The organism is Longimicrobiales bacterium (assembly GCA_028823235.1).
GTDB lineage: Bacteria > Gemmatimonadota > Gemmatimonadetes > Longimicrobiales > Gaopeijiaceae > UBA2589.
The window spans coordinates 1-115,343 of the sequence record JAPKBW010000007.1; the positions used below are offsets into that span (position 1 = coordinate 1).

Annotated in this window: 95 protein-coding genes (1 of these 95 running past the window's edge); 64 read left to right on the forward strand and 31 right to left on the reverse strand. The window is 61.3% G+C overall.

Annotated elements, in window-relative coordinates:
* Positions 1–225: 225 nt before the first annotated feature.
* Positions 226–1,134, reverse strand: coding sequence for an SDR family NAD(P)-dependent oxidoreductase (locus OSA81_05550; GenBank protein ID MDE0898463.1), 909 nt, complete (start codon positions 1,132–1,134; stop codon positions 226–228).
* A gap of 236 nt (positions 1,135–1,370) precedes the next feature.
* A complete protein-coding gene (locus tag OSA81_05555) occupies positions 1,371–1,913 on the reverse strand; it encodes a YqgE/AlgH family protein (GenBank protein ID MDE0898464.1) in 543 nt (180 codons plus the stop codon).
* 224 nt (positions 1,914–2,137) lie between these two features.
* Here OSA81_05555 and OSA81_05560 point away from each other — a divergent pair, with 224 nt between their 5' ends.
* Positions 2,138–2,578, forward strand: a complete 441-nt coding sequence (locus OSA81_05560) for a nuclear transport factor 2 family protein (protein MDE0898465.1) — start codon at positions 2,138–2,140, stop codon at positions 2,576–2,578.
* 218 nt (positions 2,579–2,796) lie between these two features.
* Here the strand turns inward: OSA81_05560 and OSA81_05565 are convergent, their stop codons facing one another.
* Positions 2,797–4,224: a M20/M25/M40 family metallo-hydrolase gene (locus OSA81_05565; protein ID MDE0898466.1), complete on the reverse strand. Its 1,428-nt coding sequence runs from the start codon at positions 4,222–4,224 to the stop codon at positions 2,797–2,799.
* Between the two features lie 220 nt (positions 4,225–4,444).
* Here OSA81_05565 and OSA81_05570 point away from each other — a divergent pair, with 220 nt between their 5' ends.
* From OSA81_05570 to OSA81_05595, 6 genes are all read left to right on the forward strand, one after another.
* Positions 4,445–5,059: a GNAT family N-acetyltransferase gene (locus OSA81_05570; protein MDE0898467.1), complete on the forward strand. Its 615-nt coding sequence runs from the start codon at positions 4,445–4,447 to the stop codon at positions 5,057–5,059.
* Positions 5,060–5,200: 141 nt separating this feature from the next.
* Complete coding sequence (locus OSA81_05575; GenBank protein ID MDE0898468.1) at positions 5,201–5,887, forward strand: HAD family phosphatase; 687 nt, start codon at positions 5,201–5,203, stop codon at positions 5,885–5,887.
* Positions 5,888–6,046: 159 nt separating this feature from the next.
* Complete coding sequence (locus tag OSA81_05580; GenBank protein ID MDE0898469.1) at positions 6,047–6,895, forward strand: alpha/beta hydrolase; 849 nt, start codon at positions 6,047–6,049, stop codon at positions 6,893–6,895.
* 282 nt (positions 6,896–7,177) lie between these two features.
* Positions 7,178–8,326: a M42 family metallopeptidase gene (locus tag OSA81_05585; GenBank protein ID MDE0898470.1), complete on the forward strand. Its 1,149-nt coding sequence runs from the start codon at positions 7,178–7,180 to the stop codon at positions 8,324–8,326.
* Between the two features lie 226 nt (positions 8,327–8,552).
* Positions 8,553–10,025 carry an amidohydrolase family protein gene (locus tag OSA81_05590; GenBank protein MDE0898471.1) on the forward strand — a complete coding sequence of 491 codons (1,473 nt, stop codon included), beginning with the start codon at positions 8,553–8,555 and terminating at the stop codon, positions 10,023–10,025.
* 140 nt (positions 10,026–10,165) lie between these two features.
* On the forward strand, positions 10,166–10,423 hold the full coding sequence (locus tag OSA81_05595) for a hypothetical protein (protein MDE0898472.1): 258 nt from the start codon (positions 10,166–10,168) through the stop codon (positions 10,421–10,423).
* A gap of 90 nt (positions 10,424–10,513) precedes the next feature.
* Here OSA81_05595 and OSA81_05600 read toward each other — a convergent pair whose 3' ends face one another.
* The gene (locus OSA81_05600; GenBank protein MDE0898473.1) at positions 10,514–12,553 is read right to left on the reverse strand and encodes a S9 family peptidase; all 2,040 of its coding nucleotides are present in this window, start codon (positions 12,551–12,553) and stop codon (positions 10,514–10,516) included.
* 392 nt (positions 12,554–12,945) lie between these two features.
* Complete coding sequence (locus OSA81_05605) at positions 12,946–15,006, reverse strand: S9 family peptidase (GenBank protein MDE0898474.1); 2,061 nt, start codon at positions 15,004–15,006, stop codon at positions 12,946–12,948.
* Between the two features lie 571 nt (positions 15,007–15,577).
* Here OSA81_05605 and OSA81_05610 point away from each other — a divergent pair.
* The 4 genes from OSA81_05610 (at position 15,578) to OSA81_05625 (ending at position 19,244) form a co-directional block, all read left to right on the forward strand.
* Positions 15,578–16,546, forward strand: a complete 969-nt coding sequence (locus OSA81_05610) for a proline iminopeptidase-family hydrolase (protein MDE0898475.1) — start codon at positions 15,578–15,580, stop codon at positions 16,544–16,546.
* Positions 16,547–16,682: 136 nt separating this feature from the next.
* Positions 16,683–17,396 (forward strand): hypothetical protein, encoded by a 714-nt coding sequence (locus OSA81_05615; GenBank protein ID MDE0898476.1) that lies wholly within the window; start codon positions 16,683–16,685, stop codon positions 17,394–17,396.
* A 166-nt stretch (positions 17,397–17,562) separates the two neighbouring features.
* Positions 17,563–18,276, forward strand: coding sequence for a hypothetical protein (locus tag OSA81_05620; GenBank protein ID MDE0898477.1), 714 nt, complete (start codon positions 17,563–17,565; stop codon positions 18,274–18,276).
* Between the two features lie 209 nt (positions 18,277–18,485).
* Entirely contained in the window at positions 18,486–19,244 is a 759-nt protein-coding gene (locus OSA81_05625; GenBank protein ID MDE0898478.1) for a hypothetical protein, read from the forward strand.
* 189 nt (positions 19,245–19,433) lie between these two features.
* On the opposite strand, the gene OSA81_05630 is transcribed toward OSA81_05625, so the two are convergent.
* Positions 19,434–20,753, reverse strand: a complete 1,320-nt coding sequence (locus tag OSA81_05630) for an aminotransferase class I/II-fold pyridoxal phosphate-dependent enzyme (GenBank protein ID MDE0898479.1) — start codon at positions 20,751–20,753, stop codon at positions 19,434–19,436.
* A gap of 619 nt (positions 20,754–21,372) precedes the next feature.
* On the opposite strand from OSA81_05630, the gene OSA81_05635 reads away from it, so the two are divergent.
* Together OSA81_05635 and OSA81_05640 are read left to right on the forward strand one after the other, a co-directional pair.
* Complete coding sequence (locus OSA81_05635; GenBank protein ID MDE0898480.1) at positions 21,373–22,902, forward strand: D-aminoacylase; 1,530 nt, start codon at positions 21,373–21,375, stop codon at positions 22,900–22,902.
* Positions 22,899–24,374 carry a serine hydrolase gene (locus OSA81_05640; GenBank protein ID MDE0898481.1) on the forward strand — a complete coding sequence of 492 codons (1,476 nt, stop codon included), beginning with the start codon at positions 22,899–22,901 and terminating at the stop codon, positions 24,372–24,374. Before OSA81_05635 ends, OSA81_05640 begins: the two co-directional genes overlap by 4 nt.
* Before the next feature lie 486 nt (positions 24,375–24,860).
* On the opposite strand, the gene OSA81_05645 is transcribed toward OSA81_05640, so the two are convergent.
* Positions 24,861–26,690 (reverse strand): endonuclease/exonuclease/phosphatase family protein, encoded by a 1,830-nt coding sequence (locus tag OSA81_05645; GenBank protein MDE0898482.1) that lies wholly within the window; start codon positions 26,688–26,690, stop codon positions 24,861–24,863.
* A gap of 45 nt (positions 26,691–26,735) precedes the next feature.
* A complete protein-coding gene (locus OSA81_05650) occupies positions 26,736–28,160 on the reverse strand; it encodes a sulfatase (protein MDE0898483.1) in 1,425 nt (474 codons plus the stop codon).
* A gap of 290 nt (positions 28,161–28,450) precedes the next feature.
* On the opposite strand from OSA81_05650, the gene OSA81_05655 reads away from it, so the two are divergent.
* On the forward strand, positions 28,451–30,259 hold the full coding sequence (locus tag OSA81_05655; protein ID MDE0898484.1) for a sodium:proton antiporter: 1,809 nt from the start codon (positions 28,451–28,453) through the stop codon (positions 30,257–30,259).
* Here the strand turns inward: OSA81_05655 and OSA81_05660 are convergent.
* Complete coding sequence (locus tag OSA81_05660; GenBank protein ID MDE0898485.1) at positions 30,256–30,750, reverse strand: DUF2141 domain-containing protein; 495 nt, start codon at positions 30,748–30,750, stop codon at positions 30,256–30,258. The genes OSA81_05655 and OSA81_05660 overlap by 4 nt on opposite strands.
* Positions 30,751–30,852: 102 nt before the next feature.
* Here OSA81_05660 and OSA81_05665 point away from each other — a divergent pair, with 102 nt between their 5' ends.
* The 3 genes from OSA81_05665 to OSA81_05675 are packed head-to-tail and all read left to right on the forward strand — an operon-like array spanning position 30,853 to position 35,236.
* The gene (locus tag OSA81_05665; GenBank protein ID MDE0898486.1) at positions 30,853–31,725 is read left to right on the forward strand and encodes a carotenoid biosynthesis protein; all 873 of its coding nucleotides are present in this window, start codon (positions 30,853–30,855) and stop codon (positions 31,723–31,725) included.
* Positions 31,722–33,683: a squalene/phytoene synthase family protein gene (locus tag OSA81_05670; protein MDE0898487.1), complete on the forward strand. Its 1,962-nt coding sequence runs from the start codon at positions 31,722–31,724 to the stop codon at positions 33,681–33,683. The genes OSA81_05665 and OSA81_05670 overlap by 4 nt, the downstream gene beginning before the upstream one ends.
* Positions 33,680–35,236 (forward strand): phytoene desaturase, encoded by a 1,557-nt coding sequence (locus OSA81_05675; protein ID MDE0898488.1) that lies wholly within the window; start codon positions 33,680–33,682, stop codon positions 35,234–35,236. The genes OSA81_05670 and OSA81_05675 overlap by 4 nt, the downstream gene beginning before the upstream one ends.
* 301 nt (positions 35,237–35,537) lie before the next feature.
* On the opposite strand, the gene OSA81_05680 is transcribed toward OSA81_05675, so the two are convergent.
* The 5 genes from OSA81_05680 to OSA81_05700 all read right to left on the reverse strand — a co-directional run bounded on the left by OSA81_05680 (position 35,538) and on the right by OSA81_05700 (position 44,021).
* Positions 35,538–38,741 (reverse strand): efflux RND transporter permease subunit, encoded by a 3,204-nt coding sequence (locus OSA81_05680; protein MDE0898489.1) that lies wholly within the window; start codon positions 38,739–38,741, stop codon positions 35,538–35,540.
* Positions 38,738–39,976, reverse strand: coding sequence for an efflux RND transporter periplasmic adaptor subunit (locus OSA81_05685; GenBank protein MDE0898490.1), 1,239 nt, complete (start codon positions 39,974–39,976; stop codon positions 38,738–38,740). Before OSA81_05685 ends, OSA81_05680 begins: the two co-directional genes overlap by 4 nt.
* Positions 39,973–41,397: a TolC family protein gene (locus OSA81_05690; GenBank protein MDE0898491.1), complete on the reverse strand. Its 1,425-nt coding sequence runs from the start codon at positions 41,395–41,397 to the stop codon at positions 39,973–39,975. Before OSA81_05690 ends, OSA81_05685 begins: the two co-directional genes overlap by 4 nt.
* Positions 41,398–41,985: 588 nt before the next feature.
* Complete coding sequence (locus OSA81_05695) at positions 41,986–42,798, reverse strand: hypothetical protein (protein ID MDE0898492.1); 813 nt, start codon at positions 42,796–42,798, stop codon at positions 41,986–41,988.
* A gap of 434 nt (positions 42,799–43,232) precedes the next feature.
* Positions 43,233–44,021, reverse strand: a complete 789-nt coding sequence (locus OSA81_05700; protein MDE0898493.1) for a peptidase E — start codon at positions 44,019–44,021, stop codon at positions 43,233–43,235.
* Positions 44,022–44,158: 137 nt separating this feature from the next.
* On the opposite strand from OSA81_05700, the gene OSA81_05705 reads away from it, so the two are divergent.
* From OSA81_05705 to OSA81_05730, 6 genes are all read left to right on the forward strand, one after another.
* Positions 44,159–44,458, forward strand: a complete 300-nt coding sequence (locus OSA81_05705) for a hypothetical protein (GenBank protein ID MDE0898494.1) — start codon at positions 44,159–44,161, stop codon at positions 44,456–44,458.
* 117 nt (positions 44,459–44,575) lie between these two features.
* On the forward strand, positions 44,576–45,700 hold the full coding sequence (locus OSA81_05710) for a serine hydrolase (protein MDE0898495.1): 1,125 nt from the start codon (positions 44,576–44,578) through the stop codon (positions 45,698–45,700).
* Positions 45,701–45,891: 191 nt separating this feature from the next.
* On the forward strand, positions 45,892–46,407 hold the full coding sequence (locus OSA81_05715; protein MDE0898496.1) for a hypothetical protein: 516 nt from the start codon (positions 45,892–45,894) through the stop codon (positions 46,405–46,407).
* A 9-nt stretch (positions 46,408–46,416) separates the two neighbouring features.
* A complete protein-coding gene (locus tag OSA81_05720) occupies positions 46,417–46,947 on the forward strand; it encodes a hypothetical protein (GenBank protein ID MDE0898497.1) in 531 nt (176 codons plus the stop codon).
* A gap of 126 nt (positions 46,948–47,073) precedes the next feature.
* Positions 47,074–47,235, forward strand: a complete 162-nt coding sequence (locus OSA81_05725) for a hypothetical protein (protein MDE0898498.1) — start codon at positions 47,074–47,076, stop codon at positions 47,233–47,235.
* Positions 47,236–47,434: 199 nt separating this feature from the next.
* Entirely contained in the window at positions 47,435–48,748 is a 1,314-nt protein-coding gene (locus tag OSA81_05730; protein MDE0898499.1) for an epoxide hydrolase, read from the forward strand.
* 239 nt (positions 48,749–48,987) lie between these two features.
* On the opposite strand, the gene OSA81_05735 is transcribed toward OSA81_05730, so the two are convergent.
* Positions 48,988–49,506: a hypothetical protein gene (locus OSA81_05735; GenBank protein MDE0898500.1), complete on the reverse strand. Its 519-nt coding sequence runs from the start codon at positions 49,504–49,506 to the stop codon at positions 48,988–48,990.
* Between the two features lie 179 nt (positions 49,507–49,685).
* Between OSA81_05735 and OSA81_05740 the strand changes: the two genes are divergently transcribed.
* From OSA81_05740 to OSA81_05750, 3 genes are read left to right on the forward strand one after another with little or no spacing between them, the layout of a single operon-like run.
* Entirely contained in the window at positions 49,686–50,879 is a 1,194-nt protein-coding gene (locus OSA81_05740) for a hypothetical protein (GenBank protein MDE0898501.1), read from the forward strand.
* A 2-nt stretch (positions 50,880–50,881) separates the two neighbouring features.
* A complete protein-coding gene (locus tag OSA81_05745) occupies positions 50,882–51,430 on the forward strand; it encodes a hypothetical protein (protein ID MDE0898502.1) in 549 nt (182 codons plus the stop codon).
* Positions 51,431–51,434: 4 nt separating this feature from the next.
* The gene (locus OSA81_05750; protein MDE0898503.1) at positions 51,435–51,938 is read left to right on the forward strand and encodes a hypothetical protein; all 504 of its coding nucleotides are present in this window, start codon (positions 51,435–51,437) and stop codon (positions 51,936–51,938) included.
* A gap of 130 nt (positions 51,939–52,068) precedes the next feature.
* Here OSA81_05750 and OSA81_05755 read toward each other — a convergent pair whose 3' ends face one another.
* On the reverse strand, positions 52,069–52,758 hold the full coding sequence (locus OSA81_05755; GenBank protein ID MDE0898504.1) for a DUF2161 family putative PD-(D/E)XK-type phosphodiesterase: 690 nt from the start codon (positions 52,756–52,758) through the stop codon (positions 52,069–52,071).
* 667 nt (positions 52,759–53,425) lie between these two features.
* Between OSA81_05755 and OSA81_05760 the strand changes: the two genes are divergently transcribed.
* The 6 genes from OSA81_05760 to OSA81_05785 all read left to right on the forward strand — a co-directional run bounded on the left by OSA81_05760 (position 53,426) and on the right by OSA81_05785 (position 60,859).
* Positions 53,426–55,687, forward strand: a complete 2,262-nt coding sequence (locus OSA81_05760) for a DUF5916 domain-containing protein (GenBank protein ID MDE0898505.1) — start codon at positions 53,426–53,428, stop codon at positions 55,685–55,687.
* A 233-nt stretch (positions 55,688–55,920) separates the two neighbouring features.
* Complete coding sequence (locus tag OSA81_05765; GenBank protein ID MDE0898506.1) at positions 55,921–56,475, forward strand: hypothetical protein; 555 nt, start codon at positions 55,921–55,923, stop codon at positions 56,473–56,475.
* A gap of 212 nt (positions 56,476–56,687) precedes the next feature.
* Positions 56,688–58,040, forward strand: a complete 1,353-nt coding sequence (locus tag OSA81_05770) for a M24 family metallopeptidase (protein MDE0898507.1) — start codon at positions 56,688–56,690, stop codon at positions 58,038–58,040.
* A 166-nt stretch (positions 58,041–58,206) separates the two neighbouring features.
* On the forward strand, positions 58,207–58,725 hold the full coding sequence (locus OSA81_05775; protein MDE0898508.1) for a DinB family protein: 519 nt from the start codon (positions 58,207–58,209) through the stop codon (positions 58,723–58,725).
* Positions 58,726–59,014: 289 nt separating this feature from the next.
* Positions 59,015–60,187: a Na/Pi symporter gene (locus tag OSA81_05780; GenBank protein ID MDE0898509.1), complete on the forward strand. Its 1,173-nt coding sequence runs from the start codon at positions 59,015–59,017 to the stop codon at positions 60,185–60,187.
* A gap of 9 nt (positions 60,188–60,196) precedes the next feature.
* Complete coding sequence (locus OSA81_05785) at positions 60,197–60,859, forward strand: hypothetical protein (protein MDE0898510.1); 663 nt, start codon at positions 60,197–60,199, stop codon at positions 60,857–60,859.
* Positions 60,860–60,876: 17 nt separating this feature from the next.
* On the opposite strand, the gene OSA81_05790 is transcribed toward OSA81_05785, so the two are convergent.
* Complete coding sequence (locus tag OSA81_05790) at positions 60,877–62,025, reverse strand: amidohydrolase family protein (protein ID MDE0898511.1); 1,149 nt, start codon at positions 62,023–62,025, stop codon at positions 60,877–60,879.
* Between the two features lie 174 nt (positions 62,026–62,199).
* On the opposite strand from OSA81_05790, the gene OSA81_05795 reads away from it, so the two are divergent.
* Positions 62,200–65,538 (forward strand): amidohydrolase family protein, encoded by a 3,339-nt coding sequence (locus OSA81_05795; GenBank protein MDE0898512.1) that lies wholly within the window; start codon positions 62,200–62,202, stop codon positions 65,536–65,538.
* On the forward strand, positions 65,538–66,731 hold the full coding sequence (locus OSA81_05800) for a CoA transferase (GenBank protein MDE0898513.1): 1,194 nt from the start codon (positions 65,538–65,540) through the stop codon (positions 66,729–66,731). The genes OSA81_05795 and OSA81_05800 overlap by 1 nt, the downstream gene beginning before the upstream one ends.
* A 5-nt stretch (positions 66,732–66,736) precedes the next feature.
* Here OSA81_05800 and OSA81_05805 read toward each other — a convergent pair whose 3' ends face one another.
* A complete protein-coding gene (locus OSA81_05805; protein MDE0898514.1) occupies positions 66,737–67,693 on the reverse strand; it encodes an SUMF1/EgtB/PvdO family nonheme iron enzyme in 957 nt (318 codons plus the stop codon).
* On the reverse strand, positions 67,666–69,249 hold the full coding sequence (locus tag OSA81_05810) for a hypothetical protein (GenBank protein MDE0898515.1): 1,584 nt from the start codon (positions 69,247–69,249) through the stop codon (positions 67,666–67,668). The genes OSA81_05805 and OSA81_05810 overlap by 28 nt, the downstream gene beginning before the upstream one ends.
* A 175-nt stretch (positions 69,250–69,424) precedes the next feature.
* Here OSA81_05810 and OSA81_05815 point away from each other — a divergent pair, with 175 nt between their 5' ends.
* Together OSA81_05815 and OSA81_05820 are read left to right on the forward strand one after the other, a co-directional pair.
* Positions 69,425–70,570, forward strand: a complete 1,146-nt coding sequence (locus OSA81_05815) for a hypothetical protein (protein MDE0898516.1) — start codon at positions 69,425–69,427, stop codon at positions 70,568–70,570.
* Positions 70,571–70,604: 34 nt separating this feature from the next.
* Complete coding sequence (locus OSA81_05820; protein ID MDE0898517.1) at positions 70,605–71,435, forward strand: hypothetical protein; 831 nt, start codon at positions 70,605–70,607, stop codon at positions 71,433–71,435.
* 230 nt (positions 71,436–71,665) lie between these two features.
* Here OSA81_05820 and OSA81_05825 read toward each other — a convergent pair whose 3' ends face one another.
* A complete protein-coding gene (locus tag OSA81_05825; protein MDE0898518.1) occupies positions 71,666–72,217 on the reverse strand; it encodes a hypothetical protein in 552 nt (183 codons plus the stop codon).
* Between the two features lie 122 nt (positions 72,218–72,339).
* Between OSA81_05825 and OSA81_05830 the strand changes: the two genes are divergently transcribed.
* From OSA81_05830 to OSA81_05845, 4 genes are all read left to right on the forward strand, one after another.
* Positions 72,340–72,477: a hypothetical protein gene (locus tag OSA81_05830; GenBank protein MDE0898519.1), complete on the forward strand. Its 138-nt coding sequence runs from the start codon at positions 72,340–72,342 to the stop codon at positions 72,475–72,477.
* 240 nt (positions 72,478–72,717) lie between these two features.
* The gene (locus OSA81_05835; GenBank protein ID MDE0898520.1) at positions 72,718–73,875 is read left to right on the forward strand and encodes a dipeptidase; all 1,158 of its coding nucleotides are present in this window, start codon (positions 72,718–72,720) and stop codon (positions 73,873–73,875) included.
* Positions 73,872–74,402, forward strand: coding sequence for a DinB family protein (locus OSA81_05840; GenBank protein ID MDE0898521.1), 531 nt, complete (start codon positions 73,872–73,874; stop codon positions 74,400–74,402). The genes OSA81_05835 and OSA81_05840 overlap by 4 nt, the downstream gene beginning before the upstream one ends.
* Complete coding sequence (locus tag OSA81_05845; GenBank protein MDE0898522.1) at positions 74,399–75,061, forward strand: pyridoxamine 5'-phosphate oxidase family protein; 663 nt, start codon at positions 74,399–74,401, stop codon at positions 75,059–75,061. The genes OSA81_05840 and OSA81_05845 overlap by 4 nt, the downstream gene beginning before the upstream one ends.
* A gap of 10 nt (positions 75,062–75,071) precedes the next feature.
* Here the strand turns inward: OSA81_05845 and OSA81_05850 are convergent, their stop codons facing one another.
* Positions 75,072–75,581 (reverse strand): amidohydrolase family protein, encoded by a 510-nt coding sequence (locus tag OSA81_05850; GenBank protein MDE0898523.1) that lies wholly within the window; start codon positions 75,579–75,581, stop codon positions 75,072–75,074.
* Between the two features lie 128 nt (positions 75,582–75,709).
* On the opposite strand from OSA81_05850, the gene OSA81_05855 reads away from it, so the two are divergent.
* The gene (locus tag OSA81_05855; protein ID MDE0898524.1) at positions 75,710–76,873 is read left to right on the forward strand and encodes a HEAT repeat domain-containing protein; all 1,164 of its coding nucleotides are present in this window, start codon (positions 75,710–75,712) and stop codon (positions 76,871–76,873) included.
* A gap of 4 nt (positions 76,874–76,877) precedes the next feature.
* Here OSA81_05855 and OSA81_05860 read toward each other — a convergent pair whose 3' ends face one another.
* On the reverse strand, positions 76,878–77,972 hold the full coding sequence (locus tag OSA81_05860; GenBank protein MDE0898525.1) for a hypothetical protein: 1,095 nt from the start codon (positions 77,970–77,972) through the stop codon (positions 76,878–76,880).
* 109 nt (positions 77,973–78,081) lie between these two features.
* Here OSA81_05860 and OSA81_05865 point away from each other — a divergent pair, with 109 nt between their 5' ends.
* From OSA81_05865 to OSA81_05890, 6 genes are all read left to right on the forward strand, one after another.
* A complete protein-coding gene (locus tag OSA81_05865) occupies positions 78,082–78,525 on the forward strand; it encodes a RidA family protein (GenBank protein MDE0898526.1) in 444 nt (147 codons plus the stop codon).
* A 9-nt stretch (positions 78,526–78,534) separates the two neighbouring features.
* Positions 78,535–79,788 (forward strand): aminotransferase class V-fold PLP-dependent enzyme, encoded by a 1,254-nt coding sequence (locus tag OSA81_05870; GenBank protein MDE0898527.1) that lies wholly within the window; start codon positions 78,535–78,537, stop codon positions 79,786–79,788.
* A 42-nt stretch (positions 79,789–79,830) separates the two neighbouring features.
* Positions 79,831–80,916, forward strand: a complete 1,086-nt coding sequence (locus OSA81_05875) for a PQQ-dependent sugar dehydrogenase (GenBank protein MDE0898528.1) — start codon at positions 79,831–79,833, stop codon at positions 80,914–80,916.
* Entirely contained in the window at positions 80,913–83,093 is a 2,181-nt protein-coding gene (locus OSA81_05880) for a DUF2723 domain-containing protein (protein ID MDE0898529.1), read from the forward strand. The genes OSA81_05875 and OSA81_05880 overlap by 4 nt, the downstream gene beginning before the upstream one ends.
* A gap of 19 nt (positions 83,094–83,112) precedes the next feature.
* Positions 83,113–84,288 (forward strand): molybdopterin-synthase adenylyltransferase MoeB, encoded by a 1,176-nt coding sequence (moeB, locus tag OSA81_05885; GenBank protein MDE0898530.1) that lies wholly within the window; start codon positions 83,113–83,115, stop codon positions 84,286–84,288.
* Between the two features lie 559 nt (positions 84,289–84,847).
* Complete coding sequence (locus OSA81_05890) at positions 84,848–85,360, forward strand: outer membrane beta-barrel protein (protein ID MDE0898531.1); 513 nt, start codon at positions 84,848–84,850, stop codon at positions 85,358–85,360.
* Here OSA81_05890 and OSA81_05895 read toward each other — a convergent pair.
* From OSA81_05895 to OSA81_05905, 3 genes are all read right to left on the reverse strand, one after another.
* The gene (locus OSA81_05895) at positions 85,357–85,752 is read right to left on the reverse strand and encodes a hypothetical protein (GenBank protein MDE0898532.1); all 396 of its coding nucleotides are present in this window, start codon (positions 85,750–85,752) and stop codon (positions 85,357–85,359) included. The genes OSA81_05890 and OSA81_05895 overlap by 4 nt on opposite strands.
* A gap of 28 nt (positions 85,753–85,780) precedes the next feature.
* A complete protein-coding gene (locus tag OSA81_05900; protein MDE0898533.1) occupies positions 85,781–87,916 on the reverse strand; it encodes a dehydrogenase E1 component subunit alpha/beta in 2,136 nt (711 codons plus the stop codon).
* Positions 87,917–88,007: 91 nt separating this feature from the next.
* Entirely contained in the window at positions 88,008–90,086 is a 2,079-nt protein-coding gene (locus tag OSA81_05905) for a thioredoxin domain-containing protein (GenBank protein MDE0898534.1), read from the reverse strand.
* A 122-nt stretch (positions 90,087–90,208) separates the two neighbouring features.
* Between OSA81_05905 and OSA81_05910 the strand changes: the two genes are divergently transcribed.
* The 9 genes from OSA81_05910 (at position 90,209) to OSA81_05950 (ending at position 96,683) form a co-directional block, all read left to right on the forward strand.
* Complete coding sequence (locus OSA81_05910; GenBank protein ID MDE0898535.1) at positions 90,209–90,439, forward strand: hypothetical protein; 231 nt, start codon at positions 90,209–90,211, stop codon at positions 90,437–90,439.
* Positions 90,436–90,810 (forward strand): hypothetical protein, encoded by a 375-nt coding sequence (locus OSA81_05915; protein ID MDE0898536.1) that lies wholly within the window; start codon positions 90,436–90,438, stop codon positions 90,808–90,810. The genes OSA81_05910 and OSA81_05915 overlap by 4 nt, the downstream gene beginning before the upstream one ends.
* Positions 90,807–91,346 (forward strand): VTT domain-containing protein, encoded by a 540-nt coding sequence (locus OSA81_05920; protein ID MDE0898537.1) that lies wholly within the window; start codon positions 90,807–90,809, stop codon positions 91,344–91,346. The genes OSA81_05915 and OSA81_05920 overlap by 4 nt, the downstream gene beginning before the upstream one ends.
* Positions 91,343–92,626, forward strand: coding sequence for a dephospho-CoA kinase (gene coaE, locus OSA81_05925; GenBank protein ID MDE0898538.1), 1,284 nt, complete (start codon positions 91,343–91,345; stop codon positions 92,624–92,626). Before OSA81_05920 ends, coaE begins: the two co-directional genes overlap by 4 nt.
* An 84-nt stretch (positions 92,627–92,710) precedes the next feature.
* Complete coding sequence (locus OSA81_05930; GenBank protein MDE0898539.1) at positions 92,711–93,739, forward strand: bifunctional oligoribonuclease/PAP phosphatase NrnA; 1,029 nt, start codon at positions 92,711–92,713, stop codon at positions 93,737–93,739.
* A gap of 28 nt (positions 93,740–93,767) precedes the next feature.
* Positions 93,768–94,205 (forward strand): hypothetical protein, encoded by a 438-nt coding sequence (locus OSA81_05935; protein ID MDE0898540.1) that lies wholly within the window; start codon positions 93,768–93,770, stop codon positions 94,203–94,205.
* A complete protein-coding gene (locus OSA81_05940) occupies positions 94,205–94,705 on the forward strand; it encodes a Fur family transcriptional regulator (protein ID MDE0898541.1) in 501 nt (166 codons plus the stop codon). The genes OSA81_05935 and OSA81_05940 overlap by 1 nt, the downstream gene beginning before the upstream one ends.
* 7 nt (positions 94,706–94,712) lie before the next feature.
* A complete protein-coding gene (speB, locus tag OSA81_05945) occupies positions 94,713–95,705 on the forward strand; it encodes an agmatinase (protein MDE0898542.1) in 993 nt (330 codons plus the stop codon).
* 246 nt (positions 95,706–95,951) lie between these two features.
* Positions 95,952–96,683: a cytochrome c biogenesis protein CcdA gene (locus OSA81_05950; GenBank protein MDE0898543.1), complete on the forward strand. Its 732-nt coding sequence runs from the start codon at positions 95,952–95,954 to the stop codon at positions 96,681–96,683.
* 51 nt (positions 96,684–96,734) lie between these two features.
* On the opposite strand, the gene OSA81_05955 is transcribed toward OSA81_05950, so the two are convergent.
* Positions 96,735–98,534, reverse strand: coding sequence for an ABC transporter ATP-binding protein (locus OSA81_05955; protein ID MDE0898544.1), 1,800 nt, complete (start codon positions 98,532–98,534; stop codon positions 96,735–96,737).
* 6 nt (positions 98,535–98,540) lie between these two features.
* Positions 98,541–100,346 (reverse strand): gamma-glutamyltransferase, encoded by a 1,806-nt coding sequence (gene ggt / locus OSA81_05960; protein ID MDE0898545.1) that lies wholly within the window; start codon positions 100,344–100,346, stop codon positions 98,541–98,543.
* Between the two features lie 99 nt (positions 100,347–100,445).
* Here ggt and murQ point away from each other — a divergent pair, with 99 nt between their 5' ends.
* Both murQ and OSA81_05970 read left to right on the forward strand, forming a co-directional pair.
* Positions 100,446–101,348: an N-acetylmuramic acid 6-phosphate etherase gene (gene murQ, locus OSA81_05965; GenBank protein ID MDE0898546.1), complete on the forward strand. Its 903-nt coding sequence runs from the start codon at positions 100,446–100,448 to the stop codon at positions 101,346–101,348.
* Positions 101,345–103,081, forward strand: coding sequence for a hypothetical protein (locus OSA81_05970; GenBank protein MDE0898547.1), 1,737 nt, complete (start codon positions 101,345–101,347; stop codon positions 103,079–103,081). The genes murQ and OSA81_05970 overlap by 4 nt, the downstream gene beginning before the upstream one ends.
* Here OSA81_05970 and OSA81_05975 read toward each other — a convergent pair.
* Positions 103,033–103,698, reverse strand: a complete 666-nt coding sequence (locus tag OSA81_05975; GenBank protein ID MDE0898548.1) for a hypothetical protein — start codon at positions 103,696–103,698, stop codon at positions 103,033–103,035. The genes OSA81_05970 and OSA81_05975 overlap by 49 nt on opposite strands.
* A 32-nt stretch (positions 103,699–103,730) precedes the next feature.
* On the opposite strand from OSA81_05975, the gene OSA81_05980 reads away from it, so the two are divergent.
* The 3 genes from OSA81_05980 to OSA81_05990 all read left to right on the forward strand — a co-directional run bounded on the left by OSA81_05980 (position 103,731) and on the right by OSA81_05990 (position 110,558).
* Positions 103,731–106,802 (forward strand): hypothetical protein, encoded by a 3,072-nt coding sequence (locus OSA81_05980; protein MDE0898549.1) that lies wholly within the window; start codon positions 103,731–103,733, stop codon positions 106,800–106,802.
* A 293-nt stretch (positions 106,803–107,095) separates the two neighbouring features.
* Positions 107,096–109,636, forward strand: a complete 2,541-nt coding sequence (locus OSA81_05985) for a vitamin B12-dependent ribonucleotide reductase (protein MDE0898550.1) — start codon at positions 107,096–107,098, stop codon at positions 109,634–109,636.
* Between the two features lie 85 nt (positions 109,637–109,721).
* On the forward strand, positions 109,722–110,558 hold the full coding sequence (locus tag OSA81_05990; protein MDE0898551.1) for a hypothetical protein: 837 nt from the start codon (positions 109,722–109,724) through the stop codon (positions 110,556–110,558).
* On the opposite strand, the gene OSA81_05995 is transcribed toward OSA81_05990, so the two are convergent.
* Positions 110,530–111,924 carry a DUF839 domain-containing protein gene (locus tag OSA81_05995; protein ID MDE0898552.1) on the reverse strand — a complete coding sequence of 465 codons (1,395 nt, stop codon included), beginning with the start codon at positions 111,922–111,924 and terminating at the stop codon, positions 110,530–110,532. The two genes, OSA81_05990 and OSA81_05995, sit on opposite strands and share 29 nt — an antisense overlap.
* A gap of 248 nt (positions 111,925–112,172) precedes the next feature.
* Here OSA81_05995 and OSA81_06000 point away from each other — a divergent pair, with 248 nt between their 5' ends.
* Both OSA81_06000 and OSA81_06005 read left to right on the forward strand, forming a co-directional pair.
* Positions 112,173–112,988 carry a M28 family peptidase gene (locus OSA81_06000; GenBank protein MDE0898553.1) on the forward strand — a complete coding sequence of 272 codons (816 nt, stop codon included), beginning with the start codon at positions 112,173–112,175 and terminating at the stop codon, positions 112,986–112,988.
* Between the two features lie 148 nt (positions 112,989–113,136).
* A complete protein-coding gene (locus OSA81_06005; GenBank protein ID MDE0898554.1) occupies positions 113,137–114,078 on the forward strand; it encodes a carbon-nitrogen hydrolase family protein in 942 nt (313 codons plus the stop codon).
* Between the two features lie 7 nt (positions 114,079–114,085).
* On the opposite strand, the gene OSA81_06010 is transcribed toward OSA81_06005, so the two are convergent.
* On the reverse strand, positions 114,086–114,370 hold the full coding sequence (locus OSA81_06010; GenBank protein MDE0898555.1) for an oxidative damage protection protein: 285 nt from the start codon (positions 114,368–114,370) through the stop codon (positions 114,086–114,088).
* A 92-nt stretch (positions 114,371–114,462) separates the two neighbouring features.
* Between OSA81_06010 and OSA81_06015 the strand changes: the two genes are divergently transcribed.
* Positions 114,463–114,891, forward strand: coding sequence for a TraR/DksA C4-type zinc finger protein (locus OSA81_06015; protein MDE0898556.1), 429 nt, complete (start codon positions 114,463–114,465; stop codon positions 114,889–114,891).
* Positions 114,892–114,912: 21 nt separating this feature from the next.
* Here the strand turns inward: OSA81_06015 and OSA81_06020 are convergent, their stop codons facing one another.
* Positions 114,913–115,343 carry the end of an HRDC domain-containing protein gene (locus tag OSA81_06020; protein ID MDE0898557.1) on the reverse strand. 715 nt of this gene lie beyond the right edge of the window, so the window shows 431 of its 1,146 coding nt (coding positions 716–1,146); its start codon lies off the right edge, out of view — the gene reads right to left on this strand; it ends in the stop codon at positions 114,913–114,915.

The following is a 115,343-nucleotide window of genomic DNA, read 5'->3' on the forward strand; positions in this document are numbered from 1 at the left end:
TGACAGACGCGATGGGTGGGGTCGAGGGGACTCCATATGGCCTGTCGGCTGGACCATTCGAAGTGGACCTAGTGGGATCGGGTTCATGAGGGGCAGGTCGGGAGTCAAGCGGGGCGAACTAAGAAGCGGTTGCTACTGAGCGGCCCATGCAACAGGACCGCAAGACGTTAGAACGCCACGAGGCCAAGGCTTTGTTTCCCGTCTTCGGTCGGGTGTTCTCTCTCTTCAGCGCGCAGTCGTCAGCCGCTCCGCGAGAGTCCGCAGCCGCTCCCGGGCGTCTGCGTCGTACGCCTGGAGATGCGCGCGAGTCGGTGTCGTCTGATTGAAATAACCGCCGGTCCCGATATCCTCTCCGGCGAGGACATACATCACCGCGTCGACTCCATCATGGACGCTACTGCGAGCCTGCGCGCCGCGGCCCAAGACCATGTCGGTGTCCATCATGGACGCAGGATGCACAGCGTTGGTTGTGACTCCACTGCCTGCTAGCTCCTCGGCGAGATCGAACGTGAGCATGATCTGGGCTAGCTTACTCTGGGCGTAGGCGCGACCATCGCTGTAATCGTCTTCGAGCATCACGTTACCAAAGTCGATCGGCTGCTGGGCGACGGAAGAGACGTGGACGATTCTCGACGGGGCGCTCTGGCGGAGTAGGGGAAGAAGCTCTCGGGTAAGGAGGAAGCTGGAGAGGTAGTTGACCTGGAAGTGAAGCTCGTGGCCGTCGTCGCTAAGTTGCCGAGGGCCTTCCAGCCAGATTCCGGCGTTGTTGACGAGCACGTCGAGGCGGCCGTAGTCACGTTGGATGGCCCTCGCGAGCGCGTTCACTTGTTTTAAGGAGCCGAGGTCCGCGAGATACAAGCGCGCGCTCCCACGCCCCGCGGCTTCGATTTCGGCCACGAGCTCCATCCCCCGCTCGAGGCTCCTGCCGTGTAGGACGACGTGGTCGCCGCTCGCCGCGAGACCCCTGGCTACTTCTCGTCCCAGGCCACCGGTAGAGCCTGTGACAAATACCACCCGTTGCCCTTCGCTCGGTGAACGGCCTCCGACCGGTTGAAGTTCTTGTCCGGAGGCGGGGAGGGACATGACGAAGCTTGTGGAGAAAAGCGCGACAGCGACTTGTGCGATCCGGCTCATGAGGGGACTCCTTAGTCGAATGGTCCGCACGAAAGCCTAAGGCATCGACACCTTACGCTCGCCCAACATCCTGCCGCGCCGGACAGTGGGCAAGCGGGGAGCACCTGTCTCGCCCAACGATGATAGGCGGGCGGGTCACTCGCCTATCGGCTCGCAGCCCTTGTTAGCAGAAGGGCCGTGCAGTAGAAACGCAGAACGTTGTAGAGAATCAGTAAGCCCGGTGGATCATCCAGCGGTTAGTTCATCGATGGGTCGTATGGCGTCAGGGATAATTGCCGGTACGCCGGTCCTTTCCGCTTGAGCACGCTACTCCAGAGCAAGTCTGGCGCGGTGGTGAATACGTCATCCTCAAGAGCGGATTCGATGATCCAACTTTCGGCGGCCATCTCTGCCTCGAGTTGACCCGGCCCCCATCCTGAGTAACCCGCGAAGACCCTCGCTCTGACAATACTTGGTTCGATGTCGGACTGTACTTGGCCCACAAGAAACCCTACGGACCCGAACACCAGGATATCTGCTGACTCCGGGGTCTTAAACTCGGCCAAAAGCACGGGACTACCCGGCTGGACTGGGCCACCCTCGAATAGCGACTCACCTGGAGGCACCAGATCGCTCAAAGTGGGGAGCGCATTCTGAACTGAGATGCCAAGAGTCCGATTCAGTACCACGCCCAGCGACCCCTCCGAGTTATGCTCCCCAACCAGAACCACGGTGTGGCGGAAGTTCGGGTCGTGCAGACCACCGCTGGAAATTAGCAGGCTGCCGCGCAGATTCTCCATTTATGTGCCTCTTGCCGACGGTCGAGCGTGGTGGCCAACGTTTGGGACAACCTAGATGGCGCCCACAGGGTCCGGTAGGATCGCCTAAGGAGAGATTCTGACTAACAAGCAGTTGCTACTGACACGGGTTACAGTTGGGTCGGACACGGATACGCACGGGTCAGCAAGAGTGGCCGGGCAGCAGAATCGCAAGACGTTAGAAAGCACTACAGGGGGACATCCCGATGACATCGACGCAGAGACAAGCTGCGACCCTGCTGCTGATTGCTCTCGCGTCATGCGCGGGACCACCGGCTGCGACGGAAGCGGAGGATCGTGAGCAACTCTTGGCACGAATCGAACAGTTCAACGAAGCCATCCGCGAAGGCGATGTAGAGAAGTACACCGAGGTCTTTGTGGACGACTTCGTATTCACGTGGGCTCCCGACGGACAGATCTACGCTCCGGAGGAAATTTTCCCGAATGTCGTTCCCACTCCGGACCATGCTCCCAGCGTGGACGAGATCGTCGTTCGCATCTACGGAGACGCCGCGATCGTAAACGTGCGCATGAGGCAGCTGCCCCATGAGGCTGGTGCGCGCGTCACATTCAGCTTCGCCCGCGTCGAGGGCGCATGGAAAGTGGTCGCGTATCAGAGCACGAATATCACAGACCCGGCCGGCTAAAGCGGAGAGGTCCGCTGGGTCATACTCCGTGTTTTCTGAAAAGCAGTTGCTACTGACACGGTTTCGCGGGTAGGCGGGCGGGCCACTCGGCGCCAACTCGCGTACCCTTTGGGGAGGCTGGCCGTGCAGCAGAATCGCGAGACGTCGGGCGGTGCGTGCTCCGATCGGTCACTTGGACCATTCTCGATCGCGTACGTCGAGTGAAAATGGCCCCGCCGTTACGTCGCGGGTCGGCCCGCCAATCTGTTTAGTATCGTATACCAATGCTCGAGGGCCCCGTAGAACTCTCGCACCCTCACTCGTTCGTTGAGACCGTGCATGAATGAATCGTTGTCTTTGAAGAAGGCGCCCATGACGCCGTATGTGGGTATGCCCGAAGCACGAACCACCAATCCGTCGGTCCCGTAGGGCGCCATGTATGGAATGATTGGTGTGCCTGGGTAGCGGGCCTCAACCGCGGCGGTGACGGCATCCACGACATCGTCCCGAATTGGTGAGGCTGGGCTAGTCTTGGGATCGCCGAACACCTGGATCGTCAAGCCCGGAGTGGCGGCGATTCTCTCCAAGGTGGTTTGTACCGCAGCAACATCCACCCCGGGAAAGATCCGACAGTTGATAGTTGCAGTAGCCGACTGGGGCAACGCGTTCTCGGCATGACCAGCGCGGAGCATCGTCGCTATGCAAGTCGTCCGGGTTAGGCCAACGATCTCTGGCTGATGCCAGAGGATATCCGCAGCCTGTGAATCGTCTGGGTTCTCTGCCAATCGGGCCATGGCCTCACCGACTTCACCCGGCGTGACCGCGGCCGTGCCGTTCAAGTACAGTCGCGTGGCCTCGTTGACCATCACGGGGAAGCGGTATGCCTCGACATTGCTGAGCGCGGTCGCCAGATCGTAAATCGCATTGTCGGTCCGAGGGGTGGAGCTGTGTCCACCTGGATTTGTGACGGTTAGTTCGAACGTGGCGTAGGTTTTCTCAGACGTTTGAATTGCATAGCTAACGGCGTCTCCACTCGCGTCGAGAACACCTCCGCCTCCATCAGCGTTCAGAGCAAATTCCGCATCTGTCAGCTCTCGGTGAGTTGTTACCATTCGGTGCGCGGACATCATGCCGGTCTCCTCGTCGCCCGTGAAGGCGATAATGAGGTCCCGCGTTGGCACAAAGCCTTCGGCTCTCAAACGGAGAAACGTGGTAGTGAGGGTGGTGATCCCCATTTTGTTGTCTGAAGTGCCTCGGCCAAAGAAATAGCCGTCCTCCTCGACGAGCGTGAATGGACTTCGAGTCCAGTCTTGAGGAAGGGCGTCGACCACATCCATGTGTGCCAGCAGCAGGATCGGGCGCTCTCCTGATGATCCGTCACCCCGGTACCGGACGATTAGCCCGGCTGTCTCTTCTCCCCCTTCGACCTCAAAGGGAAGAACGTGGACGTCTTCGTCCGGGAATCCTCCCTCGCGAAAGTGACCCGCTAGGTATGCCGCCAGATCCGGAACCTGACCGTGCGTAGCTGCGCTTCGGTATCCAATGATCGTTTCGAGGATGCTCAAGGCATCTTGTTGGTACGGCTCTGTATAGTCCGAACTTGAGTCTTGACCCGACAATGTGGCGGGGAGAAAGAGGACCGCGAGGGCCAATAACGTGCTACGCATAGTCGTTCTCGGTTCGGACGATGTGAGGAATGCCTGAACATAGGACAGTGTCGTCGCGCGAGTCAGTAGATCGGCGCGTGGCCTTTTGGGTACACCGCCTGACGAGCGTTTGCTGGCCAGGTTTAGAGTCGGGTCGCGCGCGGTGTGCGCGGTCAGCTAGTGTGACGGTGCGGCAGAAACGCGAGACCTTAGATCGCACAATCGAGGAGACGAGGCGGGCATGCTACAGGGTCGACCACGAGTCGGAATTTTGCACGCAGATCGAGCGTCCGAGATAGTTGACGTACTTTGTGAGACATTCTTCGACTACCCGGTCATGCGGTTCGTCCTTGGGACTTCCGCGGACTACGGTGCGCGGCTTAACGAGCTGATGACTTTCGATGTGGCCGCGAGAATCGCTTGCGACGAATGGCTTCTAGGCATTGAAGGTCCCTCCGGATTGAGCGCAGCGGCCACCGTTTCGCGGCCAGCGGCTGAGAGTCCACCGAAGGTGGTGAACTTGCGCGAGAACATGTGGGCGTCGCTTGGCGGCGATGCACGGTCCCGCTACGAATTGTTTACTCAAGCGAGCGCTCCCTTTGAGGTCGAACAACCACATCTTCATCTCAGTCTGATCGGTGTCCGCAAAGATGTGCGGGGACATGGTCTGGGACGCGGACTACTTGAGGCAGTTCATGCGCTCTCAGAAATGGACGATTCCTCAGTGGGTGTAGCGCTGACGACGGAGGTGAAGAGGAACGTCAGCCTCTACGAGCGTTTCGGCTACGAGATAGTGGGGCAGGCCCGGGTCGAGTCATCGTTCACGACTTGGGGTTTCTATAGGCCTGACGGATAAGGAGTTGGGCCACGGCCTGTGAGCAGTATAAGTGATCGCTACAGTCGCGGATTGCAGATCGGGCGCGCTACACGCTCGTCAAATGGCCGACCGTGCAGTAGCATCGCGAGACGTTAGGAAGAGTGGAAAGGTCCTTAGAAAGTGAAGCGTGTAGCGGTGCCTGTGAATTTTGTCCTGTGGGACCACGACGGTGTGCTCGTTGATACGGAGCCACTTTTCTTCGAAGCCACTGCTCGAGCACTGGCGGATCACGGGGTGGCCGTTAGTCACGACAGGTGGGCTGCACTACAGGCTGTTGGTTCGGGCATCGTCCGGCTCCTCGATGAGGCAGAAGGCATCGGCGTGACTCAGGCCGAGATCCGCCATATCCGTGACGAGATCTATGCCGAGCTACTTTCCCAGCGCGACGTGTTGATCCCGGGAGCCCGCCGTGCCCTGGAAGAGATTGCCAGATCTTATCGATCTGTCATGGTGACAACTTCGTTGAGGCGCTACATCGATCAGATCCACGGTCAGACCGGCTTGTTGGAACACTTTGAACACATCGTGACGGCAGAGGACTGCTCAAGGCACAAGCCTCATCCTGAGCCGTACCTCCGAGCTATGGATCTGATCGGTGCCACACCCGAAGCCTGTGTTGCAATCGAGGACTCGCCACGTGGCTTCGCATCGGCCAGGGCGGCAGGGGTTCGCTGTGTTGTTGTTCGCAGCGACTTCATCGGGTCGGGTAGTTTCGATGGCGCGGAGCGCGTCTTGGACCGGGTGGCCCAGTTTGGCCCCTTTCTGGCTCAGCTCGGAGACGCCGCTGCTGAAGGTGCCGGATCCTAGCGCGGCTTTGGGCGAGACGGGGGATTCTCTCTAATAAGCAGTTGCTGCGGACACGGGTTACTGTCGGGTGGTACGCGAAGGGCGCGGTCAGTTAGAATGGCCGCGCAGCTGAGCCGCGAAAGAGGAAGCCGGAGAGGTCGCCTGTCTGTGAGGAGCATTGTGCGAAGCGTAATGGTGGGAGGATTGGGAGTGCTGGGTGTCATCTCAGCCGTTGTCGTCGGCTGGTTCATGCTCAACGAGTCATCCCTTGTATTCCCTGGCCAATCTCGGACGGATCTTCCCATCGCGCCGGGAGCGGCGGCCGAGTTCCCCTGGGACTCCCTTCGAGTGGGAGGGGCAGGTGGCGCCACGACGTTTCTCATTGAGAGTAGTCTTCCGACCGATGTCAGTGGACGGTGGGCGATCTTCTTTCATGGAAACGATATGCTCGTCTCCGACTCCGGCGGCAGGTACGCATTGTTGCGGGCAGCTGGGTTCAACGTCCTCTCGGTCGAGTTCCGGGGCTACGGGGCCTCCAAGGCCTTGGGCAGAGCTGAGGAGCAAGGTACCTACCTCGACGCGATGGCTGGCTGGACATACCTCACAGAAACAAGGGGAGTACGTCCGGACAGCATCGTAGTGTATGGCTTCTCCATAGGATCAGGGCCGGCAACATTCCTTGCCGCCCAGGAGGATCTTGCTGGCATAATCACGGAAGGTGCGTTCACGTCTGCTCCAGACATTGCGGTGCTCAGATATCCGTGGCTTCCGGTACGCTGGCTCATGAAGACTCAGTTCTCGAATATTGAGCGCGCGGACAGTGTTTCGGAGCCTTGGCTGCTCTTCCACGGCCTTGATGATCAAATTGTCCCGTTCTCACACGCCGGTGCGCTCGCCAAGGCCGCTCCCAATGCGAGGGTTGTTCCGCTGGAGGCCGGTCATAGCAATGGTGTGACCAAACACCGAGAAACTTTGTTGAATGCGCTTCGGGAATTCGCCATCGAAGTCTTCGGTGAAGCTGGCCGATAGCCTTCCGGGATGTTGTCGCCGACGGCGAAGGGAGCGGGATCGTCCACCTCCGTCGTGATCCACTCGGCCTGAGTCGCGTAGAGCTGTTCGCAGTCCTTCCTTGTGATTCGGGCATAACTGAGCAGGTAGAGTGAGCGGGGTGCCACCGAACAAGCGGTTGCCATCGTCACCGGTTACAGTTGAGACGCTCGACCTCGCGGGCAGTCAACTAGCGCTGCTGCGCAGTGGAATCGCGAGATGTTAGAAGGCTGGCGCTAAGTTGACCCACCCCGAGGGAATCAGATGAATCGATCTTGGATGTTTGTATTTGTAGCCTCCCTCATGACAGCCCCGGCATCCAGCCAGACGCTTGATGCGAGTGCCGAACTGATGCGGGCGCTGACAGAAGCGCCGGGTCCGTCAGCCTTTGAAGAATCCGTCAGAGAGATTGTTGTCCGGGAGTTTGAGGACCTAGGCTCTGATATTCGGTTTGACGGTCTAGGATCAGTGCTCGCCACGATCCCAGGTGGGGCGGGTGGTCCTGTGGTCATGGTCACGGCGCATCTCGACGAAGTCGGGCTCATGGTGCAGTACATCACGCCAGATGGATTTATCCGAGTGAAGGCTCTCGGTGGCTGGCTCAGGCAGGCCCTTCCGGATCAGCGGTGGACCATACTGGGGAGTGAGGGCCCAGTGATGGGGATCAGCGGCATTCGGACCGTCCACGTCACGCCAGCCGCTCAACGTGAGCGCGTATGGGCGTTGGATGAGATTTTCCTAGATGTGGGAGCGACGTCGAGAGACGAAGTCGAGGCGATGGGGGTGAGACCAGGAGATGGTATCGCTCCGCTCAGTGACTTCGCCGTATTGGCCAACGAGCGTTACGCGGCGAAGGCGTGGGACGACCGCGTGGGCCTCGCAGTGATGCTGGTTGCCGCTAGAAGGATCCGGGATGAAGGAATCCAAGTCCCTGCGGAGGTCGTCTGGGTGGCCACTACGCAGGAGGAGATCGGGTTGAGGGGCGCTCAAACTGCCGTCGCACTAGCTAAGCCAGAAATCGGAATTTCGATTGAGGCCGGGGTCGCGGCTGACTTCCCAGGGATTGGACCGACCCAAGCTCAGGAGCGACTCGGAGGCGGGCCAGGAATGTTCCTGCTGGATAGCTCCATGATCCCCAACAGGAAGTTCCGTGACTTCATGTTCAGAATTGCTGACGAAACTGGCATTTCCCTTCAGCCCGATGTCCTGACCGGGTACGGGGAGGACGGCGCTGAGATCCAACGCTTCGACTCAGGTCGCCCTTCTGTGAACATCACGGTACCCACGCGCTATCTCCATTCTCATACCGGCATCATACAGCGGTCGGACTTCGATGAGGCAGTTCAGTTGCTCATCGAGGTGCTCCAACGCCTCGATCAAGAGACCGTCCGAGAGTTGGGGAGCTTCCGTTAGTGATCAGCTATTCGAGTCAGCTTTCTAACAATCCATTGCTACTGGAACGAACTCGCGGGTGGGTAAGTCAGGTAACATGGTGGGTTTGTTAGCAGGCGGGCCGTGCCGTCACGTATGTGAAAGTGCGCGGCCCGGTGCGGATCGCGATCTTGAGAATCGACTTGGCCGGGGACTATTGAAAACGCGCGGACATCCATCCGCCGACGCTCAAAAAGGAAGATGCTCAATGTGGAACATCCGATCGATTCTATTCTCGACCGTCCTTGCAGCACTCTTTTGTACGCCCGTCCTGACAGACGCGCAGGTGATCCGCTATGACGTCGCGATCCTCGGTGGCCGCGTCATCGACCCCGAGACGAGGTTCGATGGAATCGCCAACGTTGGGCTGCGCGGTGGTCAGATTGCGGTCGTGACCACGGATTCCATATCTGGCGACAGCGAGGTCGATGCTCGCGGTCTCGTGGTCGCCCCGGGGTTCATCGACCCGCTCACCCATCTCGTTGCCGCTCGGCTACCAAGTGCACTCTACAAGGTGACTGACGGCGTGACGACCGTGCTTGAATTGCACGGCGGGCCTGTCGATGTCGAGGCCCGGTACCGTTCGATGGAGTCGGAGGACATGCTGCTCAACTATGGCACCAATGTGGGGCACGCTGCCCTGCGGGGCGCAGTGGGACTCTCCTCGAAGGCCGATGGGAGAGAGCGTGAGGTTCCGGCGACTGCCGAGGAGGTCACCCGCATTGTGGAACTGGCCCGAGAGGGGATCTTGGGGGGCGCGCTTGGGATCGGATTCGGGATTCAATATGTGCCGAGCACTACCGAGGAGGAGATCTTTCGCCTCTTTGAGCTTGGGGCTCAATATGGCGTCCCGTCGCACCTGCACATCCGATATTTAGGGCCGCAGCGCCCGATCAACAGCGTCAAGGCGATCCACGAAGTCATCGCGACGGCCGCCGCTACGGGCGCCTCAGCGCACGTAGCCCACGTGAACTCGACGTCCCCGAGGGACATTGATCTCGTCCTAGATCTCCTCGAGGGGGCCGCCGCGCACGGCATCGACGTGTCGGCCGATGCCTATCCGTGGGAGGCAGGTTCGACGGGTCTGGAGACGTCGGTGTTCGACCTGGGGTTCAGGGAGCGGATGTCGATTGGGTATGACGACATCGAGCTAGTGAGCACGGGTGAGCGCCTCACCGAGGAGACCTTCCATCGGTATCGGTCCGACGACAACCACGATCGTGTCATCGTGCACTTCATTCCCACGGAGACCTTACGTAAGGCCCTGACGAGTCCGATCGTAATGGTCGCGAGCGATGGCGAGATTAGTCCCGAGGGACTCGGACATCCGCGCGGGGCCGGGACCTATGCTCGCTTCCTACGTCAATATGTTCGGGAGTGGGGGGACCTCTCTCTCGTCGAAGCCATGCGGAAGACCAGCTATCTGGCTGCGGTGCAGCTGCAGCAGGCGTCACCGGCAATGCGGCGGAAAGGTCGTCTCAGCGCTGGTGCGGATGCAGACATCGTCGTGTTCGACCTCGCCACCGTGAGAGAGCGAGCCACCTATCTGGAGCCGGCTCAGACGTCCGTTGGCATTGAACATGTGTGGGTCAACGGCGTGCGTGTCGTCCGTGGTGGGGAGTTGGTGGAGGGCGTAGCTCCAGGTCGGGCGATTCGAGGCGCTCCTCAGCGGAGTCGCTAATCGCTACCTGGGGCTGACGAGTGCGGTCGTGCAGGGCCACAGTCTAACAAGAGATTGCTCCTGCCACGGGTTACCTATTAGGTACGATTCGCTTGCCTCGAGGTGGGTCCAGGCAGCAGAATCGCGAGACGTTAGCAACTGTGTTGGAGACTGAGCTGACCGAGGGCGGGACGGTACTCGGCCGATTCGGAGTGCCCGGCCTCACCTTGGCTGTGGTGGGTATCTACGGAGTGATGACCTACTCGGTATCGCTCCGAGAGCGTGAGATCGGAATTCGACTTGCACTCGGCGTCGATCGGCGCGCGGTCCAGCGGCTGGTCCTCGGGGAGGGACTCTTGATCGCCGTGACCGACACGGTGATTGGAATGGCCGCCGTGTTGGCCCCGTCGCCCCGATGAGTACACTCGAGAGCGACTGAACGAACGAAGGGGCTGGGTCGGCGATGCCACCCAGCCCCCGTTCGGATCCGACTGCGGATCGAAACTGAATCAGTCCTGCGTGATGCTCCGTCCGCTCGAGTGCTTTGCGAACCATTCTCGCAGGAAGAGCTGGGTACGGAGGAAGTTCGACGGCGTACTCGACGTGCCGTGCCATTCGTTGTTGAAGCGAACCATCGCCGTCTCGACACCCATGACCTTGAGCGCCGCGAAATATTCTTCGGTCTGAGGCATCGGCGTGCGAAGGTCGTTGACGCCCGTCATGAGCATTGTAGGAGTCGTGACGTTCCCCACGTACATGAGCGGCGAGCGACGCAGGTGCTCACTCGGGTCGTCCCAGGGGAGATTCTCGAAGTTCCGATACCATCCGATGCCGTCCGTCGTACCCACGAAAGACAACCAGTTGATCACCGGGCAGTTTGCCGAAGCGGCTGCGAAACGATCGGTGTGCCCAACCACCCACGACGTAAGCACGCCACCACCGGAGCAGCCATAGACGAACATGTTCTCATCGTCGATGTACCCACGGTCGATGACCAAGTCGACTCCGTTCATCAGGTCGTCGTAGTCTTTGCCCGGATACGCGTTCTTGATCGAATTGCCGAACGCACTTCCGTACCCGGAGCTGCCACGGGGGTTTGTGTAGAGTACGACGTATCCGTTCGCTGCATGCTCCTGCCAGGCGAAGTTGAAGCCGACGTTGTACATGCCGTGCGGCCCACCGTGGATCGACAGCATCATCGGGTACTTGCGGCTCGGATCGAAGTCCGGCGGCTTGACGATCCAACCCTCGATCTCGAAGCCATCGACCGACTCGTACTTGATCTCTTCGACGTCGCCAAATGTCACGCCAGCGAACACGTCGTCATTCACGTGTGTCAGCTGTGTCCGACGGTTCGGGTCGGAGAGACTGAAGGACACGATGTCGGACGGCAACTGTGGACTGGTGAGGGTGCCGACCGCTTGTCCGTCAGCTGTGAACGAACTCAGTGCGAACATGTGGTTACCCGACGACAGCGCAGTCACGCCACCACCCGTCGAGACGAAGTGGATGTTCCGGTCCCCTTCAGCGCTGACCGTGAGGTACAGGCCACTTCCATCGTGGGCCCACTGCATGCCATTGATGGAACGATCGAAGTCTCCCGAAATCAGGTGAGAATTGGAGCCATCCATGTTCATGATATACACACCGGAATTGCGGTACGTGTCGGTGTGGAAGTCGGCACCGCGATACGCGATCAGGTCACCCGCCGGAGACGGGATCGGACCGGAGTCTTGGCCATGCCGGGTAGTCAACTGACGGATCGTGCCATTCGCGACGTTCACGGCGTAGACCTCGGACTGACGCCAAGAGAGCTCGGAGTCTTCGGTACGCAGTGACGAGAACACCAACTCCGCTCCGTCGGGCGTCCATTCTCCTGTCGAGTGGTTCCAGTATCCGTCCGTGAGCTGCCGTGCGGTCCCACCCTCTGCGGGAACCACGAAAATGTGCCTCCAACCTTCGTCGACGAAGCCGACACGGTCCTGACGATAGTCGGCCCGAGTGACGACCTTCGGTGGTTCGGTCCAGTTCGCCCCCTCCGGTCGGCCGGGAGGGCTGACTGACCAAGCCTCTTCTCCGTCCATAGTCATCGTGAATGAAAGTGTGTTGCCGTCGGGCGCCCAACGGATTCCGCCAGGAGCCTTCTGCAGTCGCGTGATCTGGCTCGAGGCACCTTCGTCGTCCATCCAGCGAACGAAGATCTGGCTGCCTTTGGGCTCGCCTTCAGAGGTATAGGCGATCCGAGTCCCGTCTGGAGACCAGATCGGACCGGAGCCGTCGACGAGGAAGCGAGCCCTCGAACCGTCGACATTCATGATCCAGACTGACGACTCGCGGCGATCGTTCATCTTGTCGACCCAGCCACGGGTGTAGACGACTTGCGAGCCATCGGGGGAGATCTGGGGGTCGGATGCGCTCTCGAGATCGAGATACATTTCCAAGGAGATCGTCCTTGTTTCGTCTGCCTGAGCGGACACGAAGGACGGAGTCACCAACACGACCGCGATCGCCAGGGCCACGGTGGCGAAGGGTTGCATGCGTTGCGACATCGCAGGACCTCGTTTCGGGGGTGAACATATTTCAATTCAAATCGGGCGATTAAGCTAGGGCTGCCGGTCGAACGCGCCAGCGATGGAAGCGTCGCAAACGTCCTACGAGTGGCGTATCGGCTTCGAAGTTGAACTCGAGAATGCCATGGAGAAGTTGGGTGGCTTACCGGGTAATACCCAAGCCGCAGCGTTTGTCTGTATTTGGACGCGTTATAGCCAACTCATTTGTCTTTCGTTGAAGGGCTATATCGAGTGTGCTTGTCCCATCCAGAGCGATTGCCGTGGCTCTGAGGGTCTCGGGGCGATGCTCACGCTTCAAGCGTTAACGGCTCTGGCCCGCCTAAGCTGTGTCCGGCAAGCTGCAGAGTCTCATGCTCGAGGTGCTAGGTCAGTCAGTCGCTGATTGGCCGGCCGGTCCCCCGAACGTGGGTGTCGTACCAGGCGAGGTAGCGTTCGTAACGGTCAACCTGGTACGAGGGCACGCGGATCCCATGACTCTGTCCCGGATACACGACCAGCTGTGTCTCGATTCCACGCCGGCGTAGCGCCTGGTATAACTGCTCGGAGTTCAAGATGGGGACGTTCCAGTCGTCCTCACCCCCCATGATCAGGGTCGGGGTCTCGATGTCCTCGACCCGGTTGAACGGACTCAGTCGCTCCCAGTTGTCACGGTTGTTGTCCTCCCATGGGAGCCCCAGTTCTGCCTCCCACTGCCGTTGGTAGTGGTCGTGCCCGTAGTTGGAGATGTAAAGCACCTCGCTCGCACCCGTGATTGCGCCTTGGAAGCGATCCGTCTGGGTGATCACGTAATTCGTGAGGATTCCGCCGTACGACCACCCGCCCACGCCGAGGCGATCCGGATCTGCCCAGCCCTCGGCGATCACGTGGTCCACGCCGGCCATCACGTCCTGGAAGTCTGGCGTGCCCCAGTTCGCCCATAGCTGAGCCGAGAAGTCCTGGCCGTATCCGGATGAGCCGCGCGGATTTACACGGACAACCAAGTAGCCCTTGGACGCGAAGAGCTGAGATTCGAACTGGAACGCATGGCTGTACTGCGATACCGGACCGCCGTGGATGCGTAGCAGCGTCGGGTACCGGCGTCCTTCGGCGAAGTCTGGGGGAAAGGTCACAAAGCCCTCGACTTCGGTTCCGTCTGCCGACCGAAACTGAATGGTGCGGGTTTCCGCGATGCGGACCGTAGAAAGAAAATGTGAATTGTGTGTGGTCACTGGATCCAGCACCGCGGTCTCACCGGGCACCGTGCCAGAGATCCAGTCCCCGGAGCCCAGGGTGGCGGCTCGATAGATTTCCCCAGGCCGGTCCAGGTAGCTGACGGACGCGGCGAAGGTCTCGCCCGCCCAGTCGAACGCACCCGCGCTGAGAGGGCCCGAGATCGGTCGCCCCAGGCCTGACCCGTCGGGTCGGATCCGGGCGATGTGGTTTTCTCCCGAGTCCTCGAGTCGGAACCAGATCCATTCGCCGTTCGCGGAGAAGCGGGGCTGGCTCACGTTCCGATCGAGTGCAGTCGTCAGTAATCGAGCCTCACCGCCGTCTGAAGCGATCACCGCCAGGTGCGTGGTTGCGTACCAGATCAGATCGGGACGAACGCCGGTCGTGTAGGTGAGCCAACGCCCATCGGGGCTCCACGCCGGAGATCCGTCCGAGCCCAGATTGGTCGTCACTCGGGTCGGCGAATCCGTTGGTTCAGAAAGATCTGCCGATACGGTCCACACGTCGGAGTTTTCATTCGCGTCCGGCTCGCCCGTCCGGTTGGAGCTGAACGCGATTTGGGTGCCGTCGGGGCTCCAGACACCCAGAGATTCATCCCAGCGCCCGGTAGTGAGTTGCCGCAGGGTCTCGGTCTCGAGGTCGTAGACGTACAGGTGTGTGTGCCGGTCGCCTGTGAGATACCCTGTGTTGTCGCGCTTGAACTGCAGGCGGTCAATCACCCACGGCTCCTGCGGTGCGTTCTCCTTCGCGCTTTCCTTTTCCTCCTCCTCATCGCGTACCGTGAGCAGCAGCCGGGTGCCGTCCGGAGACCAGCGGTAGCCAGAGATGCCTTGTGAGACATCGGTGAGCGGGAAGCCTTCACCACCCCGTCGGTCGAGCGCCCAGACCTGGGTCTCACCCTCATCGCGAGATGCGGTGAAGGAGAAGTAGCGACCATCCGGGCTCCAGCCCGGCGAGCCCGCTGACTTCCCCGGAGCTGTCAGCCCGACTGCTTCTCCTCCTGTTGAGGGCGACATAAAAATGCGAGTGAACGACCGCTCCTCTTCGAGCGATGTGCGTGATACCGTATATGCAATCCAGTCGCCCTCAGGGCTGACCACCGGCGCTCCTACCGAGCGGGTCAGAAACATGTCATCCGGTTCGATCGGACGAAGATCCTGCGCAAGCAATGGAGACGAGAAGATAATCCCCAGGAGAGCAGCGGATACGACCTTGCAGGTCATCGGAGTCGTCGACCGGAGCGGCCCTGGAGCGATGTCGGACATGAGATGCGGTGGTATGAGGACACGGTGGACAGAGCCGACAGACAGGACTGCAGGGTGGGGGCGTCGTCGGGCAGGGCCACATAACTACGCAGAGTGCCTTCAAGGCAATCGCGAGGGTATGCAACATCCGAGTGGGCCCGGTGGTGGGCAAGGCAGAGTCCGGCCCAGAGCTGCCAACCTTTCGCAATCAGGACTCTTTTTGCATGGAGGGGTTCGGGCGGACGCACGTTGTTCGATCGGGACCAGATATCACGCGCATCGCGTGTCAGGGGGATACTGTGCCGATCTATTGGAGCGTCCCCTGAGCCGCGGGCTCAGACTATTGGGTCAGCTCACGACAGCCATTCGGGTGCGCCGGTACAGTCCTCGAAAAAAATCACGGAGCGCGAGATGGGGTAACCGCGCTATGTAACAAGCGATTGTTACTGACACGGGTTGCGTAGTCGGCAGGTCGGGTGGCTCTTGTTCTTTGTCACGAGGTCGCCCGTGCAGCAGAAACGCAGAACGTTCGGCTGAGTCAGGAGGCGTATTGAAGCATCAAAGAACATTTGCTGCGTGTGGGACGGTCCTTGCGGCCGCCCTGTACTCGGCTGGCTGTGGCCCACCCGCAGGGCTGCCCGACGATGGGTTCGTCGACGTAACGGGTGGACGAATCGCGTTCCGCGTCATGGGCGACGGAGCCGGGGTGCCTGTGCTGGTCATTCACGGCGGTCCGGGGAGTTCCAGTTGCATCTATCCCTCGACGTTGACTGGCATGGCCGAGGAACGGCCGGTCATCATGTACGACCAATTGGGGACAGGTCACTCAGAGCGGATAACCGACTTGGAGCGATACGCGGTTCTTCCGAGGTTCGTTGAGGAGGTCACAGCTCTTCGCGCCGAACTCGGGTTGGAGGCGCTTCACATTTTGGGTCATTCCTGGGGTGCCACCGTCGCCTTGGAATACCTGCTCACGGCCTCACCAACCGGAGTGCTGTCAGTCACTCTAGTGGGCCCACTGGTCGGAACAGATCGCTGGCTTCGAGATGCTAATGACTTGGTGGCGGAACTCTCGGTTGAGGCTCAGGCCGCGGTCCGTGCCGCCGTGGATTCTGGAGACTTTGCGACGGCAGCCTTTGAGGCAGCGAACACAGAGTTCATGGGTCAGTTCGGCATCCGGAATCCCGATGCATACGCGGGTATTCAAGAGTGCGCGCTCAGGCCACCAGGAAACTCAGGGTTGTACGAGTACATGTGGGGTCCTTCGGAGTTCGTCTCGACGGGCACTCTACGAGACTACGATCGAATTGACCGGCTTCCGGAGCTAACCCTGCCGGTTCTATTCTTGGTCGGCGAATACGACGAGGCCCGACCAGAGACGGTCCGGGAGTTTCAGGCCATGGTACCGGGGTCCATCGTAAAGGTTATTCCGGACGCTGGGCACGTTAGCAATGTCGATCAACCCGAGCTGTTCAATGCGGCCGTGAACGAATTCTTGGCGGGAGTCGAGCGTCGGTAGTCCACGAGAGAAATCCCGCCTAACAAGGGATTGGGGCAGCCGCTCGAGAAGGGTGGGCACCTCGATGCGTTTGTGGACGGGGTGGTCGTGCAGCAGAACCACGAGACATCAGGCGTCCAGCGGAGGGCGTTGCACTATGAGAAGAGGCTTCACGCATTGGGTGGCGAGGGGCGCCCTAGTACTGCCGATGTTGTGGGTCTTTCCGGCGTCTGGATCGAGTCAATCTGTCTCCTGTAATCTGTCGGCAGAGGACACCGGATCGTTCGTCGGCAGCTGTAAATTCGCGACCGCGACACGACGGATCGAACTGTCTCGACCTGCGGATGCTAGCGACGCACTCTGGGTCGGAACCGTGGAGGATGCGATTGGATCGACGCCCGTCGAGATCGCCACCTACCAATACTCGTCGGCCCCCCGGCTTATCGTTCGGACTGGCCTTTGGCATGTGCTCGGCGAACTCTCAGTCTCCGAGGAAGGCCTGCGACTCGCTTGGGACGAAGGCATCGAGGCGCCTCCCTCGCAGACCGATCTCGACATTTTCATTACAGCTCGTGACTTGCTGAACGAAGAAGCACGTTGGGATCGTGAGGATGACCGAAACTGCGAGAACGATACATCCCTTATCAGTCTTTATTGCGCCCTCGCTCGGGCTACTGCTGGAGCGATGGGACGCTACCAACACCGCCAACCGGCCATGCAGGCTGTGCGTCGCGTGATCGCGGCGGAGTGGCCTGACCGGGTCGTGGACCATCGACTCATGAACTTCAACAACGATCCCCGCACCACACTTGCTGACGTCCACCGATTGTTCGATCTCGCTGAGGAGTCTTTGCTGAGAACGATTGACTAGGACCGTTTGAATCCGAACAAGCGGTTGCGACCGACACGGGCTCTCGGGTGGGTGAGTCGGTAGCTGGGGTTGTTAACAGGCCGCCCACGCAGCAGAATCGCGAGACATTCGGTAGTGCCTGATGCCAGTGGGGCCTGCCAGTCCTGTCGCCCCCAGTTGAGTTCAGATGAGTCGATCCAACCTCGAAATCCTGGCCTATGAGGCGACCCCGCTTGGTGATTTGTGTTTGCGCCGTCGGGAACTCCTTTCGCGGCCGGGTACGGTGATTACGGAGATCACCCTCGATCACCAACTGCTGATGAGCAGCCACAATACCGTGTCCGAGAGAGCTTTGGCGACTGAGGCGCTGGAGCGCCACCCCGGGGCCGACCTGTCGGTTCTCGTTGCAGGACTCGGTCTCGGCTATACCGCCGCGGCAGCTTTGGCGTCGACGAGCGTGACACGCTTGGAGGTGATCGAGTTCCTCCCTGCAGTGGTCGGGTTTCTCAATGAGGGCCTTGTGCCGCTCTCCTCAGAGCTGCTCGCGGACTCCCGTTTCGGCGTACGACATGGTGACGCGTACGCGGTGCTGAATGGGGAAGCCGAGGACTTGTGGGACCTCGTGCTCATCGACGTGGACCACGCGCCCGACGATCATCTCGGCGTTGACAACAAGGCGTTCTACACGCGTCCGGGGCTGGCGCGCGCGAAGTGTCACCTTGCTCCGGGTGGGATACTAGCCGTCTGGTCCTACGCGGAGAGCTCTCCGTTCGCCGACGCGTTGCGTGCATCGTTCGACGTGATCGAGGTCATCCCGGTGAGATACACCAACGACCTCGTCGACGAGGAGCATGCAGACTGGCTCTTTTTCGCCAAGGACGAACTAGTGAATACAGCCTGATGAGACAGCTGCATCTGGTACCTGATGTACCTGGACACCTGAGGATGGTATCTGGCTGAACACCGGCACTATCGATCAAGCGCCGCTAATGGCACGGGTTGGATAGTCCGTAGGTCGAGTAGCGCTTGTGGGTTATCATGCGGCCGCCCGTGCAGTAGAATCGCGAGTCGTTAGAAAGCTCTTCATGAACTCCACTTGGTTGGTACGTCTTGCGAGTCACGTCATACAACATGCGGCAGGGTGGCTCGGTGGCTCACTGGGCTCAGATCCTCTCTACGACTGCGCCTGAGCTTCTTCTAGTTCAGGAAACGAAGGATCCCACGACGTTCTCGAATGACCTTCTTGAACCCTTAGATCTAGGTGGGGCACTTTGGAGGCCGGTCAATCAGAACCCCTGGGGTTCTGCGGTCCTCCTTCGGGGAGCCGAGATCGTCGAGATTTCGGTCCCGGGGTTCGAAGGCTGGGTGGTAGGGGGCGAAGCTCAACTGGGCGCCGAGACAACTTTCCTTTTTAGTGTGCATCTATCTCGCTCCGAGGGGACGTATCTCAAGACTGGGCATCGTCTCATGGACCAACTGAAGCCAATCATCGCCGGCACGCCATGCATTTTAGGTGGCGACTGGAACTTTACGGCGTGTCTGAGAGACCCTGGCGATTCCTTGGGTCATCGCCGAGGTGAGATCGAATTCATCCACCGAATGTCCGATGAGTTCGGCCTCGTCCCAGCGTGGCGTATCGCTCATCCCGAGGGTGAATTGCCTCAGACACTTCGGTGGATGCGCGAGCCGAGAACTCCCTACCACTGCGACGGCGTCTTTGTCCCAGCGGCCCTCGCCATGGTCCCGGTGACTGCGCGCGTTCACTCAGGGCCGCTCTGGCTCAATCTCTCCGACCACAATCCGCTTGAGATAGAGTGGGACGGGCAGCTATCGTCTGATGTTGCTCCCCAGTGTAGTACCACTCCCTAGAGCCAGATCCTCTGTTTGACCCACTACGCGGCAACCCTGGGTCGGAAGGATTGATCCAGCGGGTGAGAGATTGCGCAGATTGACGGCTGAAGATCAGGTTGGGTGACGCTCAAGTGACGAAGCGGGTCTGGCGGCGACGGAAATATTCGGGCAGGCAGGTGTCGTCGCTCTGGAAAGTATCTGTGGCCCCTACCTGTTGCGTCTTTCTCTCACAAATTGCTCGAGCCGCCCCATCGCGACCTTGAGTTCCTCAATCGACACACACGGATAGACGACCCGAAAGAGTCCCTTCTTCGTGTGCCCGAATCCGGTTCCCGGAGTGAGGAGGACGCCAGTGACTCGGAAGAGCTCTTGCCAAAGTTCCAACTCCGCCTCTCCCGAATCGCCGTTCATGAATTCCGACAAGTCGATCCAAACGAAGAGGCTTCCTCGGCTTGGGACATAGGGTATGCCGAGGCGCTTCATGTACCCAACCGCGACTGCGTACGATTGGGTGAGGCGCTTCCGGTTGCGGATGAGGTACGGGGTCATGAACTCGGCGTCGGTCAGTAGATGCTCGAGCACCCACTGAGTGTGGTTGGATACCGAGTGGGTCAGATTCAGGTTTTCGTAGGCTTCCAGAAGCGCGGCATTTTGTGAGTAGACGAGCCCGACGCGGAAGCCAGAGATGCCGAGGTCCTTGGAAACGGCGTACCACAGATGGAGGAAGTCGCTTGGCTTCGCCGCCATGATGTTGGCGAAAGAGGAAAAGAGCAGCTCCTCGGAGTAATCAGACCTGATCACCGGGTGCTCGGTGTCGATGAGCGACAATCCGTAGATCTCGTTGACGACCATGTGGACCTCCTGCTCGATGCACCAGTCGGCCACCTCAGAGAGCCGGCCCGCTCGGTAGATGCCGCCGGTCGGGTTGTCGGGTGTCGTGAGGATCAGCATGCGGAAGCGCTTGCCAGCCGCTTCGATCTCCTCTCGTGCCTGCTCAAGATGGGCGAGAGTAAGGGCGGGGCCGTGTTCTATTTCCGAAAGCTCGTGGTGGGTCACGAGGTCGTAGCGCTCGACGCCGGAGAGGTTGCCGATATCTTGGCGATACACGGGATAGCTTGGCGAGGGGATGACCGCGACGTCGCCAACATCGGCGAGGATGAAGGAGGTCATTTCGATGACGCTAGTAGCTCCGGCGGAGACACCCAGATGCTCCGGGTCGACGGGACAGCCGGTCAGGTGCTCGGCTAGGAAGGTCGCGACGGCCTCTCTGAACTCTGGCGCTCCCCGGGCGGAGGTGTATCCCGGCACCCATGCGGGAATCTCGTTCTCCGAGGTGATCGCCTCGATCTTTGCCTTCAGATCAAACCAACTGAGACGATTCTCCGCGACGTTGAGCGGCAAGGCTCCGGTGGGGTTATCGGTTGGGTGATAGACGTTCGCGATCGCCTCACTATAGGCGCCGTAGTCGATGCGGAGCGGGGTGTCGGCCGCATGAGCTCCGCGGCTCGAGAGTGAGGTCTGGGTCATGAAATCATCCTTCGTCGCTGATGGCCGGTGCAGAGTGGATCAGACTGGTCATGGTGGATGGGTGACTGCTGAGGTTCCAACTGACTCTCGAGCCGGAAAGTTAGAAGCTCGCCCGCCCAGCGGACGAGTGGCCGCCGCCCAACAAACGGTTGCTTCTGACACGAGTTACAGCTGGGTCGTGTGCGCAGGACGCCGTCAAGCTAGTGCGGCCGTGCAGCAGAATCGCGAGTCGTTACGCAGTGACTTCAGGAGCGCACGCATGGCCCGATGGGAAAGCGAGATCCGGGGCGCGATCAAGGGGTGCTTCGAGTTACTCGCGGCCGAAGACGTCGGTGAACATTAGAACAAAGCTGTGCTGTGCCGATCCCTCGCGAGCTCAGGGCGCACGAATGGCAGGTTGAGATCGCCGACAATGACGTCCTTCAAATGAAGAACCGCGCCACAGCCCGACGCGCGGGTACCATCTTCCTCGCTCGAATCGAGTCACTCGAAGGACCCCACCGAGCGAGCTGCAGGCTGTGTTAAAGGTTTCTAACATGGGCAGTGGGCAGCGTGCGAGGTCGAGACACTGTAGGGTATGTCTCCGTCGACGAACCGTCCTCCTTTGAGTGAGCCCTGAATGAAGTCCATATGTGCCGTCACCAGACTATATGCAGCCGCTTTCGTTGTTCTCGTGGCGGGGTGCGCTGCGGAAGGCGGCATGGCGGGAAGCCCCTCTTCCTTCCTGATAGTTGGCGCAACCGTCGTCGACGGGACCGGTGCACCTGGCCGGGTTACGAACGTGCGCGTGCTCGGCGACCGAATCGCCGCAATCGGGGGTCTGGAAGCGGAGCGCGGCGAGACGGTCGTCGAAGCCGACGGGCTGGTCCTCGCTCCCGGTTTTATCGACACGCACAGCCATCATGACGGTGGCCTCACCGAGACTCCTGAGGCACTCGGCGCGGTTAGTCAGGGCATTACGACGATCATCGTCGGCCAAGACGGCGGATCGCCACTTCCGTTGAGCGACTTCTTCGGTGAGGTCGAGGCGACGTCGGTCGCGATCAATGTCGCGGCGTACGCAGGCCACAACTCCTTGCGAGGCGCCGTCATGGGTGATGATTTCCGCCGTCCGGCAGATGATCAAGAGGTCCAGGAGATGGCGGACCTCCTCCGGAGGGAGCTCGAAGCCGGGGCGATCGGATTGTCGACCGGGCTGGAGTACGACCCAGGCATCTATTCGGAGACTTCGGAAGTTCTGGCTCTCGCTCACGTAACCGCAGACGCGGGGGGTCGTTACATCAGCCATATGCGCAGCGAAGATCGGGCGTTCTTCGAAGCACTGGACGAGCTGCTGACGATCGGCCGCGAAACCGGGATGCCGGTCCAGGTCGGACACATCAAACTCGCCATGAAGAGCCTCTGGGGTCGCACCGATGAGGTCATCGCGATTCTCGACTCGGCGCGAGCCGAAGGGATCGACGTCACTGCGGATATCTACCCGTATGAATTTTGGCAGTCGACCATGACGGTGCTCTTCCCGGACCGAGAGTTCACCAGGGAGGCTGCACAGTTCGCTCTCGAAGAACTCGCGCCACCTGAGGGGATGCTCATTGCTGCGTTCGACCCCGACCCGTCCTACGTCGGGTTGACCCTCGCCGAGATCGCCGCGGCGCGTGGCCGCCCCGCAGTCGACGTGTACCTCGAGCTGATTGCGGAGGTCGCCGCGATCGACGGTCGAGAGAGTGTGATCGCCCGCAGTATGGTTGCCGACGATATCGGAGCTTTCCTCTCTTGGCCGCACACCAACGTCTCAAGCGACGGTTCTTTGGCCGGCCGGCACCCGAGAGGCTTTGGAGCGTTCACGCGGGTTCTTGCACTCCATGTGCGAGAGCGGGGAGATGTGACGTTGGAGGAAGCCATCCGAAGAATGACGTCGCTCGCCGCGGAGCACATGGGTCTAGTGAACCGAGGCACATTGGCCGTAGGGGCGTTCGCAGACTTCGTCCTATTCGACCCCCACATCGTGACGGACCGAGCCACACCGGAGTCACCGAACGAACCGTCCGTGGGAATCGCCGGTGTGTGGGTCAACGGTGAACAGGTCTATGGCTCGGAGGGCACTACGGGAGCCAGGCCGGGTCGCATTCTCAGGAAGACAACACGATGACCGCACTCAGTGTTCGCACCCATCGCCTTCTGGACACCGGCCCGTGGCTGGGCGCGGGTCTATTCGCCCTCGCGCTCCTCGTGCTTTACCCCGGCGAGGCTCGAGCGCAGGCGGCCCTCGAGCGCACCGAGGTGGACGCGGTGTTCGCCGACTTCGGTATGAACACGCCTGGCTGTGCGCTCGGTGTCGTATCGGACGGGCGACTCATCTACGGGCGGGGATACGGTCTCGCCAACCTCGAGCACGACATCCCGATCACGACCCACTCGGTATTCCGTTCCGGATCGGTATCGAAGCAGTTCACGGGAGCTGTCGTCGCGTTTGCTGCCATGGAAGGGCACCTGAGTCTGGAAGACGAGCTGCGAACGTGGGTCCCCGAGCTGCCAGATTACGGAAGCCGGCTGACGCTCCTCCACGCCTTGAACCATACGAGCGGTCTGAGGGACTACCTGACGCTGATGGATCTGAGGGGCCTGCGAAATGACGACTTCTACACAGAGCTCGACCTCATTGAACGGCAGGCCGCCCAAGAAGAGCTCAACTTCGACGCCGGCTCAGAGCACCTGTACAGTAACTCGGGCTATTTCCTTCTCACCGAGGCAGTGGCACGCGCGGTCGGCAAGCCATTCCGCGAGTACGCGGACGAAGTCCTTTTTGAACCGCTCGGCATGACCAACTCGCACTTCCACGACGATAACAACCATGTGGTTCCGCTCCGAGCCGACGGGTATGCTCCCCTGCCCGACGGCAGCTACCGAACCTCGATGACAACGCTAGAGATGATCGGGGATGGAGGCGTTTACACCTCCATCGAGGATATGGCGAAGTGGCTGGTCGCCCAGGAACAGGACGGGCTGAGGGCGGGCCTCAACGACATCGTTCAAGCGCGGGGGGTGCTAAAGTCAGGGGACGACATCCCCTACGCGCTGGGGATCACCCACGGCAACTATCGCGGCCTGCCGACAATCGGACACGGCGGGTCGTTCGTCGGATTTCGCGCCCATACCCTTCGCTTCCCCACCGAGGGTTTTGGTCTGGTGGTCCTCTGCAATCGATCCGACGGCGATCCGGGGAGGAGAATCCGACGCGTGGCCGATGTCGTGCTCGCGGGACGACTCGGTCCGATACCGGAGGAGTCCGCGGAGGAGCGGCGGGCCCGCGAGGGCGTACCCGCGGTGACTCCAGAGAACCCCTCTGAGTATGTGGGCGTGTACTACAGCCCCGAGCTGGACGTGGAGTACCACTTCTCGGAGGAAGACGGGGCCCTGCGGGTGCGAGCAGGTAGCGCGATTGAGGAGCAGGTCTATCGGATGGACGGGGACACACTTGCGGCGGGCTCACCCTTGCCCGGCGATCGATTCTCGCCCTCCCTCGTATTCCGTTTCGAGAGAGACGGCAGGTCGGTATCGGGCTTCGAGCTCGATGCCGGTCGGGTTGTGCGCCTGCGCTTTCGGAAGGTGCGTGGTGGTTAGGCAATCTCTGCCGCGCCGGATGAACCACGGGACTATCAACCACATCCCCTCCTTCAGGGGGAGAACCCTGTCGACAATATCGATCCACTAACAAGCGGTGCCGGATACGGATGTTCTCAATGTAACGAAGCGGTTTATTGAGACTACGTGATATTTCAGTCCTGGGTTCCTGCAATTACTTCGCTGCGCGCGAACGGACATCATGGCCGATTGTGGGTATCCTGCGCATTGGCTGTGCGCTGATCTGGCAGGTTGGATCGAACACCGCACGGCGCTCACGCCGGGGCAACGAATTCGGTGGCTATGGAAAACGGTTCGTTCGTGCGAGCCGGTGGCCACATGGCCTAGCGTTGGGATGACCCGCTATCGGCGATCCGGTACACGTGCTGGGCGCCCTCGATATGAAGACCTGGGAGATTATCCGCCCGCCAAGTGGCGACGAGAACTCAGCGGGTGGCGTGGGTCGTTCTCGTCGCCTGTCAATCTCTATCGCGTCCCAGGTAACACCGGGCCTCGAGTTCGGTAATCCAGGTCGAAGCGAGACAGGATCATGAAGTGGTCGGAAGGAAAACCCGAGTCCGAGGTTGAGATCACCCGTGTCGACGTGTTCTTCAGCCCCGTGCCCTTGTAGTACAGCTGGTCGATGCGTCGCCCGCTCTGGTGCGTGGGCCCGGGCCACTCCTCGACATCAGCGTGGAGACTACGGAAGGCGTCAGTGAATCCTGCGTCCAGGAGTGCGAGCGAGGCGGGACTGTCCCCACCGTCCGTGTGCGGGATCGCGTTGAAGTCCCCACCGAAGAGGACAGGAATCGATTCGGCCTCTGCGAACCGTGACTGATGGAAGTCGAAGACGTCCCCGAACTGATTCATCCCGTACCAGTTCGACATGACGTACATGTCCTGAGTCGCACTGAGCTGAACTCTCGTGCCGACGTTGTTGAACGGAGCGTCCTCTTGGACATGGATTTCGCGGATCGGGTAGCGGCTCAAGACAGAGATGTTCGCGCCCTGGTTCAGGTAGTCCCAATCGACCGTTGTCGCGAAGTAGTACCCGACCTCGGCGGCAATGAAATCACCTGAGGAGTAGGTCTCCTGCATCATGACGACGTCGACGCCTTCGGCTGCGATGACCTCGGCAACGCGCTCGCGTGAGTCCCACCCGTGTTCCTCAGGCGTGAAGTGCTTCCCTCCATGCCAGATGTTCCAAACCCCAGAGGTCAACGTCGACACGCTTTCCCGGAGCGCCTGATCCGGTGACGCGAAGTGCTCAGCGTAGGTGCTTTGTAGGTCCTCGGGCGATACGACGTGGTTCCAGATCGCGAGCTCGTCGATGTCAAAAATAGGTGTCGAGAGTCTTTCTCTGTCCGAGTATCGCGCGGCGACATCCCGGCGAATAACCACCCTGCCATCGATGAGCGCGTAGATCTTCGACAGGGGTGCCGCGATCATGAACTCCAGCGCTTGATGGATCGTATAGGGGTTTTCCATGAGCGCCGCCTCTGCAGCCGCGACGGGCTGCCAGGCGCCGTCTTCGACTTCACGACCGGCCCTCTCTTCGAACATCGACCGGGGATCGACGATGAGTCGAAGAAACTCGTCGGACTCGATCGGCCGCTGACCGAGAGCGTTGAAGGCGTCGACGAACGCCTGCAGGCGGACCGCACCCGAGTCGATGGCCGGGAGCACGTCGGGCACGGGTGAGGCGTCGCGAGCGTCCCATCCGACGGTAACTGGATCGGTACTGGTAAAGTCAAAGCCGTCCGAGTCAGAGACGTGGTACGACACCCAGTTCACGCCATCATAGAAGAGTCGGATCTCGGAGAGACCCGCACTGTATGTCATCGCCAACTGATGCCACCGACCGTCATTCAGCGGCATGTGTTCTCCGTTATCACGCTCGTACGTGAGGCGGCGCGAACCGGAGCCGAGGCTCCAGGCCCAGGTGCCGCTGGACACGTAGAAAACCCATCCCGCGTTCTTTTGTGAATCCAGGCTGTTGTCGTCGAACTTCTTGTTGGAAAGGACGACAAAACGCCGATCGACCTCCGCTTCAGACCGGATCCAGAATCGGACGGTAAAGTCCTCATCGCCACCGAGTGACAGGCCGGACGGGAGGGTCAAGAACGTCGTCGCAGCATCTGGCCCGAGGCTGAGGGCCTCGCCCTCGATGCCGCCCACGAAAGAGAGCGGCTCAGATGATTCGAAGGTCCCATCAAAGTGGAAAATGGCCGACGGATTGCTCTGGGCCTCCGCGCCCGCGCTCGTGGCAGACAGGGTGAATGCAGTAAGGAGGAGGACCCCCACGCGTGGAATCATCAGCGTCGCCTTTCGGTGATGTTGTCTACAGGTCACGGGAAGCCCTCACCGCCGCGTGGGCATGTTGGCGTCCAGTTCGTTCCGCCAGTTGCGGAGTTCCTTGAGGAGTCGAGCGGTGTCCTCCGGGCGTTCCGTCGAGAGATCCCGCCTTTCACCCAAATCAGTCGCCAGGTCGTACAACTCGACAACGCCGTCCTCGAACCACTCTACGAGCTTCAGATCTGCGATTCGCACGGCCCCCCCGGGACGGTTGCCCGAACCGTGGTAGTGAGGAAAGTGCCAGAAGAGCGCCTCATGCACCTCTGGCGCTCCGTTCATCGCCCCGACCAGGCTCGCTCCGTCTACATGATGTGAAGGTTGGCCGGGCAGGCCAGCCAGCTCGAGTAGCGTGGGGAAGACGTCGGTGCTAGCGGCCGGGGCAGAGACCACCGCGCCGGCCGAGATCGTCCCCGGCCAACGAACGATGAGTGGTGCCCGAATACCGCCTTCGTACAGCCACCCCTTTCCCGCCCGCAGGGGGGTATTCGCCGTGGCCTGGTTCGGACTCCGGCGCGTCAGTGTACTCAGCCCGCCATTGTCGGAGAGGAATACCACCACTGTGTTCTGATCGAGTGACAGCTCGGACAGTTTGTCGAGAATGCGACCCACGCTGCGATCGCTGGACTGGACCATTGCCGCGTATGTCGCATGGTCCTGTCGGAGCTTTGTGTCCGCGTCCCGCTCGGCCTCATAGTGCTCCTCTGACTCGGGCCCGAGCGCAGCGGCCTTGGCCTCATACCGCTCAACCTCATCGGCAGGCGCCTGTAGCGGAGTGTGAACCGCATAGTGCGACAGGACCAGGAAAAATGGACTGTCTCGGTTGTTCTCGATGAACTCCAGCGATGCGTCCGTGAGCCGGTCGGTCAGGTATGCGTCATCTGGGTCTCCGGCTAGATCAGGAACGTCGGTGACCGACGGATTCGCGAGGGCATAGGGCGGAAAATAGGACGCCGGCTGCCCGGCCTGATTCACGGCGAAGTTGAATGCGAATCCCTGCGTGTCCGGAAGGTATGGCGACTCTCCGAGGTGCCACTTTCCCACGTAGCCAGTGTGGTAGCCGGCTGCCTGGAACGCTTCTCCGATCGTAACCTCATCCTGGGGGAGCTGGCGGATGTACTCGGCCTGATCCAGCAGGCCGTTTTGCTCGCCCCCGATCCAGTTGGTGAGATCGAGCCGAGCCGGGTGCTTCCCGGTCATGATGCTGGCCCGCGTTGGCGAGCATACCGAGCTGGCGGTGTAGAACTGTGTGAATCGAGCTCCCTCGGCCGCCAGGCGGTCGATGTTCGGGGTCTCATAAAAGGTGCTGCCGTACACTGACGTGTCCATCCAGCCGATGTCGTCGATCAGTACCACGACGACGTTGACGGGAGCGTCGACCGCATACTCACCACACCCGGACACGGCCAGGACCAGAAGGCATCCCAGGGTCATAAGGTCTCTCGGACCCTTCATCATCGAATCCATGAATCCATGTCTCTCGCGCTGTGCGTATTGCCACCGGACGAGCTCCGGGAGGCGGTTCGACTCAGAAGATGGTGGCCACCGAGCGAGCCGGCGAGCCGGGGGTTACAAGGGGCTGGCGGCCACGATGAAGCTCAGTTCGCGTCGCCATGGGCACTGACCGGCAGGGGGGCCCACCGCACGAGATCATGCTATTGTCATCGCTGCCTTTTCTGCCGCCGCATCGGCTTTCCAGCCCAACCTCCGGAGGTCATCCACAAGTGAATGACTCATTCGTCGTCGGGCTCGTTTCCGTCGCAGTGCTTGGCGGAGTGGCACAGTGGCTCGGGTGGCGCCTGCGTCTCCCCGCGATCCTGCTCCTGCTGCTCTTTGGGATGGCAGCCGGACCCGACGGGATTGGGCTCGTGCCAACGGACGCAATGTTTGGGGACCTGCTTCTCCCATTCGTGGCCGTCTCCGTTGCGATCCTGCTGTTTGAGGGCGCCCTGACGCTGCACCTGCCGGAGCTTGGCGCTCAGTCTTGGGTTGTGGCGAAGTTGGTCACGATCGGGGCGGCTGTGACGTGGGTACTGGCTGCGGTAGCCGCTCACTTCGTTCTGGGCTTGTCCTGGTCTCTCGCGATTCTCATTGGTGCCGTGCTCACCGTCACTGGCCCCACCGTGGTTCTTCCCCTCCTGCGTCAGATTCGCCCCACCGGGGCCGGCGGAGCTGTCCTGAAGTGGGAAGGCATACTCATTGACCCGATCGGTGCAGTCCTCGCCGTTCTCGTGTTTGAGGCACTGGTCGACGGCGGTGTCAGCCCCGCGTTCATCGGCATTGCGAAGACGATTTTCGCGGGTGGCGCTTTTGGAGTTCTGCCTGCGTTGTTCCTGGTCGTATGTCTCCAGCGCTACTGGATTCCCGATCATCTGCACGCGGTGGCAGCTTTGACCTTCGCGCTCCTCGGGTACCAGCTGGCGAACACGTTCCAGCATGAGTCGGGCCTCCTCGCGGTGACGGTCATGGGTGTGGTGCTGGCTAATCAGCGCCGCGTCGATATCAGCCATATCACCGAATTCAAGGAGAACCTACAGGTCTTTATCATCTCAGCGCTGTTCATTCTGCTGGCGGCCCGGGTGCGCTGGGCTGATCTGCAGGAGCTGCTGGTGCCCGAATTTGGAATTTTTCTTGGGATCCTGGTCCTCGTCGTGCGCCCGCTCGCAGTGGCTTTATGCACTGGAGGCGGTGGACTCTCTCGGAGAGACCGGATCTTTCTGTCTGCCATGGCTCCCAGGGGTGTGGTAGCTGCGGCGGTTACGGCGGTTTTTGCACTCCGCCTGGAGGAAGAGGGTTTCGCCGGAGCCGAGAGGCTGGTTCCGCTCATGTTCATGGTGATCGCAGGTACGGTTGCGATCTATGGACTGCTCGGGCGTCCGCTTGCTCTCAGGCTCGGCCTCGCAGAGCGCAATCCCAATGGATTCGTTCTGGTCGGGGCACATCGCCTGGCGCGCTCGCTCGCGCACGCGCTCATGCAGGCCGACCTGCCGGTGCTCCTCGTCGATACGAACGTCGGGCTGGTCGAGACTGCCAGAGACGAAGGCCTGGCCGTTTATCACGGCAGTGTGTTGAGTGATCAGGCAGACGAGGAGCTCGAGTTGCCAGGGATCGGCAAGCTGCTGGCGCTCACCGCGAATGACGAAGTGAACGCCCTGTCCGCGCGGCACTTCGTACACCTCTTCGGTCGACAGAACCTCTACCAGCTCTCGCCAGGTCGGCGCCCGCACGGGGGGGCGTCCGAATTGTCATCAGATCTGAGAGCCCGCGTGCTCGGCGACGACGATTTGACGTTTGCGGCGCTGGAGGAGCGGATGAGGGCCGGCTCTCGATTCAAGTCGACGATTCTGGCCGATGAGGACGGAATGGAAGGATGGTGGGCGGAGCACGGCGAGCACGCGGTGCCGTTCATCGCAGTGGCCAGATCTGGTGAGGTCACAGTGGCAAGTCAGGGCAGGGCCCTCGATCCGAAATCCGGTGATACGCTGATTGGTCTGACCGGCGCCCCCGCGAGCGAGCCGGCGACGAGGTCCTAGCGGACCTCTACCATTCGAGAAGCGGTTCCGGCTTCAAGCTCGAAGCTGGCGTCCTTAAAGGAGGGGGCACCGAAGCGTCCCCGGGCCTGGTTTGAGAAGCCATAACGCTCGCGAGGCATGCCGAGAAAGTTGGTGTTCAGCTTGCCATTGCTGTCTTCGTCATGAATGACGGCGACTGCATAGCGCCCAGCGGGCAGTCGCACGCTCCACACTGCGGTTGTGCGCTCTACCGGAATCACCTCTGAGACCAACGGTTCGTCCACGAACGTCGCGGGCGAGTCGAAGACGGCGATCCGGAGTTCACCCGCGATCGACTCGATCCCGGAGATCTCCACTACCAGGTCGTAGTGCGGAGGGACCAATTCCTCTGTCTGTGAAACCTGCGCCTCCAACTGTTCATCTGCGGAAGCTGCTGATCCGGTCAATGCGACCAGAAGGACGGTGGCCGCTCGGATCGCCCCGGTTCGTACCCGGCTTGTTTTCTGAGCCATGCCATCCCTCTCGACTTGACGCTGTATAAGTATTGTACAAGTTTAAGTTACATAACGATAATACTTGTACATGATTTGTACAGGATCACATGTGAGGAGGACATGGTAGCGAACGCGTCGATAGGATGGACTTGGACGGAAAAAGCCGCGTTGTGGGCTCTCCTCGGGTTCACGCTTGTGGCAGTGCTCGGGTATGGAGTCTACGGGCTCCATCCACAGTTCATCCCGCCGAGCGAATTTGGCTTCAAGCTGTTTGCCATCTCGTTTCAACTATTCGCCCGCATTCACATCGCCCTGGCCGCCCTGGTTCTATTCCTGGTTCTGTTTCGCAGGCTCGGCACTACCTGGTTGCTTCCCTTCGGATTGGTCTACGGGCTGAGTTTCTGCGCGGAGCACATCGGCACGGGCTACGGCGTTCCGTTCGGTGGGTACGAATACACCGGCCTTCTGGGGGCCAAGCTGGGCGGGCGGGTCCCGTTCCTGATTCCGATCAGTTGGTTCCTGATGGCCTTGCCATCCTGGGTACTTGCCAGGCACGCGCTCCGAGGTCCAGACCAGGCCCTGGGTCGGATTGCCCTCGCTTCCATGTGGCTGGTCGTGTGGGATCTCGCCCTCGACCCGGCGATGAGTTTCCTCACCCCTTATTGGATGTGGGAGGACCCAGGGTCCTACTACGGTATGCCACTCATTAACCTGTTGGGGTGGTACGTGACCGGAGTCGCCCTGATGGCTGTGATCGAGGGCTTCTCGTCCCGCGTTCGTTGGCTGGATCTCGATACGCGCTGGATGGCCGCCTACTACGGCGCGATGCTCGCCATGCCGCTCGGGATGCTCATCGCCGCCGGACTCTGGCTGGGCGTCGTCGTGACGCTCGTCGCGGTGGCATCGGCCTCATGGCTGACCGCACGTCTGGGTGGTCGTGAGACCGCCGGCCGAGTCGAACCAGCCTACTCCCCTGGAGGCGCCAGCGTATGATCAGCTTCGGCGATGTCAGGAACATGGACGCGGATGGCGCATTGCGGATCGTACGGCGAGAGCTCGAAGCCGTCTCGGATGTTCTACGAAGCGAGGGACTGCCAACACCTACGCTCGAGGGAAAGATCCTGCGGCCCCTCATTGCGTACGCGTTCGTGCCGCCGGAGGCACGCGGCCAACTCGACCGGCGCTTCTGGCTTGGTGCCCTCGCGATTCAGATGGTACATGAGGCTTCGCTGCTACACGATGACATTCTCGACGATGCTGCCGAGCGACGTGGGCGGCCCACCATGCACACCGACCAGGGGGTCGGTCCCGCGCTGGTCCAGGGAGATCACCTCCTCACGGCGGCATACGCGGTGTCACTCAAAACCGGGTCCATCGAGTTCATCGAGCGCTTCGTCCATGCGGTGGAGCGGACTGTAGCTGGAGAGATCGGGCAGGCTCGAGCCGCGGGAGTGATCAGCGATGAGCAAACGTATCGGAAGATCATTGCCGGGAAGTCCGGGGAGCTTCTCGGCGCAGCGGCATGCCTTGGAGCTGCGCTCAGCGAGTCTGGCGAACTCGATGCCCGCGTCGCTGTCGGTCGCCGGATCGGGTCACTCTACCAGCAGGTCGACGATCTCCTCGACTACTGCTCGGCGGGACACAGCGGAAAGCCTCCACTGCAGGATTACCGACAGGGGAAATGGACGTGGGTGCTTGGCGAGGCTCAGGTGTCTGACTTTGGACTTCCCCACGAACAGGTAGCAGAAGCGATCTTCGGCCAAAGCGGCCAAGGTCCGTCCGTGGCTGAACGCGTGATCAAGGTGCTCGAGGAAGCGCGGGACGAACTGGTGCCAGATGCCGCCTGGATGAGGGCGTGCCCTATCCTGCTGGAGAGTATCTTGAACGGGTGGGTGGATGCCGCCCGGAGTGGGGTCCGCGCGCAGGTGCAGAGCCTCGGCACTTCCGATCCGCAGAAGCTCCAGACCGTAGCTGACCCGGAGGCGGGCGCCTCGTATCACGCGCCCTCCGTTGAGGCTGTGGTGTTCGAAACCGCCCGGCGAGCGGGAGGCCCGGACGCGTGGCGAGCGTACTTCACGCGGCACGCTCGCACGTTCAGCTTGGCGGCGCGCTTGTTCCCGCCAGGACCCGCAAGGCAGGTCGAAGGGCTCTATGCTTATTGCAGAGTCACCGACGACCTCGTCGACGACCCCATTGTCCCAGCCTCTAACGACGTCCTCCAGTGTCGACTCGACCTCTGGCGTACCCTGAGTAAAGCCGCCTACGAGGGTGACAGAACAGGTGTTCCCGTTCTCGACTTCGTCATGAAGGAGGCATCTCTCGCATCAGTCGACTGGCTCTACCCGGAGGCACTTCTCGACGGTGTCGAGATGGATCTTACTGAATGCCGTTACGAGGATTGGAAGGCACTCGAGCGCTACACGTTCGGGGTGGCGGGCTCGGTAGGTGGCTGGATGACCCAGCTCTTCGGAATCACCGATCCGGAGACCCTGGACCGAGCGCACGCGCTCGGGCACGCACTGCAACTCACCAACATCGCCCGCGACGTTGGTGAGGACTTGAAACGCGGTCGAGTATATCTGCCCCGAGTTCTCCTGAACCGCCACGGCTTCTCGACCGATGACCTTCACAGTTGGCAGGTGATCGGCGGTCCCGTTCCGGGGTCGTATCGTGCGGCGGTCGAAGAACTCCTGACGGTGGCAGACAATTACTACGAGGTAGCACGTCCGGGAATCTCCGGGCTTCCGATGTTCTTCCGACGTCCCGTCGCAGCAGCAGCTGAGGCGTATCGGGGAATCGGGCAAGAAATTCGCCGAAATGGCCACGACAATCTGAACCACCGGGCATACACACGGGCTGGTCGCAAGTTGATCCTGGGCGCCCGCGGGATTCTGATGGCCAGACAGTATGCTGGGCAGCGCCGCCGGCGGCACGGAGGAATAACGACATGAGTGAGCTGAAGACTGCAATCGTGATCGGTGCGGGATTTGGAGGCTTGGCAGTCGCAACCCGACTTCAAGCCTCAGGGGTCGATGTCACCTTGCTGGAGAAGCGGGAGGAGATCGGCGGTCGCGCTTATCAGCTGCGCGACAGCGGGTACACGTTCGATATGGGCCCCAGTCTGATCACTGCGCCGCACATTATCGATTCAATCTTCAGTGCCGCTGGAAAAAATCTTCGAGAATACGTCGACCTGATGCCGCTAGATCCGTACTACCGGATCTATTTCCACGACGGCACGCACATCGACTATGTGGGTGACCCTGAGCGGATGAAGGCTCAGATGGCTCAGTTCGACCCCGAAGACGCGGCAAACTTCGACGGGTTCATGGATGAAATCAGGCCGATCTATGACGCCGTCATCGGCGATCGACTGGGCTCGAAGCCGTTCGATAGCATAGGCACGATGCTGCGCTTCCTGCCCCGGATGGCTCAACTGAAGGCGTTCCTTCCAGTGACGACCTTCGTGAATCGCTGGTTCAAGGACTTTCGGCATCGGTTCATTTACTCGTTCCATCCCCTGTTCGTCGGGGGAAACCCGTTCAAGACGCCTTCGATCTACCTGATGATTCCGTTCCTTGAGCGCGAAGGCGGGGTCTGGTTTTCGAAGGGCGGGATGTATTCGGTCGTCGAGGCACTGGGTAGACTGTTCGCAGAACAGGGCGGACAACTACGGACTGGCCAGGAGGTCAACGAGATTCTGATCGAGGACGGGAGGGCGGTCGGAGTGCGTACGTCAGCCGGCGAAATGCGAGCAGACCTCGTAGTCAGCAACGCCGATCCAGGCCATACGTACGGCACCCTCGTCGAGCGGAAAAGCCGGAAGCGTTGGTCCGACCGGAAGCTCGCGTCCACGGATTGGAGCATGAGTTGCTTCCTGCTGTACCTCGGGACGAAGAGGCAGTATCCGCAACTCGCGCATCACACGCTGATCTTGTCGGAACGCTACAAAGCGCTCCTCCATGACATCTTCGGACGGAAGATCCTTCCGGAGGACTTCTCAATGTACTTGCATGCGCCGACGAGGACCGACCCGGACATGGCACCCCCGGGCTGTGAGAGCATGTATGTCCTCATTCCCGTAGCGAACCAACAATCCGGCATCGACTGGCCGGCGCTGCAGGAGCGTTTTGCCGACACCGTGATCGACTATCTCGAAGAGTGGGGCCTTGATGATCTCCGTGACCAGATCGAAGTCCAGCACGTGTTTACTCCCGATGATTTCGAATCGGAGCTGAACGCGACGTGGGGCAACGCTTTCGCGATCGAACCCAAGTTCACGCAGACGGCGTGGTTCCGCCCTCAGAATCGCAGTGAAGATGTGAAGGGGCTCTACCTGGTGGGAGGTGGCACACACCCGGGGGCAGGCGTACCGGGTGTCCTTCTCAGCGCTGAGACGACTTTCGGGTGCATCGCTGAGGACTGGGGGCTCCCCGACCAATGGGATTGGGCAGAGCCCGGTCGGGCGGCGATGGATGAGGCCGAGCCGACTCCCACGGCCTAGGCTGATCGGCACGCCGCCACCAAGAGCAGCGAGTCGGGTCTTTAGGAAGAGGCCGACCTGGAGGACAGCCTCAGGCAATCGATCACGTTCCAGGAACGTTACTGCCCCCGCCCACAAGGAAGCCTGGCCCGTCAATCAGGTCGAGAGCGGGCCGCCATTCGCGGCGGGAACCCAATCGATCCCGTCGCGCTCGAGTTGCGCACACCCCGTATGGAGTTCATGTGCGGTTCAGGCGTCGCCCGTGCGAGCCAGGAGTGGAGCCGACGATTTTCTCCAGGAAAGACCCTAGTGACAACCCTGATCAATCGCCGGTGGCGACGAGCGGTGGAGTGGGTGACAGCGACCCGCGCGCACGGAGACGCGGCCTTCCGAGCGTGGCTGTGATCCGTGTTTCCTGCACGGCCAACGCGGGCAGCACAACCATGATCAAGGGCGTGGCGAAGAGGATTCCAAAACCGAGACTGACCGCGGTAGGAGCGAGAAATTGAGCCTGAATGCTCCGCTCCAAGATGAGTGGTGCAATTCCAAGAAACGTCGTCAACGAAGTGAGAAAAATCGGACGGAATCGGGCCCGCGCGGCGTCGAGCAGGGCATCCTCCAGCGAGGCTCCCTCTGCGCGCTCTGCGTTCACGAAATCCATGAAGACCAGTGAGTCGTTCACGACCACACCCGTCAGGCCGATAATGCCGAACAGGCTGAACAGGCCGACTGGCACGCCGAGCAGCGCGTGACCTGTAAGCGCCCCGATGATCCCGAAGGGAATCGCGGCCATGATGACCAACGGTTGTACATAAGAGTTAAGAGGGATCGCGAGCAGAGCGAAGATCCCAAGTAACGCGAGAAGGAAGCCTCGACCGAGGGATGCGTACGTGTCGGTCTGCTCTGCCCGCTCGCCCCCGAGACTGAATGTGACCTCAGGGTGTCGCTCTGCGAGCGCTGGAAGGACCGCACGACCCAACTGGCGATTCACTTCATCAGTCGTAACCACCGTTTCGTCGGCGTCCGCCGTGACTGAGACGACTCGCTCACCACTCCTTCGCGAAATGCTGGTCGGTGTCGACCCCAGCGAGACCGTGGCGACTTCCTCGAGAGGGACCCGCGTGCGCTGCGGCGTGGACACCCGGAAGGAGAGCAGGTCGGCGATCGCGTCTCGCTCTGCTTCTGGCAAGCGGACGTAAACTGGCACCTCTTCGCCATCTCGCTGGAGTCGCTGAACCTCAGAGCCGAAGAAAGCGCTGCGCACCTGATTCGCGAGATCGTCCAGCGAGATATCCAGCGAGCGGGCCTGGGGTCGGAGGTCTAGCTGGAATTCCTGCTCCCCGAGGTCGTCGTCTGTGAGGATGTCGAACACGCCGGTGAACTGGCCAAGCTCTCTCGCTACGTCGGCTGAGGCTGCATCAAGCGCTTCTATGTCTTCGGACGCCAGTTCGACTTCGATGGCCTCCGCCACCCTAAAAAAGTCGGAGGTAATGGTGAGAGAGCGGACGCCCATCAGGTCCGGCAACTCTGCTCGCCAGGCAGCCTCGAACTCCGCTGGTGTGAACTGGCTTACCTCCGGGTTCGGAAGTTCCACCGTCAGGGATGCCCGATTCGATGCCGACGCGCGGGGAGTGTCCGTCTGCCCGGGCCCTCCGCCCCCGCCACCACCTCCCCCGATTACCGAGTAGAGATTTTTGATCGGCTCCGGGTGGTCGTCCGGAAGTTCTGATCGGAGCGTCTCACCTGCTCGGAGCACAGACGCCTCGATCTCCCCGATGACCTCGAGCGTGCGCTCCACGGGAGTGCCTGGCGGCATTTGAAGATTTGCGACGACCGTCTCTCCTTGGATCGAAGGGAGGAAAGAAAAAGGAAGACGGCCCCCACCGATGAGCCCGAAGCAGAGGATGATGGATGTTCCCGCCCCAGCCATGACCACGCTCGGGTTCCTGATACTGTATGTGACGACTCGGGTCAGTGGCCCATGGACGAACCGTTGCAGCTGATAGTCCACACGCGCGCGCGCCGCTTCGATGGCCGTCACGATCGGGTTTCGTCGTGTGCTCTTGGGTCTGGCGTGCGACAGGTGCATGGGGAGGATGAACAGAGCCTCGACCAGCGAGAGAATCAGCACGACGATGACGACGAGCGGCAGATCGATCAGAAGCCGACCCAGGGTCCCTTCGATAAAGAGGAGAGGCGCGAACGCGACAATGGTAGTGAGCACGGCGAAGACGACGGGTTTGGCGATTCGCACCGCGCCCTTTCTGGCCGCTTCCATGGGTGGGAGCCCTTTCTCTCGCTCCGCGAAGATGTTCTCTCCCATCACGATCGCGTCATCGACCACGATCCCGAGCGCGAGGATGAACCCGAAAAGAGAGATCGTGTTCATGGTCACGCCGAGCGGCGCGAGCAGGGCGAACGCGCCGATAAACGAGATGCCGATCCCCAGCGCAGTCCACGCCGCCAACCTGAGGTCGAGGAAGAGCGTCAGCGCGATGAGAACCAGGCCGAGGCCGAGTAGGCCATTCTTGAGAAGAAGCTTGAGTCGGCCCGACAGTACGACCGACTGGTCCTGCCAGACCGAGATATCGACCCCTGCCGGCAACGTCGGGGCGAACTCCAGGGCATAGGCTTGCACCGCAGCCGCGACCTCGAGGACGTTCTCTTCGCCCACCCGATACGCGGTCACGACGACCGCTGGTTTGCCGTTGAATTTTGCGGCCAGGTCGGAGTCTGCGAATCCGTCTTCCACTCGTGCAATGTCGCCGAGTCGCACCTCGGTTCCGTCTGACTGACCAACGACCACGATCTCCCTGAAATCTTCGGCGGTCTCGTTTCGGCCCTGCGTCCTGAGAAGAACTCTGCCGTTACTGGTTTCGATTTCTCCACCGGAAAGCTCGAGACTCTCGCGTCGGACGATCCCAGCTACGTCGGTGAGGCTCAGGCCGTACGCATCGAGAACGTCAGACGAGACCTCGATCGACATCTCGTAGTCGCGTGCGCCGCTGACCTGCACGTCTGAAATCGAGTTCAGCGCGACCAGGTCGTCGCGTACTTCTGCGGCGGTTTCTTTCAGGTAGCGCTCTCCCACGTCTCCTGACACGACCAGCTGAATGACCTGTGAACGCGGTGAGGCCAGGCTCACGACCGGGCGTTCGATCTGCGCGGGCAAGGTGCGGATACGATCGATCGCTGACTTCACCTCGTCGAGGACTTGGGCCTTATCCACACCGGTCCGCAGTTCGGCCGTGACGACCGCCAGGTTCTGCGAAGCCGTGGCGTTGACCTCGATCACTTCATCGATCGACTCGAGTCGCGCCTCGATCGGGATGACGATGGCCTCTTCGACCTCAACTGGGGACGCCCCTGGGTAGGCGACGGAGATGTTGATGATGTCGGGAGAGAACTCTGGAAATATCTGCTGCCTGAGAGTCATTGCACCAAAGCCGCCCGCGACCAGGAGGAAGACCATGAGCAAGTTGGCGGTCACGCCGTTGCTGATCATCCACTCGATTGCTCGGTTCATCGAGACGCTCCGGAAGGCTCGTCTCGCGTGGCCGACCGCACTTGCATCCCTTCGGTCATCACCGTGAGATCGCTGACTACGATCTCTGTGCCCGACGGCAGATCAGCCTGCACGAACACTGTGTCCTGTATCTCCTGGATCACTCCTACCCTAGCGGTCGACACGACTCCCTTGTCGCTCACCACCCACACCGCGGGTCCTTCCCGCAGCGCCCGGCGTGGAACAGCGAAGAATCCCTCGATGCTGCGACCCTCGATCGTGGCTCGGGCGTAGGAGCCTATGAGCAATGGTGGTCGGTCGTCCTCTGTATCGAAGGGTGCGGGGATGCGGACGACCACTTCGACGGTGCGCGTCGTCGGATCAAGCGCACCTGAGGTGTGCTCGACAAATCCGTCCCACTCATACCACGTCCCACCAAATTCTGCCTGAATCTTCGCCGGAATTCTACTAGCTCCGGTCTCATCCCAGAGATCGTCGATCAGTGCGGCCTGTCGGGTACTGAGGGAGATGTCGACCTCAACAGCGTCTGTGCCGTAGATCTCAGCCAAAACCTGCCCTGGAGAGATTACCTGGCCCACGTCGACAGACTCGGATCGGACCCGCCCGGAGAAGGGTGCGGTTACGGCAGTACGCGTCAGGTTCAACATCGCGTCGGCGAGCAGGGCCTCGGACCGGGCCAACGAGGCTTCGGCTGCCGCAAACTGGGGCTGCTGCCGTGCGAGGCGGGCGGCCAGTGTGGTGTCGGACGTGGCGGTACGACCCGTACGTGCGCTCAGGAGTTCATACTCCTGCTGGGCGACTGCCTGATTCTGTGCTGCGAGCGCGACGTCGACCTCTCGTTGCTGCACCTCAGCCCGCGCGATCGCAACCGCGTTCAGGTAGCTCTGCTGCTCGATCAGGAGAAGCGTGTCACCTTCTTCGACCGCTCCGCTGCGGGCCAATTTGTAGGACACCGCTACGACCCGACCCGAGACCTCCGCCGAAAGGGTGATCTCGGCGGTCGGACGCACGGTGCCGGTGCCCTCTACTACCAATGATGCAGTCCTGGGAACCAGTGACTCGGTTGATACGACAGGGGCCAGACGCGGGGCTGCGATCCGCTCGGGTTGCGGCCGGCTAGCCAACAACCACACTGCGGCCAAGACGCCGCAGCCCAGTATAAGTGCTGGGAGGAAGCACCCGATGTTGCGGCTGCGCCCGCGCTCTGCGGGATCGGTGCGGAAGTGGTAGGTCATCGGGATTCTTCTAGTGTGGGTTCCGCGGGTGGAGCGAGCCATGTGCCGCCCAAGGCCCGGTGTACGTTGAGTCGAGCCGCGGCGAGCTCGCGCTCGGCTGAAGCTTGTGTGTCCTGGACGTTCAGGACCGTCCGCAGTGCATCCAGATATCCGACGTAGTCGCCGACGCCCAACTCGACACGCCGCAGCTGGGCCTCGACTGAGGACTGGGCGCCCAGGAGCTGCTCGTCGAGCACAAGTTTGCGTTGGCGCTGTGCATCGAAGGCGGCGAGAGAGGCGTCCACCTCCTGAAAGGCCGTGAGCACGGATCGGGCGTAACGAGCCGCCTCCTGCCCGTAGCGAGCCTCAGCCGCTTCCTGCTCCGCTTTCAACCGGCCACCTGAAAATATCGGGGCGGTCAGGGACGTGATGAAATTCGTGAACCACTGGTCAGCGCGTACGATATTCTTGAGTTCGCCGCTCTGCGTTCCTGTCGAGCCAGTGAGCGAGATCGAAGGGAAGCGTGCGGCGGCGCGCTCACCCACTCGCTGCCTAGAGGCCTCCAGACGTAAGCCCGCGGCTCGCAGATCCGGGCGACCAGCGAGGACATCAGAGGGAAGCCCTGCCGGGATTGGATCGGAACTGACCACAGGTACGCCGTCCCCCGCGAGGATTTCGTCAACCTCATGCGGGTAGCGCCCTAGGAGAAGAGCGAGTCGGCCTCGTGTTGCCCTGATCTGGCTGACCAAGAGAGGGAGGCCCGCTCTCGTAGCGTTGAGGTCCTGCTGGATCTGGTACAGCTCGATGGACGTTGCCACGCCACGCTGGTAGCGATCCTCGGTGAGTGCGTCGCGCTCTGTGAGGATGTCGACCACGCCCTCGAGAATAGTCTGGCGTGCCCGAAGTTCCCGTAGCTCGAAGTACGCTGCGATCGTCTCGGAAGCGATTGAGATCTGAACGGTGTGAAGGTCTGACTCCGTCGCCATAAAGTCTGCCATCGCCGCGCGCCGACCGCTGTTCAGCTTCCCCCAGAAGTCGAGCTCGTAGGAAAAACTGAGGCTCGCGCCGAAGGTCGCGAACGAGAAGCGGTTGGTCCGTTCTGGGTCCCCTTCTCCTGCACCACTTTCTAGGATGGCACCGAATTGACCTGTGTTTGCGGGCTGACTGAAGCGCGATGCGTCGATACCCGCGGTGACCGAGGGAAAGAGGGGTGATCTCCCGATTCGATATTGTGCCCGCACTTCTTCGACCCGCGCGACGGCCTCATGGACGTCCAGATTGAAGACGATCGCCAGGCCGACCACTTCGTCGAGTGTCGGGTCTTGAAAGTCGGTCCACCACGCGATCGCCTCGGGCCTCTCCGCGCCGCCGTCCGGGAACGCATCGGGAATCCGATTCAGGGCAGAAATCGTGACCGGATCGGGCGCCATCGAGCAACCCATGGCGAACACTGAAAGCGCAAGGGAATATCGCAGGCCTCGCGTCACCCATCGGGGAAGACGGCGTTTGTCTACCTCGTTTGGACACAGCCCAGGGGCGGATTTAACCATTGCGTGCCAGGGTTGTATATCGAAAGTCTAACTTTTATTAGACAAGCGTAATGCAATGCTCCTGGTACACAAGGGTGAGACTGCCAGGTTGTTCAGGACTGGGCCTATGTTGGCGCTGCTAGAACAGGCCGCGCGCCTCGATCCCGATACGAAACCTTCGCTCGATTACGGCCTGCCAACCGTCCGGGCGGGCGTCGAGCAGATTGTCGACACCGAGCGTTCTCACAGCTGCGGGCGTCGCGATGGATCAGATTCCGACACGATACCGGTCAGTCGACCTAGTCTCTGAGTCGACACAGAAACCCGCCCGAAGGTCTACAGCCCGCCGAGAAGTTCGGCCCTGAGACGCGTGTCGCCCGCATGAGCAATGCGGATTCTATCATCCGTCGAGGGCGAGCCGTTACGCGATCGCCTCGACCGTGAGCATCAACTGCATGTGGATGATGCCGTTAAGATCGCGACGGACCTTGCCGAGGCGCATTAGCCCGCTAGGTCTGCCTCGCGCAGTCGCTCGCGGCGTTCCATCTCCTCGGCTTCCACCGTCTCGATTTCATCCAGCATCGAATCCACGTCCGCGAGCTGGGTGTCTTCCTTATGGACACCGCTGAGTTCGGACTCCGGCTGTAACTCACCAGCCTCGAAACGCGACCAGATTTCGCCGTCATAGCGCGTCGCCAGCAGTTCCGGTGCATACAGGCCGTAGTATGCAGTGATATTGTTAACATCGCGGGCAAAGAAACGCGCGGCATTGTTGTTCGCTGCGGCGTTGATGACCTGCGGCAGGTCGATGATCACCGGGCCCTGCTCGTCCACCAGTACATTGAATTCGGACAGGTCGCCGTGCACCAGCCCGGCGCACAGCATACGCGTCACGTAGCGCATCATCACAGCGTGGTCCGCACGTGCCTGTTCAGGGGACAGCGAGACATCACTCAGCCGTGGAGCTTCGCGGCCTTCGCCGTCCATGATCAATTCCATCAGCAGCACACCATCGAAACAGCCATAGGGCTGCGGTACGCGCACCCCTGCACTGATGAGCTTATAGAGCGCATCGAGCTCGGTGTTCTGCCACACCTGCTCTTGCTGGTCACGGCCGAAACGGGACCCCTTTGCCATCGCGCGCCCACGGCGGCTGTTACGCACCTTACGCCCTTCCTGGTACTGGACCGCATGCTTGAAGCCCCGCTTAGCGGCTTCCTTATACACCTTGGCACAGCGGATCTCGTCGCCACAGCGCACCGCGAAGACATCGGCCTCCTTGCCGCTCATCAGCGGGCGGATGACTTCATCCACGAGTCCGTCGTCGACCAGTGGCTGGATGCGTCTTGGGATTCTCATTGAGGCCTTATACCTAGGTGCTGTCGGGAACGGGTAGGAATCCAACCGGCCTCTTGGTCCAAGAGCCACGCTGTTTCGTGCAGCTGTGGAGGGTCCCGTAGGAGGGAAGGTCGCACCGCCCGATCATTCTCGACAGCTTCCCCAGATGGGTATGTCCTCCCTGGGCGTGGAAGGCTGCGGCTCCATTTCGCAGCAGAGTCGCGATCCACTGGAACGCGTAAAAAAGAGCGTCTTAATTCCAATTTCGAAGCGGGCGGATTGGCTCCGCCTCTTCGTGAAAGGCGTTGTGATTCTATAGTAGACGGGTCGTGCGCGATTCCTGCGGTCAGCCAATGTATCCGAACAGCACAGCCACGAGACGGTGGTGGCACCCACGGGAGCGATCCTCCTTAGTCGATCATCTCGGCCGGGAGTTCTGTCTCCACAATTTGCCCGCCTTCTAAGGCCACATAGTAGACGCTGGCCTCAGCGCGAGTCTTTATGACACGGCCCACCTCATTGTCCACGAAGTAGATGCCCGCGTCGTTGTCGCACGCGTACCCGGGCTTGAGCTCGCCCGATCGAATCAGTCGCTGGTACGTAGGCCTCCTCACCGCTTCCGCGTCGTAGTGCGGCGAGTGACTTCCGCGAAGGAGTCCGAGGCATTCGATCTTGGTGACTTCCTGTGGCCTAGAGTCGGTTGTGCCTTCTTCGAACCAGCAGAGTGACCCGGCACTGGCTCCCCCCAGGACGATTCCACGATCCCAAGCCTCCCGCAGAATATCGTCAATCCCCTGGACCCTCCAGATCGCCTGTTGATTCAACGTGTTGCCACCCGACACCACGATCCCGTCCATCGAGAGAAGTATGTCCTGCCAGCTCTGATCCATGCTGTAGCTGCTTATGAAGCTCTCCTGCACCATGGGAGTCACATTGAGCGATGCGCAGTTCTCGTACCAACGGATGATTCCCGACTCTCGATCGGCGGACGCGGTAGGGAGATAGCACAACCGAGGCCGGTCCTTACCTGTGAGTTCGGCCATGTAGCGAATGAAGGCGGTCCCGAAACCTCCGCCGGCGATCAGGATCTGGCGAGGCGTTTGTCGCGAGGTCGGCTCTGCTGCGGCCAGAGGCTGGTGGGGTATACCCAGACCGAGGCCGGCTGCGGCGGAGGATGTCAGGAAGTCTATTCTTTTCATCGGTAGTCCTCTCGTATGTGGCATTCGGGCGGACGAACGTAGCTAGCGGCTGGAGTCAGGAATAGCTCGGTTGTGTAGAGCAAAATGGTTGTGAGCGAGCGTCTGCTTCGCTTTCTCAATTGAGCGCACACAGGACCATGGATTGGACCGCTATTCGTGCGATCGGCGAGGTCGGTGTCATCGTGTCGCTGCTCTACCTCACCACTCAGGTGAGGGACAGCACAAAGGGCTTCCGAGACTTCACATATCAGGCACTTGTGGACGCATCACTCGGCATCTCACTAAGGCTGGGAGGGGTGATCGCACGGGCCGAAGCCAGCAACCCGAGAGTGCTGAGTAGACCCTCTGTTTCACCGCATCCACCGGTGGATTATACGACACTGTTTTGCACGGCTGGTCCGGTGCTCCGGCCAAGTTGCAGAATCATGGCGCCCTAAGCAGAATGAGAGCATGAAGAGGAATCTGCGCGGCGCGACCGTGCAACAGAATCGCGAGACGTTAGAATGCCGGTTCAGCGAATAACGCTTCCCACCGGGGCCCCATGTGGAGAGACTATGAGTAGGGTGATTTCGAGATCGATCGTTCGTATCGCGACCTTGGGCTGTCTTTTCTTCGGTCTCGTGTCCTGTGCGGCGTCTCAGGATGCCGCGTGGGGAGGGGAACTGGTTGCCCGGATCGACTCTCTCGCTGAGGCGACGCTCCGCGAGGGGCCGGTCGCGGGCTTGACGATCGGCGTGAAGCGTGGCGGTGATCTGCTCATGGTGAAGGGCTACGGATACGCAGACATCGAGAATAGCGTGCCGATGACGGCAGAGACCGTGTATCGGATCGGTTCTCTCACGAAGCAGTTCACGGCCGCGGCGGTCATGCAGCTGGTCGAGGCGGGCCTCATTGGCCTCGACGATCCGATGACACGGTACTTGCCGAACTATCCCACGCAGGGTCACGAGGTGAGCATTCGGCATCTCCTCACGCATACTTCGGGCATAAAGAGCTACACGAGCATCGGAGACGCGTTCTGGCTCAAGGCCGCCCTATTGGATCTCTCCCACACCGAGATGCTTGAGCTCTTTCAAGACGAGCCATTCGACTTCGCTCCTGGTGAGGGGTACAGCTACAACAACTCAGGGTACTATCTGCTCGGCATGATCATCGAGGAGGTGAGCGGTGAGTCCTATGATGGTTATCTCGGTACCCACGTCTTCGGGCCGCTGGGTTTGTCACGTTCGTCCTATTGCCATGAGGCCCAGATTATCCGCGGCAGGGCGGAGGGCTATGAACAGGGCCCCGATTGGCTTTTGAATGACGGGAGCATTTCCATGAACACCCCGGGAGCAGCGGGCGCGCTGTGCTCCACGGTGCCAGACCTTCTGTCTTGGACCACGGCGCTACGGAGTGGACGGGTCGTAACTGAAGCGAGCTACCAGGCCATGGCGACTTCTGGCCTACTGGACGACGGCTCCGCGACCGGATATGGATTCGCTCTTGGTGTTACCCCTCTTGGGGAGCATTCCAGGGTGGCCCACACCGGTGGCATCAACGGCTTCAGCACAGTGATGGCACACTATCCGGAGTCTGGCCTCGATATCGTAATTTTGTCCAACACCGGCAGCGGTGCCCCCGGGCAAGTGGAGGACAGGATCGCTCGATGGGCGCTCGGGATGCCGCTCAAGAACTAGTGTTGTCCCTGCGCTGTGGTGGGGCTAACCGAGCCAGGGTTCTCACAAGCGGTTGCTACTGGCACGAGTTGCCAAATGAGTGAGTCAGATAGCGTTCAGGGGTTGTTCGCAGGTCGCCCTTGCAGCTAAATCGCGAGACGTTAAGAAGAACAAAGATCAAATTTCGTGGTGACCGAACCCCCAGAAAGCGTATGACCCTGAACTACGACATCACTGAGGACGGCCTCTGGGTCATGACGTTTGCCGATATGGCTGCGGCCAAGAGCGACCGGAAGGCGGTATCGCCACTTGATGTACTTCTCGGGCTCATGTTGCTGAGCGATCCCGCGTTCTCGGAGGACCTTCCAAGTCTCGCGAGCCAGCTACTGAGGGCTGCCTGCCTACACCCCGATGATCTTCCCACATTGCGCGACTTGGGCTGGACGAATCTCCCTGATCAGCCTTCTTTCGGCGGAGTGATGACTCCGGAAGTGACGGAGCTTCTTGGGGGAGCCCTGCGCTGTGCTCGCGATTTCGCGACGCCTTATATCGGTGCAGAACATCTTCTGGTGAGCGTGCTCGCGGGAAATTTTGGCCCCGAACTGGAATCTTGGATGGATGATTCCGGCCTCAGCGAAGCAGAGGTCTTCAGGCAGTGGGTTAAAGTGTTGCTTCAGATCCAAGGTGGTGACATTGGCTTTGGCCCCGCTTCAGTTGTGGAAGCATAGGTCGGCCGAATGGAACCCATTCTTGTCGGTTACTTCCCCAAGCAGGTGCGTCTGCCGCCTCCGTCGCTCACAGGGGTGGGCATCGAAGAGATCGGCAGCGTCGCGCGCTGTATCGCGTCTGGACCCGTTGGTTGGTTCGACCTTGGGAAACACAATGCGTGGGGCTGTTACAGCGACCCGGACACTGCGTGGTCCTTGGTCCCGCCTGACCAACAAACGGACTACCGACTCTGGGCGTACGAAGTCTACCCAATGGAATTTTTCGACGGCGCAGCGCACGCCTTGGAGATTGCTTCTCCGGAGGTGACACCGCTCGCAGGAGACTTCCGAGCGGTCGGCTGGGATGCGGTCTCTCGATCAGGGGGTCAAGACTTCGAGTGCTCTCCGCTCTCATGCAACTACATGGTCGAGCGCTACACGGTCAACGCATACTGTCTCGTCAATCTCCAAGATGCGCAGAACCTCGCGGCGACTGCCGAGCGAGAGGGCTGTGAGCCGGGGCCCTACGTGGTGGTCAACGTTTGGCAACGTGATGTCTAACAAGCGATTGCTCCTGACACGGGTTGCCGAAGGGGTGAGTCAGGTAGGGTCTAGGGATTGTTGGTAGGTCGCCCGTGCAGACGGCAGGTCGAACCGATGGAGGAGAGACACTCGTGAGACTCAGGCGTGCTCAAGGTGTTCGTGATCCCGCTCGGTACCCTGCTCGCTTTCTCAGTGGAAGCCTGGTGGGGCAAGGTGCAGGTTCGGAGAGAGTTGGTCCGGGCCCGAATCGCGGTCTCAAGCGAGTTCAGGTTCAATCTCGAGACGATTGAACCGTCGACCTGCTGAGTTTTCCAGTGCTGGTGGACGCCACGCTCTATCGGAAGGAGCGGTGTTTCCCCCCTTTTATGATCGCTCCGAGCGCCCACTACGTATCGTTTGTCTTCCTCTACGGGATGCGAATGTTTGGACAGCCCACCACCTTGCAGTCGTACGGGACATCCGAGCCAACGCGGCATAGAGGGAGAGAAGGTTCGTGGGAATCATCATGAGCGAGCGTCCGATTCGAGCTAGGTGCGGCATCACGTTTGTGACCGGATATGCTGCACTACTCCTGTCAGCTGCGTGCATGGGAGGTCTCGCAGAAGAGATGCCGCCGGTCCATGTGGAAGAGGGACTCGTTTACACGTTCGACGCGGCCACCCCGGGCGGACCTGAGGCGGTCCGCAGGATCAATATCAGCGTGCCGGACCAGGTCCTCGAAGACCTCGAGTACCGCTTGGGCCGTACGCGCTTGCCCGACCAGATCCCTGGCACCGCGTGGGATTATGGTACGGACGGAGACTACCTGGTTGAGCTCCTGGCGTACTGGAAGGACGACTTCGATTGGCGGGCGCAGGAACGCAGGCTCAATGATTTCGACCACTTCGTGACCGAGATTGATGGGGTCGATATGCACTTCATCCACCAGCGTTCGCCAAACCGCGATGCGACTCCCTTGTTGCTCACGCACGGCTGGCCTGGGTCGTTCGTCGAGTTCACCGAGCTCATCGGTCCGCTTACCGATCCGGCGGCATTCGGCGGCGACCCCGCGGATGCGTTTCACGTGGTTGTGCCGTCACTTCCTGGTTTCGGCCTTTCCGGTAAACCAACCCAGCCTGGCTTTAGCCCCGAGCGAATGGCCGAGGTCGAAGCGGCCTTGATGGAACGTCTCGGTTACGATCGTTATGGAGCGCAGGGCGGGGACTGGGGTGCCATTATCGGCCGCTCGCTCGCGGGAAATTATCCAGAGAACGTGATTGGGCTCCACTCGAATTTCATCCTCGCCGGACCGGGTGCCGATACCGGCCAAGATGGAGGTGCGACGCCCGAAGAGATGGAGCATCGTGCCGAGCGGGCTGCCGCCTTCGGTGAGGGGAGCGCGTACCAAAACATTCAAGGTACGAAGCCGCAGACGGTCGGAGTGGGACTCAACGACTCGCCAGCCGGTCTAGCTGCCTGGATCGTGGAGAAGTTCCACGGCTGGAGCGACAACGACGGGAAAGTGGAAAGCGCGTTCACCAAGGACCAGATTCTGACCAACATCACCCTCTACTGGGTGACCGAGACGATTACATCGTCAGCGCGCATCTACTACGAGTCGAGTCACACAATGGTGACCCGCCCAGTGAGGTACGTGGGGGTCCCGACTGCGGGCGCGATCTTTCCTAAGGAGATCTACTTTACTCCGCGGGCTTGGGCGGAGGCGAGCTACAACATCGTGAGGTGGACGATGATGCCGAGCGGAGGGCACTTTGCTGCGCTCGAAGAGCCGGAACTCCTAGTGGACGACATCCGGGCGTTCTTCAGGGAGTTGAGATGATTAAGGGAGGCCTGGGAGCAAGATCGAACCCACTCCGATCAACACACCGCCGAGGGCCCACCCGACGGCCCACGTCAGCCCCATTCCAACGGCACCGCGGATTCGTCTAGGCCACCTGTTCATTGCTGCCTACTCGCGCATCCGGACTCTTCTACTGCGAGCCGGTGTCACATGCAAAAAACTTTGTATTACAAAGTTTGTGCCGGTTGGGCGAAGTCCAAGAACTGCAATGGCCAGGGCTAACGGCCTGGGACGCCGTCCGGATGTTTTGAGCACCTTGGTGGCTGCTCGATGGTGTACGCGAGCGATGAGATCAACCAGTCGTCGTCGACCTGCACGAGAGTAAAGAGATCGACGCCGCAGTGAGACCATTCACCATCGCGATAGAAATCGTACGGAAGCCAGACGGTTGCCAAGCCGCTGACGATCTCGACCCGTCCGTCGAAGCCTCGCTCCACAAAGTCTGAATTCATGGGGCGGGCACGAGTTTCCTCTCGAGTCGTCAGGCGTGGAGTCCCCCCACCGGACGGCATCGCCAACGTTATCGCGCCTTCGATCATCAGGTCGGTCAGGCCAACGGGGTCTTCCTCGCTAATCGCCCTTAACGCCGCGTGAGCAACGGAGAGGGCAGCTTCCTCGTGGGGCAACTCCTGAGCGCCTACCGGCGTCGTCCAGGCGAAGAGGCCGGCGACGACCAGCAGGGTCGATCGACCAAGAGGAAGGAGCAGCAGTCCAATTCCGTTGCAATGCAGCTTCATGCCGTGCTTCTCCAGACTCTGTATTCCAGGCGCGGTGAGAAGCGATGTTATCGCGTTGCGGCGAGGACCGCTTGGACTGGGCAGCGTAGGAGGTGGAGACGTCGTGGGGTTGTTGGCGGACCACCGACCCGACAGAATCGCAACATCGAACGTGCCTCGCCCAAACAGGAAAAAATAGTATGCGCCGAGCTCTGGTCACGTTCGCCTTGGTCCTGGTTCTGGCGGGCTGCTCTGATGACTCTCTGATCGACGACGGTTTCGCCGCTAGCCATTACCTCTTCGTCTGGGCGACGGATTCAGATTCTGTCGATCTGAACTTCCTTGCCGTCCTGGACGCTGATCCGGTGTCAGACACGTATGCCGAGGTGCTCACGACGGTGCCTGTGCCTACTGAAGGCCGCACGAGAGGCCACCATACCGAGCACCGGCTGCATGAGGGCGGCCGCCTGTTCGCGAACGACTTCGGGACCGGAAAAACGTACGTGTTTGACCTGACTGACCCGTTGGTTCCGACAGTCTTGGACTCATTCACGGTGGCTGGGCCGCTGGCGTCCCCTCATAGCTTCGAACGGCTTTCGAGCGGTAATGTTCTCGCCACCTTTCAGAACAATGGTCCCGACAACACGGCACCGGGTGGGATCGCCGAACTTGACCCACGGGGTGTCGCCGTAAGGTGGAGTTCGGCCGGAGAGCCAGGCAACTCCGTGCGGCCCTACAGCCTCGCGGTGTCACACGAGTTGGATCGGGTCGTCACGGGTAGCGCGGACATGCTGGGGGGATTCGACAGCCGCGCGATTCAAATCTGGAGGCTCAGCGATTTGGCTTTGCTCGAAACGCTCGAATTTCCCGAGGAATGGGGGCCGGCGGCGGAGCCCCGCGTCCTCGCGGACGGAGTGACGGTCCTCGTTTCGACGTTCGGCTGCAAACTGCTCCATGTGGTTGGATTGGAAACGGACGATCCGAGCCTGGAGCTGGCTTACGATTTTGGGGGAGCCAACTGCGCGCTACCTGTGGTGACCGGGAACTTCTGGATTCAGGCGGTCCCTGACGCCAACGGGCTGGTGGCGCTTGATGTCTCAGCGGTGTCGAGTCCAGTGGAGGTGGCTCGGGTAGAGCTGACCGAGGATGACTGGCCCCATTGGATCGCTCTGTCTCCGGACCAGAGCCGGATCGTCGTGACAGGGTATGCCGGTACCCGGTATCGGGTCATTCTGATCGATCTGGATGCTCGTACCGGGAAGATGCAAGTCGATGCTGCGTTCGCCACAGCCGGAGAGGATCGGCCGGGTGTGTCCTTCGATCGACCGTCGTGGGCGCACGGTTCTACCGGTCCTGCGGATCCTCACGGAGCCGTTTTCTCACTGGTGCGATAGCAATGTTCAACAACACTCCTGCGCTTTGGATCGGCGTGATCCTCTTGTCCGTGGTGGCGCTCGCGATGAAGATCACGGCCCTGGTCGTCGTTGCCCGGACGGGTGCCGGTTTTGTTAAGGGTGATGCTTCCGCGGTGGCGGGCACGTGGATCCTCGAAGAGCTCCGGGGTTCGGGTCCTGAGCAGGCGACCTCCGGCGAGAGGACCGAGGTCGCGGCGACCCTGCTAGCGCTCGCCGCCTCCGATGTGCAGACCCTTCGACTGATACTCTCTCCATCGACGGTCACACTCTTTCTGGACGACGGCCCCGCTCTGGGTTTCAGCGAATCTCCTGGCGCCACTCAACGAAGTCATAACGGAACCAGGGTCAGGGCTATGGGATTTGTCGAAGATGAACGGGTGCGCCTGGTGACAGAGGTCACAGGTGGGTCGTCACTCGAAGAGCAGTATGATCTACAGGTCGCGACCGGAAGGCTCGAACGCTGTACACGAGTCGAGGTACCCGGCGAGCGGCTGACTGTCGAATCCGCACGGGTTTTTCGGCGGGCCTGAGCACATGAACAAACCACCTTGGGGCACCATGAGAACAAAACTGGTTACGGTCCTTTTTCTGACCCTCTGCGCACACGCTTCCCTCGGAGCACAGGAGACTCGACCCGATGACGTCTCATCAATCGACGGAATCATCCGAGCCTACTACGAGATCGTTTCTGGGCCGGAGGGCGAGGCCCCCGATGCAGCGCGCGATCGGAGTATCCACCATCCCGACGCGTGGGTCGCGCTCGCAGCCATGAACGCGGAGGGACAGCCTGTGGTGAATGTGATCACCCTGGACGAGTACCACGGAGAGGGACGCCCACGATCCGAGGGGTTTTGGGAATGGGAAACCGATCGAGTGGTTAGCCGCTCTGGAAACATGGTGCACGTCTGGAGTAGTTACGCCTCTGCACGAACCAAAGGCGGCGAGCCCTACACGGGCGGGGTTAACAGCATCACTCTGTTTCACGACGGCACGCGCTGGTGGGTCATGGGTTGGATGTTCGACTCGGCGGTCGGCTGAACGGACTGGGTTGAGCGCGGCAGGCCCCATTCGTAAAGATGCCTTACCGCCCCTAACGTCAGGCATCATCGCCTTTCGAACAAAGAGCGGGGCGCGACTGAAACAGGGTCATGTGCTCTGAACTCGGCTGTCAGGGACTCTGGCGACCCAGCGATTCCAGTGCATCCGCCCATTCGGCCAAATCTTGTCGACCTTTTGGCGAAAGGTCGTAGTGGCCTGTCCGCACGCGCTCGAACCATCCGTAGTGATTGTCCCTCAGAATGGGGCCGGCACGCTCGACGTCCGCTCGCTCCCGGATCACGCTCAGTTTCAATCCGTCCTCTGCAGCCAGCTCCCGAGCGCACCTCAGGGCATCTTGGCGATAGGCGGTCAGCCGCTTGCGAGACGGTGATCCTCCGGCCTCTGGGTCGCCGACTCGTTCTGCGAACTCCTTGAGCAGTCGATCTCGGCGACCTGCATTAGCCCTTGGTTGGTAGGGTGCCGGGTCGAGGACGGGAACGACCTGGCCCCTACTCGAGACGGTCAACAGGCCCAAGCCGAGGCGCCGGAGGAGGCTGGTCACCTGTTTCCTCTTGGTGCGCCACGTTGCGCTCTGTCCCTTCCCAATTCGGAAGGCGACGTAGACTTCATCCGAAGCCTGAAGCCGATCGGCGGCCTGAAGGAGCAAGACAAGATTAAGCCTCTCCTTCAATTCGACGACGACGGGCCCTTCATTACCCCGTACCGCGACGATGTCGCACGCACCGATCTCGCCCTTCACCTCATAGCCCTGGGCCTCGAGGAACCGCTTGATTGGCTCGTAGAGGTCGACCTCAGCCACGGTGTTTCCGGATCAGCTCTCGTCCTCCCGAAGCGTTTTGACCCTCTGGACACCCACTACCTCGTTGAGGGATCTGGGCGACTTGAAATGCGCGTGCAGAGCGATCGCTGTCTGCGACATCGGGGGGTTCTCCTCGTGCTGCATCAGATTGAACCGCGTCGAGGGCACGATCGTCGGACAGGTCTGTGGTCGCAAGCATGTTGATTCGCTTGTGATGGTGTGGCTCAAACGGCACAAGCGCCCGATCCAGTCGATCCTTCTTCGAGATGCCCAGCCTGAAGGCCTATGAAGACGACCAGCCGAAATCTGACGACACTTCGGAAGCTGGTCGCGAAGACAGCGGGATGAGAGTCGGAAGCCGGGATGTCTCCTCCCACGGGCTGCGTCGCCGCTCTGGGTCTCGCCCTCCCGTCGTATCCTGACCTTCAAAGCCGAGATCTGCAGGGATGACGGCGACCCGCCTGCTGGGTCGACATCGGTGGCGTCGAGGGTTACAGGTACGCCGATATCATCGAGGCCAACTTTGGTGGCTGGAACGGGGTCCGCCTCAGTCGCCTGAGGCGGGGGCAGGTCTGGGGCGGTCAAGTCCCTTGTCGGGCTGCTTCCTGTCTGCATCTTTCCGCGTCGAATATGCCCGGTCCACGGGCCGGACTGGGTGGAGAGCGATATGGTCGGTGCTGGAGCGCGGAGACGTGGGCAGAGCTTTGCGCTCTCCGTTCTTTTGCTCGGACTCCCGATCGCAGCTTCGGCCCAGGCCACGCGAGCTGCCCCGAGCGACCAGATCCCAGCTTATCGTATCGCGGAGGGTGCCTCCGAGCCGGTGAATATCGATGGCCGTCTATCGGAGGCCTTCTGGTCACTCGCGGTGCCGATCGAGGGTTTTCGCCAGAAGGACCCCGAAGAGGGTGAGGCCGCCACAGAGCGCACCGAGGTCAGGATCGCCTATGACGCGGACGCCCTCTACATCGGTGTGATGGCGTTTGACCGGAGTCCGGACGACGTCGTCGCCCGGGTCATGCAACGGGACAAGATATTCGAGGTCGATGGCTTCGGGCAGAATGGCCTGGAAGCGGCGGGCGACGATGCTGTCGCGATCCTTCTTGATCCATTCCATGACCACCGGAGCGGCGTGATTTTCGCCACGAATCCAAATGGGGCGGAGTTCGAAGCGCTAGTTACCGACGAAGGCAGCAACATCAACATCGACTGGCGAGGCGTGTGGGAAGTCTCGTCGACCCGGACTGCAGACGGGTGGAGTTCAGAGTTTGCGATCCCCTGGAGAACACTCCGCTATCCCGACGCAACAGTCGGGGAACCGTGGGGCATCAACGTCATGCGCGTGATCCGGCGCCGGAACGAGATGACGCTCTGGCAGGCGTGGGAACGAGAGGGCGGAGGGCTGACTCGCGTGAGCCGAGCTGGACACCTGACCGGACTTGCCGACCTGCCTCGACCGGGATTGAACGTCGAGGCCAAACCATACGGCCTGGCTGGTCGGACGCAGGAAGCTGACCATGCGGGTGTCATCGTTTCGTCCAGTGAGTTCTCCGCCGGCCTCGATCTGAAGTCAGAGCTTCGGCCAGGGCTCCTGCTCGATCTCACGGTGAATACCGACTTTGCTCAGGTCGAGGTCGACGACGCGCAGGTCAACCTGACACGCTTCAACCTCTTCTTCCCGGAGAAGCGCGACTTCTTCCTGGAGAACTCAGGAATTTTTGACTTCGGTATCCCGGGGAATCCGCTCGAGCCACCGGCCTACCAGATGTTCTTCAGTCGCCAGATCGGCATCTCGGAGGATGGCGAAGTACCACTTCTCGGAGGAGCGAGGCTCACAGGTCGAGTGGGTGGGCAGACGATCGGCTTCATGACTGCGGCGACGGACAAACTTCCCGCGATGGGTGATGCCCAAGCGATCGATCGGGAGGTCTTCTCGGTTGCACGGGTGAAGCGTGATGTCGGGGAGAGCAACTACATCGGGGGCATGGTGGTCGATCGTCGTGGGAACTCGGAGACCAGCACGAGTGCGGGCGTCGACGGACAATTCATGGTCGGGGAGGCGTGGATCTGGGACGGGTTTGTGTCACGGAGCTTTACCGAAGGACCGGGCGGCGACGACATCAGCTACCGCGTTGGGTACAACTACAACGGTGACAAGTGGGGGTCTTTCTTCAACCACTATGGCATCGGGGCTGAATCGGAGGCTGCCGCTGGCTTCATCACCCGGACGGACTACAGGAATACCGAGCTGTGGGGTGGCTACACGTTCCGACCGTCACTTTTGGGTCTTCGGGAGATCCAGATCTACTCCGGCGGAAAGTATGCCAGCTCGATGACTGACAATCGACTCCAGGACTGGCAGACAGGCTTCTGGATCGCCCCTGTCTGGGAATCTTCGGACAACGTCAGTGTGTTCGTGAACGCGGCCGAAACGGTCGTCGACGAGTCGTTCAAGCTGTCCGATGATGTCGAGGTTCCCGTGGGGCGCTATCGGAACGATCACATCGGGTGGTTCGGTGGATCCAGCCGCGCCCGCGCGTTGAGCGCGAGCGTGAACGGCATGTTGTCGAACTTCTACGGAGGCACGCTCACGAGTGCCGGCGTCAGAGTGACTGCCTCCATTTCGCCGCAGCTCTCAGTCGAACCAGGCTTCCAACACAATGTCGTGGACGTCCCGGCGGGTGACTTCTCCGCCGACATCACGTCGCTCCGCGTCTCGTACTCGTTCTCGACGAAGATGTCCGCGAATGCACTGCTTCAATACAACAGTCTGGCTCGGGATTTCTCGACGAACATTCGCTTCAACTTTATCCATCACCCGGGCAGCGATCTCTTCATTGTCTTCACTGAGAACCGAGGCGACGACAACGGCCTGTGGAATCTCTCGGATCGCGGACTAGTAATGAAAGTGACATATCTGTTGAGGCTGTAGCTGGACCTGGACGGATCGTCCGAGTGTTGGCGCAGCGGGTCGCGATCGCCCTCATCAAGGATGATGAGCCTCATCGACTGAGGCGCATTTCGGATGATCTCGTCATCCTGGTGATCTGGAAGAAATAGCGGGCGAGATTCGCGAACCGACCCTATGCGTCCCACTTTCTGGTCCTGAATCTGGACCGCCCGTGGGATCGGCGTGGGTTCGCTACTGCTGGCCTTGGAGGCCTCATGAAACGCTTCGCTCTCCTGACACTTGCTGCTGCACTGATGCTTCCCGCACCCGCGGTCTCGCAGGACACGTCTGCTGCCGTGGAGAAAGCCCTCTCCGCGTTACCCGCACGGGCCCGCGAAGAGGCGACGGTCATCCGCTGGAACGCGGACAACACGTACGAGACGCTCAAGGAAGGGACCAACCCGATGGTTTGCTACGATCGCTCGGGTGAGGGTCGACGCGCACCGTTCGACGTACAGTGCACGAGCCTGATGAATCTAGACCGGGTCAAGCAGAACCGTGAGTTTCGCGCCACGGCTGCGGACCGGGCTGCTGAATCCGCCATGGTGGCGGCTGCCGATGCCAACGGCACGCGTAAAGAGGTCGAATATGGATCCATCTGGATTGCGATGCGCGGTGATGATCAGGCCAGTGCCCGGACGCACACCACGATCGCGGTCCCCGGCGCCACCACGGCTTCGACAGGATTCCCGGAGAATGGTCGCGGCGGTGGTGCATACATCATGGGCGCGGGCACGGCAGCCGCTCACCTCATGACGCCGGGTAACTGATCCCGACGTGACCTCAGGCCGCTTTTACCCTGACGGCACGATTCGTCTCGGCCATGCTCCTCCTCGATTCCGGCCCCCGCAACGTCCCCGGTTTCATCTTGGAAGGTGATGCGCGGACCTGATCATATTCCCCCCAGACTTGCCCGCGGCGGAGTGCCGAATCAGACTCCTCGGCCATCTACTCATTTTGCAGCGTCGTGGGAGCCAGGGCCATGAAGTCGTTCTTGAGCATCGTTGGGACAGCGTTCGGTCTGGGTCTGCTCACGGGGTGTGCTGCCGGCCCGGGTGAAGACTCTGCCGACGGCCAGGGCATCGAGCTCATCGGCTGGTCGGCGCAGATGGCCGTTCGAGATGACTGGCTCACAAAGCGTCATGAGATGCTGCTCCCGATGATGCGCCGCCATGGCATCGACATGTGGATCGTGGTGAATGAGGAATTCCATGACGATCCGCTCACCGAGTATGTCGCTCCGGCCCGGCCCTATACCGGTCGTAGGGATGTGTTCGTGTTTGTCGACGCGGGAGACGATGGGCTACGTAAGATTGCGGCGACGGGATACTGGGAAGAGACGGTCGCGCGGTTCTTCGAGTCCCCGATCGATCCGCGACCGGCGGCGGAGGTGCTTCGCGAACTGTACGACATGTACGAGCCCGATGTGATCGGTCTCGGGATCGGGGGGAGTCGAGGAATGACTCGAAGTCTCACTTGGGACAGCTACGACTTCCTGGCAGAGGCGATGGGGGCGGACGCCGAGCGTCGATTCTCGAGTGCGGAGGCGCTGATTGATGAGTTTCTCGCGACGAGGATTCCCGAGGAGTGGGCGCACTACGAGCGACTCGTCGCACTGACCGAGTATGTGACCAAGCGAGCTCTTTCGAATGAGGCGATCACGCCAGGGGTGACGACCGTCGGCGACGTGCGCCGTTTCATGTACGATGAACTGTGGGGGCATGGGGTCGGCACCTGGTTTCAGCCTGATCTCCGAGTCCAGCGCCAGGGCATGGCGGAGGTCGGGTCCAGAGGGTTTCTCGCGGTTGCTCTCGAAGACATCGTGATCGAACCGGGAGACCTCGTGCATGTCGATTTCGGCATATCGTACATGGGCCTCGATAGTGACTGGCAGAAAATGGCCTACGTGCTTCGACCAGGTGAGTCCGGTGCACCCGACGGATTGAAGGCGGCTCTGGCCAACACCAACGCGCTGCAGGACGCACTCATGCTGCGCGCCTCCCGCCCAGGACGTACCGCCGGGGAAGCGTATCGTGAGACGATGGCTGAGATGGATGAGCAGGGGATCACGGCGCAGATCTACTCCCATCCCCTCGGCAACCACGGGCACGGCGTAGGGCCCAGTATCGACTTCAGGAGTGCGGACCAGGCAGACGCCACCGGCCGCACCCTGGTCGAAGGGGCTTACATATCGATCGAGCTCAACACGAAGACAGCCGTACCTGAATGGGGCGGTCAGGACGTCTATGTGATGCAGGAGGACCCGGCCTATCTGACCAACGAGGGGTGGCGCTTCTTCCGACCCAGGCAGGAGATGTTCTACCTGGTTCGCTAGGTGGTGCAGAGAGTGAACTAGTGTTCTGGCTTCAGCCTCTTCGAGGGTCTCCTTGAGACCCTGCAACCGCGTGAGAACCAAGTCGTTCTATAATGTTTTTCATCTGTGTCGTACAACATTTTTCCTGCACAATCGCAAGAAGCTTCCCGCCAATCAGGGCCGAGACATGAAGAAAACTTTTGTCGTTGTTGCGTGTGCCATGGCGCTATGGATCCCGATGGCCGCCTCGAGTCAGACGGTTACGTCCACGCTCGAGGGGCTTTTCGAAGTAACGAAGGGCAATATCATAGCCAGCGCTCAAATGCTGGATGAAGACATGTACGCGTTCCGCCCGGTGGATGAAGTCCGCTCGATGGGCGAGATCTTCGCGCACATTGCTGGTGCCCAGTACTCGTTTTGCTCAGCGGCGTCCGGCGAGTCGAGTCCGAACTCGGAGAACTTCGAGGAGACTCGCACTACCAAGGCACAGATTCTTGATGCGCTCGAGGGCGGCTTCGCCTACTGCGATGAGGTGTTCAGCCACACCGTGGATGCGGACGGGGCCAACAGTGTTTCGTTTTTCACTGGCCCGAACACGGTGTTCGGTGTGCTCGCGTTCAACTCGGCACACAACTACGAGCACTACGGCAACCTGGTCACGTACATGCGTCTGAACGGCATCACTCCGCCGTCGTCGATGCAGTAATCGAGGTACTCGGCGCGCGAACCACGCGCCCGGCAGATAGCATTGCGAAAGCGCGGCCCGCCATGATCGGTGGGTCGCGCTTTCGTCATTTCAAATACGACGAGCGCCGCCTAGTCGTCGCCCTCGGCGACACCGAGACGATTGTGGCGAGCCGAGCGGGGTCGCTGGTGAAGGCAGTGATGAAGTGGCCGGACCAGAATGTGCGGTCAGTATTGGCCGATTTTTCTTCCGTGTTTATGTTTTGGCTCTCGTGATCAAGCGTTCACATTTCCCCGCCGAGCGCGCCGAAATGTTCTCCGCTCCACCCGATGTTGAAGTGACGGAAGCTCCATGGCAGGAGCACGCGGTCGTGAGAGCGCTGACCGTCGTCACGTTGCTGTATCTCTTCCTGGTCGGCGTAAACGGACTTGGATCCGGCTTCCGCGCCTTGGGCGAGGGGGTACTTGAGTCGTTCTTCGCTGCGACGGAGAATCCGTTCATCGGACTCATGGTGGGTATCCTCGCGACCACGCTGGTTCAGAGTTCATCGGTGACGACCTCGATGATCGTCGGTCTCGTGGCCGCACCGCTGAATCCGATTCCGATCGCGAACGCCGTGCCAATGATCATGGGTGCGAACATCGGGACCACGGTGACCAACACGCTGGCGTCGATGGCTCACATGGGGCGGAAGGAAGAGTTCCGGCGTGCGTTCGCGGTCGCGACAGTGCACGACTTCTTCAACTATTTCGCGGTTCTCGTGCTGTTGCCGCTCGAGATCATGACGGGTGTTCTGCGAAAAACAGCGACGGCCCTCGCAGGCTTCCTGGGTGGTTTCGGTGGGGCCGACTACGACAGCCCGATCAAGCTTGCGATCAAGGCAGGAGGGGCACCCATCGAGGGCGCCCTCGCGATGTTGCTGCCTTCCGAGCGCTTGGTCGCTGTCGGGTACATTGTGGTCAGCGCGTTGATGATCTTCCTGACGCTCGTGAGCATCGTAAAGGTCATGCGCTCGAGTATGCAGACGAAGATGGAGGCGCTCGTTTCTCGGGCCCTCGCCAAGAGCGCAGTGATCGCGATCATCGTCGGTGCCATCGCCACGGTCATGGTTCAGTCGAGCTCGATCACGACCTCGCTTATGGTGCCCCTCGCCGGCGCCGGGGTGCTTACCCTACGCCAGGCGTTTCCGGTAACCCTGGGTGCGAACCTCGGCACCACGGTCACCGCGCTTCTGGCAGCAATGGCCGTTACCGATACGAACGCACAGGCCGGCCTGACGATCGCCCTCGTGCACCTGCTCTTCAATCTTGCGGGCACGGCGTTGATCTATCCGTTTGAGCCCATTCGCAATATCCCGCTGCGAGCCGCGTCCGGCCTCGCCGATATCGCAGCCGAATCGAAGAGATGGGCCGTCATCTACGTGGTTGGTCTTTTCTACGGTATTCCCGTGTTGTTTGCGGTCCTCAACGAGTTGCTCACATAGGAGTCAGGGATGTTTAAGGAGCTTTTGGGCCTACTCAAGTCGAGCAATGCCATTGCCTTGATGGGCGCGGACTTCAGCAGGATGCTCAAGATCTCGCACGAGATCACGCTCGCGGCGGGTCAAAATTTCTTCAGCGAGGAGGGAGGCGAAGGGCGCGAGGAAATTCGGAAGCGGGACATCGCGATCAACAAGCTGGAGCGTGGAGTTCGCAAGCAGGTGATCGCGCATCTGACGTTGTCGCCGTCACCGGGAGAGGTGCCGTACTGCCTGCTACTCATGAGCATCGTGAAAGACGTCGAGCGGATCGGGGACTATGCGAAGAATCTTGCTGAGGTCCGCGGAGAGGGAGGGGCACCAGTCCCCGCCGATGAGATTGGGACTGAGCTTAGGGACATCCGCCGGATCGTGGAGGGGACCTTTGCCCGGGTCGATGAGGTCTTTGTGTCCTCGGACGCTGAGGTCGCGAATGCACTCATCGAAGAAGGCCGTACCGTGACTCGGCGCTGTGATGCTCTGCTCGGAAAGGTCGCTTGCAGCGACTACGACGCTGCCACGGCGACGTCCGTCGTCCTGGGTGCTCGTTATTACAAGCGGATCGGAGCGCACCTGCTCAACGTGCTGTCCGGCGTGGTGATGCCGCTTCACAAGCTGGACTACCACGACGAGCCATAGCGAAGCCCCCCTCCTGCTCAGTTCGACTCGAAGGCAGACGTCGGCATGTTCGGGATGATCCGGACGGCGTTCTCGTAGTAAAGCGCGCGGAGCGTCTCTTCCGAGAGATCCATCCCATACAGCTTCCAGAAGGCGTGGTAGCCGCGGTAGTAGTCGAAGTACTCGTCCGCGGTCTCGAAGACCCGCCAGTAGTAGGGGTACTCGTCGGGCTGAAACGAGTCCTTACCGAAGAGGATACGGTCGCGATACTTGTCGAAGAACTCACGAGCGAAGCGCGGCTGCCGGCCCAGGTCGTACAGAACGGCACCCACTTCCGCGAGAACGTTTGGGTTTCGGTCGAAAATATCGCCGAGCTGCCCCAGGTCGTGCGTGTGCCATCCCATGTGGGCCAGGATCCACGTGGTGTTGGGGTGCTTCTCCAGCATTCGATTCCGTTCGGCCATGAGGTCGTCGAATGCGGGGAACTGCGCTGGGTCGTTGAAGCGGCGACGCTCGAACAGCGCCATCTCTAGCCAGCGCTCATTGGAGTAGTCGAGAGGCTCAAAGAACTCCGGAGGATCGGCTGTGTGAACGAACACAGGTATTCCGAGACGCCCCGCCGTCTCCCAGACGATTTCCAGCTCCGGGTCATCCATCTCGAGCCGAGCGCCGTCGGCTTTCCGAGTCGTGAGACCAAACCCCTTCTGGATTTCTCCGATGCCAACCGCTCCAGACTCGACATCGCGCTCGAGCTGCGCAGCGATTTGGGCGCCGGATCCGGGTCCGACATCGTTGAGATCGACCGAGGCGAAGAAGACGAACCGATCTGTGTAGCCGGCCATCCGGACCGCTTCGATCTGTGACGTCAGCCGTTCACCCGAGCTGGGCCTCGCCTGAACCATCACACCGATATTCAAGCGATCCATGGCTTCGATGACGCGAGCGATGTTCTCCGGGTTGTCGAGCGTCGGCGGGTGTCCGTGGATGTCCACGACAGGGAACCGCGCACGAGGGATTTCATGCTCCGGCACCACGAGCGTCGACTGCGGTTTATACTCGAGAATGGTCGGGGGAGGAATCGTCGGCTGACGGTCCTGGCCCGGACGCTGCTGTGCATCGCACGCGGTGGGTGTGATAGCGATCACGAGCAGGAGAACAGCTCTTGCTGCGGGAGTGGAGACACGCATGGAAATTCCTGTATAGGTTGGATCGCGCCAAGCTGGGGCGCGCCCGGGGTGCTCTACAGGAGCACCACGTGGCGGCCCTGTCCACACGCGGCGATCTTCTCCGCGCCGTCGCGCGGCGATTTTGGAAGCATCGCCCATTCGAGGGACCAGCAATTCCTTTCAAGGAGTGTCGAAATGAAGAAGCGTGTGCCCGTGTGGGTCGGAATTTTCTTGATCATGGCGGGTCTCGCGACCCCCGCGGTCGTCTCGGCCCAAGATGGTGAAGAAGTCGACGAGGCGACGGAGCTCCTGAAGGAAGGGCTGCCGCTTACTCCAGGCCGCACGCTTTCCGAGACGTTCACCGAGGGATCGTGGATCTCTCTCGATGTGAGCCCTGACGGTCAGACGATCGTCTTCGATCTCCTAGGTGATCTCTACACGATGCCTTTTGCGGGGGGCACCGCGACGTCCCTCACGCAGGGCATGGCCTTTGACGGTCAGCCTCGCTTCAGCCCCGACGGACAAACGGTGGCGTTCATCAGCGATAGGAGTGGCGGCGACGGGTTGTGGACCATTTCTGTCGACAAGGCCGACACGGTCCGGGTCACGAAGGGAAACAACTCGGCCTACCAGTCCCCTGAGTGGACTCCGGACGGTGATTACATCCTTGCCACAAAGCAGAATCCCGGGCAGGGAAAGATGTGGATGTACCACCGGAAGGGGGGTGGGGGAGCGCAGCTGATCGAGGAACCCGAGAACGCTCGGACTACGGGTGCGGCTTTCGGTCCGGATGAGAGGTACATCTGGCATTCTCGCCGGACGGGTACCTGGACCTACAACTCTCCCGGCGCGGACTATCAGCTGTGGGTCTACGATCGCGAGACGGGTGAGAGCTCCTCCCGGTCGGGTCGTTACGGGGGCGCGTTTCGCCCGACCCTGTCACCGGACGGACAATGGCTCGTTTACGGAAGTCGACATGTTTCCGAGACTGGCCTTCGGATCCGCGACATGGAGACCGGCGACGAGCGATGGCTGGCGTTCCCGGTTCAGAGAGACGAGCAGGAATCACGGGCAGCGCGGGACGCGTACCCGGGGATGAGCTTTACGCCCGACTCCCGTGAGGTCGTTGCGTTCTACGGGGGTCACATTTGGCGTGTCCCCCTCGACGGATCTGCGCCGATCGAGATTCCGTTCCGAGTGAATGCCGAGGTGCCGATGGGGCCGGAGGTCGACTTCGACTACCCCATCGAAGACACACCCACGTTCGTTGCCAAGCAGATTCGTGACGTGGCACCATCGCCGGACGGCAAGCGCCTCGCGATCACTGTGATGGGCGATCTCTATGTCACGAACGCACGCGGTGGCGATGTCGTACGGATCGATGACGGCGGATCAATGTCTGCAATGCCCGCATGGTCCCCCGATGGTGAGCGCCTCGTCTTTACGACGTACTCGGACGAGTCTGGTGGACATCTGCACTCTGTCCGCGGGAACGGGAACGACCTGACCCAGCTGACCACGACCGATGCTTTCTATACGCAGGCTGTCTGGTCGCCGGATGGCTCACGGATCCTCGCGATCCGAGGGCCGGGCCGGGCGTACGAAGAGGCGCTGACCCAGGGTGTGCCTCGCGGGGCCGTCGACCTCGTGGCGCTGCCTTCGTCGGGTGGGGATGCGACCGTGATTACATCTGTCGCCGGTCTGGCCAGGCCCCATTTTACCACCGATTCCGACCGGATCTATGCCTTCCAGGGAGGCACGGGCCTGATCTCAATGCGCTGGGATGGCACCGATCGAGAGGAGCACGTACAGGTTCGAGGCGGTACGCCGCCGGGTGGCAGTGGGCCGGGTGCAGCGGCAGGACTGATTCTCATGGCGCCGGTTGGTGACCAGGCGCTGGCCCAGGTCGGAAACCAGCTCTACACGGTGACGGTGCCCCGTGGGCTGGGCGGCGAGGCCCCGACGATCTCTGTCGGAAATCCCGACGACGCGTCTTTTCCTGCCTCGCAGCTGACCGACATCGGGGCCCAGTTTCCCGCCTGGAGCAGCGACGGCGGTTCGGTCCACTGGGCGCTGGGGAACGCCTACTTCGTCTACGATCTCGGCGCGTCGCAGGTGTTCGCGGACAGTGTGGACGCGGCAGACGACTCCGACGGCGAGGGAGACGAAGAGCCGGGGGAAGATGAGACGGACGACGATGACGCGACGTACAGACCCACGGAGGCTCGCATCCGCATCGAGGTGGAGCGGGATATCCCGTCTGGTGTCATCGCGCTGACCGGCGCGCGGATCATCACGATGAATGGCGATGAGATCTTCGAGCGCGGCGACATCGTGATTCGGGACAATCGAATCGAGGCAGTCGGGCCTTCAGGGAGTATCACTATCCCCGGTGGTGCCGAGACGATGGACATGGCAGGAGCGACCATCGTTCCGGGGTTCGTAGATACCCACGCGCATCTACGGGCGTCCTTCAACGTCCATCGGGCGCAGCCATGGTCCTACGCAGCGAATCTGGCCTACGGCGTGACCACTGCCCGCGATCCCCAGACCGGGTCGAGTGACGTCCTTTCCTATGAGGACATGATTCGAGCCGGGACCATGCTTGGACCGCGCATCTACAGCACTGGTCAGGGCGTGTTCTCCGGTGAGCTGATCGGGAGCCTCGACGAGGCACGTGACGTGCTCAGTCGCTACTCCGACTATTTCGACACGAAGACGATCAAGATGTACGGCGCTGGCAATCGGGAGGTGCGGCAATGGATCATCCAGGCTGCCCGCGAGCTCGAGCTGATGCCGACGACCGAGGGAAGTCTCGACCTTCGTCTCAACATGACGATGGCCCAGGATGGGTACTCGGGGACCGAGCACAATCTGCCGGGAGTCCCGCTGTTCAACGACGTCACGCAGCTGGTTGCTCAGTCGAACATGGCTACGACGCCGACGATCGTCGTGACCTACGGCGGACCGTGGGGCGAGAACTACTTCTACACGACGACCGACGTACTGAGAGATCAGAAGCTGGCGACCTTCACCCCGTTCGAAGAGATCTACTCGAAGGCGGCGCGCAGGGCCGGTGGGCCGGGGTGGTTCGATGAGAGCCAGTACATCCATAAGGAGATCTCCGACTTCATCGATGACGTGGTAGAGGCAGGTGGGCGGGCCGGCGTCGGGAGTCACGGGCAGCTACAGGGGCTCGGCTATCATTGGGAGCTCTGGCTGGTGGGTTCGTCGGACAGAATGACGAACCACGAGGCCCTTCAGATCGCAACGATCATCGGAGCCGATGCGTTGGGCCTCGACAACGACGTCGGGTCCCTCGAAGTCGGAAAAATGGCGGACCTCGTCGTGCTCGACAGGAATCCACTCAATGATCTGCGGAACACGAACACGGTCCGCTTCGTCATGAAGAATGGGCGTCTCTTTGAGGGTGATTCTCTCGCTGAGCGCTGGCCGGAACAGGGCCCCGCCGCGGGCCTGTACTGGCAGAATGACGGAGCTATGCCGACTCGTACGACCGGTGGCAACGACTGATGAAGCCACTCGCCGGCGTCCGTGTCTGTGACGTCACCCAGAACCTCGCTGGCCCGTTCTGTGCGCAGATCCTTGCAGATCTGGGCGCGACGGTGATAAAGGTCGAGCCGCCGGGCGGCGATCTGGGGAGGACCTGGGGGCCGCCGTTCTGGGGAGGGGATAGCACGCTCTTTTTAAGTGCTAATCGAGGCAAGCGCAGCATCATTCTCGACCTCAAGCAGTCGGAGGGCATGGCTGTCCTGGGGAGACTCGCCGAGAGTTGCGATGTCTTCGTCCAGGCTTCACGCCCCCAAACGGCTGAACGACTGGGCATCGACTACGCGTCGGTCCGAGCGTGGCGCGAGGACGTGATCCATCTGTCGATCAGCGCGTATGGTCAGGACGGCCCGATGAGCGAACAGCCTGGCTATGACCCGCTCATGCAGGCGTATGCAGGGATTATTTCGGTCACCGGGCAGCCGGGCGGCCCTCCGACCCGGGTCGGTGGGTCGGTGGTCGACTTTGGGACGGGCATGTGGGGAGCGATCGCCGTCTTGGCAGCACTGCGCGAACGGGATGCGACGGGGCAGGGGGCCTCGGTTGAGGCGTCGCTCATGGACACGTCACTTGCCTGGGTCTCCTATCACATGATGGGCTATCTCGCGACCGGCGAGGTCCCAGGACCCATGGGTTCCAGCCTAGGTGCGATTGCGCCGTATCGTGCCTTCCAGACGACAGATGGACATGTGATGATCGCGTCGGGGAATGACCCAATCTTCGGACGACTCTGCCTGGCGCTGGATCTGCCGGACCTTGCAGCTGACAAGCGTTTCACGTCGAATCCTCGGCGAGTCGAGTCTCGCGAAGTACTCGACCCGCTTGTTGAGGCTCGCACACGAGCCTACTCGACCGAAGAACTGCTCTCGTTGCTGCGCGAGCACTCCGTACCAGCGTCTGCGATTCAGTCGATCGCCGATGTGGTGGAAGACGAGCAGGTCCTGGCGGCAGGAATGGTGCCCATTGTGCCAAACGAGCGAGCCGAGGGGTATCGAGATGTCTCTCTTCCTGTGCGCCTCAACGACGAGCGCCCGAGAGGCGAACATCCGCCGCCACGGTCAGGTGAGCACACGAATGAGGTGCTAGCTGAGCTTGGCTTCACTACTGACGAGGTCGAGCGTCTCCGCGCCGATGGTGCCGTAGAAGCTGCGGGGTAGCGGAGTCATGGCCCTGGAACGAGAGCGATCCGGAAGCCGATAAATGGTCGGCGCGCTCCCGGGTCTGCACCGCCTCGGTTCGCCGCGCGGATGTGCTGCTCAGGGTCTCCGAACGATCCGCCCCGCATGACCCATAGTGCCTCCGCCCCGAGGGCCGCCCCGTCGTCACTCGTCGTGAACGGATACGCTTGATACGGACTGCGAGTCCACTCCCAGACGTTACCAGCGAGATCTGAGATCGGATAAGCGCACTCCGGGCACGGGAACGTCCCTACGCGCGCTGTGCTTCTCGTCCGGAACTGGGCTCGATCTGCCCGTGGCTCGCTGCCCCACGGGAAGATCCTCGCGTCCGTGCCCCGGGCGGCCTTCTCCCATTGCGCCTCATCGGGGAGATCGACTCGCCAGCCCTCTCCCAGCAGTCGCGTGAGCGGCTCGGGCACGCCGCTCGAAGCCCGCAGTGCCTGGTCGAGCCATCGTGCGTAGGCCACGGCGTCCGTCCACGAGACGTTTGTCACCGGATAGTCTGGTGAGACCCGAAGCGCCGCCGGGTCGACAACCGTGTGTCCTGAAGCCTGGACGAAGGCACGATACTGGGCTCCCGTGACCTCGAAGCGGGCAACGTAGTACGTCGGGAGGTGCACGATTCCCTGGACTCTGCCTTCGCCCCACCACTCGACGTCGAAGGCGAGCGAGTCGACTCCTGGATGGCTTCCCATTGTAAATGTGCCTTCGGGAATCGCGACGAAGCCGGCCAGATCGTCCGCCGGGAGATGCCACAGGTCAGCCCGGAAGCCGTCCCGGACATCGGCACTCGCATTGGAGGGCGCGACGGTTGCCCTCTCCTTGTCACTGGCTTCGGGAGCCAACTGAAGGGCGGTCCACGTGGCCCCGACAAGCAGTGCCGCCGCCGCCCCAACTCCCAACTGCGACTGGTTCACGGGGCGCCCGAGGTCGCATTGCATGCGAATGTCCACCCGTGGCTGCACGCTTTTACGTAGAGATCACCGTCGGACACCTCCATGAGGTTCAGCCCCCCCTCACGAAGGAGGAGCCGTAGATCCAGAGGTCGAGGAGACGCGGTGAGTTTCTCGACTGGTTCGAGAAGGTTGAGACACCCCGGTTGGAAGCGCAGCTCACATGCGCGGGCGAAATATTTGCTACCCAGCGCTGCGTCGGTCGCCGTCATGCCCCCATTGGAATAGTGGACACCGAGCTCGTTGCAGGCCCAGGCCGAATTGTCTCCGCAGTAGCTCGCCTCGATCTGAAGCAAGCGGTGGCACGCGTTGGGCTTCCCGTCTGCGCACGCTGTCTGCCAGAAAGGCAGCTGGTCCCCCGGGTGGGTGCCGTCTGCCTTCCCGCTCATCGCCATGACTCCGAAAAAGGCGATCCATATCCCGATGTGGGCCAGGTTCAGCTTCCGCAGGTGGGCGGGGTCTCCTCCGAATCCGACGAGGCCCGGGATTCTGATCCCGCGCCTATCGATGGACCGTACCGCCATGTCGATACCCCGCACGCTCAGGTTCAGCAGCGGGACGCACAGGAGCTTGTCGTAAAACGTCGGAGCCCCCGCGCTCGCGAGAACGGTGTACAGGGCGAAAACGCCAACACCATAGAGCGCGCCGAACACCGTCTTACCGAGCGGGGTTCGTGGCGACGTAGATGGGTCCGTGATCAGCAGGTGCAGCCCAAGAAAGACCGCGGCCGGAATCTCCGAATCGACGAAATACGGCACTCCGGCCCAGGCCGAGTAGGCCGCACTCAGCCCGAACAGCACGGCTGCGGCTGTGCCTGCCACGAGCGTGATCGAGAAGAAGTACATGACCACGAGGCCCATCATGAACAAAAATGTGTAGATATCCGGGGCTAGGGTCAGCGTCGATGCGATCTCTTGCCCCCAAGTGAGATCCGTCGTCCCGGTCGCGATCAGGGCCAGGGAAAACAGGCCCAGCGCGAAGGCTGATGGGTTGAAGATGTGGACCCGCCGGTCATCCCGAGTCCACTGCACGAATTCCTTTCCGAGGAATCCGACCGCAATCATCAGAAACTGCAGGTAAAACCAGTCGTCCTTGAACCACAGGAAGAGATTGATGCTCAGGATGATCGGGAATGGACCAAATCCGAGGGAGTAGCGCCGACCTCGAAGCCACGTGAGCACTATGTCGAAGCCGTAGGCGAACGTGAGCTGCGCCGCGATTAGCAGAGACATGTCGTACACGGGTCGCCAGTGCCAGCCCCAGTAGGTGAGCACCGCGACCTGAACGGCCGCCTGGATGTAGTGCTGCGATCGAAGCACTACATCAATGCCTGGCCTGGTCCCCGTCGTGTGCCCACGCACCAGCATTGCCGCCTGACCGAGAAGCAGAAGCGCGGCCGCGACATAGAACGACGCCAAGAGCGTGTCGTTACTCTGTACTCTCGCGGTGAGCGTGAGAAGCCCCAGAAGGACAGCCGCGATGGTCGGCCCCCATATGCCGACTGGGACTGAATCTCTTGCGGGAGGTTGTGTGTCTGACGACATCGGGCCGAGTCGAGCGGTACCGGGGGACCCACGGAGCGCGCGGGTGGACGGCGGAGAAGCTAGGTGAGGGGGCAGTGCCGAGAAAGCGTACGCGCGCGCGGTCGGCCATGTCGGACTTTCGGGCTCATCCGTACTTTGGTGTTCGCCTCATGGGATCAAACGGAGAAGCAGACGGATGAAGGTACGGCAAAGTTTTTCAGCTCTGGTGCTCGCCATCGGGGCGGCAACAGTGCTCGGCGCATGCTCCTCGGACTCAACACCGAGCGACTCCGGTGCGATGGCCTCGTCGGGCGGAGTCCCGACCTTTGCAGTAGATCCGTCGTGGCCGTTGGAGATGCCGAACGACTGGATTATGGGTGCTGTCACTGCGGTCTTCGTGGATGCGCAAGATCATGTCTGGGTCACGCATCTCCCCGAGACACTCACCCCTGAAGAGTTGTCAGCGGTGCAGGATCCGCCGATGGGTCTGTGCTGCCGACCCGCGCCCGTCGTTGTAGAGTTCGACCAGGATGGGAACGTCGTCCAGGGCTGGGGAGACCCGGCCACCCAAGACGTATCGGAGTTCCCCAGAAATGCCCACGGTCTCTTCGTCGACCACAATGACAACGTCTGGGTTGGCACCTATCGCCATCATCGGGTCATGAAGTTCACTCGCGATGGCGAGCTGCTCATGCAGATCGGGGAGTACGACGAGACCGGCGGCAGCAATGATCCTGATCTCCTCGGGGGGCCCGCAGGTATCTGGGTCGATCCTAACACGAACGAAGTCTTCATCGGAGACGGATACAGAAACCGGCGGGTCGTGGTCTATGACGCGGACACCGGTGAGTACAAGCGGCATTGGGGCGCGTACGGAGAAACCCCGGTTGACGACTACTCCTACGACTTCGGTGGAGCCGACCACGAGGCATCACCTCCCGAGCAGTTCTCCACGGTCCACGGGCTGACTGGCTCGAACGATGGGCTGATCTATGTCGCCGACCGACGAGGGAACCGGATCCAGGTCTTCCAGCAGAGTGGCGAGTTCGTCGCAGAGAAGATCATCGAGTCGAGCACCCTCGCCTCGGGGTCTGCGTTCGTAATTGCGCTCTCCCCCGATGCTGAACAGGAGTGGCTCTACCTGGCGGACGGCACCAACCACAAGGTCTGGGTCCTGCGGCGCTCGGACCTCGAAGTCGTTGGAGACTTCGGTCGTGGCGGCCGGCAGGTTGGGCAGTTCCTCCGGCCTCATGGCATGGGCATCGACTCGCACGGTAACCTTTACGTGGGCGAGGCCTCGACGGGACGCCGGGTGCAGAAATTCTCGGTGTCCGGTGGCTAGGGCTGGGCTGAGCCGAGCGACGCCGGAGCGACGCATGAGCAGAGCAATCAAGGTCCTGCTGGCGATTGGTGTCGTACTTGTGACGGCGCCACCGGCATCCGCTCAGTCGGCTGCCGACGTCGTTAATCGCATGATGACGGAGTACGCACGTCGCGCGGAGAACGTCGAGAACTACACCCTCGTTCAGGACGCGATGGGCTTCGAGACCGTGTCCTACTTCGTGAAGGAGGTCGACAACGGTCGTCCCGTATTTCGACTCCAGCGTACGTCCGCGAGCGGCATGGACATGGGTGGCAGCCCGGGCGAAGGCAGTCTCGATGAGATCTACTCGATGGGCGAGGAGCTTGCAGAGCGCGCAGCCTATCTCGGCGTTAGCAACGTCGACGACTACGACGTCCACGTGTTGGAGATCTCGGACTTCACCGGCATGGGTTTCGGCCAGAACGTGACGCCGGACTCGGAATTTACACCGACCAGTGGCATGATCTATTTGGATGTGGACACCTATGCCCCTCGCCGGCTTGAGTTCGACGGCGAGATGGCGAACGAGGATGGCGTGCATCCAGTTACGAGCACTGTAGATATGGGTGACTACCGCGAAGTCGAGAGCATGCTCGTTGCGTACCGGACCGTGGTTAGCATCGAAGGACTAGGCGCAGCGATCGATCCAGAGACTCGGGCTCAGTTCGAAGAGATGCAGAGAGAGCTGGAGAACATGCCTCCAGCCCAGCGCCAGATGGTCGAGTCGATGATGGCGGACCAGCTGGAGCAATTCCGAGCCATGATGGAGGGAGAGGACACGCCGATAACCGTCCAGATGCTTGTGCGTGAAGTCAGGGTCAACGAGGGGCCACCCTCGAACTGACGGACGCCTAGCGCGACCGAGGTCTGCGACGAGTTCCTTCAATGCCGCCTCTAGCGCGAAGATCGAAGTTTTCGGTGCCGGATACTGCTGTCGTGCGGCCTCGATCCGCCCTCTCGCGTGCGGTGACCTCCAGGTGCTCGGCTCGTCCACGCGCACCCTCGGCACCGAACACGCCTAGCGCTCCCTTGATCGTATCGGCTGCTCGCTCCAGCGCATTCGCGTCATCTGCTTCAGCGCAGAATCAAAGGCCCGCTCGCGGTCCCCGAGGTGGGACAATGTCCGCCGCCGCTCAACGCAGCACCGATACTGCTGAGGAGGCCCCCGATACCGCCGCCATCTTTCTCTTCTGCGAACTCACCACCGTACTTGAACATCGCCATCATGGCGGCGGTCTGAGAGACAGGCCGAAGGTCACGGAAGGTCACGACGGGTCGACTGGTCTGAGGTGTGGACACGACCATGGTTGCGGGCCTCAGGTCCGAGAGCATCTCGGCGAGCGAAGCCTCCGAGGGTGCATCCGCAGGTGCAACAGCTCCGGTGGCGACTGCGGTCGACATGGCGGAGGTCGTTTCCGTCGTCGGCGTTGGGTCCACGAGTTCGATCAACTCGATGGCCTCGAAGTCGTTCTGAGCGATTCGATCCGCCTCGTCTTCTCCTGCGCCCGGATCCGCACCCGGCATGGTGAGAATCGAAAGAGCGAGAACGTGGGCCGATACTGAAACCCCGATTCCACCCCAGAACGCGCGCCGGTGGACCGTATTCCTCCGAGCTTTGTCGATCAAAAGTGCCTCCAGGCTCACACATCCCAGGTACCGCGGACCGATCGGCCGTCCGTGTCTATGAAGACGTCAGTTCTCGGCGAAGTTGCACGCCGCGCCAACCGTACTTATGCAAGTAACGCTAGTTGGACTCTGTTCGCCACTGCCCAATTCTGTTCTTTATCGAGGACGTCATTCTCGTGACCGAGGATGGCTTTGAGAACCTTTCGATCAATGCGCCTCGCACGGTCGAGGAGATCGAACGCATCATGGGAGTTCGCTGACGGACTTTCTCCTGTCGATCTCCGGCATTCTCAGCGTTCTGGTGCCAGTCACTGGATTGACGGCCATTCTGCCAATGCGCTTTGGCGGCAAGCCGTTCATCTAGACACTGTTCGCGGTGACGCGGGAAGATCGAGCGGACTGAGTCGCGAGGTCATCTTGCCGATGACAGCCGGCCGCGGCGATCCTTGGGGCTGATCGCGCGTCATCCGATGCGCTTGGACACTCTGGCACCTGAGATCATGAATCGAGCATCCCTGAGCACTTTTCTTGTCCTCGCCATCTTCGCAGCCCCGGTCGCCGCGCAGGACACGCACATGCAGAAGGCGCTGCGCGTACTCTCGACGACTCCGCTGATCGACGGCCACAATGATCTTCCGTGGGCAATCCGCAACAGCGAACTCGCCCCACATGATGTCGCGGCGGACGGGCACAATCTCCGCGAGACGACACCGTTTCACACGGATATCGATCGGCTCCGTGCCGGTCGCGTCGGCGGGCAGTTCTGGTCCGTCTATATCCCGTTTGAAGCTTCCGAAGAGGGCGCGGCCAAGGTCCAGCTCGAACAGATCGATATCGGGCTCCAGATCATCGACCGATATCCTGACGCATTTGAGCTCGCTCTGACTGCGTCGGATCTCGAGAGTGCATTCGGGCGCGGTCGGATTGCTTCGATGCTGGGAATGGAAGGCGGCCACGCGATCGAAAATTCACTCGGGTCGCTCCGGGCGTACTACGCGATGGGTGTCCGGTACATGACTCTGACGCACAACGGCACGCTCGACTGGGCCGATGCGTGTTGTGATGAGGCGAGGCACGGCGGTCTCAGTGAATTCGGTAAAGAGGTTGTGCGAGAGATGAATCGAATGGGCATGCTCGTCGATATTTCGCACACGTCACCCAAAACGATGAACGACGTCCTCGATGTTGCCGAGGCCCCTGTAATCTGGTCGCACGCTTCCGCTCGAGGCGTGCATGAGCATGCGCGGAACGTTCCGGATCAGGTGCTGCGCCGACTTCCTGAAAATGGCGGTGTCGTCATGATCACCTTCGTACCGCAGTTCCTCACGTCGAACGACCAAGCGACCATCGGGGATGTTGCAGACCACATCGAGCACGTCGTGAATCTCGCCGGCATCGATCATGTCGGCCTCGGATCCGACTACGATGGCATCGAGTCGACACCGGTCGGGCTCGAGGACGTATCGAAATTTCCTGTGCTCCTTGCCGAGCTGTCGCGCCGTGGCTGGAGTGAAGAGGACATGGCCAAAGTGGCTGGCGAAAACGTCCTGCGTGCGTGGCGTGAGGCTGAGACGGCGGCGCGGTTGCTTCAGCGTCAGCGGTCCCCTTCGACGAAGACCATCCAGGAGCTCGATGGCACGATCGGGCAAGATCGTTGAGCGCTCTGCGGTGTCCAGCCGACACCGAATACCCAGAATATTACCGGCCCTATGTCGACCTCGTCCCCAATAGTGACGTTCTAATGACGCTCCAGGAGCAACTCGGCGAGACGCTCGCAGCGCTCCAGGGTCTCTCCGAGGCTCAGGAGACCACGCCCTACGCTTCCGGAAAGTGGAATCTCCGCGAAGTAGTCGGCCACCTGATCGATACGGAGCGCGTGTTCGCATTTCGGTCACTCGCCATGGCTCGCTCGAAGGGCACAGATCTGCCGAGCATGGATCAAGACGAATGGGTCGCGTCGTCGGGGGCAGGACAGCACCCGCTGGACGATCTGACGGCCGATTGGGCGGCGCTGCGCCACGCCAACGTTCACATGTTTTCGACGATGTCCGCCGCCGCCGGAGCGCAAAGTGGACGAGCTTCGGGCTTCGAGTTCACCGTGCGCAGCTTCCCCTGGATTATCGCTGGACACGAGCTGTGGCACCGTGGCCTGATTGAGCGGGATTATCTGGGAGAAGCTGAGTGAGCAACGAAGTGGAAACGGGTGGGGAACGGGACGCGATCGTCGAAGCGATTCCCCCAAAGGTCGGTGCGAACAATGCGGGCACCGACGACCCGCGCAGCAAGATCCGACGCCGTGACCGAGGGAAAGAAGATGGATGGGTCCGAGACCTGATGCTTCACGCTCCGTGGGGCTTCATGGCGACTGTAGGGGATGAGGGGCAGCCGTCCCTAAACTCGAATCTGTTCGTGTATGACGACCAGAAGCACTGTATCTATCTCCATACGCATCGCACGGGTCGCACCCGAAAGAACATGGAAGTGACTGACCGTGTTGCGTTCAGCGTGGCTGCGATGGGGCGACTGTTGCCTGCCGACGAGGCGCTCGAGTTCAGCGTCGAGTACTGCGGCGTGAATGTTTTTGGGCGGGGCTATGTTGTGGAAGACATTGTCGAGTGCAAGACGGCCTTGCAGGCACTGCTCGATAAGTATGCTCCGCACCTGGCGCCGGATCGGGACTATAGGTCGACGACAGACGACGAGCTGCGGCGGACTGCGGTCTACCGTATCGAAATTGAGACGTGGAGCGGCAAGCAGAAGGAAGCTGAGATCGACTTTCCAGGCGCGTTCGAGGTGAAGGAGCTCTCGGTACCGTTTCCGGGTCGCTCAGACGCACCGGAGTGAGTGCGGCTAGTCATATCGATTCAGCGAGGGGGAGTCTGAGAGTCGTTCCACCTGCACTTCCCGAGGACGACGGCTGAAGCAGAAGCCAGAGAAGCGGCTTCTCGTCGACTATCATGACCCCGGCTCGATCATGGAGATTGTCGAGGTCGTCGAGCGGATTGGAACCCAGGAGAACCAGGTCGGCGCGCTGACCGACTGATACGGTTCCGAAGCTGTGGGTGATTTTCCGGTGATCTATGACGTAACGATCTACCGTGGCGGTCCCGCTTTCCAGGATCTGCTGGTTGGTCATGCCCGCCTCTGACATGACCGCGATCTCACGATGGAGAGCGAGGCCGGGCACGTTGAACAACTGAGGTGAGTCGGTGCCTATCATGATCGGGGTTCCTGCGTCCGCCAACTCCTTGAGAATGCGGTTTCGTAGATCAAGGTACTCTCGGACTTCATCGGGAGCCCCCCGTGGACCCGGAGCAGCCTGCCGGCGCCAGGCATCGTGCTGCCCCTCGGACACGTATTTCATCTCAGGAAGCCGAAGGAACGGCTCGGGTGACCGGCCCGTGCAGCATGAACACGAAAACCTCCCAGAGGCCGAGCATGGCGCATATATTGTTGCGACTGCTCGGTAATTGCCCCAGCCTTGGTAGACCCATGTCTGAGTCAGACGGGATGAAGGAACTCACCGGACTTGCCCGCTCCATCGACGCTCTGTTTTTGGGAGGTGGCGACGTTGGCGAGTCGGCGCCTGCTGACGACGCGACCGACAGGGGTGAGCTTCAAGAGATGTCCGTGGCAGCGGCGCTGGAGCCCGTACACGCCATCGCTATGGCGCCCGCGCCCGATGACGACGAGTTCGTGCCGACGCTCCTGGATCTGGCTGTCGACGCATATGTCGCAGGGGAACTGGAGAGGGCCGCCGAAATAGAGTCGCTCGCGGCCGAGTGTCAGGCCAACAACGAAATCGATCCAATCGCGAGATCCGTGGTGAAGGTCGTCGCAGCTGCGGGAGTGCCGCGAGACGCGTCGATTTATGCCGTGGCCACGTGCATGATGTCGCCAGTCGTGCTTGGCCGGCTTGCCCGTCGCATCGGATCAGAGCGGGCCGAGGAGCGACGGCGGGAGTACTACGCCGTCTGCCGTGAAATCGGCGATGACATGGCTATGGCGATCCGCAACGACCTCGCTGGGACGACAGACCGTCTCTCGCGACGGATCCACTGTGAAGCGCTGGTCGAGATGGGCGACGCAGGCCGGCGGATGATCGAAGAGATGGCGGTCGATGAGAACCGATTCCTCGTTCAGAATGCGGTCGCGATCCTGGGAAATCAGGGTGGCGACAATGCGGTCGGGCTCATCACGAGCGCCCTGGCGAATCCGGACCCGCGTGTCCGTCGGGAAGCGCTCAAGTCGCTTGCCAAGCTTCAGGCGGAAGATTCAGGGGAGCTGGTGCGGGACCTCCTCGATGACCCTGATCAGAGCGTGAAGATCGGGGCAGCCGTTGCGGCTGGAGAACTGCGTGTCCGGCTAGCTGTGAAGCCTCTTCTCGCGATGCTCGATGCGAACCCAGACCCTGACGAGGTTCTACTGCTGTTGGGTGCGCTTGGGCAGCTGGGAGACCCAGGGGCCGTGCAGTCGATCAAGAAGCACGCCGTCCGTACCCTCTTCCGCAAGCCTCCTGCGGAGGTCAGGATCGCGGCCTACCGGGCGTTGCATCTGATCGGCACCCCTCACGCGAAGCAACTGCTCAAGGACGTCGTCCGCGACAAGGACGAGAACGTGAAGGCCGCCGTGAAAGAGATGGTCTACACCACGTAGCGGTTCACGTCATCCGAAGGATCCGGTCGAGAGCTGCCAGAAAGCGCGGTACCTCGGTCAACGCAGCACTCACCGGGAAGGGATCCCGAGCTGAGTGTCCGAAGAGGCGCGTGATGGTCAGGCGCGTCTCCGCCTGGGGGAGTGCTGCCGCGAGCCGTCGGCTCTCCGAGAACGGAATGAGGTGGTCCTTGAAGCCGTGCAGAAGGGTCACGGGGCGGCGAGCCGCTGAAAGGGCGTCAGCCGGATCGATCAGTGGATCGATCCGTCGCGCAGCAGTGGCCATGTCCTCCGCCAGGTCGGCGCCGTCGGCAGGGGTGGTGTCCGCATCCGCCAGGGGAGCGAGAAGAGCGAAGAGTCTCTGGCGGCCCTCGGAGATCCCTTCCTTGAGTTCCCGTATCAAGGGTTCGTACACCGCGTCCCATGATGCAGCGCCTATTTCACTCGCATGCACCGCGAGGGCTCTTAGCGCCTGAGCCACATCTCCGGCATCCTCATGCCCAGGGACGGCAGTTAGGTAGTTGGCTGCCACGATCCAGCGGCCGTACGGGTCGGGTCGCAGGAAATGCGTCTGCCCATTGGACTCGTGCCGGCCGGTCATCATGAACCGAAACGTCGCCTCAAGGTCACAATATCCGCCGAACCCAGCCGTGCCGCCGATATCGTCCATCAATCCGGGCTCACCGCCCGCGGCGATCGCATGTGGAGCGCCAAACGAAAAACCGACCACCCCGACGGGCTGGTCGCGCGCGACCCCGCTCTCCCTCAGACCCTGAATCGCCGCCCTGATGGTCGGCGCAGACAGCTCTGGCGCGAGCCTGAGCTCTCGCCATTCGGGCACCTCCGGTACGATCGTCGCGATCCCCGCCGAGGCGACCGCATTCGTGAAACGCACGAGTTGAGCGTGCGCACGCCCCGGGCGGGTGATGCCATGCGTAACCACCCAGGCCGGGACTCTTCCCTTGGCTCCACGCGGTCGGGTCAACGTTGCGGGAATGGTGACCCCATCACGGTCGAGCACGATGTCTTCTACATCATGCTCGCGAGGGCGTCCGAGCCATGCCCGGGTGTATCGCACCGTCCGACTACTGATCCGTGTCATGTCTGAAGCTAATCAGGTGCCCGCGGGTGCAGGCCAGCTCTTGCCGCACCGACAGCTGCGGAACATCATTTCGTGGGACTGAACCACCCACTGTACAAGGAGATCCGCCGTGAAGCGCCTCATTCTTCTGCTCGCTCTCGTCGCGTTTTCCGCGCAGCCTGTGATGGCGCAGGATGGCCCCCGGATCGCACACAATCCGTCATCGCGGATCCCGTTCAGTGCCGCCGTACAGGTGGACAACACCTATTGGCTCTCAGGAAAACTCGGTGCCAACTCTGAGACCCGAGCCATGACGGACGGGCGGATGGGCGAGGAGACGCACAACATCATGCGGGCCTTCGGATCCCTGCTCGAAGAGCTGGGGATGAACTACGGCGATCTCGTTCGGGCGACGGTGTATCTCACCGACATCGACGGGTACGGTGAGATGAACGAAGCCTATGCCCAGTATTTCGAAGATGTGGATGCTCCGTCCCGAGTCGCCATGGAGGTGGCGGGCCTCGTGGGAGGTGCCCTCATCGAGATTTCGTTCGTGGCCGTCAAAACGCACTAGACCCGACCGATGCGGTTGAATCGCCGGCGCTTTCTTGGCGTCCTGGGGGGGGCAACACTGGCCTGGCCCAAGACGATCGAGGTGTTGGCACAGGAGCTCCAACAGGGCGGAGCGCCCGATGACGAGGTGTTCTGGGACTTCGTGCGGAAGCAATTCCTGATCGCTGACGACCGCGTTTACCTGAACAACGGGACTCTCGGACCTTCGCCGCGTATCGTGGTCGACGCGGTCACAGAACACACCCGCCGGGTCGCCAGCACCTTCCCACCCGGCGTGGCATGGGATGACCTGAAGTCGTCAGCGGCAGCGCTTCTCGGCGGCGACCCGGATGGGTATGTCTTCCCGCGAAACACCACCGAAGCGATGAACTTCGTAGCGAATGGTATCGACCTCGAGCCTGGCGACGAGGTGGTGTCGACCGATCATGAGCACATCGGAGGGCTCGAGCCCTGGAAGTTGGTTACGGCACGCCGGGGCGCGTCCCTTCGGATCGCGCATCTTGCATCACCCACGGAGACGAGCGAGCAACTGCTCGACGCCGTGTGGGCTGAGGTGACGCCCGCGACTCGCGTGCTGTGTGTGTCGCACATGACGTTCTCGACCGGGACGGTACTGCCGATTGAGCAGCTGACGCAGCGCTGTCGGGCACGGGACATCATCTTCGCGGTGGACGGGGCCCACCCTCCTGGCATGCTCGACATCGACCTGGCCGCAGTGGGTGGCGATTTCTACGCGTCCTCCCCGCATAAGTGGCTGCTGGCACCTCAGGGGACGGGACTGCTATACCTGACTGAGCCGTGGCGGGAGAAGCTGTGGCCGACGCTGGCGTCCGGCGGGTGGGATGATCTCTCCCTTGGCGCGCATCGGTTCAATCATATGGGTACGATGGATGAATCACGGTTGGCCGGCTTGATCGCGGCGATCGAATTCATGCAGGCCCTCGACATGGCACGGGTCGAGGCGCGGGTCCGGTACCTGCGTCGCCGGGTCGAGGACGGCCTCCGCGCGATACCGGGCGTGACGATCGCGACCCCGGAAGCGGAGACAATGAAGGGGGCCATGGTGTCCTTCGAGATTGCCGGGGTGGAGTCGCTTGCCCTCCAGCGTCACCTTTCCCTTACGGCCAACGTGCGGACGCGGGTCATCGGCGAATACGAGTACGGGTGGATGCGGCTGTCGACTCACGTGTACAACACGCTGCAAGATGTTGACCGCGTACTCGGCTTGCTCGACGACGTGGCACGCAGCGGTATTCCGACGTAACGGAGTCCGAAATCGTGGACGAGATCTCAAGGAGAGCGGGGAGTGCTGAGAAAACCAGTCGTTCGAATTGCGGTCCTTACAGGGGTTCTGGGTGCGTCGGTGTGGTCGTTAGCCTCGGCGCAGAGCCTGAGCGTACCAGCCGGATTTGCGATCTCCGAGTTTGCGGAAGACCTGCCAGGCGTACGCACCCTCAAGGTCGGGCCGGAAGGACAGCTCTACGCAGTCCTTTCCCGATCAGGATCGGTGGTCCGGATTGACCTGGAGGATGGTCGACGGCGGGAGACGGTCGCCGAGGGGCTGAATCGTCCCTATGGACTCGCGTTCCACGACGGATGGATGTACGTGGGAGAGCGGACGCAGATCACGAGATTCCGCGGCCCTGAGTACGTGGGCGGCGAGGTCATGGTTGCTGATTTGCCTACCGGAGGCAGCCACTGGACTCGAGAAATCGCATTTGGTGCGGATGGCATGATGTATGTGTCGATCGGGTCGAGCTGCAACATCTGCGAAGAGCGCGATCCCCGACGGGCGTCTGTGGTGAGATACAACGCCGACGGCGGCGGGGAAACGATCATCGCCCAAGGGCTGCGCAACGCGGCTGGTCTCGCGATGGAGCCGGAGAGCGGCGTCTTCTGGGTCTCGCAGAATGAGCGTGACATGCTGGGAGACGACCTCCCAGTTGAGGAAATCAATATTCTTTCTGATGGGATGCATTTCGGATGGCCGTACTGTTACGGCGATCGTGTGCCCAATCCTGAGTATCGCGATCGTGCAGAATACTGTGCCACCACAGTCCCGCCTGCGCTGGAAATTCAGGCCCACTCCGCTCCTTTGGGCATGGCGTTCTACACAGGCGATCAGTTCCCAGAGGAGTACCGCGGGGACCTGTTTGTCGCGCTTCACGGCTCGTGGAATCGTTCGGAGCGGACGGGCTACAAACTGATTCGTGTCCGAGTTGAGAATGGTCGCCCGGTGGGGCAGGAGGACTTTGCGCACGGTTGGCTGACGGGTCGCCGCGTGACGGGACGACCGGTTTATCCGGTCGTCGGCCCGGACGGCAGCCTCTTCCTGTCGGATGATGAAGGTGGTCGTATTTATCAGATCGAGTGGACGGGAGCGCCTCAGTGACAGCTCCCGTGAAGGGTGCCATCGCGGCGGGGTTGGGAGCCTTGACGCTCTACATACTCACGCTTGCACCCACGACCGCGTTCTGGGATACGAGCGAGTACATCGCGACTGCCCACATCCTAGGGATCCCTCATCCCCCCGGGAACGCACTCTTCGTGTTCGTAGCGAAGGTCTGGAGCCTGCTTCTCGCGCCGACCGGGCTCTCGGTCGCGGTGCGCATCAACCTCTTCGCAGCGGTGACGAGCGCTGCCTCGACCGGTTTCTTTTATCTCATCGCGCACCGCGTCCTGTCGAGCATGCTCGAGTCCGACCGGCTCGCCCTAATCGGTGCTGGCGCTTCAGCTCTTCTCGGCGCCTCGGCGTTTACGGTGTGGAACCAGTCGAACGTCAACGAGAAGGTCTATACTTTGAGTGTGCTGATAATCGCGGTGGTCAGCTGGCTCGCGATCAGGTGGCACGACACTCGGGATCAGCCCGGGGGCGAGCGCTACGCCTTGACCGCACTCTTTCTGATGGCTCTCGGCTCGACGAGCCACCTCATGTCCGTGCTGCCCCTGCCCGCGTTTGGCATTCTGATTCTGCTGTCGGGTCCGATGCGGCTGCTCAAGCCACACGTCATTGGCCGGGCGATCGTCCTCGTCGCCTTAGGCATGTCGTTCAATTTTGTTCTCCCGATTCGGGCCGCGCTCGACCCTGTCGTGAACGAGGGCGATCCCGTCTGTGAATCGTTTGTGGACGCGGCTGTATCCATCTATTCGAACGGCAAGAAGGGCTGTCGCGCGCTTAGCGCCAACCTCACGCGCGAGCAGTATCAGACTCCGCCGGTCACCCAGCGTAAGGCCCCGTTCAGCGCCCAGATGGGCACGTATATGCAGTACTTCGAGTGGCAGTGGTCCCGCGGGCTCGACGCATCACCACTGCCGGTATCCAGTCGGCTTCCTTTTTCGCTCCTTTTTCTCTCGCTGGGGGCAGCCGGTCTCATCGTGGCGTTCAGGGCCGACAAGGCCGTTTTTTCTTACTTGTTTGTACTCGCAGGTACGCTGACTGTCGGACTCGTGATCTACCTGAATTTCAAGCACGGGTACTCGCTTCACGCGGAACTCCCACAGGCTCAGCGGGAAGTGCGAGAACGCGACTACTTCTTCGTTGCGGGCTTCATGCTCTGGGGAAGCCTCGCGGGCATAGGGCTCACCTGGGCCTGGCACTCCTTGGCCCGCGCACTGGGCGGAGGCGAGGCGAAATACAAGGTCGCGGCTCCTGTTTTTGTCATTGCTTTCATCCCTCTCTTTTTGAACTGGGGATGGGCGACCCGGGCGGGCGACTATGCTGCGCACGACTGGGCCTACGACCTGCTTATGAGTGTCGAGCCGTACGCGGTTCTCTTCACGAATGGTGACAATGACACCTTCCCGCTCTGGTATATCCAGGAAGTGGAGGGAATCAGAAAAGACGTCACGGTCGTGGTCGGTCAGTACCTCCACACGCAGTGGTACCTGCGCCAACTTCAGGAGCTCACACTGCCCGGGAATCAGCGGCCTTACCATGATAATGGCTTCCCGGATCTCCACGATGCGCGCGCATTGCCGCAACTCTCGATTACCCGGCTGACCGAGTCGGTTATGAATCAGGTCGGCACGGCGAGCCTCTCGGATGACATGACCGTTTCGTTTCCCAAGCTGGCCGTGACATATCCCGCAGGCATGGTGCTCGATCGGAGCCAGCAACTCGCGCTTCGCATCATCACAGACTCGGTTCGTGAACGTCCGATCTACTTTTCGTCGGCCGGGGGGCTCATGCAGCAGCTCGGGCTCGATCGCTGGGGTGTGCGACATGGACTCACGACCAAGCTCGAACTACGAAACATCGATACAGACCCGAACGAGGGCCTCGTTCTCGGTGGCCCGGAATACGGTGCTGACTGGTTCGATGTCGAGAAGTCTCTGAAACTCTACGACGAGGTCTATCAGTTCCGGGGCCTTCGTGATCGGGCGATCTGGGCCGACCGGTCGACCATGATGATGCCGATGCAATACTATGTGATGGCGCTTCAGCTTTCGAATGCGGCGACGCTCGACGGACGGGACCCGGCTATCGCCGCCCGACTGCTGGCGGATGCAGCTGCCTTCCAGCTTGTCTCGCAAGGTGGATCGTTGGGAACGCCTGGACTCAACCCGTAACTATGAGGTCGCACTGCCGGTGAGCCTCCCGGACCTCGAACGCGACGAGCTTTATCGCTATGCCCGCCATCTGGCGCTTCCTGGCGTCGGTGTGGCCGGCCAGCGGAAGCTCAAGGCTGCGAGGGTCCTTTGCGTAGGCGCCGGAGGCCTTGGGTCTCCGCTCGCGCTCTACCTGGCGGCTGCCGGCGTGGGCACGATCGGGCTTGTCGACTTCGACATCGTCGATGAGAGCAATCTTCAGCGGCAGCTACTGCACGGCACCTCCGATATCGGCCGGAGCAAGCTCGACAGTGCCGAAGACCGGCTGCGGGACGTGAATCCTCATGTCGCTGTCGTGCGTCACGACGAGCGCCTCTCCTCGGAGAATGCGCTGCGTATCCTCGACGGATATGACGTGGTGGTCGACGGCACCGACAACTTCCCTACACGGTATCTGGTCAACGATGCGTGTGTGCTGTTGGGGACGCCGAACGTGTACGGGTCGGTCTTCCGCTGGGAGGGGCAGGTCTCCGTGTTCGCCACTGAGGGAGGTCCGTGTTATCGCTGCCTCTTCAGGGAGCCCCCACCTCCAGGTCTTGTACCGAATTGCGCGGAGGGCGGCGTGCTCGGTGCGCTTCCTGGGATCATCGGATCCGCCCAGGCCATGGAGACGATCAAGCTGATCCTTGGCGTCGGCACGACCCTCGCGGGTCGCCTGCAAATTTTCGATTCGCTCGAGATGACGTGGCGCGAGGTGACACTCCGTCGAAACCCTGCTTGTCCCGTGTGTGCGGATACGCCCACGCAAACCGAACTCATCGATTATGAAGTCTTCTGTGGCGTGAAGGAGGACCCGTCCGTTGAAGGAAGCCAGTCGGAGTCGTCAGCAGGATGGCAGGAGCTCACGCCCTCTGACCTGTCGCACAAGCTTGCCGGCGAGGATGCTCCCTTTCTGGTGGATGTCCGCGAATCCTGGGAGTGGGCGGTCGGAAGCCTCGCCGATCTCGGTGCTCGACTGATTCCGCTGAGTGAGCTCAAAACACGTGTAGGAGAGATACCGCGAGAGCGTCCCATCGTCGTCTACTGCCGCTCGGGGCAACGAAGCAGGACTGCCGCCGAGCAGTTGTTGGAAGCTGGCTTTGCCGACGTTTCGAGTCTGACCGGAGGCCTTCGTGCGTGGGCTGAGAAGGTGAATCCTCAGGTGCGAGTTGTCTGACGTACCACTGCGCAATCTAGGTGGCAGTTCGTGGTTCTTGCCCCCGTCTCGCTGCGGACATGAATTGGCGCAGGCTCACACGCATCGGAGGGGAGTCACAGCAGACTGGCCGGAGCGACTGAATGAGATTAGGCACGGTGGTTCGCATCCTCTTTACCCTTGGTGTCGGGTGGCTCTTTGTACCTGACGAGTTATTGGCTCTACCGTCCCGTGCCATGGTGCTTTCTGATTGAGCTTGCCCCCGGAATACAGCAGGTAACGCAGGACGGTGACCCCATCTAACTCGCTCCGATCGAATGCACGGATCGGATATCGCATCGGACAGGGAAGGGAACTGTCTCTCTCCTGCGGATATTCCACAGCAGGGCAGACGAATTTTGCGACCGGCGCCTAGGGATACAGTTACAACGCGATTGTTCTGGGCTTCAACTGGATTTTCTGAGCCAGCCTAGGCTGGCCTCAGGCTAGAGGATGATTCAACCCCACGCAGGGACCCGAGCACCCGTGTCCCGGTATCACCGACAACCTTCTTATTCGAATGAGCCAGGGAACCCAAGTGATGCGACGTCTGATCGTTCTCGCGTTGTTCATGCTGATCACGCCCGTCGCGGCTGAAGCTCAGCCGCGACTCATGCTTGGTGGCGGCCTTACCACGCCCAACGGAGACGTTTCGACTTCTGCAAACCCGGGCTATCACGTGCGGGCCAGCATAGAGATCGGGATCCCGACCCTGCCGGTGGGACTCAGAGGGGATGGCACTCTGCACAAAATGGGTTCGTCACAGGCAGGCTTGGAGGACACACAGGTGCTAGCCGGTTCATTGAGCATTGTGTACACACTGCCCGGCATTGGACTTCAGCCATACATGCTGGGCGGGCTCGGTGCGTACCGAGTCTCAGCGGGTACTGAGAATGCTCCTGTCACGCAGACCAGTCGAGGGTACCACGGTGGCTTTGGCGTTTCGGTCGGTGGGCTGTTGTTCGGCGCGTTCGCCGAGATTCGCTACGTGCTTGTTCCCACCCCGGACAACACGGTGCGGATGATCCCGTTCACCCTGGGCTTCCGCCTCTAGCCGTCTTTAGCACTAGCTGACTCGTTCTGGTCGAACTCACGGTTGACCTCCACGTCGACCACTTTGATTCCGCTGACTCCGGCCGCCACCCAGAGGCGTCCGCTGTTGTAGGAGGCGTGGTTGACCGACTCCAGGCTGCCGAACTGAATTTGGCCTAGCACTTCGACCATCTGGGTGTCTGCACATGCGCTGGTCTCGAACGACTGGCCACCGACCGCTGCGTACACGCTCCCCTCTCCGTTCGATATGAACAGCGGGTCGTCTTGGACGGTGAGCGCGTTGGTTATCACCACGTCTGGGTTCAGGCCAAGGTCGTCCGGGTCTGGGATCGACACGTTGCCGACGACCTGACCGTTGTCGAGGGGCGTCGAAACAGGAAAAAATGAACACAACCGTGGAGTTTCGGTCAGTGCGTGGGGCTTAGTAGGCAGCCAGGTCCAACAGTGCATCGACCACATTGTGAGTCTGCGGAAGAATGACGTTCTCAACCTGCGGTGCATAGGCGACCCAGGTGTCCATGGAGGCGACCCGTTTCACCGGGCCGTCGAGGTACTCGAAGAGCTCGTCGGCGATGCGCGCCGCGATCTCCGACCCGATGCCCCATGAGAGACTGTCTTCGTGCACCACGACTACTTTGTTCGTCTTCTTCACCGAGTCGGCGATCCGCTCCATGTCGAACGGCTGCACGGTTCGCAGATCGATGACTTCGGCTTCGATACCGTGCTTTTCGGAAGCGATTTTGGCGGCATCGAGGCTTCGCTTCACCAAGGCACCACACGTGACCACGGTCACGTCGCTCCCCTCGCGTCGCACCTTCGCTTTCCCGAACGGGATCATGTACTCAGGCCCAGGGTCGCGACCCTTGTTGTAGACTTGACGGTACAGATGCTTGTGCTCGAGGAAGAGCACGGGATCCTCGCAGCGAATCGCAGTGCGGAGCAGGCCGGCTGCGTCCTCTGCGGTCGCCGGCATGCAGACGTGAAGGCCCGGGCAATGGGTGAAGAGCGTCTCCCCGGTCTGGGAGTGATAGATCGCTCCCCCCTTCAGGTAGCCGCCGTAGGTGACCCTGATGACGGAGGAGGCCGAGAATGCCCCGTTCGACCGGTACCGCATGGTCGCCATCTCGTTGCGGATCTGCATCATCGCCGGCCAGATGTAGTCGAAGAACTGAATCTCCACGACTGGCTTCATGCCCCGGATGGCCATTCCGACCGCGCGCCCTGCTATGTTCGCCTCAGCGAGTGGCGAGTTGTAGACACGAGCTGACCCAAACGCCTGCTGCAGCCCGTGGGTGACCTTGAAGACGCCGCCCTTGCCCTTCACCTCGGCGAGAATCTCCTCGCGTGAGGCGTCCGCCACGTCCTCACCAAAGACGACCATGCGCGGGTCGCGCTCCATCTCTGTGAGCATGCAGGAGTTCAGCAAGTCGACCATCGTGAGGAGTTTGTCGTCCGTGTACCGCGGCGAGTCCTCCGTGTCGAAGTCCGACGATGTCGGGTCGACATCCTCGGAGAAGAGGTGTCTCATCGCAGTGGACGGGTCCGGCTGGGGCGACTCCAGAGCTTCGTCTGCAGCTGCCGCCACTTCCGCCTCGATGGATACCTCGAGGGCATTAAGCGACTCTACGGTCGCGGCCCCGATCGAGATCAGGAGCGCACGGGTCAGGGCGAGCGGATCACGACTCTCTTGCTCCTCTATCTCCTCACGGGTGCGGTACGCGCGCTCATCATCTGACATCGAGTGCGAGTACGGTCGTGTCGTGTGGGCGTGCAACATTGCCGGCCCCTTCCGTGCACGAGCGTAGGCAATCGCCTCGCCAGCGGCCCGGTACGTGTCGACCACATCAGTTCCGTCGCATTCCACGATGTGCAGCCCTGGGAAACTCGATGCGAGCCGTGAGATACTGCCACCAGCGGTCTGAACCTCAACTGGCACACTGATCGCGTAGCCGTTGTCCTGCACGACGTAAACAACCGGGAGTGCAAGGTTGGTCGCGGTGTTCAGCGATTCCCAGAACTCACCCTCGGACGTCGCGCCGTCACCCGTGCACACGATGACGATTTCGTCCTCAGCGAAGATGTCAATCAGATCGCGGAGCCCGGGCACTGACTCGATCTTCGTTCCGGCCTCGGCGCTACCTACGGCCTGCAGGAACTGTGTGCCGGTCGGCGATGACGAAGATGGCGTGTTGAACCTGAGATCACCGAAGTGACCCGGCATCTGACGTCCGCCAGATGAAGGGTCTGCTTCCGCGCCCACGGCCTGCAAGAGATGATCCAGCGGAGTCTGACCAAGCGACAGCATCATCGCGCGGTCCCGATAGTACGGGTAGAACCAGTCGCTCGTCGGACGACAGTGCTCCGCGACGGCTACACCGACGGCTTCGTGGCCGGCGCTGGAAATCTGGAAGAAGACTTTGTTTTGGCGCTTCAGGCTCATCTCGCGGTCATCGATACGACGGGACGTGACCATGCAGCGGTAGAAGCTGAGAATCTGCTCGTGCGAGAGGCCGGCGAGGTCTGGCCCCTCAGGGATTTTTCGTTCTTGCGTTGCCATCGAGTGCCGGGTGAGATGAACTCAGGTAAGACCTCAAAGATATCGCACTTGGTACCTGCGCGAAGGGGTGGCTAGGTGTCTCGCGGCCGCTCTATCTCGTGGAGAACTGTGCATCCTCGACGAGCATCCTCAACTCCCGGGCGAGTGCCGACGCTTCGTTGACTGGGAGTCGGCACGCGTAGTTGCTGCACACCCAGGCGGTCGGCTTTCCGTTCACTGGTTCGCGATTCTCGAGTAGCGGTGTGCCGGACCCTGATCCACTCCCACGGGTCCCCGCGATGACTAGGTTCGCGTGCAACGACGAATGAGCGGCTCGGATCAGTCGGTCGGTCGCACCGCCATCGAGGCCATCGTCCTTGAGGCCGACGATTGCGATCTCGGCAGGTGCGGTGCTCAGGCGCTGTCCGACCACCAGCATTCGACCGAAGGCGGGCCCGAACTGTTTCATGGCATCGGCTTCGCGATCCACGATTCTCTGTGAGATGTCGAGCCACGCCGAACGGCCCAAGATCTGTCCGGTGCGGGCCAGAAGTTCAGCAGCGAGCGACGGACCTGACGGCGTCACGTTGTCCATTGGGTCTCGCGGGCGAAGGATCAGAGCCTCGGCATCGGCCGCAGTGTCAAAGACCGTTCCGGATTTTTCGTCCCAGAATCTCGTGACCACTTCGTTTGCCAGCCACACTGCTGCGTCCAGCCACTTCGGTTCGAGGGTTGCTGCATGCAGGCTGAGGAGTGCGTTGCCCAGAGAGGCATGATCGTCCAGGAACGCCAGACCTTTCGCCTCGCCGGCCATCGAGCTGTGGAGCAAGCGGTCGTTGGGCCTCAGGTGCGACCACACGTGTTCGGCTGCACGACTGGCCACGTCCACGTAGTCGGCACGGTCCAGTGCGGCTCCGGCCTCCGCAAATGCTCGGATCGCGAGTCCGTTCCAGGAGGCAATGATCTTCTCGTCCCGGAACGGCGCTTCGCGCTTCTGACGGGCCGCGAACAACTTCGCCCGGCATGAAACGATCTTTTCCTCCAGAACGGCCTCCGGCAGGCCGGTCGCTGATGCGAGATCCTCCACGGTCTCGCCGAGATGCGGAATGTTGCGACCTTCGAAATTGCCGCCCTCTGTGACGCCGTAGATGCGATTGAACAGGCCGGCGTCGGGGCCGAGAATCGAGTCGATTTGGGCGAGGGTCCACACGTAGAATGTGCCCTCTTCTCCCTCCGAGTCCGCGTCGCGCGCCGAATAGAATCCGCCGGTCGAGTCGGTGAGGTCTCTCGAGACGTAGTCGAGTGTATCGAGCACGACTTCGCGCAGGTCGTCCGAGTCTGTAAGGCGCCAGGCGTCCAGGTAGGCCCGAGCGAGCAGAGCGTTGTCATACAGCATCTTCTCGAAATGGGGCACCAGCCACCGACTATCCACGGAATAGCGGTGAAACCCTCCACCTATATGGTCTCGTATACCTCCGGCGGCCATGCGGCGCAGCGTGTGCACTGCCATTTCGAGCGCTCGGGGTTCACCAGAGCGAACGTGGTGCACCATCAGGAACTCGAGCGTCACCGGTTGGGGAAACTTCGGAGCTCTGCCGAAGCCCCCGTACGTCGCGTCATACCGGTTCGCGAGCACCCGCCAGGCTTCCTGAAATACTTCCGATCCGACCTTGCTTTCCGACGCACCTGTTGCCGTCTTGCGAAGCGCGTCCATAAGCTTCTCTGCTCCACGCCGCACGTCCTCGCGCCGATTAGTCCACGTGTCCGCGATTGACTCCAGAATTTGCGGCAGGGAGGGCATGCCCGGCTGCGGCTCCGGCGGGTAGTAGGTGCCTCCAAAGAACGGGATGCCTTCCGGCGTGAGAAAAACGGTCATGGGCCATCCACCGCGACCCGTCATCGCCTGTACGGCCTTCATGTAGATCTGGTCGATATCTGGTCGCTCTTCCCGATCGACCTTGATGTTCACGTAGAGCTTGTTCATTAGTGCCGCGATCGCTGGATCCTCGAACGATTCTCGCTCCATGACATGACACCAGTGGCAGGAGGAGTAGCCGACGGACAGCAGGATCGGCCGGTCCTCGGAGACAGCTCGTTCGAGCGCTTCCGGGCCCCAGGGATACCAGTCAACTGGGTTGTCGGCATGCTGCTGCAGATACGGGCTGGACTCTTGCGCGAGTCGATTGGACATGGGTATTTCCAACCCTGATTCGTTACCTTTCTGGCGACCTTCTTCGGGGGAGCGTACTCCCACGGGGGGCGTTCGATCCGATGGAGAATGAGCCGCTGTACCTTCGAATTGCTGGACTCGCCGTGCGGCGCCCGCGAATGATCCCGTACTTGCTTCGGGCTGCCTGGGCCTTCCGGGCTCGGGACTGGTATCGCCGGCCTCCGTTTGTGCCTCTGCCTCCGCTTTCCTATATGCGCTGGCGGCTCGATACAGCATACGGCAACCCTGACGCAGAGCCTACGATCGACGAGATGGAACGTTATCTCGTCTGGTCCGCGCGGATGCGGACGCAGATGAAGAGTCCGCAGGTATGACTCGACTGCTCCTGCTTGTCATTTTCGTCATTGTGACCTGCGCCTACTTCACGAAAACGCGCGCGATTCTGCTCAATGCAGCCAAGCCGATCGTGACGCCGATCCTGAAGTGGAATACAGGTGAGGAGATGAACCAGGTAGCGCGCAACGTCTTGGAGCACGGGCGTCTGTACGGACAATTGCCGAGCGGAGAGGCTTGGCTTGGCTGGCTCGATTCGAGGTATCCGACGACTGATATGCGACTCGATCCCTGGGGGTCGGCCTATCAGCTCGAGGTGCTTCCCGACTCCGTCGCCATCATCTCTCTGGGGCCGGATCGCGTACGGCTCACAGACGACGACTTCCGCGTGATAGTCTCTCGGGGATCATGAATCGGTCTCGCGTGCTCCTGATCGTTCTGGCTTGGTTGGTCACGATCGTGCTCGTGTCCTCTACGCTTGGTCGCGAGATCTACGCGGGACGAAGCCCCGGCCTCGGTTCGTTCGCCCTCGTGAATTTCGCTGGATACCTCTTTTTTCTCGTGATGCCGATCGAGGCGCTGGTCCCGATCTATGAAGCCGAAGGGCATGCCGCAGGGACCCTGATCATGCTCGCGGTCATCTCGGGTCTCGCTGGTCAGGTGATCGACTATGCAATCGGTCGGGTGCTGAGTGACCGCGCCCTCGGGTACATCGGAGAAAAGCGTTTCGAGCGGTTCAACACGAAGATCGAGAAGTGGGGTGGCTGGGCCATCCTGCTGTTCAACTTCCTACCCCTGTCCTCGCCGACCATGCTCCTCGTGGCGGGCATGACCCGATACAACGCGCTTCGCGCGTTTGCGTTCAGCTCCCTGGGGCTGACCGGGAAGTATGTGATGATCATCTACATTTTCGATCTGACCGCGTGGTGGGCGTCCAGGACCCCGTGAGCGAACTGATTTCCGTAGCGCTCACCGGAAATGTCGCCTCCGGAAAATCGACGGTAGCTGATCGATGGGCGGCATTGGGCGTGCCCGTGATCAGTGCCGATGAGCTCTCGCGTCAGGCCGTGCTGCCGGGTACGCCAGGCCTCGACGAGATCCGGGCAGTGTTCGGCGAGGGGATTCTTGCTGCGGATGGGACGCTGGACCGTGGTCGACTTCGGTCAGTCATCTTCGAGGACCATGGTCAGCGAAAGAAGTTGGAGGAGATCCTTCACCCGAAGATCTGGGCATTGCGCTCTCACTGGCTCGAAGAGCAGCGAGCAACTGGCGTCAAGTTGGTGGTTTCGGAGATTCCGCTTTTGTTCGAATCCGGTCGGAAGGCCGACTTCGATCACGTGGTGGTTGTCGATGCCCCGGGAGAGGTCAGGCTCGAGCGCATGGTGGAGACACGTGGACTCGATGTGGTCGAGGCGAAGCGTATCATCGCATCGCAGATGGACGCGGACCTCAAGCGATCAGCCGCGGACTATGTAATCGACAACGTTGGTGACCGAGCGGCCCTCGATGCAGAAGCGGATCGAATTTTGGGTCTTCTTTGTGGATCAGAGACGACTCGCTCCAGCATGCGGATCGACATGCATCTCCACACGGAGGGGTCGTGGGACTGTCTTTCCGACGCGGAAAGAATCCTAGAGCGATTGCTGGAGTTGGGCTACGACCGATTCGCGATCACCGATCACAACAAGGTGCACGTCGCGCTGCGGATGGCCGAGAAGTACCCAGACCGAATCATCCCGGGTGAGGAAGTGAAGACCGGTGAGGGCATCGACGTCATCGGCCTTTATCTTACCGAGGAGATTCCTAAGGGCACGCCGGCCGAAGAGACGATTCGACGTATCCGGGAACAGGGCGGGATTCCGTATCTGCCGCATCCGTACGCGGGAAGAAAGGGCGGCGGCGGAAAGTACGCCGATATGCTCGGACCGCTCTGCGATGTCATCGAGGTATTCAACGCCCGCCTGCACTCGGTCCAAGAGAACCATCGAGCGCAGCTTCTCGCACAGACGTACGGGAAGCTCCGGGGCGCGGGGTCGGACGCTCACACCATCGGAGAGCTGGGTAACGCCTTTGTCGATCTCCCGTTTCATGCCAATCGCCCCGACGCGCTGTTGGCGGCTCTTGGGTCGGCCTCGATGGGCGGAACTGAGGCGTCGCGGCTCGTACACCTTGGCTCAACGTGGGCGAGGGTAAGGAAGAATCTCCCGGGCGGTCGCTCGACCGAGTAGCGGCCGGCCCCCCGCTGGCAGTACGTTTTATTTCCGTCCACCAGCGGACGGTCGAGATTTTCACTTTCAGGGTCAGGATCCTTTTTGAGCTACCGGACGCCTGCGCATCGAGCGGCAGCGGTCAACGAAGTCCGGAACGCGCTTCTCGCGTCTCGGCGTGCGGTTCTGACCACCCATCTCAACGCCGACGGCGATGGGGCGGGTTCACAGGCTGCTCTCGCATCGTGGCTTCGCGCCAATGGTACCGAGGCGTTCATCGTCAATCCGACCGCCTTCCCGAATTCGTTCAAGTTCATGCTCGAGAGCGAGGACTGCATTGTCCCTGCCGGATCTGGACGCGCGAGAGATATATGCGACACCGCGGACCTGGCAGTTATTCTCGACACTGGTGAGGTCCCGCGCATCGGACGTGTCGCCGAGATGATCCGGAAGCTGCCGACGGTCGTGATCGATCATCACCCGATTGGAGATCACGCAATCGGTGGAATCTCACTTCGAGACTCCACGGCGTGCGCCACGGGCGAATTGGTATTCGACCTCATTCACACGTCGAACGGTCCGTGGAGTGATGCGATCACCCACGGCGTCTATGTCGCGATACTCACGGATACCGGCGGCTTTCGATTCGACAACGCGACCCCGGGCTGCCACAAAGTGATCGCAGAGGTCGTGGAACGGGGTGTTAATCCCGAGAAAATGCACGAACGCATTTACGGTTCCTCGCCGATGAGGAAGTGGCAGGTCTTACAGCATGCGCTCGTCACGCTTGAGCATGAGGAAGAGACCGGGATCTCCTGGATGATCATCCCGAAGGAACCGTTTGAAGAACTAGGCGCTACGGCTGAAGATCTCGAGGGCATCGTCGATATCCCGCGCTCGATTAGCGGAACGGAAGTGGGTGTGCTTTTTCGACTGACCAAGTCCGGTGAGGTGAAGATGTCGTTCCGCTCGAATGGGCTGGTCGACGTGAACACCCTGGCTCGACTCTTCAATGGTGGTGGACATGTGAAGGCGTCCGGTGCCATCACGCCGGGGCCTATGGATGCTGCGATCGACCGGGTGCTGACCGCCACTCGAAAGGCCGTTAAGAAGAGTCGGACGGTTGGAGCATGAGCCTTCTCCACTTGAGTCAGGTGATGCAGTGAGGGCTCCGACGATCCCCAAAAAGGCGGACCCGGGTGTCCCGGAAGCGCTGCCGCGCACCCTGATTCGACTCCGGGATCGACTCGGTGTCGAGTCGATCGACCGACTCTGGATTTTCCCGCCTGCGCGAAAAGGGCGTCGCGAGCAGGGACTCGTCGCGGTGAGCACGTATCAGGAGGGTGAGGAGCGCCACAGTATGGTGACCGTCGCCTACAACGCTGAGCACACCGGAAAGGGTGTGACGGTGGAGCAGACTTTTCATCGAGAGGGCCTCGCCCCTCCCGATCGCTTCCCGCCAGTAATGCAGGGAGTCGTTCAGCGGTCTGGGGAGGGCGCAGGAGAGCCACGCGAGGTGGAGATCCAGGCCTCGGCACCCCGGTTCGAAGAGCTCATGGAGGAGTATGACGAGGTATTCATCGGCACCCCGGAGGTATGATGACTGCAAAGGGAGCACTTCCGTTTATCCGTCTCTTTGGTAGGTATCTGAGAGATCAGGGCCTGCCGGTGACACACCAGAGAGAGACAGTCGCGGACGTCGTATTCGCTTCTGATGGCCATCTCTCGGTCGACGACATCGAGAGCGCCCTCCGCTCGCGAGACGAGCGAATTGGAAAAGCCACGATCTACCGCACCCTCGATCTTCTCGTGCGGAGCCGGCTGGTCGAGGAGCACGACTTCGGGGAGGGCTTCAAGCGCTACGAGCATCGGCTCTCGAACCATCCGGTCCACGAGCACATGATCTGTGTGGAATGCGCGATGGTCACCGAGTTCGAGAGCAATGAGCTTTACAGGATCGAGAACCGAGTGCGAGCCAATTACGGCTTCATCCCGGTTCGCAGACGCCTCGAGATCTATGGCCTCTGTAAGTCGTGCCAGAACTCCGGGGTTGAGCTGACGACGGAGGGACTTATTTGTCCGATCGAAATCGTCCGCTGAGAGACTGATGCCGAATCGACGTGACCCTGAGGCTGCGGGCCGCGGCCTCGAAGACAACGCTCCTCACGGCGTGCCATCCGGCTTGGGTGATCTCCCTTGGGAGTTGCCGCATACGTTTCTTGGGCTGGATGCGCCCGCGGCTTCCTTCGATCGGGCTGACGCCGTCCTGCTTCCCGTTCCTTACGAGTCGACGACGTCTTGGGGCAGTGGTACCCGACGAGGCCCCGAGGGTATCATCTCCGCCTCCCGGTATATCGAACTGTACGATCAGGAGTTCGGCTGCGAGCCCGGAGATCGAATCGGAATTCATACGCTTCCGGCCCTTGAGCTCACCCGGGCCGGCGCCACACCCGCGATGCTGGAGCTCCAGGAGGCGTACGCACGGGTAGCGGATACCTGTGCTGACCGTTTCCTGCTCATGCTGGGTGGGGAGCACTCTGTGTCGTCACCCGCCGTTCTCGCTCAAGCCGAGCGGCTGGCCGCTAAACATCCGGAAGAGCGACTTTCGGTTCTTCAGATGGACGCCCATGCGGATCTCAGGGCGGAATTCGAAGGGACGCCCCACTCACACGCGAGTGCGATGGCACGAGTCTTGGCGAAAGCTGATGTGGTAGCGGTTGGTGTACGCGGCGTCAGCCAAGAAGAGGTAGACGCCAGTGCGTCCGCTTGTGGCTCGACGCTCATATGGGCCGACGAAATGTGGGAGGACGACGCCTGGATGGACGGTGCTCTGGAGGCCCTCGGTCCGAAGGTGTACCTGACCTTCGATGTGGACTACTTCGATCCGTCTCTCATGCCCTCGACGGGGACGCCGGAGCCTGGTGGCGGAGACTGGTATCGGACGCTCAGATTCCTCAAGCGCGTCTTTGCCGAGCGTGAGGTGGTGGCGGCGGACATCGTCGAGCTCGCACCGACTCCGGGGATGCCCGCTCCGGACTTCCTCGTGGCCAAGCTCGCGTACAAGCTGATATCGTATCGATTCCAGAATCGCTTGGTCTGATTCAACCCAAATCCTGACACATTTAGTCCAAGGCTGGATTCGTACAGGACGCTGAGGCGGCCAGGCGGTAGCGTTGGTTGGTGCGTGGCTGGCGGTGGCAACGGGCATTAGGGCCTATGTTCAGGCGCGAAAGGCACACGCAGAAGAGCATGCGTCACAACTGCTCTCCGGTGTGAAGGGGGAAGAAGGAGAGCGAGCCGAAGTGGCCGCCGACTCTAGAGAACTTGAATCGGAGCACGGATCACCGTGAACGAAGTCGACGTCGGAATCATGATCGCGTTTTCGGCAGGGATTTTTTCCTTTCTGTCACCGTGCGTGCTGCCGCTCGTGCCTAGCTACCTCGCGTTCGTAACCGGGATGAGTCTCGAAGACCTGCAAGAAGGCGTAGATCGACGCGCCACTTTTACGCACTCGCTGCTCTTTGTGACCGGCTTCAGCTTGATCTTCATTCTTCTCGGTGCGTCGGCGTCGTTCCTCGGGCAGTTTTTTCGCTTGTACGAGGTATGGATCGCCCGAATCGGTGGAGTGGTCATTATTCTTCTTGGCATGCACCTCGCAGGCGTTTTCAGGCTTGCGCCGCTCATGCAGGAGAAGCGCATCCACTTGGCCAATAAGCCGGCAGGTTACCTCGGTACGCTGGGAGTCGGGATGGCCTTTGGCGCGGGTTGGACGCCATGCATCGGTCCGATCCTCGGTGCGATTCTCACCTACGGTATGACACAAGACACGATGTGGGCGGGCGTAGGGCTTCTGAGCGTGTACTCGCTCGGCCTCGCGATCCCATTTCTCTTGGCATCCCTCGCGCTCGACCGGTTTTTACAGACGTTCCAGAAATTCAAGAAGTGGATCCCGGTCATGGAGAAGGCGTCAGGCGCACTCCTGATCGTGTTGGGTATCCTGCTGTTGACCGGCAAGTTCACGGTGCTGGCTGCCTACATGAATCAGTTCGCTCCGGCGTTCATTCTGGAGCGCATCTAGAACGCTGGCTGGGGGAGGCAGAACGCTCCACTGGCCGGTGCCTCACGCAGGTCAGGCCGACTCGGCTGCTAGGTCCTCTTTCAGAAGTTGGCGGCGTAGCAGGCGGGCGTAGGTGCCCTCCGCCCGAATCAAGTCTGTGTGGCGACCCTGCTGAACGATTCGCCCTTCTTCCAGCACTAGGATCTTGTCAGCGTCCATCACGGCACTCACGCGATGGCTGATTACAAAGGATGTACGCGTCTGTGTCACGCCCTGCAGGTCCGAGAGGATCGCTGACTCGGTGTGGGTGTCGACTGCACTCAGGGCGTCGTCGAGGACCAGAATCAGTGGGTCTCGCGCGAGCGCGCGGGCGAGGGTGGCTCTCTGTTTCTGTCCACCGGACAGATTGATACCTCGCTCCCCGAGAAGCGTCTTGTAGCCTTTCGGAAACTCGATGATCTGGTCGTGAAGCTGAGCGATCTCAGCTGATCGTTGAACAGCCACAGCGATATCGGTCCCTGCGGGTGCGTCGGCATCTTTCCCGGACGCATCCTCGTCTTCGTACGGTATCCCGAGGCCGATATTCCCTTCGATCGTGTCGGAAAAGAGGAAGGGATCCTGTGGTACCATCCCGATCCGGAGCCGCAGTTCTTCCGGATCGACCTGGGTGATCGGAATGCTGTCGAGCAGGATCGTACCGCTCGTCGGGTCGTAGAGACGCGAAAGCAGTGCGACGATCGTCGTCTTTCCGGAGCCAGTCGGGCCTACGATGGCGATGGACGCTCCGGCCTCGACGGTGAAGCTGACGTCGTCCAGTACGAGTCGCTCTGTGCCAGGATAAGCGAAGCTCACTCCTCGGAATTCGATCGCTCCACTTGCGTCCGCTAACGAGGTCGGGTCGTCTGAGACCGTGATTGCCGGCGTCTGCTCCAGAATCCGGTTCAATCGGCCCATTGAGGCGGCGCCCCTCTGGTAGAGATTGACCACCCATCCGAGCGCGATCATTGGCCAGATGAGGAGCGTCAGGTAGAAGCCGAAGGCGACGAAGTCTCCCAGCGAAATGTCTCCAGCCATCACCTCGATGGCTCCGAGTCCCGTCACGAGCACCATCGCCACGCCCGAGATGAACATCAGGAGCGGATGGAACAGCCCGGCACTCAGAACCAGGCGCATGTTCCTCGATCGGTAGTCCAGGTTGTAGTCGTCGAATTTCCGACGCTGCTCCGTTTCCTGGGCGTAGGCGCGCACCAGTCGGACGCCTGTCAGGTTTTCTTGGACGAAGGTGGACAGGCTCGCGAACTGCTTCTGGATCTCCTCGAAGCGCTTGTGGATGATGCGCCCGAAGAACAGCACGATCGGTGGCAGGATCAGCAGCGGGATCATGGCATACAGTGTCAGGCGGACGCTGATTACCAGCATGAAGCCGAGGGCGAATCCGAAGCTGGCAATCGTATTCACGGTGTACATGATGGCCGGCCCGGCGGCCATCCGGACCGCGAGGGTGTCGTTCGTTGCCCGGCTCATTAGATCGCCGGTCCGTGTCGTACCGTAGAACGTCGCGTCCATGCGGAGCAGGTGGCCGAAGAAGTCGTTCCTGAGATCCGTCTCGATCCGACGACTGACTCCGTTCAGGAGTTGGCGCATCCCGAAGCGGAATGCGCCCCCGAGCACTGCCGTAACCACGATCAGACCGGCGTAGAAGGTGGTGTCGCCTCTCGTAACCGCTGGATCATCAAGACTGTCGATCGCCAGCTTCATGAACCAGGGGCCAGCGATCTGGAAGGCATTCGCGAAGACGACGCATACGATTCCCCACGCGATCGCCCCACGGTAGGGGCGGAAGTAGGGATAAATCGAGCGGAGTTCGTGCATGTGTTCCTAGTACCCCCGAGCCACGCCGCCGCGCCGCGGATCGGACCACGCCGTAAGGCGCCCCCTCTCCACCAGAATCGCCTGAACGTCTCCTGAGATGTCGCCTCTCTCGATCACGCGGTGGCCGAGCGCTTCGAGCGACGCGACCGTTGCGAGGTCTAGCCCTCCGGCCTCGTAGTAGATCTGGTCGGGGAGGTGCTGGTGGTGGACGCGCGGTGCGTTGACGGCCTGAACAACGTTCATTCCGTGGTCGAGAACGTTCGAGATCGTCTGGAATACGGTCGTGATGATCGTCGAGCCTCCGGGTGTGCCCGTAACCATTTTCAGGTCTCCGTCGGGAGCGAGCACGATGGAAGGCGTCATGGCTGACAGCATGCGTTTGCCCGGTCCCACCGCGTTGTTCTCGCCCTGAACGAGGCCGAACTGGTTGGGTGTGCCCGGCTTGGCAGCGAAGTCGTCCATCTCGTTGTTGAGCACGAACCCGGCTCCGGCAACTGTCACCTTGCTCCCGTACCATGAGTTGATCGTGGTCGTGACCGCTACAGCGTTCCCGTCTGCATCGACGATCGAGAAGTGGGTCGTGTTCTCGCCCTCGTCCGGTCCACCTTCCATGCCTGGTCCGACGTCGGCGGACGGAGTGGATTCAGCTTCGGAGATCGTGGCCGCCCGTTCAGCTGCATAGGCCGCCGACGTCATCCGTTCCAGCGGCATGTCGATAAAGTCTGGGTCCGCGAGGTAGTGATTCCGGTCCGCGTACGCACGCTTGAAGGCCTCGGCATACAGGTGGACCATCTCCGCGCCTTGCCAGTCCATCGAGCCGATGTCGTAGCCTTCAAGAATGTTCGCTATCTCTGCCATCGTCGCACCGCCTGAGGACGAGGGAGGCATCGAAATAACCGTGTGGTCGCGGTACGTGAATGAAATCGGATCTCGCCATGACGCCTTGTACTCAGCCAAGTCCTTGTGGGTGATGATGCCGTCCCCTCGAGCCATCTCCGCTACGACCAGGTCCGCCGTCTCGCCTTTGTAGAAGCCATTGGGTCCCTGATCGCTGATCCGTCGCAGCGTGGCTGCAAGGTCGGGCTGATGAAGTGTGTCACCGACCTGCGGTGGCTGTCCGTCGCGCGGCAGGAACTGCGATGCCGACGCGGGGAAGGCAGACAGAGCCTGGACCATCGTTGTGCCGAGAGATCCCAGGAAGCGCTGCCTGACCTCGAACCCATCGGCGAGTCCGATGGCGGGCGCGAGAAGCGCCTCCCATTCGAGCGTCCCATAGCGCTGATGTGCTTCCCACATACCGGAGACCGTACCGGGGACACCTGCTGCCAAATGTCCGACCACGGACTTGTCTGTGAGATTCCCGTCTGCGTCCAGGTACATGTCCCGGGTAGCCGCCAACGGGGCCTTTTCGCGAAAATCAACAGCTGCGGTCTCACCCCCGGCCGTACGAAGAACCATGAAGCCACCTCCGCCGATATTTCCCGCCTCCGGGTTCACGACCGCGAGGGCAAATTGAACGGCGATGGCTGCATCGATCGCGTTGCCGCCGGACCGAAGCACGTCCACCCCTACTTGGCTGGCGTACTCGTCCGTGGATACGACCATCCCGTGTGAAGCCTCGATCGGCTGCCCTGTGGCGGCGTATCGCCAGCTCGACGGAAAGGTGACATCGGCTGAATCGGGAGCCGGGGCAGTGCATCCCCAGATGCCCAGGCTCAGGCTGACTGTGCTGGCTAGGGTGCGCAGAGAACGAGTCATCGGGAGGCTCCATGACAGGGCGTTGAGGCGTGGTGCGTCGGTGTGCATCGACATCAGGGCTCGGGTGTACGACGCGTTGCCGTGTTCAGGCGGCTACGCATAGTTTCGGGCGCCGCTGAAGATCAGGGTACCTCCGTCCCGTCACAAGCATTCATGCGCGATCGTCGCCTCACCGAACAGCAAAACCCTGCCTCGCAGGAGATCGATACGCTGGACCCTCTGGGCATTGTCGATCTCATCAATGCGGAGGACCGGAAGATCGCCGAAGCTGTCGGCGCAGAGCGTGAAGCCATCGCCAAAGCGCTGAGGCTCGCTGAGGCTGCGTTTCGATCTGGGGGCCGGCTGATCTACGTCGGCGCGGGAACGTCCGGACGACTCGGGGTGCTCGATGCTTCAGAGATGCCCCCCACGTACGGGACAGACCCGGCGATGGTGCGGGGGATCATTGCTGGTGGCTCTGAAGCCCTCGTGCGATCTCAGGAAGGCGCTGAGGATCATCCAGCCGACGGAGCTGCTTCAATCGACGACATGGAGGTGGACGCACGGGACTTCGTCCTCGGGATCGCGACCTCCGGCTCAACGCCATACGTCCACGGTGCCGTGAATCGGGCAGCGGAGCGAGGCGCGCGAACTGGCTTCTTGATGTGCACGCCGCCGAGTCCAGAGCTGGTCAAACGACTGGATGTCGTCATCGCGCCACTTGTCGGACCGGAGGTCATTACCGGATCGACACGCATGAAGGCCGGGACCGCCACCAAGCTTGTCCTGAACACGATCACCACCGGTGCGATGGTCCGCCTTGGGAAGGTATACGGGAACCTGATGGTCGATCTCCAGGTTACGTGCGAAAAGCTGCAGGACCGGGGTGAGCGGATTCTCCAGGGGATGCTCGATATCGACCGCGCGGAGGCTACAGATCTCCTTGCCGGTGCCCAAGGGCATGTGAAGACTGCACTCGTCATGGGGCAGCTCGGAGTCGGCGCGGATGAAGCTCGCCGTCATCTCGAAGCGGCTTCAGGGGTGATTGCGGACGTGGTCGGGACGCTCGACCCATGACGCCAACACGCCTGAAGTGGTGGCTCGCGACGCTCGTGACCGTGGCGAGCGCGCTCATCGTCGCCACCTCCTTCAATCCAATCCCCCACTCGGGTGGTGACAACGCGGGGTATGTGGCACTCGCGCACGGGCTGCTGACCGGGAGTGGATACAGTGATGTCTTCGACCCGCAGGGATTGCCGCATACGAAGTATCCACCCGTGTTTCCCGGTCTGCTGGCTCTGATGATGGCCGCCGGAGCCCGCACCTGGGTCGCGCTCAAGCTGTCCGCAGCGGTTCCGACGGTTCTCGCTGTCCTGTTCACCGTACTTTGGGCACAACGTCGGGTCGGAGCTCTCCCCGGTGCTGCTGTCGCCCTACTGCTGGCGAGCGCTTCGGGCGTGGTTTACTACAGCCAGTGGGTGCTGTCGGACCCGCTGTTCCTCGCTCTGACCATGATGTCGTTTTGGTCGTTGTCCGTGGCGGTGCATGAGTCGGACGAGGCGAGCGGACGAACGGACGGCGACGTGCCGGAAGGCTCGATTGCGTCCGAAGTTGAAGTAGACATCCATCGCGGCTGGCTCGCCTGCGCAGTCCTTTCGGCGGGCCTAGCCTACTTCACCCGTTCGGCCGGTCTCCCTCTCGTGCTGGCGATCTTGGCCTGGCTGGCACTGGACCGGCGGTGGAAGTTGCTCGGCGGAGTGGGCTCGGCACTCGGGCTCCCGATGTTCGCATGGTGGCTCCGCGGGCGCGGGGAGGGCGTCGCTCAATACGGGACCGAGTTCTGGATGATCGACCCCTATCAGCCAGCACTTGGCACGATCGGGATCCCGGGTCTCGTAGCAAGAATCTTGGAGAACCTCTCGACCTATGTATTGCAGCATCTCCCCGGGGGTGTGGTCGGCAACGGAGCTTCCGGACTCGCGTTGATCGGGGTCACGCTCACTGTCGTTGCTCTGGCCGGCTGGGTGCTTTCGACCAAAGAACGGGTCGGACCGGCCGAAATTTTCTTCCCACTCTACGCAGGCCTCATCCTCGTGTGGCCGGCGGTGTGGGGAGGAGATCGTTTCGCCCTCCCGCTCTATCCGCTTGCATTCCTCTACGCCGCCGTCGCGATTCGCATGGTCGCCGCTAAGGTGCCGTCACCCGGTGGTCAGCTCATTGGCGTCGCCGCCCTGCTGGTGCTGTTGCTCCCGGCCGGGGGGAACTGGATGGATGGCAGACAGCAGACACAGGAGTGTGCCACGTCCGTCCGTGAGAATGGCCCCTGGGCCTGCTATGGATCGCGCGTGGGATACTTCGTGATGGCCGCGTCCTGGATACGCGAAGGACTTCCTGCTGACGCCGCTGTACTGACGCGGAAGCCTCGACACTTCTACGCGCTCAGCGGGCGGCTGAGTCGAGCCTTTCCGTTCAGCGAACTGGCCCAGGCCCAACTCGACCTCGCGGACGAGATAGGGGCCCGCTACATACTGCTCGACCGTTGGGATGGGCTGGCGACGCGCTACGTAGGAGGAGCCGTTCGTGAGAGACCAGGAGCCTTCTGCTATGTCCGTGGGTTCGGGCAGCCCAACGAGGGTGGGGCCCAGTTGCTGGGTATTCTGCCGCCTTCGGATCGGGCGAGAGCGGGCGCGTCAGGTGAGACGGCTGTGGGTATCTCTGCGTGTCCCTCGGAGTATTTCAACCCTGGTACTTCAGTTGAAGATTACTCCTCTTCGGGGCGTATTCCGTTGCTGGAAGAGCTGGACTCGTAGAGGAGCGCGAGTGTGATGCCGAAGACCAAGTGCTCCAGGAACGCCCGATCGTGCGGGGCGACGACGTCGAACACGTCTCCGACGATTGGCAGTCGGTTCTGAGGAACGTGCGCCCCCAACAGCCCGTGGAGGCCACCGACGGGCTCCGTGGCGTACTCGGCCGATCCGTACAGGGCGCCCTTGATGAGCGCCGGCCCCGGGACTCGCGGCTCGACGATCGAACCATAGACAAGGCCTTGTCCGACGCCTGCCAGGACTCGGTCGGCGGTTTCGCGATCCAGGCCCGGAAATGCGCCCTCTTCGGTAAGGAGTGGCCTCAACAGATCCACCAAAACCGCAGCAGTCGCACCAGCCGCGGCCGCGCGCAGAAGCTTAGAAAAGCTCGGCGCCTTTCGACCCGACCACCCCGCGAGAACGCGGTCCACGACGACCGCCACACCCGCACTCATGAGTTCGTCCGCCGACGGGATCGGTTGGCGCGGCTCGCGTTCGCGGGCTATCTCCGGTTCGGCGCGCCGATGCGCCAAACCCATGACCCTTCGTTCCGGGTCAGGTGCCCGACGGGAACGCTCGAGAGCGTGCCCAATGTGGTACCAGATGCTCTTCTTGGAGGCCATGCGCGATGAGTTTGGGGCGAGGGGAAAGTAGATTGGCTCGGCGGTCGGGGCTTTTCAAGGCGCCTCTACGGCTCGCGGTTCTCGCGGGCATAGCGTTCGGGGTCACTCTCTGCGCGCAGAGCGAGCTTTCGGCACAGGCTCCGGACGAAGCGTGGCGGACGATTACCACCGAGCATTTTCGCATCACTTTCCCGGAGGGACTCGAGGCGCTCGGGCGTCGTGCAGCGGACCGCTCCGAGCGAGCCTGGGATAAATTGTCGGTTCAGTTCGTCGCTCCACCGGGCGACATGATTGACGTGCTTGTGACGGACCACACGGACGTCTCCAACGGCTACGCCAGCGTCACACCGTCCAATCGGATCGTGGTGTTCGCTCGCCCTCCAGCCGACCAATTGTCGATCGGATATTCTGACGAGTGGCTGGAACTTGTTATTACCCACGAGCTCGCGCACATCGTGCACCTTGACCTCGTCGAAAACCCCATCGGCAAGGTCGCGCGCGCAGTGTTTGGCCGGGTCAGGACGGAATGGCCGTTTTTCCCGGAGCTTGGCACGCCGCGCTGGGTCTCCGAGGGGCTCGCCACGTGGTACGAGTCTCGACTCACTAACGCGGGCAGAGTCGCCGGCACATTCAACGAGATGCAGCTTCGCACCGCTGTACTCGAGGGCCGGTTCGAGGACATCGGACAGGCTTCCGGAAATTCACCCCTCTGGCCTGGTGGCAATCGTCCGTACGCCTACGGGTCCCTCTTCTTCGATTTCCTCCTTGAGCGCTACGGGGAAGAGAAGATGGTCGACTTCGTCGATAGGATCGCTGGTCAGTGGATCCCATATCGGATTGATGCCGCAGGTCGCTACGCGTTTGGTGTATCTCTGACCGAGGAGTGGCAGGTGTGGCGGGAGAGCCTGGAGGCCGATCTCTCCGACCTGGACGCCCAACTGGAAAGGGTGGCACCCATCACGCAGTCAGAGCGCCTTACCGAGGACGCGAGATGGGGGCTGCGTCCGGTGGTGTCGCCGGACGGTCGATGGATCGCCTACACGAGGTCCGACGGTCGATCGGACATCCAGCTCCGTGTCCAGGACACCGACACCGGAGAGGATCGTTCGGTCGGGCGCACGAATGGGCTCGCAACCTTTTCGTGGACGCCGGACAATCGGATTTTGCTCAGCCAGCTCGAGTTTGAAGATGCGTATCGGTCCTATGGCGACCTCTATATCCGGAGCCTGGACGGCGACGAGCAACGCGTGACGCACTCGGCACGGCTGACCCAGCCGTCGAGCGCTCCGGACGGAGCGTCGGCGGTCGCGATTCGTGAAGGAGACGGGACGAATGAGCTCGTTGTAGTCGATCTGGTCTCCGGTTCCGTCGAAACGCTCGTCGGCCCCGACCCCGACGTGCACTGGGCGTTTCCGCGCTGGTCACCTGATGGACGATGGATTGTCGCCACCCGCTGGGAGCCGGAGGCCTACCACGATGTCATCGTGCTCGATGCGAGCACCGGCAGGGTCGTCGATGAGGTAACCGCAGACCGGGCGCTCGACCTCGCTCCTGCCTGGAGCGCCGACGGCGCCTGGCTCGTCTGGTCGTCCGATCGGACAGGCATTCTGAACGTCCTGGGCGCGCCGGTCGATACAGCCACGGGACGAGCCGGCCCCCCGGTCCTGCTGACGAACGTGCTTACCGGAGCGGGCTACCCGTCTGTGGATCCCGCTGGCACGTCCCTCTACTTCTCCGGTTACCACGTGGACGGGTGGGAGATTGAACGGACGGAGTTCGATCCGACCGCGGCGGTCTCCGCGCCCGTGGTCGCGTCGAGGTTCGTAGCGACTGCTCCCGCGACGGCACGAGGAGCGAATGACGGGGTCATGGAGCAGTATTCCGCCTGGCCGACCTTGGCCCCGAAGTACTGGGAAGTTGCGTATCTCGATCCGGTCGAGGCGCCAGAACAAAGCGCTGACGAAACTTTTTTGCGGCGCCGGGAACTGCTGGGCTTCAGCCTAGGTCTGCAGACTTCGGGTCGCGACCTCGTGGGCCGACATGGGTGGGGTGCGGTCGGGCGCTACTCCACGACCGGGGGAAAATTCGCGGGAGGAGCCTCCTACTCATACGCGGGACTCGGGTCGCCGATCCTCACTTTCAGGGCCAATCAGGGCTACGAGGACGGCGGACAGCTACTGGCAGAGAATCTCGATCTCGAACAGGACACACTCCTGATTCTCGAACGGGAGCGGTCCGTCGAGGGAGCCATGACCTTTCAGCTTCGCAAATGGCGGAGGAATCTCAGCTTCACGGTGTCCGGCGGTTGGACTTGGGAGAACCGGAGTCTCCTGGACGTTGCTCTTCAGCCCTCCGACGACTTCACGCTCAACAGGCCGACCGCACAGGTCGCGGACCTGACCGCTTCGGTGAACTTCAATTCGACCCGCACACACTCCTTCCAGATGGGCACGGCCAGGGGCCTGAGCGTGTTTCTGCTCAGCCGTGTTCGGGCCGACGTTTCGCTCCCTGATTCACTTGTGGGTGTGTCCGGAGTCGATCGATCATTCGATGAAGTGCTAGCCCGGGTTCGAGGGGCGATTCCGCTCTGGGGCGGGGGGCACGCCACTCATGTTCTTGCCATGCAGGCCAGTGCGGGAGTGGCGAGAGGTTCCGGCGCGGGCCCACTTCAATACCGCGTAGGTGGGGCCTCCGGGCAGGTTGAGCCGTTTACAGGCCTTGAGCTGTTTGGCGGCGGCTTCATTTTTTTCCCGATGCGAGGCTACGAGACCTCGAGTCGATTCGGGCAGTACGCGTGGAGCGCCTCGGCTGAGTACCGTTTTCCGCTTTGGCTCATCAACAAAGGATTTCGCGCCTGGCCGGTGCATCTCGACCGCGCGATCGGATCCGTGTTTTTCGACACGGGGAATGCCTGGGGACCCGATGTGACTGCCTCCGGATTCCAGAACCCGCTCCGAGTCGGCCTGGCGTCAGTCGGAGCCGAACTGACCACTCAGATCACTGGCCTCTACGACATCCGCTTGAGGCTCCGCGGTGGCGTTGGCGTACCGCTGATCGATGGCAACGGTGCTCGAGGTTGGGTACGGATCGGCCTGCCCTTCTGAACGGCCGGTCTTAGGCGAAAATGGAGTGCTACCCCCCTTGCAGGCAGCGCCTCGATGCCCGAACGTATCCCGAAGCGCAAGCTTTTTCTAGCCTTTTCGTGACAAACATATGGTGCGGGATGTCACAAACTTGACCACAAGATATGGGGCTCATACAATGCTTTTGCCCAACATCTGGTAGGGCTCCAGAGAGTTTTCCACAGTGAAATGACCGGCGGGAGTGGGTTCCCGTCGTTTTTCAACTCTTGTATCCGCCTTTTCCCACCTGTTTTTCCACACGGAGTACCGTCGAGATGACCCGCGTTCACCAGCCTCGCCCCCGCAGAGAGTCCGTAATCTTTGATGATGTATTACCGGATGACTTGTCTCATGCGGAGTTGACTGAGAACGCGCGGATCGTGCTCGGGAAACGGTACCTGAAGAAGGACGGCGCTGGCGAGCCGACCGAAGAGCCTGAGGTGATGTTCTGGCGTGTCGCGCGCACGATCGCGGGAGTCGACGGCGATTACGGCGCAGCGGATTCCGCCGTGGATGAAGTCGCTCGTCAGTTCTACGACCTGATGATCAACGGCAAATTCGAGCCGAACTCCCCGACGCTCATGAACGCCGGCCGCCCTCTGGGTCAGCTGTCCGCCTGCTTCGTGCTCCCGGTCGAGGACGCGCTCTCGAACGGTCAGGATGGTATCTATGACACGCTTCGCTCGATGGCACTCGTGCACCAGTCCGGCGGTGGAACCGGATTCTCGTTCTCAAGACTCCGTTCCGAAGGTGAAACGGTGCGTTCGACTATGGGTGTCGCGTCCGGTCCGGTGTCGTTTATGAAGCTGTATGACGGCAGCACGGATGTGGTGAAGCAGGGCGGTACGCGTCGTGGTGCTAATATGGGAATTCTGCGGGTCGATCACCCCGATATCCGGGGCTTCATCAAGTGCAAGAACGACACGACGCAGATCACGAATTTCAACATCTCCGTCGCGATCACAGATGCCTTCATGGACGCAGTACAGAAGGGCGCGGACTACGACCTCATCAACCCGCGGGACGGTGAAGTGATCGGACAGGAAAACGCGGCCGACATTTTCCAGATGATCATCCATGGAGCGTGGCTCACGGGTGAGCCGGGCACATTCTTTATCGATCGGGCGAACGAGTACAACCCGGTCCCGGCGCTCGGTAGCTACGAGGCGACGAACCCGTGCGGAGAGCAGCCGCTTCTCCCGTACGATGTCTGCAACCTCGGCAGCATCAATCTCGGGAAGTTCGTGAAAGATGATGCCCGCCTTGGCACCGATCCGGACGAGGGCATCGACTGGGACGCGCTGAGGCACGTCATCCATCTCTCCACTCATTTCCTCGACAACGTGATCGACGCCAATGTCTATCCGTTGCAGGACATTCACGACCTCGCGCAGAACATCCGCCGCGTGGGTCTCGGCGTGATGGGGTGGGCGGACATGCTGGTTCGCTTGGGTCTCCCCTATGACTCAGTCGAAGGTGTCGATCTCGGTCGGAAGGTCATGGAGTTCTTGAACGAGGAATCGCGCAACGCGTCCGAGAGGCTCGCCGAGACACGCGGTGTCTTCCCGGCATGGGAGGCTTCGATCTGGGGTCCGGTGGGCAAGGCGGCGACGCGTGACGACGGCAGCCGCATTCGGCCCGAACGCACGCTTCGTAACTGCAACCTCACGACGGTCGCGCCGACGGGCACCATTTCGATCTTTGCGGGATGCTCCGGTGGTATTGAGCCGATGTTCGCCGTTGCCTTCATGCGCAATCAGGCTGGTTCGCTGATGCCCGACGTCAATCCGGACTTCGTGCGCATGGCTCAGGATGGTGGTTGGTACTCCGCGGACCTGATGGAGCGGATCGCTCAGGAAGGGCATATCCACTTCGATGAGGTGCCTGAAGACATTCAGCGGGTCTTCCGGACAGCGCACGACATCACCCCCGAATGGCACGTCCGTATGCAGTCCGCCTTCCAGGAACACACGGACTCTGCCATCTCGAAGACGACCAATTTCCCTCGGGAAGCTACGGAAGAACAGGTGCGAGAGATCTACGAACTCGCATTCAGCCTCGGATGCAAAGGCGTGACGGTCTACCGCGACGGGTCGCGGGAGGGGCAGGTGCTCACCACTGGCGCCACGACCAAGGGCGCTGGCAGTGAGGCCGTCTCTGCCGAGGTCTCCGATCTCGAACACCAGCTTGCCGACGCTCGTGAGGAGGCGCACAACCAGCGTATCGAGATCGAGGCTCTCAGGAACGACCTCCAGGACCACGATCAAACGGCGGGGTCGGCGCGCCACAAGCGTCAGAGGCCTGCCGCTCTGCGTGGATACACCATGAAAATGATGTCCCCGCTCGGTGATCTGTACGTAACACTGAATGAGGATGTGGATGGCCGACCCTTCGAGGTCTTCTGCACGCTGGGCAAGGCTGGTGGAGCTGCCAACGCAGATGCAGAGGCCATCGGGCGACTGATGTCGCTCGGCCTTCGCTCGGGCATTTCGATCCGACAGGTGAAGGATCAGCTGCGGGGGATCTCGTGCGATCGCGCCGTCGGACTCGGGCCCAACAAGGTCCTCTCCGTGCCAGATGGGATCGGTCAGGCAATCGAGCGGTATCTGGAAGAGAAGGAGGGCGTGCAGGAGGCTCTTCCACTCTCGGCTCCGATGACCCAGTCAGCCACGCAGGAACAGGTTCAGGTGTCGAGCTCTTCCCATGGGCCGGACCTCTTCGACATGGGTACGTGCCCTGAGTGTGGCACGGGTCACCTCGCCTTTGAGGAAGGTTGTAAGAAGTGCCACGTGTGCGGGTACTCCGAGTGCGGCTAATATAAGCCAAGCACCGAAATGGTTTAGCATGAGGGGCGGCCAGCAGGCCGCCCCTTTTGTTTGTCTTCTCCTCACATTTTCTCCGATGTTGAGAATCCTGTCACTGCTGAGTCTTCTGGCCCTGCCGTTCGCGGTGGAGGCTCAGTTCCTGGATTCTGATGGGCCAGTCAGTGAGTCGGACGTACTCTACATGTCGAATCAGCCCCGGCTCGCGCTCGACATTCTAGAGACGTGGCTCGAGACGGACTCAATGGATTATGCGGCTTTATGGCGGGCAGCGCGGGCGGCTGTGGTGATCGGCATCGATGAGGAAGGGTCGCGGAAGCAGAACAGGTGGCTCGACCCAGCGATGGGTTGGGCCGAAAGAGCGGTGGCACTGAATCCCTCGGAAATTGATGGCCATTACTGGCACGGCGTAGCGGCCGGACGCAGGGCGATGAATGCCGCGCCCAAATACGCGACGAAGCTCGCGGATGTCGTTTATAACGACGCTCACACGGTACTCGCGATGGACTCGCTGCATGGCGGCGCCCACAACATGCTCGGCAAGCTCAACTACGAGATCATGAACGTGTCACGCGTCCAGCGATTGATTGCTCGGACGTTTATGGGCAATCCCGCTCTGGATGACACGAGCTGGGAGAACGCCGAGTATCACCTAGCGCTCGCGGCGCGGTCGTGGCCGGATGACATCCTGTTTCACTTCGACCTAGCGCAGCTGTACAAGAGAAGGGGCCGGGAGGAGGAGGCGGTCGTCGAATACCGTCTCGTGCTCGGCCTCCAGCCCGTACATCCGACCGATTACAACCTTCAGCAACAGGCCAGCGCGCAGCTTGACGAGTGGGACGTGCCATTCCCGATCCTGGAAACAAAACGGGGTCGGGAGAAAGGCCCTAGAGTCGACCTCCCCAAGGCCCGGTAATCGCGAGTGTCCATCCCTCAAGCTGCATGTTGACGAAGAACGTCGAACCATCGGGTGAGAAGCATGCACCGGCAAATTCTCCACTCCCGCTCAGGTTCTGCGCGATCTTGTAGATTTGACCCTCGGGCGTAATGCCGAGGAGGTAGTCATCCCCGGTGCCGTCCTCGCAGACAACGAGATCTCCCGACGGTGCGACTGTGATGTTGTCAGCGTTCTCGATGATCGTGCCATCGTTGGGTTCGATGAATAGCTCAAGCGTCGCAGGATCGTCACGCTCGCCGGCCGATCCTTCGCTCGGACTGGGCAAATAGCGCCAGATCTGGCCCTTCCGCGCTTCACCTCCATTGGTGCAGGCGAGGTAGACCTCACTGCGTCCGTCGCGTTCTCCGTAGAAGATGCCTTCGCCCCGGGCGAATCGCGCCGCACCAGCCTCGAAGCCGCGGTATCGCAGATCGTCATCAGGGGACTCGATGTCGTCCATGTCGATCCACTCGACATCCATCAGGACACCAGGCTCGATTCCCCTGCCATCGAAATTGCGCATATCGAGGCTCGCCTGGCCTCGAACTGCCAGTGCCTGGAGTCGCCCGCCGCGCGCGAGCTGCCCGGGGACGTTCGGGATGAACCGATACAGAAGTCCGTCACTCAGGTCCTCGGTTTGATACACGACGCCGGACTCAGGATGAACCGCGATCGCCTCATGCTTGAAGCGACCCATTTCACGGAGCGGCTCGGCTCGTGCTGGCAGACCGTCCAGACCAGCATGCACTTCGAAGTTGTACCCATGATCTCGTGCGTACCGGCTCCCTGCTCGCTCGGTCGTTTCTTCGCAACTGATCCATGTGCCCCACGGTGTTGGTCCACCGGCGCAGTTCACAGCGGTGCCGGCTAGGCTCAGATGATGCGATACTAGATTCTGATTTCTGGTGTCGTAGAGCAGGGTCGTCGTGCCGCCAAAGGCGGGAACGCCCGATGTGCCGGCGTCGTAAATCTGAGCCGAGTCGAGTCGGGAAAGGAGTCCCAGGTCGGCGCCAAATGCGCCATCTTCGGGGTCAGCATCCAGCGTGAGTTCGTGATTGCGAACAAGCAGTGTCATCCCGTCGGGGCCTGGAAAGGTGGCCATGCCGTCGTGACGGGCGGGCACGTAGAACCCGTCGGACATCATTTCGCCCCGTCTGGACACGATGCGGTAGCTGAATCCGTCGGGGAGCGCGATGATTCGTTCAGGATCGTCTTGCAGAGGGCCGAAGCCGGTTCCGCGAGGGATCAACGGAGCACTCACATTCGTCTGTGAACAGCCGAGGCCGCCGAATCCAAGCGAAATCGCAGCTGCGGAACCTAGGAAACGTCGGCGAGAGATCGTCATATAAATCGAAGGTTAAGTCACGGAGAGACGGGCGAATGACAGCGAGCGATTTTCAATCTACCACAAGCGGCGATGGTTGCCCGCCGCTGCGTGGCATCCGACGAGAGTGGCTTGCCCACGGAGGGCCCGGGCTCAGTCGTGGACTCGGTCGGACCGCCTTTGCTTGCACACTGTTCATCACAGCATGCGGTGGCGACGCTCCCGTCGGGCCGACGCCTGGTAGCCCCACTTTTGATGGGAATGCCGCGATGGAGCATGTGCGGACGCAGGTCGCCTTCGGGCCTCGTGTGCCCGGGACGCCCGGTCATGCGGCACAGTTGGACTGGATGCTCGATCACCTCGGTCGCCAAGCGCCTGTCGTGGTTGCGGACACGTTCGATTACGTGACCACGAATGGCGACTCGCTCGTGCTTACAAACGTGATGGCGCGTTTCGCGCCGGAGCAGACACGTCGACTTCTGGTGCTGGCCCATTGGGATACTCGCCCGACGGCCGATGAGGCAGCTGACTCTGCCGACTGGGACACCCCCATAGCTGGGGCGAATGATGGTGCCTCGGGGACCGCGGTCTTGCTCGCCATGGCTGAGATGCTGTCTGACGCGCTGCCCCCCCTCGGTGTGGATCTGCTCTTTGTCGATGGAGAGGATTATGGACCGACCGTAGACGACATGTTGCTGGGCGCAAAGCGCTATGCGGAGACGCTCGGCGACGACGACCGGCCGATCTATGGGCTTCTGCTCGATATGGTGGGTGACGCCGATCCGAGTTTCCCGGTCGAGGGTATCTCCGCTCAGGCGGCCAACGTCATCGTGCAGAAAGTATGGCGCTCAGCCGAGCGTCTTGGCTATCGCGCCTACTTTCCAACTGCCGTTGGCCGTGACCTGACGGATGACCATGTGCCGCTCATTCAGGCCGGGATTCCTACGGCGAACCTGATTGACTTCACCTACGGCCCTGAAAACGCGTACTGGCACTCTCTGGAGGACCGCGTCGAGCATGTCAGCGCAGGAACACTCGGGATGGTCGGCGCCGTCGTCACAGAGTTGATCTTCTCAGGGGGCTGAGGAGGTGTGGTTCCTCGCCCTGCCCTTGGCGACTCACTTGGCGAACATGCCGCCGAGCGTCAGATTCGCCCGCTGAGGGGCCTCGGTATCGCTGAGGCGCCGTTCCGCGTCGGGTTCGACTCGATGCAAGCTTCTGAGGAGTAGCTTCGTGAGTGAGAGTCAGGTGCGTGTCGCCGTAGTTCAGGCCCCGGCCACCCCGTTCGATTCTCCAGCCGCCGTGGACAACGTCTGTGCGATGACGGCCCAGGCCGCTGCGGACGGTGCGAAGTTGATTCTTTTTCCCGAGGCGTACGTTGGCGGCTACCCGTGGGGACTCGCCTTTGGTACAGCAGTTGGGGGTCGCTCAGAGGCCGGCCGCCGTACGTTCGAGCGCTACTGGTCGTCGTCTATTCAGGTGCCCGGCCCCGAAACCAAGGCGATGGGGGAGGCGGCTCGGGCTGCTTCGGCCTATCTCGCCGTGGGCGTTATCGAACGGGATAGCACCTACAGCGGGGGCACACTCTTCTGCACGCTTCTGTACTTTGGGCCGGACGGTGAGCTGCTGGGCAAGCATCGGAAGCTGAAGCCGACAGCCGCTGAGCGACTGATCTGGGGTGAGGGGGACGGAAGTACGCTGACGACCGTCAAGACTCCGTTCGGGATCGTTGGCGGCCTTATTTGCTGGGAGAATTACATGCCTCTCGCTCGCACCGCGATGTACGGGAAGGGCGTGAAGATCTACCTTGCACCGACCGCCGATGCCCGGGACCGGTGGCAGTCGACGCTGCAGCATATCGCGCTGGAAGGCCGTTGTTTCGTGCTTGGGTGCAATCAGTACGTGCACCGGGACATGTACCCCTCCGACCTCGAGATTGCCGACGAGTTGCAGGCGTGGCCTGAGACCTTGTCGGCCGGCGGGTCCGCGATCTATGGGCCACTCGGTGAGCAGCTTGCAGCACCGTTGTGGAACGAGGCAGGCATTCTGTTTGCGGACCTCGACCTCACCGCGCTCGCGAGAAGCGCTTTCGACTTTGATGTGGTGGGGCACTACGCACGACCCGATGTATTCAAGCTCATCGTCGACGAGACTCCACACCCCCCCGTATGCTAGATGGCCGCTACCACTCGATCGACCCCTGCTTGGTCGTGTCGATTTCCTTGCCGTCGCCGTCTCCCAGGAGCACTTGTTCGATTTGCTCGTAGAGGAAGGCGCGTGACTTCGGGTCCCTTGGATCCAGCCCGTAGTGGTTGATGAGGCTTGTCTGGTGCTGCAGCCACTCTTTCCAGCAGTCGCCACAGATCTGGCCCTGAATTCGCTCGCCCAGTTCGGTCCGGAACGGTGCCTTCGCGAGCCTCGTGGCGTTCTCTCCGCAGCGGCGGCATATAATGGTCTCAGCGCTCATGGGTCTCGGTTTCTGGCAAGTAGGTTGTCACGCGGCCACGGTTACCCAGTGGTACCCGGTGGGGTCCATCCCTGTGGACGCTTGCGGGCAGGATGATTATTTTATCAGGCTACAACGGTAATCGTGGTCATGTGAGGCGTATGATGGCGTTGCAGAAGAAGCAGCTTGAACACTTGGAGAAGCGTTTGCTCGATGAGCGGGCGCGTGCGTTGAAGGCCCTCGGTCTGTTTGCCAAGACCGGCGATCGCGACTCAAGCGACTCCGATTTCTCTTCGTATACCGATCACATGGCAGATCAGGGTACGGAGGCGCAGGAGCGAGAGAAGGCCGCGGCTTTCGCGACCAAAGAGGGACGGTATCTGCACCGCCTAGAGGGAGCGCTACGTCGACTGTACGCCGATCCGAAGACCTTCGGGACATGTCATACCTGCTCGTCCGACGTCGGCTTCGAACGCCTCGATGCTCTGCCTCACGCCCGGTATTGCATCGAATGCAAGCGGAAGGAAGAGTCGGCGCCCTGACGCCTGGAGCTGCGCTGCGGTTCATATTTTCGACGTAATCGCCAGGATCCTCTCGCCGGCTACGTCCGCTTTCCAGTTCCGAACCCCGTCAATCTGAAGCAGTTCGTCACGGTTTTTTGGCGCGGCACGCGCAATCGAAATGAGTACAGCGTTGGACAGCACCGTGCCCCGTGGCAGACCCACCTCTTCTGCTGCGGCATTTCGGCCCCCCTTGAGCTTGTCGACCAGTTCCTCCAGCTCCGGAGGCGGACGACCCGGTCCACGCCGAATTCCCTTGGGGTAGGGCATCAGTTCGTCGTCCGCCATGTCCTTTACGGCTCGAAGCCTGCCCAGGAGATTCTTTCCTTCATCCCGCGCTAGCCCCCGCGGGAAACCCTTGATTTCCATGAGATCCTCTACCCGCTTCGGATCCAGGGCCACCGCCTCTACCAATGGAGGATCCCCGATGACCC

Coding starts and splice junctions, on each gene's coding strand:
- OSA81_05550 (MDE0898463.1), bottom strand. CDS start 1,134: ATGAGCCGGATCGCACAAGTCGCTGTCGCGCTTTTCTCCACAAGCTTC.
- OSA81_05850 (MDE0898523.1), bottom strand. CDS start 75,581: ATGAAATACGTGTCCGAGGGGCAGCACGATGCCTGGCGCCGGCAGGCT.
- OSA81_05985 (MDE0898550.1), top strand. CDS start 107,096: ATGACCCGCGTTCACCAGCCTCGCCCCCGCAGAGAGTCCGTAATCTTT.
- OSA81_05590 (MDE0898471.1), top strand. CDS start 8,553: ATGTGGAACATCCGATCGATTCTATTCTCGACCGTCCTTGCAGCACTC.
- OSA81_05675 (MDE0898488.1), top strand. CDS start 33,680: ATGAGTGAGCTGAAGACTGCAATCGTGATCGGTGCGGGATTTGGAGGC.
- OSA81_05955 (MDE0898544.1), bottom strand. CDS start 98,534: ATGCACGAACTCCGCTCGATTTATCCCTACTTCCGCCCCTACCGTGGG.
- OSA81_05855 (MDE0898524.1), top strand. CDS start 75,710: ATGTCTGAGTCAGACGGGATGAAGGAACTCACCGGACTTGCCCGCTCC.
- OSA81_05780 (MDE0898509.1), top strand. CDS start 59,015: ATGTTCTCCGCTCCACCCGATGTTGAAGTGACGGAAGCTCCATGGCAG.
- OSA81_05905 (MDE0898534.1), bottom strand. CDS start 90,086: ATGTCCAATCGACTCGCGCAAGAGTCCAGCCCGTATCTGCAGCAGCAT.
- OSA81_06015 (MDE0898556.1), top strand. CDS start 114,463: ATGATTATTTTATCAGGCTACAACGGTAATCGTGGTCATGTGAGGCGT.
- OSA81_06010 (MDE0898555.1), bottom strand. CDS start 114,370: ATGAGCGCTGAGACCATTATATGCCGCCGCTGCGGAGAGAACGCCACG.
- OSA81_05565 (MDE0898466.1), bottom strand. CDS start 4,224: ATGCGTAGCACGTTATTGGCCCTCGCGGTCCTCTTTCTCCCCGCCACA.
- OSA81_05620 (MDE0898477.1), top strand. CDS start 17,563: ATGAGTCGATCCAACCTCGAAATCCTGGCCTATGAGGCGACCCCGCTT.
- OSA81_05975 (MDE0898548.1), bottom strand. CDS start 103,698: ATGGCCTCCAAGAAGAGCATCTGGTACCACATTGGGCACGCTCTCGAG.
- OSA81_06000 (MDE0898553.1), top strand. CDS start 112,173: ATGGAGCATGTGCGGACGCAGGTCGCCTTCGGGCCTCGTGTGCCCGGG.
- OSA81_05870 (MDE0898527.1), top strand. CDS start 78,535: ATGCGGTTGAATCGCCGGCGCTTTCTTGGCGTCCTGGGGGGGGCAACA.
- OSA81_05860 (MDE0898525.1), bottom strand. CDS start 77,972: ATGACACGGATCAGTAGTCGGACGGTGCGATACACCCGGGCATGGCTC.
- OSA81_05715 (MDE0898496.1), top strand. CDS start 45,892: ATGACCCTGAACTACGACATCACTGAGGACGGCCTCTGGGTCATGACG.
- OSA81_05670 (MDE0898487.1), top strand. CDS start 31,722: ATGATCAGCTTCGGCGATGTCAGGAACATGGACGCGGATGGCGCATTG.
- OSA81_05990 (MDE0898551.1), top strand. CDS start 109,722: ATGTTGAGAATCCTGTCACTGCTGAGTCTTCTGGCCCTGCCGTTCGCG.
- OSA81_05795 (MDE0898512.1), top strand. CDS start 62,200: ATGAAGAAGCGTGTGCCCGTGTGGGTCGGAATTTTCTTGATCATGGCG.
- OSA81_05615 (MDE0898476.1), top strand. CDS start 16,683: ATGAGAAGAGGCTTCACGCATTGGGTGGCGAGGGGCGCCCTAGTACTG.
- OSA81_05685 (MDE0898490.1), bottom strand. CDS start 39,976: ATGACCTACCACTTCCGCACCGATCCCGCAGAGCGCGGGCGCAGCCGC.
- OSA81_05940 (MDE0898541.1), top strand. CDS start 94,205: ATGACTGCAAAGGGAGCACTTCCGTTTATCCGTCTCTTTGGTAGGTAT.
- OSA81_05635 (MDE0898480.1), top strand. CDS start 21,373: ATGAAGTCCATATGTGCCGTCACCAGACTATATGCAGCCGCTTTCGTT.
- OSA81_05805 (MDE0898514.1), bottom strand. CDS start 67,693: ATGCAATGCGACCTCGGGCGCCCCGTGAACCAGTCGCAGTTGGGAGTT.
- OSA81_05730 (MDE0898499.1), top strand. CDS start 47,435: ATGAGCGAGCGTCCGATTCGAGCTAGGTGCGGCATCACGTTTGTGACC.
- OSA81_05660 (MDE0898485.1), bottom strand. CDS start 30,750: ATGGCTCAGAAAACAAGCCGGGTACGAACCGGGGCGATCCGAGCGGCC.
- murQ (MDE0898546.1), top strand. CDS start 100,446: ATGCGCGATCGTCGCCTCACCGAACAGCAAAACCCTGCCTCGCAGGAG.
- OSA81_05765 (MDE0898506.1), top strand. CDS start 55,921: ATGAAACGCTTCGCTCTCCTGACACTTGCTGCTGCACTGATGCTTCCC.
- OSA81_05810 (MDE0898515.1), bottom strand. CDS start 69,249: ATGTCGTCAGACACACAACCTCCCGCAAGAGATTCAGTCCCAGTCGGC.
- ggt (MDE0898545.1), bottom strand. CDS start 100,346: ATGTCGATGCACACCGACGCACCACGCCTCAACGCCCTGTCATGGAGC.
- OSA81_05890 (MDE0898531.1), top strand. CDS start 84,848: ATGCGACGTCTGATCGTTCTCGCGTTGTTCATGCTGATCACGCCCGTC.
- OSA81_05640 (MDE0898481.1), top strand. CDS start 22,899: ATGACCGCACTCAGTGTTCGCACCCATCGCCTTCTGGACACCGGCCCG.
- OSA81_05650 (MDE0898483.1), bottom strand. CDS start 28,160: ATGACCCTGGGATGCCTTCTGGTCCTGGCCGTGTCCGGGTGTGGTGAG.
- OSA81_05740 (MDE0898501.1), top strand. CDS start 49,686: ATGCGCCGAGCTCTGGTCACGTTCGCCTTGGTCCTGGTTCTGGCGGGC.
- OSA81_05600 (MDE0898473.1), bottom strand. CDS start 12,553: ATGTCGCAACGCATGCAACCCTTCGCCACCGTGGCCCTGGCGATCGCG.
- OSA81_05630 (MDE0898479.1), bottom strand. CDS start 20,753: ATGACCCAGACCTCACTCTCGAGCCGCGGAGCTCATGCGGCCGACACC.
- OSA81_05775 (MDE0898508.1), top strand. CDS start 58,207: ATGAAGAAAACTTTTGTCGTTGTTGCGTGTGCCATGGCGCTATGGATC.
- OSA81_05900 (MDE0898533.1), bottom strand. CDS start 87,916: ATGGCAACGCAAGAACGAAAAATCCCTGAGGGGCCAGACCTCGCCGGC.
- OSA81_05815 (MDE0898516.1), top strand. CDS start 69,425: ATGAAGGTACGGCAAAGTTTTTCAGCTCTGGTGCTCGCCATCGGGGCG.
- OSA81_05835 (MDE0898520.1), top strand. CDS start 72,718: ATGAATCGAGCATCCCTGAGCACTTTTCTTGTCCTCGCCATCTTCGCA.
- OSA81_05760 (MDE0898505.1), top strand. CDS start 53,426: ATGGTCGGTGCTGGAGCGCGGAGACGTGGGCAGAGCTTTGCGCTCTCC.
- OSA81_05750 (MDE0898503.1), top strand. CDS start 51,435: ATGAACAAACCACCTTGGGGCACCATGAGAACAAAACTGGTTACGGTC.
- OSA81_05585 (MDE0898470.1), top strand. CDS start 7,178: ATGAATCGATCTTGGATGTTTGTATTTGTAGCCTCCCTCATGACAGCC.
- OSA81_05710 (MDE0898495.1), top strand. CDS start 44,576: ATGAGTAGGGTGATTTCGAGATCGATCGTTCGTATCGCGACCTTGGGC.
- OSA81_05705 (MDE0898494.1), top strand. CDS start 44,159: ATGGATTGGACCGCTATTCGTGCGATCGGCGAGGTCGGTGTCATCGTG.
- OSA81_05560 (MDE0898465.1), top strand. CDS start 2,138: ATGACATCGACGCAGAGACAAGCTGCGACCCTGCTGCTGATTGCTCTC.
- OSA81_05995 (MDE0898552.1), bottom strand. CDS start 111,924: ATGACGATCTCTCGCCGACGTTTCCTAGGTTCCGCAGCTGCGATTTCG.
- OSA81_05680 (MDE0898489.1), bottom strand. CDS start 38,741: ATGAACCGAGCAATCGAGTGGATGATCAGCAACGGCGTGACCGCCAAC.
- OSA81_05605 (MDE0898474.1), bottom strand. CDS start 15,006: ATGACCTGCAAGGTCGTATCCGCTGCTCTCCTGGGGATTATCTTCTCG.
- OSA81_05915 (MDE0898536.1), top strand. CDS start 90,436: ATGACTCGACTGCTCCTGCTTGTCATTTTCGTCATTGTGACCTGCGCC.
- OSA81_05785 (MDE0898510.1), top strand. CDS start 60,197: ATGTTTAAGGAGCTTTTGGGCCTACTCAAGTCGAGCAATGCCATTGCC.
- OSA81_05720 (MDE0898497.1), top strand. CDS start 46,417: ATGGAACCCATTCTTGTCGGTTACTTCCCCAAGCAGGTGCGTCTGCCG.
- OSA81_05770 (MDE0898507.1), top strand. CDS start 56,688: ATGAAGTCGTTCTTGAGCATCGTTGGGACAGCGTTCGGTCTGGGTCTG.
- OSA81_05800 (MDE0898513.1), top strand. CDS start 65,538: ATGAAGCCACTCGCCGGCGTCCGTGTCTGTGACGTCACCCAGAACCTC.
- OSA81_05665 (MDE0898486.1), top strand. CDS start 30,853: ATGGTAGCGAACGCGTCGATAGGATGGACTTGGACGGAAAAAGCCGCG.
- OSA81_05820 (MDE0898517.1), top strand. CDS start 70,605: ATGAGCAGAGCAATCAAGGTCCTGCTGGCGATTGGTGTCGTACTTGTG.
- OSA81_05555 (MDE0898464.1), bottom strand. CDS start 1,913: ATGGAGAATCTGCGCGGCAGCCTGCTAATTTCCAGCGGTGGTCTGCAC.
- OSA81_05970 (MDE0898547.1), top strand. CDS start 101,345: ATGACGCCAACACGCCTGAAGTGGTGGCTCGCGACGCTCGTGACCGTG.
- OSA81_05570 (MDE0898467.1), top strand. CDS start 4,445: ATGCTACAGGGTCGACCACGAGTCGGAATTTTGCACGCAGATCGAGCG.
- OSA81_05735 (MDE0898500.1), bottom strand. CDS start 49,506: ATGAAGCTGCATTGCAACGGAATTGGACTGCTGCTCCTTCCTCTTGGT.
- OSA81_05690 (MDE0898491.1), bottom strand. CDS start 41,397: ATGGGTTGCTCGATGGCGCCCGATCCGGTCACGATTTCTGCCCTGAAT.
- OSA81_05790 (MDE0898511.1), bottom strand. CDS start 62,025: ATGCGTGTCTCCACTCCCGCAGCAAGAGCTGTTCTCCTGCTCGTGATC.
- OSA81_05920 (MDE0898537.1), top strand. CDS start 90,807: ATGAATCGGTCTCGCGTGCTCCTGATCGTTCTGGCTTGGTTGGTCACG.
- OSA81_05645 (MDE0898482.1), bottom strand. CDS start 26,690: ATGATTCCACGCGTGGGGGTCCTCCTCCTTACTGCATTCACCCTGTCT.
- OSA81_05745 (MDE0898502.1), top strand. CDS start 50,882: ATGTTCAACAACACTCCTGCGCTTTGGATCGGCGTGATCCTCTTGTCC.
- OSA81_05700 (MDE0898493.1), bottom strand. CDS start 44,021: ATGAAAAGAATAGACTTCCTGACATCCTCCGCCGCAGCCGGCCTCGGT.
- speB (MDE0898542.1), top strand. CDS start 94,713: ATGCCGAATCGACGTGACCCTGAGGCTGCGGGCCGCGGCCTCGAAGAC.